Below are 114332 nucleotides of genomic sequence, written 5' to 3' on the forward strand. Positions count from 1 at the left end.
GGTCGGCGCCGGCAGCCCGCTCTGGCTGCTGCTCGCGGTCGGCGCGCTGCTCGGCGTCCCCCAGGGGCTGCGCCCCTGAAGGGGCGCGGGGAACTGCGCGACCAGCCCCCACACAGCCGCACCCGACCGACACGGCCCGCCCGCATCGCGGAACCGCCGCCTACGGTGACTCCCCGAGCAGCCGGACCAGTTCGATGCGCGACCGGATGCCCAACCGGGCGAAGACCCCCCGCAGATGGTGGTCGATCGTGCGCGGGCTGAGGTTGAGCCGGTCGCCGATCTCCCGGTTGGTGGCGCCGTCCGCCGCCATCCGGGCGACCGTCAGCTGCTGCGCGGTGAGGACGGCCGCCGGGTCGGCGCCGGAGTTCGGGGTGGACGGCGTTCCCAGGGCGCGCAGTTCCGCGCGGGCCTGGGCGGCGCAGTGCGGGGCGCCGAAGGACTCGAAGGCCTCCAGGGCGCTGTGCAGCCGGTCCCTGGCCTCGGCGCGCCGCCGCGTCCGGCGCAGCGCACCGGCGAACAGCAGCTCGGTGCGGGCGCGTTCGAAGTCACGGGTGCCGCGGGCGTGCAGGTCGAGCGCGGCGCGGTAGTGCACCTCCGCCTCGGCGCCGGGGGCGAGCAGGGCCCGGCAGCGGGCGCTGAGCGCGAGGTCGTCGGGGCTGCGGACGGCGGTGGCCCAGCGGTGGTAGTCGGCGTGGGCGGCACGGGCCACCCGGGTGTCGCCGGTGCGGACGGCGGCCTCGACGTAGTGCGGGGTGGCCAGGTGCCGGATCGCCCGGTGGCCGTGGCCGGGGCCGAAGCCCGCGAGGGCCCGCAGCCGGGCGGCCGCGGCGGGGAAGCGGCCATGGGTCAGGTCGAGGAAGGCGAGGGCCCACTGCGCGAGGGCGGCGGCCAGACCCAGCCCGTGCGCCACGGCGTACGACCGGACGGCCGCCGCGCGCTCCCGGCAGGCCTCCTCGTCGCCCGTGACCGCGGCGAACATGGCGAGGGCGGCCCGGAGATGGCAGGCGCCGTTGTCCTGCCCGGTGGCGTGGGCCAGGGCGAGGGCCTCCTGGGCGGCGGCCTCGGCGGACCGGGCGCGGCCGGTCCAGAAGTCGGCGTAGACGCGGAACTCCATGGCCTGCACGACCGTCCCCGCAGTGCCGCGGGCCCGGGCCGAGGCGGCGGCGCGGAGGGTGGCGGCGACGGCCCGGGTGGGGTCGCCGAGCAGCAGGGCGGCGATGCCGGAGTGGATCAGCGGGCCGGGGTCGCCGCCGGGCCCGCAGCCTCCCGCGGTGCCCTTCAGAAGGACCCGGGCCTCGTCGTAGCGGCCCGCGACGGCGGCGGCGAGTCCGGCGAGGATGCCGGAGGGTGCCAGTCCCAGCCAGTGGGCCACGGCCTGGGCCTCGCGGCAGCGTCCGAGGTCGCCGGTGTACACGGCGGCCTCGGTGGCGAGGGCGAGCAGTGCCGCGGCGTCGGCGGAACGTTCCTGCCGTACGGCGGCGGTGAGCAGGGCGTCGAAGGCCTCGGCGGCGTTGCCCGCTCTGAGGGCGAGGACGCCGCTCAGGGCGGGGTTGTCGGTGCGGGCGGCGAGCCGTCTCGCCCGGTCGGGTTCGCCACAGCGCCAGGCGTCGGCGGCGGCCGCGGCGAGCAGCCCGGCCTCCACGACCGGGTCCGGGCTGAGTTCGGCGGCGCGTTCGGCGAGGGCGCGGGCGAGCGCGGGTCTCCCCTCGGCGCGGGCCCGGTCGGCGGCCAGGCGCAGTTCCGCGGCGAGCCGGGCGCTGGGGCCGAGCGCGGCCGCGCCCCGGTGCCAGGAGCGGCGGGTCGTCTCCGCCTTGCCGCCCAGCACCCGGGCGAGCAGCTGGTGGGCCGCGCGCCGGTCGGCCGGTGAGGCGGTCTCGTAGGCGGCGATCCGGGTCCAGGCGTCCCGGAAGGACACCCCGCCGGCGCCGGCGTGCGCGACCCCGGCGGTCTCGGCGGCCTCCAGCGGGCGGGTGTCGACCCGGACGGCGGTGACCGCGCGCAGGAAGGCGTGCGTGGTGACCGGGTACTGGTCGGCGGCCGCGAGGAGCAGCAGCGACCGGGTGTCGTCGGGCAGGGCGCGGACCTCCCGGCGCAGGCTGGCCAGCAACCGTGGTGCCAGTTCGGCCGGTTCCACGGGCAGCGGGTCGGCGCCCGCCGCCTGACGTGCGGTGAGGCGCGGCACGAGTTCGGCCACGGCGCGCTGGTCCTCGTACACGACGCGCCGTACCCGGGCGCGTACGCCCTCGGGGAGCGCCGAAGCCGGGCCCGGACCCGCGTCGGTGGTCCCCGGTGGCGAAGTGCGGTTCAGAGGTGGGGGGTTCACCGGTATCACCACACGAATGACGTTACTGGCGAGTTAGTTGACTCGTAAAGACTGGCGACTTCGCCGATGCGGCGCGCGTAGACCCGTCCCGACACTCCTGACCAACCCCACCCGTTTCAGGAGGCATCATGCAACGCGCCAAGCGTCGCATCGCAACGGCTCTGTCGGCGATAGCCGGTTCGCTCCTTCTGTCACTCCCCCTGGCCGCGACTCCCGCGCAGGCGGCGAGCCACGACCCGATCGTGTTCGTGCACGGTCTGAGCGGCGACTCCAGCAGCTGGAACGACTGGATCGCCGACTTCGAGGCGGACGGCTACTCGTCCTCCGAGTTGTATGCGATCTCGTACGACTGGACGAAGTCGAACGTCACCACCGCCTCGACGCTGGCGACGTACATCCAGTCCGTCCTGTCCAGGACCGGCGCCTCGAAGGTCGACCTGGTGGTGCACTCCATGGGTGCGCTCAACAGCCGCTACTACCTGAAGAACCTCGGCGGGACCGCGTACGTGGACCACTTCGTGTCGGTCGCCGGGGTGAACCACGGGACGAGCGTCGCCTCGCTGTGCGGGTGGCTCTACACGTCCTGCAAGGAGATGCAGACCGGCAGCTCCTTCCTGACCGCCCTGAACTCCGGTGACGAGACGCCGGGCGGCGTCTCCTACGCGGCGTACTGGTCGGACTGCGACGCGGCCGTCGTCCCGAACTCCTCGGCGGAGCTGAGCGGGGCGACCAACGTGGACGTCGGGTGCATCTCGCACACCGACATGAACAACGACCACGGCGTGTACGAGCAGGTGCGGGCCTTCATCTCCTGAGCCGCCGCGGGCAGCGGGGGTGCGACGGGCTCCCTCGGGGGACAATCACCGTAGACCTGCTTCCTTCCGTCCGGGAGGCCGTCATGCGGCTGATGTCCGTCGGTGCCGGGACACCGGTGCGGGATCCCGTCCACCACCCGCTCTTCGCCCGTTTCTACGCCCGGTGCAGTGTGCGCGCCGAGACCCGCCTGGGGATGGCCGCGATCCGGGAGCGACTGCTGTCGGGGCTGTCCGGGCGGGTGATCGAGATCGGCGCGGGCAACGGGCTGAACTTCGCGAAGTATCCGGGTTCGGTCGCGGAGGTGGTCGCGATCGAACCGGAGCGCACCCTGCGGCTGCTGGCGGTGCGGGCCGCCGTGCGCGCCGAGGTGCCGGTGGACGTGGTGCCGGGTGCGGCGGAGGCGCTGCCGGTCAAGAGCGAGGCCTTTGACGCGGCGGTGCTGTCGCTGGTGCTGTGCAGCGTCCGGGACGTGCCGCGGGCGCTCGCGGAGGTACGGCGGGTGCTGCGGCCGGGCGGGGAGCTGCGGTTCTTCGAGCACGGGCGGGGCGGCGGCCCGGTGATGCGGTTCACCCAGCGGGCCCTGGACCGGACGGTGTGGCCGGTGCTGGCCGGCGGCTGCCGGCTGTCCCGCGATCCGGTCGGCGCCCTGCGCGCGGCCGGGTTCGAACTCGGGCCGTACCAGCGGCTGTCGGTGCCGGAGTCCGGGCCGCGGCTGCCGGCCTCGTACTGCGTGCTGGGGGTCGCCCGGCGCCCTCCGGAGCCCGGGGCGTGAGAACGGGGCGTGAGAACCGGTCAGCCGCTCACAGGCTCCAGCTGCGCAGCTCCTCGGCGATGTCGGCGACGCTCGCCCCGCCGGTCTTGACCAGCCGGGCCAGGTCGCGGACCTGCTCCGGCGAGGTGGCGATCTTCAGGCCGCTGGCGACCAGGTAGGCGTACGCGACCGAGGACGCGAACAGGGCGTTCGAGCGCTCCAGCGCCGGGACGTGGATGAGGAGTTGCAGCAGGGCCGCGGCGCGGGCGTGCGGGGTGTCGTAGACGGGGACGTCGAATATCTCGGCCTGGTGCCGGGCCACGGCCGCGATCAGCGCGCCCCAGTCGGTGACCTGCGGGTCACCGGGGGTCTTCTGCTCGGCGAGCATGAGGAGCCAGGCGAGGTCGATGGTCAGGTCGCTCAAGGGATCAGTGACGGCCTTCGGTCTTGTCAGAGGGGTCGGTGCCGTGCGTCTCGCCGAACTCCTCGGCGAAGACGGACTCGTACTGCTTCATGAAGTCGGCGGCGGCCTCGACGAAGGTCCGGCCCGCTTCACCCGTGTCCTGCATGACCAGTTCCTCTATGTAGCGGTTGACACTCATGCCGCGCGCGAGGGCGCGTTCGCGGGCCGCCCTGGCGGTGCCCTCGTCCACCCGCACGTTCAGCTGGGTCTTAGCCATACCTCGAAGCTAGCGCCGGAACGCTAGCAACGGCAAGCGCGCATCGGGACCGAAATGTGATGTCGCCTGTGCGGCGGGTCACACTACGCTCGCCCCGGGCCAAGAGGTCGCGACCGGGGGAGGCAGACGTGTCCACACCAGCTGCGAAGGCGCCGGCGGCCGACGGGATCGCGGCCCGCGCACGCGGACTGACCAAGGCGTACGGGGCGGGTGATACGGCCGTGCTCGCGCTGGACTCGGTGGACGTCGACATCGCGCGCGGCCGTTTCACCGCGGTGATGGGCCCGTCGGGCTCGGGCAAGTCCACCCTGATGCACTGCCTGGCGGGGCTGGACAGCGTGTCGGCCGGTCAGGTGTGGCTGGGCGGCACCGAGATAACGGGGCTGAAGGACCGCGAACTGACGCGGCTGCGCCGGGACCGGATCGGGTTCATGTTCCAGTCGTTCAACCTGATCCCGACGCTCGACGCGGCCGAGAACATCACGCTGCCCATGGACATCGCGGGCCGCAGGCCCGACCAGGAGTGGCTGGACCAGGTCATCGACACGCTCGGGCTGCGGGACCGGCTCAAACACCGGCCGGCCCAGCTCTCCGGCGGCCAGCAGCAGCGGGTGGCCTGTGCCCGGGCGCTGGCCTCCCGCCCGGAGCTGATCTTCGCCGACGAGCCCACGGGCAACCTGGACTCCCGGGCGGGCCTGGAGGTGCTGGGGTTCCTGCGGGAGGCGGTCGACCGGCTCGGGCAGACGGTGGTGATGGTCACCCACGACCCGAGCGCCGCCGCCCACTCCGACCTGGTGCTCTTCCTCGCGGACGGCCGTCTGGTCGACCGGATCGACAGTCCCACCGCGCAGGCCGTGCTGGAACGGATGCGGCTGTTCTCCCCGCGGCCCGAAAAGGAGTGAGCCGGTGCTCAAGGCAACCCTGCGCAGCTTCCTCGCCCACAAGGGGCGGCTGCTGCTGTCCGCGCTGGCCATCGTCCTGTCCGTGGCGTTCGTCGCGGGCAGCCTGATCTTCTCCGACACCGTCACGCGCACCTTCGACCGGCTGTTCGCCTCCACCTCCGCCGACGTGTCGGTGCGGCCGAAGGAGGACCTCAAGTCGTCGGTGCCGACGGGGGCCGTCGAGACCGTGCCCGCCGCGCTGGCGCACCGGGTGGCCGAGGTCGACGGGGTCGCCGCGGCGCACGCGGACGTGTCGGTGCAGAACATCGTGGTGGTCGACCGGCACAACAGGTCGGTCGGCCCCACGACCGGCGCCCCGACCATCGCCACCGACTGGTTCCTCACGCACCGCAGTCCCGTGCGACTCACCTCGGGACACGCCCCACGGGGCGCGGGGCAGGCCCTCCTCGACGCGGACACCGCCGACCGCAGGCACGTCCGCATCGGCGACACCCTGACCGTGCAGGCGCGGCCGGGCAGCTTCCGGGTCCAGATCGTCGGCATCGCCACCTTCACCACCACCAACCCCGGTGCCGCCCTCGTCTACCTGGACCCGGCGGTCGCGGCCAGGGAGCTGCTGGGCTCCCCCGAACGGGCCACCAGCATCTCGGTGGACGCGGCGAAGGGCGTGCCGGACGCCGTGCTCAAACAGCGGATCGGCGCGGCGATCGGCACCGGGACGTACGACCTGAAGACCGCCGACGAGCAGGCGAAGTCCTCGGCGGCGGACCTCGGCGGCTTCCTCGACGTCATCAAGTACGTGATGCTCGGGTTCGCCGGGATCGCGACCCTGGTCGGCGTGTTCCTGATCGTCAACACCTTCTCCATGCTGATCGCCCAGCGCACCCGGGAGCTGGGCCTGTTGCGCGCGCTGGGCGCGGACCGGCGGCAGGTACGCCGGTCGGTGCTCACCGAGGCCGCGCTGCTCGGGCTGGTCGGCTCGACGCTGGGGCTCGGTGCCGGGATCGGGCTGGCGTTCGGACTGATCGGGCTGATGACCGCGTTCGGCATGAACCTCAAGGCCACCGAGATGGTCATCGGCTGGGCCACACCGGTCGCCTCGTACGTCGTGGGCGTCGGGGTCACCTTCGTCGCCGCGTACCTGCCCGCCCGGCGCGCGGCCGCCGTGTCGCCGATGGCGGCGCTCGCGGACGCCGAGGTCGCCGGTGTGGGCAAGCCGTTGAAGGCGCGGGCGGTCGTGGGCTCGGTCGTCGGGGCGCTCGGGGCGGCCGCCCTCGCGGGCTGTGCGGCGGCCACCAGGACCGCCTCCGCCGCCTCGCTGCTCGGTCTGGGCGTCGTCCTCACCCTGATCGCGACGGTCATCGCCGGACCGCTGCTGGTCCGGCCCGTGATCCGGGTCCTCGGCGCGGCCTTCCCCGCGCTGTTCGGCACGGTGGGCCGGATGAGCCAGCGCAACGCCCTGCGCAACCCGCGCCGGACCGGCGCCACCGCCGCCGCGCTGATGGTGGGCCTCGCCCTGGTCGGCGGGATGTCGGTGGCCAGCGCCTCCATGTCCAGGTCGTTCGACCAGCAGATCGACAAGACGCTGGGCGCCGACTTCGTGATCCAGAACGGCAACTTCCTGCCGTTCACCAAGGAGATCACCGACAAGGTCCGCGGCACCGAGGGCGTGGGGCTCGTCGTGCGGCAGCGGTTCGCACCGGTGGCGGTCCGGCTGCCGGACGGCAAGCGGGTCACCACGACCGCCGCCGGGTACGACCCACAGGTAGACCGGGTCGCCCATGTCGTCTACCGGGGCGGCGACACCGCGGCGGCGCTGGCCGACGGCGGTCTCGGCATGGACGTCGGCTTCGCCGAGGACCACGGGGTCCGGCTGGGCAGTGAGCTCCCCGTCGAGTTCCCCGGCGGCAGGACCGCCGAGCTGCGGGTCGGCGCCCTCACCGACCAGGACGGCGGCAGCGGCTTCGGCACCCAGGGCGGGCTGTTCTTCGGCATCGCCACCGTGGAGAAGTACGTCCCGGACGGCCAGGACTCGTCGCTGTACGTGAACCGGACCGCCGGCACGAGCGCGGACCGGCTGCGCGCGAACCTGGAGCGGGCCCTCGCCCCGTTCCCGCAGGTGCAGGTCCGCGACCAGGCCGACTACAAGAAGCTGGTCCACGACCAGATCTCCGTGCTGCTCTACCTGGTGTACGCCCTGCTCGGCCTCGCGATCGTGATCGCGGTGCTCGGCGTGGTCAACACCCTCGCTCTCTCCGTGGTGGAACGCACCCGGGAGATCGGGCTGCTGCGCGCGATCGGGCTGGCCCGGCGGCAGTTGCGCCGGATGATCCGGCTGGAGTCGGTGGTGATCGCGGTGTTCGGCGCCGTGCTGGGGCTGGCGCTCGGGCTGGTGTGGGGCGTGTGCACGCAGCGGGTGCTGGCGCTGCAGGGCATGAAGGCACTGGCCGTCCCGTGGGGCACGATCGTCGCGGTCGTGATCGGCTCGGCGGTCGTGGGCATCGTGGCCGCGCTGCTGCCGGCGCTGCGCGCGTCCCGGATGAACGTGCTCGCCGCCATCGCGCACGACTGAGCCGCCCCGGCGGGTGCGTCCGCATCCTGGAATTGCCGGGCGCGCGAAGACCGCGGTGGTGGGATCGGCGCATGACCGACCTGCGCATACGGGCCGCCGCGCCCGACGACCTGGACGCCGTGCTCGCCTTCTGGAAGACGGCGGCCGAGGGCACCAGCATCAGCGACGACCGCGCCGGGGTGAACCGTCTGGTCGCCCGGGACCCGGGGGCACTGCTCCTCGCCGAACTCGACGGCGAACTGGTGGGGACGGTGATCGCGGGCTTCGACGGCTGGCGCTGCCACCTGTACCGGCTGGCGGTGCATCCGGGGCGGCGCCGCCGGGGTGTCGGCTCGGCGCTGCTGACGGCCGCCGAGGAACGCTTCGTACGGCTCGGCGGGCGGCGCGGGGACGCGATGGTGCTGGTGCGCAACGAGACCGCCCACCATGCCTGGCGCGCGGCTGGGTACGCGCCCGAGGAGAAGTGGCGTCGGTGGGTGAAGCCGCTCGCCGAGGCCACCGAGTGAAGCACTTTGCCGATCCTTTACTATTGAGGGGTCGTTCCGTTTCTCCATGAAAGGTGCGTGAGCGTCCGCCCATGGGCGAGCCTCCCAGTGCGCAGCGCCGGCAACACCGCGCGGTCCCGTCCGCCCTGTCCGATCCTGGGACGGAGGTGACCCGATGACCGAAGTGCTCCTGCTGCTGGTGGCGATCCTGCTGTCCCTCGCCTGCGGCGCCTTCGTCGCGGCCGAGTTCTCGCTGACCACGGTCGAGCGCGGCGAGCTGGAGCGGGCCGTGGAGCGGGGCGAACGCGGAGCCGCGGGCGCCCTCAAGGCCGTACGGAACCTGACGTTCCAGCTTTCCGGGGCGCAGCTCGGCATCACGGTCACCAATCTGGTGGTCGGCATGCTCGCCGAGCCCTCGATCGCCAAGCTGCTGGCCGGCCCCCTGGAGGCGATCGGCGTCCCGGCCTCGGCGGCCGGCTCGGTCGCACTGGTGATCGGCACGGCGCTGTCCACGGTGTTCCTGATGGTCGTCGGCGAGCTGGTGCCCAAGAACTGGGCGATCTCCTCGCCGCTGTCCGTCGCGAAGCGGGTGGGCAACGCCCAGCGCTGGTTCAGTGCGGCCTTCCGGCCCTTCATCACCCATCTGAACAACACCGCGAACCGGGTGGTCCGGCGCTTCGGCGTGGAGCCGGCCGAGGAACTGGCCTCCGCGCGCGGGCCCCAGGAGCTGGCGGCGCTGGCCCGGCACTCCGCCAAGCAGGGCGCGCTGGAGCCGGACACCGCCGAGCTGTTCGTGCGCACGCTGAACCTCGCCGACCTCACCGCCGAGAACGTGATGACCCCGCGCGTCCAGGTGGTCGCCCTGGAGGTCCGGGCGACCTGCGAGGACGTGGCGAACGCGACCCGCGCGACCGGCCTGTCCCGGTTCCCGGTCTACCGGGACACCCTGGACGCGGTCGTCGGCACCGCCCACATCAAGGACGTTTTGGCGCTGCCCGCCGAGGAGCGGGCCCGGGTCCGGGTCGACCAGGTGATGCGCGAACCCCTGCTGGTCCCCGAGTCCCTCACCGTCGACCGTCTCCTGGACCGCCTCGGCGGCCGGCGCACCATGGCCGTCGTCATCGACGAGTACGGCGGTACGGCCGGAGTGGCGACCCTGGAGGACATCGTCGAGGAGGTCGTCGGCGAGGTCCGCGACGAGCACGACCCGCACGAGACCCCCGACCTCGCCCCCGCGGGCGCCGACGACCAGGGCCGCGCCCTGTACGCGGCGGACGGCGCGGCCCGCATGGACCAGCTCACCCGCGTGGGCCTGAAGGCGCCCGAGGGGCCCTACGAGACGCTGGCCGGTCTCGTCGCGGCCCAGCTCGGCCGGATACCCGAGACCGGGGACAGTGTGGAGGTCGCCGGCTGGCGGCTGGACGTGGTGGACGCGGCGGGGCGACGGGCGTCCCGGGTGCTGCTGCACGCGCCGCTGGACGACGAGATGGAGCAGGGGGCCGGGCGATGACCGCCGTACAGCTGTTGATCGGTCTGGCGACCCTGGTGGTGAACGCCTTCTTCGTCGGCGCCGAGTTCGCGTTGATCTCCGTGCGCCGCTCCCAGATCGAGCCGTACGCCGAGGCGGGCGACCGGCGGGCGAAGAGCGTGCTGTGGGGTCTGGAGCATGTCTCCGCCCTCCTGGCCGCCGCCCAGCTCGGCATCACCCTGTGCACGCTGGTCCTGGGCGTGGTCGCGGAACCGGCGATCGCGCATCTGCTGGAGCCGGTGTTCCACGTCGTCGGCGTGCCCCCGGGCGCGGGCCACGTGGTGGCCTTCGTGATCGCGCTGGCCCTGGCGACCTACCTGCACATGCTGCTCGGCGAGATGGTGCCGAAGAACGTGGCACTGGCCGAGCCGGTGCGCAGCGCGCTGCTGCTCGGCCCGCCGCTGGTGACCCTGTCGCGGGCGCTGCGACCGGTGATCTTCACGATCAACGCGTTCGCCAACACCCTGCTGAAACTGCTCCGTGTGGAGACCAAGGACGAGGTGTCGGCGACCTTCACGGACGCCGAGCTCGCCGAGATCGTCAAGGACGCCAGCGAGGCGGGCCTGATCGACGACCGGGCGCAGGAGCGGCTGCACGACGCCCTGGAACTGGGCCGCCGACCCGTACGGGACGTGGTCGTACCGCTGGAACGCGTCGTGTACGCGCGCGTGGGCGTCACCCCGGTGGAGCTGGAGCGGCTGTCGGCCGAGTCGGGGTTCTCCCGCTTCCCCGTGGTCGACGAGGTGCGGCGGATCGTCGGCTATCTGCACGTCAAGGACGCACTGGACGCCCCGTCCCAGGACGTGGCGTTCCGGCTGCGGGACATGCGGCCCATCGCCCGGGTGCGCGAGAGCACCCCGCTGGACGACGTGCTCACCGCGATGCGCGGCAGCCGCACCCATCTGGCGGGCGTGCTCGGCGACGACGGGCGGATGGCGGGCCTGGTGACCATGGAGGACGTACTGCGGGAGCTGTTCGGCCAGCACGCGTGAGCCGGCGCCGGACCGACCGACCGACGGGTATGGGCCTGGGGATACCATTTCTGTCGCCATGCAGACGAACCCTGTGCCTCCCGCACACTCCAGCCTGGTCGCGGTCGGCGACTCCTTCACCGAGGGCATGTCGGACCTGCTGCCCGACGGCTCCTACCGGGGCTGGGCCGATGTGCTCGCCACCCGGATGGCCGCCAAGAACCCCGGCTTCCGCTACGCCAACCTCGCCGTGCGCGGCAAGCTCATCGCGCAGATCGTCGCGGAGCAGGTGGACGTGGCGGTCGCCATGCGGCCCGACGTGATCACCCTGGTCGGCGGCCTCAACGACACGCTCCGCCCCAAGTGCGACATGGGCCGGGTCCGGGATCTGCTCACCGAGGCGGTGGAGCGGCTGGCACCGGCCTGCGAACAGCTGGTGCTGATGCGCAGCCCGGGCCGCCAGGGCCCGGTCCTCGATCGGTTCCGGCCGCGCATGGAGGAGCTGTTCGCCTGCGTGGACGAACTGGCCGAGCGCCACGGCGCCCTCGTGGTCGACCTGTACGGCGCGCCCTCGCTGGCCGACCCCCGGCTGTGGGACGTGGACCGCCTGCACCTGACGGCCGAGGGGCACCGCAGGGTCGCCGAGGCGGTCTGGCAGACCCTCGGCTACGACCCCGAGGACACCGAATGGCGTACGCCGATACCGGCGTCCGCGCCGCCCGGCTGGGTCACGCGCCGGGTCGCGGACGTCCGCTTCACCCGGCAGCACCTGCTGCCGTGGATAGGCCGCAGGCTCTCCGGCCGCTCCTCCGGTGACGGCCGCGCGCCGAAGCGGCCGGAGCTGCTGCCGTTCGAGGCGTAGCGTCGGTCCTGTGCGCACACGGGTGATCAGTGTCAGGGGCCGGATCCACGAGTTCGGCCCCCGGCTCGAGGAAGCCCCCGCGGACGTCCTCCACGTCGGCCGCCGCTGGACCATGGGCGGCTGGGATCTGCCCGGCCACCCGCTCCGCAACCCCTTCGCCCACGACACCCCGAAGCGGAAGCGGGACGGCACCCGCGCCGAGGTGATGGCGATGTACCGGGCCCATCTGCTGGAGCGGCCCGAACTGCTGGAACTCGTGGCGGAACTGCGCGGGAGGACGCTGGCGTGCTGGTGCGCGCCGGAGCAGTGCCACGCGGACGTGCTGGCGGAACTCCCCGACCTGCCCCAGCCGTGACGTGGCTCTCGTAGCTTCGCACGACCGGGGCCGTGGCGCTGGCCTGCATGAATCGACCAGTAGAATCCGTACACGTGACCTCTGCCGCAGCCGCCAAGCCCCGCATCCCCAACGTCCTCGCCGGACGCTACGCCTCCGCCGAGCTCGCCACGCTCTGGTCGCCCGAGCAGAAGGTGAAGCTGGAGCGGCAGCTCTGGCTCGCCGTGCTGCGGGCCCAGAAGGACCTCGGCATCGAGGTGCCGGACGAGGCGATCGCCGACTACGAGCGAGTCCTCGACACCGTCGACCTGGCCTCGATCGCCGAGCGCGAGAAGGTCACCCGGCACGACGTGAAGGCGCGGATCGAGGAGTTCAACGACCTCGCCGGGCACGAGCACGTGCACAAGGGCATGACCTCCCGTGACCTCACCGAGAACGTCGAGCAGCTGCAGATCCGGCTCTCGCTGGAGCTGGTGCGCGACCGTACGGTGGCCGTCCTGGCGCGGCTGGGCAGGCTGGCCGGCGAGTACGCCGAACTGGTGATGGCCGGCCGCTCCCACAACGTCGCCGCGCAGGCCACCACCCTCGGCAAGCGCTTCGCGACCGCCGCCGACGAACTGCTCGTGGCGTACGGCCGGGTCGAGGAGCTGCTCGGCCGCTACCCGCTGCGCGGCATCAAGGGCCCGGTCGGCACCGCCCAGGACATGCTGGACCTGCTCGGCGGCGACGCGGCGAAGCTGGCGGAGCTGGAGGACCGGATCGCCCGGCACCTGGGCTTCTCGCAGGCGTTCACGTCCGTCGGCCAGGTCTACCCGCGCTCCCTCGACTACGAGGTCGTGACCGCGCTGGTGCAGCTGGCGGCGGCCCCCTCCTCGCTCGCGAAGACGATCCGCCTGATGGCCGGGCACGAGCTGGTCACCGAGGGCTTCAAGCCGGGCCAGGTCGGCTCCTCCGCGATGCCGCACAAGATGAACACGCGGTCCTGCGAGCGCGTCAACGGCCTGATGGTGATCCTGCGCGGCTACGCCTCGATGACCGGCGAGCTGGCGGGCGACCAGTGGAACGAGGGCGACGTGTCCTGCTCGGTGGTGCGCCGGGTCGCCCTGCCGGACGCCTTCTTCGCGCTCGACGGCCTCCTGGAGACCTTCCTGACGGTCCTCGACGAGTTCGGGGCGTTCCCCGCCGTCATCGCGCGCGAACTGGACCGCTACCTCCCGTTCCTCGCCACCACCAAGGTGCTGATGGGCGCGGTGCGGGCGGGGGTCGGCCGCGAGGTGGCCCACGAGGCGATCAAGGAGAACGCGGTCGCCACCGCGCTCGCGATGCGCGAGCAGGGCGCCGAGCGCAACGACCTGCTCGACAAGCTGGCCGCCGACGAGCGGCTGCCGCTCGACCGTGAGCGGCTGGCGGCCCTGATGGCGGACAAGCTGTCCTTCACCGGCGCGGCGGCCGCCCAGGTCGGTGTCGTCGTCGGCCGCGTCGAGGAGATCGTCAAGCAGCACCCGGAGGCCGCGGGTTACGCCCCCGGGGCGATCCTCTGACCGGCCGGTCCCCCCGCTTCACCGCGGCCGAGCTGGAGGCCGCCCGCGACCGGCTCGTCCCGGACGTGATCGCGGACGGTCTCCAGGTGCTGTTCTGCGGCATCAACCCGGGCCTGATGACGGCGGCCACCGGCCACCACTTCGCCCGTCCCGGCAACCGCTTCTGGCCGGTGCTGCACCGTTCGGGTTTCACCCCGCGGCTGCTGAAGCCCGCGGAACAGGGTGAGCTGCTGTCGTACGGGCTCGGCATCACGAACGTGGTGGCGCGGGCCACCGCGCGCGCCGACGAGCTGACGGCCGAGGAGTACGTCGCGGGCGGGCAACTGCTGACGGCGAAGGTGACCCGGACCCGCCCGCGCTGGCTGGCGGTGGTGGGCGTCACGGCCTACCGTGCGGCGTTCGCCGACCGCGGGGCCCGGGTGGGCCCGCAGGAGCGGACGATCGGGGACACGCGCGTGTGGGTGCTGCCGAACCCCAGCGGGCTGAACGCCCACTGGACGACGGCGACGATGGCGGAGGAGTTCGCGCGGCTGCGGGACGCGGCACAGGACTAGGGTCCCTCGGATGACAGGCACTCGATCAGGTAGTCGCCCGTGTCCTCGTCCAGGGTCACGCCGTGGGTCTCGCTGCGGAAGCCGGGGAAACGGTGGTCGAAGGACTCCAGGGCGGTGAGGTAGCGCAGCAGCGGACCGTCGGGGGCGCCGGTGGACTCGCCGGGCATCAGGACCGGGATGCCCGGCGGGGTGACCGTCACCATGGCGGCGGCCACCCGGTCCGCCGCCTGCGAGATCCGGACCCGCTCGGTACCGCCGCGCACCAGCCGCTCGTAACAGTGCCGCGGTGCCGCCACGGGCTGCGGAAGCCGCTGGAACGCCGTGTCCAGCAGCTCCACCAGCCGTACCGAGCGCAACTGCTCGTGCATCTCCTGGCACAGCCCGCGCAGGGTCAGGCCCGCGTACCGGCGGGAGTGCGCGGCGGCGACCTCGGGCAGGACGCGCTCCAGCGGGGCCTCGGCGTCGTAGAGGGCCTTGAAATCGGTCAGGGCGTCCAGCAGGGTGCCCCACTTGCCCTTGGTGATGCCCATGGAGAACAGGATCAGCGTGGTGTAGCTGTCGGTCTTCTCCACCACGATCTTCCGGGTCGCCAGATAGGCGGTGAGCACCCGCGCCGGGACGCCCTCCTCGGCCATCTGACCGGTGGCGTCGATCCCCGGGCAGGTCAGCGTGACCTTGACCGGGTCCAGCATGCAGTGCCCGTCGGTCAGCCCGGGGAAGCCGTGCCAGTCGGCGCCGGGTTCCAGCAGCCAGCAGGACTGGTCGGTGCGCAGCAACTCCAGGGGTGCCTGGTCGAACGGCAGCCGCTCGCCGGTCGCCGGGTCGGCGACCGTGTCCGGCTGCCACACCCCGAAGAACCACGGCGGCCGGTCCCCGGCGCTCTCGATCCGCCGCCCCAGGCGCACCATCTCCTGGCGGAAGCGGATCGCCTCGGTCACCGCCTCGTCGATGAGCCACTCGCCCTGCGGGCCGTCCATCATCGCCGTCGCCACGTCGAGCGAGGCGATCATCGGGTAGTTGGGCGAGGTGGTGCCGTGCATCATCAGCGCCTCGTTGAACCGGTCGTGCTCCACCGGCGCCCGGGGCGCCGACCGGACGTGCACCATGGCGCTCTGCGAGAGCGCCGCCAGCAGCTTGTGCGTGGACTGGGTGGCGAACACGGTGGGTCGGTCCGGGCCGGGGAAGGACTCCTCGTCCACCGACATGCCGTACCGGCCCGCATAGAGCGGGTGGAAGCGGGCGTACGCGAACCACGCCTCGTCGAAGTGCACCCGGGGCGTGCTGGCGGCGAACGCGCGGGCGGTGGGTACGGCGTCGTAACTGAGGCCGTCGTACGTGGAGTTGGTGAACACCGCGTACTGCGGGTGGGGGGACACCGCGCCCTCGGTGAGGGGGTGTGCGGCGATCCGGGCGGCCACCGCGTCCGCGGCGGTCTCGGCCGGGGGCAGCGGTCCCGCCAGGCCGTAGCCGTTGCGGGTGGGGACCAGGAAGACCGGCCGGGCGCCGGAGACGACCAGGCCGTGCAGGACGGACTTGTGGCAGTTGCGGTCGACCAGCGCGATCTCGTCGCGGGTGACGCTGAAGTGGCCGACCAGGCGGTTGCACGTGGAGTCGCCGTGCAGCACGAAGTAGGTGAGGTCGGAGCCGAACACCCGGGCCGCGTTGCGCTCCGCCTCGCCGATGGGGCCGGTGTGCTCGAACAGCGAGCCCAGTTCCTCGACCGAGATCGACAGGTCGCTGCGCAGCAGCCGCTCGCCGAAGTAGTCGTGGAAGGCGCGTCCCGCGGGCGACTTGAGGAAGGCGACGCCGCCGGAGTGGGCCGGGGTGTGCCAGGAGTACTCGTGGGCGTCGTCGAAGCGGCGCAACGCCCGGAAGAACGGCGGCAGTACGGACTCCCGGTAGGCGCGGGCGGCGGCGGTGACCCGGCCCGCGATGAAACCGGGGGTGTCCTCCAGTGGCCAGACGTAGCCCACGACCGACTCGGACACCCACAGCGGCAGGTCCCAGGCCTGGTCGTCGGCCATCACCAGGAAGACCGGCAGGTCCCGGTACCGACGGCCGATCCGGCGCAGTACGGCGCCGCCGCCCGGGGTCCCGTCGAGGGTGCTGCCCGGCCGGACGAGCGCGCCGCCCGGCGCCGCGAGCGCGGTGCCGGGTCCGTCACCGGCGACGCACGGCAGGTCCCAGGCCACCACCGCCCCCGCCAGACCGGCCTCGGTGCGCAGCACCGCGTCCGCGTCCTGGGCGTTGACCGCCCAGCGGACCTCGAAGCCGCCCGCCTCGATCGCGTCCCGGATCTTCCGTAACTGCTCGGCGGCGGCGCCCTCGCTCCGCGGATGCTCCGGCACCGCGACCAGGATCCGACTGTCGGCCATACGTCTCCCACCTTCCAGCGGCCCCCGCGACCGCCCCCACGCCCCAGTGTCCGGACGCCACCCCGAAGAACTCCCGCCCCGCCCCGCCAAACCACCCTCGCGACGGAATCCACCACCCGTCCATTGACTTCCGTCTTTCGCGGGCCGTTGGGGCGGGCACTCGCCCGCGTCGGTGGTGGGGAAGTACGATCCGGCCAACACGCGGAGCTAGCTGGGAGGACGGACGTTGGCGGGGCTGACCGGCGGTGATCCGTCTCTGTTGCGGAGGATCAATTCCGCGGTGGTGCTGCACGCGCTGCGGGCCACGGACTGCGCGACGCTCACCGAGATCACCCGGGTGACCGGGCTGTCCAGGCCGACGGTGGAGGGCGTTGTCGAGGGGCTGATCGAAGCCGGTCTGGTCGTGGAGAAGGCCGCCGACGAGGGCGCCGCACGACGGCAGGGGCGGCCCGCGAGGCGGTTCCGGTTCCGGGCCGAGGCAGGGCACCTGCTCGGCCTGGAGATCGGCCCGCACCGCGTCGCGGCGCTCCTCGCCGACCTGGACGGCCGGGTGCTGGGCGCCCAGGCCAAGGAGGTCGACGAGACGGCCGACGCGGACGAGCGCCTGGAGCGGCTGCGCACCGCGGTCGCCGAGTTGCTGCGCCGGGCCGGGGTGGCGCGCAGTTCGCTGCGCGCCGTCGGGGTCGGCACGCCGGGGATCGTCGAGGCGGACGGCAGGGTGCGGCTGGGCACCGCACTGCCGGAGTGGACGGGGCTGCGGCTCGGCGAGCGGCTCAGCCGGTCCTTCAAGTGCCCGGTCCTCGTGGAGAACGACGCCAACGCGGCGGCCGTGGCCGAGCACTGGAAGGGTGCCGCCACCGAGTCCGACGACGTGGTGATGGTGCTGGCCGGGCTCAGCCCGGGCGCCGGTTCGCTGATCGGCGGGCGGCTGCACCGCGGTTACGGCGGTGCGGCCGGCGAGATCGGCGCCCTGCATCTGCTGGGCCGGGAGGTGACCCCGGAGACGCTGCTGTCGACCACCGACGAACCGCTGCACCCCCTGGACGAGCAGGCGGTCGCCGAGGTGTTCGCGCTGGCCCGGAAGGGGGACGCGCGGGCGCGGGCCGCCGTCGACCGGTTCATACAGCGGCTGGTCCACGACGTGGCCGCACTGGTGCTGGCGCTCGACCCGGAGCTGGTGGTGATCGGCGGCTGGGCGGCGGGGCTCGACGGGGTCCTGGAGCCGCTGCGCCGCGAACTCGCCCGCTACTGCCTGCGCCCGCCCAGGGTGGCCCTCTCCGTCCTCGGCGAAGCGGCGGTCGCGACCGGCGCGCTGCGGCTCGCCCTGGACCACGTGGAGGAACAGCTCTTCGCCGTCGACGGCACGGTCACCGCCCGGCGGTGACCGGCAGGGGGACGGCGGGCGGGTGCCCTGGAACGCGTCGCGCCCCGGAAGGGTTCCGGGGCGCGACGGGTCGTTCTGGGAGCTGTCGCTAGGAGGCCTGGCGTTCCGGGCCGTGGTGGATCTCCACGCCGCCGGAGTCGCCGAAGGTGAGCCGGCAGGTGTCCGCGCGGTAGGTGGCGACGGACAGGGCGGCGGTGCGGCCGGCCGCGAGGAAGCGGGTCGTGACGACCAGGACCGGGGCGCCCGGCAGACGGTCGAGTTCCTTGGCGTCGTCCGCGCGGGCCGACCCGAGTTCCACGGCGCTGTCCCGGCCTTCCAGCTCCAGGCGCTGCAGCTCGCGCAGCACCGCACGCGCGCGTGCCGATCCGGCGGGCGCGTCGATCGCCGTCAGGTCCGGGACCGAGGACGCCGGGACGTAGAGCAGCTCGGCGGCGACAGGCTGCCCGTGGGAGACCCGGGAGCGCCGCACGACGTGCACGGGTTCGTCCGCGCCGCTGTCCAGGGCCGCGGCGACGGCGGCCGGCGGCGGCGCGAGGGTGCAGTCGACGGGCTGCCAGGCATCGTCGGGAGCGCCCGGCCAGGTGGGCTGGTCGGTGCCCACCGCCACGCCCACGCGCGGCGGCGCGACGGTCGTACCGACACCCCGGCGACGCTGGAGGCGGCCCTCCAGTTCGAGCTGTTCGAGGGCCTGGCGGAGGGTGGCACGGGCCACTCCGAAACGGGCGGCGAGGTCGCGCTCGTTGGGCAGGATCTCGCCGACCGAGAACTCCGAGTCGAGTGCCTCACTGAGCACGGTCTTGAGATGCCAGTACTTCGGTTCCGGCACCGTTTCCAGCTGCGTGGTCCCCACCCTGTCCTCCGCAATCGCCGTGGTCCGGCGGCGTTTTAGCGCCCTTGTTTATTAAAGGTTGTTGCACTTATCTGCGACCATAGGGCGGCGCACACCCTTGGTCAATACCAATCCTCGATCCCCGGCGACCGCACTGCGACGACGCCGCGGAGCGTTCACGAGGCGTTCGCGCGGGGTGGTTCTCGTGACATGGCGGCAAAGCTCCCGTCGTACTGCGGGAGCCGCGTGGCAGGGGGGTCAGCCGAGCGGGACCGACCGCAGTTTGTCGGGGTTGCGAATGATGTGGACGGCCCGGACCAGGCCGTCGGCGACGTCCAGCTGGACCACGCTGTTCAGCTCCCCCGCGGCCAGCAGAAGCACGGCCGGACCGCCGTTGACCTCGAGGAAGCGGTAGGACAGCTCCGCCTCCCGCTTGTGGACCACGGCGACGACGAACCGGCCCACCTTCGCGGGGCTGACGATGACGCGCAGCGCCGCCGTCGCCTTGCCGCCGCCGTCGCTCACCAGGCGGACGTCCGGCGCGAGCAGGGACATCAGCCCCTCCAGGTCGCCCTCGGCCGCCGCGGCGAGGAACCGTTCGGTCAGGTCCCGGCGCTGCGCCGGGTCGACCTCGTAGCGCGGCCGGCGTTCGTCGACGTGGCGCCGGGCGCGTCCGGCGAGCTGGCGCACCGCCGCCTCGCCCCGGTCGAGCATGGCGGCGATCTCGGCGTGCGGGTAGCCGAAGGCCTCGCGCAGGACGAACACGGCGCGTTCCAGGGGCGACAGGGATTCGAGGACGACGAGGACGGCGAGCGAGACGGAGTCGGTCAGCTCGGCACGTTCCGCGGTGTCGGGGGCGGTGCTGCCGAAGTCGGTGACGTACGGCTCGGGCAACCAGGGGCCGACGTAGATCTCGCCGCGCGCCCGGATCTGGCGGAGCCGGTCGATGGCGAGCCGGGTGGTGACGCGCACCAGGTAGCCGCGCGGTTCGCGGACCTCGCCGCGGTCGCCGCCGGACCAGCGCAGCCAGGCCTCCTGGACCACGTCCTCCGCGTCGGCCACCCGGCCGAGCATGCGGTAGGCGACTCCCATGAGCACGGGACGGTGTTCCTCGAAGACGTCGGTGAGGGTGTCGGCGGTCACGGCCCCCATACCATCCGACACGTCCCCGGCCTGTCCAGCCGTAATCGGACCGTCCGGCGGGCGCCGCGCCCAGAATGGTCCGCGGGGCACAGGGGCGTCGGCCACGGAGACGCGACACACCTCACCGGGGACTACCCGCCGGTAGCAATTGCTGACAAGCTGTCTACGGAGTCGACGAAGCCGCCAGCCCCGCCAGACGAGGAGCCTCCATGTCCGCCACCGTCTCCTTCAAGGTCGCGACCCCGCACGGTCAGCGGGACGTGACCGTCGCCTACACGCGCGTGGGCCGCGGTGAGCCCCTGGTCCTGATCCACGGGATAGGGCATCACCGGCAGGCCTGGGACCCGGTGGTGGACATCCTCGCGACCGAGCGGGACGTGATCGCCGTGGATCTGCCCGGCTTCGGCGCCTCCCCCGGCCTGCCCGACGGCCTCAGGTACGACCTCCCGACGACCAACGTGGTGCTGGGCGCCCTGTTCGAGGCGCTGGGGCTGGACCGGCCCCATGTGGCGGGCAACTCGCTCGGCGGGCTGCTGGCGCTGGAACTGGGCCGCGAGAAGCTCGTACGGTCCGTCACCGCGCTCTCCCCCGCCGGGTTCTGGTCGCAGGCCGAGCGGCGCTACGCCTTCGGGGTGCTCATCGCCATGCGGCGGATCGCGGAGCGCCTGCCGCTGCCGCTCGTCGAACGGCTGTCCCGGACGGCCGCCGGGCGGACGGCCCTGACGAGCACCATCTACGCCCGTCCGGCGCGCCGTTCGCCCGAGGCCGTGGTCGCCGAGACCCTCGCCCTCGCACGGGCCACCGGGTTCGCGGACACCCTGCGGGCGGGCTCCCTGGTCCAGTTCACCGACGACATCCCCGGCGTCCCGGTGACGGTGGGCTGGGGCACCCGGGACCTGCTGCTGGTGCGCCGCCAGGGCGTCCGCGCCAAGCAGATCATCCCCAAGGCCCGGCTGATCCGGCTGCCCGGCTGCGGCCACTGCCCGATGAACGACGACCCCGCGCTGGTCGCCCGGGTCATCCTGGACGGCAGCCGCTGACGAACGGGCCCCCGAAACAGCCCGCATCCCACCCGCATCCGGGCCCCGGCTGTGGCGGGCGGTTCCCGGTGGGTGCCGTCCGGGGCCCGGCCAGTGTTCACCCGCGGTTTCCGTGTGCGCTGCGGCGCACCAGTAGTTGTGGCGGTGCACATTGGCCGGATCCCGTCCTGGAGGCCCTTCCCATGTCCCTTCCGCTCCCCGGCCGTCGCAGCGTGCTGCGCGGCTCCCTCGCCGCGTCGGCGGCCCTGGCCCTGCCCACCGCGCTCGGTTCCGCGCCGGCGTTCGCCCTGTCCGGGCGGCCCCGCGCCGACTGGGGCGTGCAGGCGGGCGACGTGACGGCCGACTCCGGTCTGGTGTGGGTCCGTTCGGACCGGCCGGCCCGCATGATCGTGGAGACCTCCGCCACCGAGTCGTTCCGGGGCGCCCGCAGGTGGCACGGCCCGCTGCTGGGGGCGGGCAGCGACTTCACCGGCACCACCCGGCTGCACGGCCTGCCGTCCGGCGAGCAGATCCACTACCGCGTGCTGCTCGCCGACCCCGACGACCCGCGCCGCACCGGCCAGCCGGTCACCGGCACCTTCCGCACCGCGTCCACGCGCCGCCGCCAGGGCGTGCGGTTCGTGTGGTCCGGCGACCTGGCCGGGCAGGGCTGGGGCATCAACGAGTCCATCGGCGGCTACCGCATCTTCGACGCGATGGCGAAGCTGGACCCCGACTTCTTCCTGTGCAGCGGCGACAACATCTACGCCGACGGCGTGATCCCCTCGACGCAGGCGCTGCCCGACGGCAGCCTGTACCGCAACGTCACCAGTGAGGCGAAGTCGCACGTCGCGGTCACCCTGGACGACTTCCGCGGCAACTTCCGCTACAACCTGCTCGACCAGGCGCTGCGCAGGTTCAACGCCCAGGTCCCGAACATCATCCAGTGGGACGACCACGAGGTCCGCAACAACTGGTACCCGGGCGAGGTCATCGGCACCGGCACCCCCTACCCGGCCGGCACCAGGCTGAACGACATGGCGGCGCGCTCGCGGCGGGCGTTCTCCGAGTACTTCCCGATCTCCACGATCAGCGGGCGCCCCGACGGCCGGATCTACCGGGTCCACCACCACGGCCCGCTCCTCGACGTGTTCGTGCTGGACATGCGGACCTACCGCGACGCGAACTCGCCCGACGACCGGACGACCGACCCGCAGGGCATCCTCGGCGCCGAGCAGTTGGAGTGGCTGAAGCGGGAACTGTCCCGGTCGCGTGCGGTGTGGAAGGTCATCGCCGCCGACATGCCGCTCGGTCTGGTCGTGCCCGACCCGGTCGAGGGCAAGCCGAACTTCGAGGCCGTCGCCCAGGGCGACCCGGGCGCGCCGCTCGGCCGTGAGCTGCAGATCGCGGAGCTGCTGCGGTACGTCAAGCACCGGAGGATCACCGGCACGGTGTGGCTGACGGCCGACGTCCACCACACCTCGGCGCAGCACTACGACCCGTCGCGGGCCGCGTTCAAGGACTTCGCCCCGTTCTGGGAGTTCGTCTCGGGCCCGCTGAACGCCGGCGCCTTCCCAGCCAGCGCGCTGGACGGCACGTTCGGCCCCGACCGGGTGTTCGTCAAGGCGCCGACCACAGCGAACGTGTCCCCCGCCGAGGGTTACCAGTTCTTCGGCGAGGTCGACATCGACGGCGACTCCGGCGAGCTGACGGTGCGGCTGCGCGAGTACGACGGGACGGTGCTGTTCACCCGGACGCTGCAGCCGGGCCGGGTCGGCCAGTAACTCCCGTACGCTTTTCACAGGGCCGCGCTCCGGCGTCATCCCCCGGGGCGCGGCCCTGCCGCATGCTCGGCCGGGTGTTCCACCGCACCGTGAACTCGTCGCTGACAACCGGCATTTCTGCAGCTCAGGGCGATTGTCAGTGGGCGCCTCTACGGTTTTCCCATGACGCGATCTTCACAGGCCGTGGCCTATCGCCAACCCTCCGTGCTGCGCTCCGCGGCCGACGGACGCCGCCTCGGGCTCGAGACCTCCCGGGGCGCGACGCCCACCGGCGTGGCGGACCATCCGCGGTTCTTCACGGGTTTCCTGACCTCTCCTCAGGTGGCGGCCGCGGGGCTGCTCGCGGTGGCCGACGTGGCGGCGGCGCGGTACTACCAGCCGCAGCTGCGCGCCTCACTGGACCCGGTGGTCACGGGAAACGGCGACCGGCTGCGCTTCGAGTCCTTCTCGGGCTGCGGCGGGGTGTACGCCCGCCTGGACGTCCTCGGCCCCGGCCTGGACGGCGGCGAGGTGGGGCACGGCACGACGAACGTCGACGTCAACAACCCGCTGCGGGAGGCGCTTTCCCGGATCGGCACCGACGATCCGCTGCACCTCCGGGTCGGCCCGGAAGAGCTGGCGGTCACCACGCTGGACGGCCCGGTGGTGGAGAAGAAGGTGCCGCTCCCGGACCGCTGGCTGCGCGGCTTCGCGGAGGCACAGGTCATAGCGGCCGGGTTCGAGCTGCGGGCCGAGCTGCCGGCCGCGGAGGCGGTGCGGTTCCTGCGCTCGCTGTCCCGCGCCGGCACCGGACGCCGGGGCGCGGCCGGGCCCGGCTGGGTGGTGCCGGTGGGCCGAGGGCTGCGGCCGACGACCCGCCCGGTGCCCGGCGCGGTGTGTCTGCCGGGCCCGGAGCGGCTGGCCGCGCTCCAGCGCGTCCTGCGCCATGCGAAAGCGCTGCGGGTCTACGGCCCGCAGGGCGCCCTCGCCGCCGCCGGTACGGCCGCCGCCTGGGAGGTGGTCCTGCCGGGCATGCGGCTCACGCTGACCCTGTCGCCGGACGCCGCCCGCGGGTTCTCCGGCGAGGGCGGTGTGCTGGACGCGCTCGCCACCGACGAGGCCGGCGAGGACGCGGAGCTGATCGCGGTGCTGCTGGCCTGGGAGCCCCGGGTGGACGTCGCCGACCTGGCCGCGTCCTCGGGGCTCAGCGCGCAGCGGGTGCGCGCGGCGCTGGTCCGCCTCGGCACCTCGGGACGGGTCGGCTACGACACGGCGGAGGCCGCCTACTTCCACCGTGAACTGCCCTACGACGCCGGGCGGGTGGAGCGGCACAACCCCCGGCTGAGGTCGGCCCGGGCGCTGGTGGCCGCGGGCGCGGTGACCGTGGCCGGAGCCGTGGGCACGGTGACGGCCGAGGACGGTCATGTGCACCGGGTACGGGATGCGGCGGGGGTGCTGAGCTGCAGCTGCCTGTGGTGGGCGACGTACCGGGGCGGGCGGGGGCCGTGCAAGCACGCCCTGGCGGTACGGATGGTGCGCAGGGGCGCCGCGACGGCGGCGGACGGGACCGGCGGGACCGGGACGGGGCAGGGCGTCGCCGGACAGGGCGTGGCAGGGCAGGGCTTGGCGGGGATCGGCGGGGGTGCGCGATGAGTGCGGTGCTGGAAGCGGTACGGGCGGGGCGGACCGGCGAGACCGAGCTGCTGCTGAGGAAGCTCACGGGAGCCGAACGGCGGGCGCTGCTCCCCGAGTTGCAGAAGGTGCGCAAGGAGATCCGGGCCACCTCGTGGGAGGAGCGGGACGCGCGCGTGTACCCGGCGCTGCAGGTGGCCGGGGCGATGTGCCACTCGGGAGCCGCCGCGGCGGCGGCCTGGATCGCCGGGGCCGACATGCGCTGGCGGCGGGCGCCGGTGGAGACCCTGCTCAAGGCGCTGGCGGACCGGGACACCGGCTGGCAGGCGGACGTGGCCCGTCGCCTGGCCGCACGGCCGGTCTCGGCGGACGTCCCCTTCGAGCTGATGGCGGGGCTGGTGCGCCGCTCGGGGTGCGAGGTCCCGGTCACCGACGCCTACGTGGTCGGCTGGGTACGGCACGTGGGGCACACCTGGGGGCGCGTCCCCCTCGTCGACCGGCTGCGGGCCGAGCCCGACCTGCGGGTGCTGGTGCGCGGGCTGTTCGAGTTGTCCGATCTCGCGGAGGTGCGCTGGCTGTTCGGCGACGGCCCCGGGTCGTGGCAGAGCACGCTCGCCGAGCTCGCCCACGCGGGCACCCTGGACCGGGCGGCGCTCCTCGACGCCTGCGTCGCCCGGCTGCTGCGCGGTGGCGGCCCGACCGACCACCGGGTCTTCCTGCCGCTGCTGGTCCAGCTCGCCCCGACCCGGGACGAGGAGCGCGAACGGGTCGCCGACTGGACGGCCCTGGCCCGTGACGCCGCCTCACCGGTCGCCGGGCACGCCCAGAAGGTGCTCGCCGCGCTCGCCCTCGACGGCGATCTCACCCCGCGGCAGCTGGCCGAGGCCTCCGAAGGGCTGCTGTTCCGTGCCGAGAAGAAGCTGGTGCGGGCTCAGTTGGTGCTGCTCGGCAAGGTGCTCGCTCGTGACGCCTCCGCGGCCCCGCTGCTGCTGTCTGCCGTCGCCCAGGCCTTCGGGCACGAGGACACCCAGGTGCAGGAGCGGGCGCTGAAGCTGGTGGAGCGGCACGCCGGGCGGCTCGTCGACGATCTCGCGGCGCGGTCCGAGGTCGCCGACGCGGTGGGGCGGTTGAGTCCGGCCCTGCGCGTCCGGGCGGCCGGTGCGCTGGGCGTCGTGCCCGCGCCGGGACCCGAGGCGTACGAGGAGGTGCTGCCACCGGTTCCGGAGCCGCTGCGGCTCGCGCCGGCGCCGGAGTCGGCGGAGGAAGTCGCCGAGGAGGTGGGCGCGCTGCTGGCGGCCGGCGGAGACGTGGCGGCGTTCGAGCGGACGCTGGACGGTCTGGTCCGGCACGCCCACCGGGACCAGGACGCCTTGCGGGAGGCGCTCGAACCGACGGTGGCCGGCCGTTGGTGGCGGCAGCCCGAGGCGCATCGCCGGTGGGACGCCGACGAGTACTTCGGCCCCACCCGGCGCGGACTCCTCGACCCGGAGGACGGCCTGGAACTGCTCCTGGCCACCCTGTACGGAGTGGTGAGCACGGCCACCCTGCTCGCGGCCGTGCAGCGCGGCCCGGCCGATCACCAGTGCCCGCGCCACGGGTTCTCGCGCGTCCTCGACGTCCGGTTCCGCGAACTGGCCTACCGGATACGGACGGATCCGCAGCCGCTGCTGCTGGCCACCCCGACGTGGAGCACCGGGCTGCTGGAGCCGGACGAGCTCGTCGACCGGCTCGACACCTGTCGCCGCCTCGGCACGCGGGTGGGCGACGCCGACTTCGCGCAGGCGCTGCTGCGGGTGCGGCGCGAGGACCGTGCGGCGGCCCTGGCGGCCGCCGGGCGGGCGAGGGGACTCGGCACGCCGGAGGGTGAGCGCCTCGCGCGCCGGCTGTCCGCCGGGGGACCCGCCCTGCCCACCTGTGACCGCCGTGCGTCGGGTCCCCGGATCCTGGTCGAATCGGGTGAGGTCCTGGACCTCCAGCAGGACTTCCCGGAGGCGTTCCGGCGGCTGGGCCGGCCGGTCACCGTCTCCGAGCGGTTCCGGTACTGCTACCACGGGGGTCGGGAGGACCACGCGACCTGGCTGGCCACCCTGCCGGAACAACGCGAACTGGTGGCGGTACGGCTGATGCCCGACCTCGCCGAGGCCGCCGTGGACGACCAGCGGGGCATGGCCGCCGTGCTCCCGCTGCTCGCCGAGGCCGGCGGCACGGCCGGCGAGAGCACGCATCTGTGCGTGGCCTACGGCCTGGGCGCCCGGCACCCCGAGGACCGGCTGGCCGCGGTGGACGCGCTGCTGGTGCTCGCGGCACGCGGGCAGCTGGACGCGGAGCGGCTGGGTGCCGACCTCGGCCAGCTGGTCCGGCGCGGCGCGGTGAAGCCGCTGCGGCTGGCCGAGTCGGCGCGGACGGCGGCGGCCACCGGGGCGAACGCGACCATCTGGGAGATGCTCCGGCACGCCCTGCCCGTGCTGCTCGCCGACCTGGCGACCGCGGGGACCTCCGGCTCGGCGCGTGGGCTCGGGGAACTGCTCTCCATCGCCGCCGAGTGCGCCGAGCGGTCGGGGGCGCACGGCGACCTGCCCCATCTCTCCCGGGCGGCGGCACGGCGCGGCTCGTCCCGGCTGGCGGTGCAGGCCCGTCGGCTGCGGGACGCGCTGGCCGGGCCGATGGCAGCCTGAGGGGTAATAAAAATATCAACAAAAGGAACATAACCATGCTTTACCGATCGGTCACAGGGCGTTCGCGATCACGCAACACCTTTCCTTCACAGTGGCTGCATGAATCGAGACATGTCTGATGTGACACGCACGAGGAACGGACGCCCCGTGCACCACTGGCGACGGGACGTCGTCGAACTGGCCGCGCTGTTCACGGCGGTGGCGGTCGCGGACGGGGTGGCCAACCTGGTCGGGCACGGGCCGGACGGTCCGGTGCTGCTGGTCGTCTCGGCGCTGGTGCTGGCGGCGACCGCGGGCTTCCACGTCTGGTGGGCGAGGCGCCCAGGTCACGCACCGCCGGTGCCGGACACCGATACCGGCGCCCGGCCGACCGTCGACGCGACGGGACAGGCCGGGCCCGATGCGCAGGCCCCGGCGGCCGGGGGAACGCCCGCCACGCTGTGGCGGTTGCGCACGACGGTGCGGGACGAACCCGGTTCGCTGGCCGCGCTGTGCACCGCGCTCGCCGCGCACCGGGTGGACATCCTGAGCCTGCAGACGCATCCGCTGGCCGACGGCACCGTGGACGAGTTCCTGCTGCGGGGCCCCGGGGAGCTGACCGCGGCCGAGATCACCCGGGCACTCGCGCTGGCCGGGGGCACGGACACCTGGATCGAGCGGGCCGACACGCACGATCTGGTGGACGCCCCGACCCGGGTGCTGGGCCTGGCCACCCGCACGGCGTTGGACGCGGCGGAACTTCCGCTGGCCCTCCGGCAGTTGTTGGGACGGTGCACGATCCGCTCGCTCCCCGCCCATCCGGTGGGCGGGGCCCGGCGCCCCGAGGCGGTTCCCGTCGAGGGAGTGCTGGAGGACACCGTGATGCGGCTGCGTGCGCCGGAAGGCGGAGTGATCACCGTGGAGCGGCCGTATCTGCCCTTCACGCCCACCGAGTTCGCGCGGGCGAGGGCGCTGGTGGAGCTGGACGCCCGGCTCGGACCGCGTATCCCGCACGGCCAGGACGTGCTCACGCTGCCGGAGGGGGAAGCGATCACCGTGCGGCGTGCCGACACGGGTGACCTGGAGGCGGCCAAGGCGATGCACGAGCGTTGCTCGGCGCGGACCCTGGGACTGCGGTACCACGGCCCCGTAGGGGACGCGGACCGCTATCTGAACCACCTCCTGAGCCCCCGGTTCGGCCGGACGCTCGCGGTGGGGACCGCGTCGGGGCGCATCGTGGGACTCGGGCATCTGCTCTGGGACGGGGACGAGACGGAGGTGGCGCTGCTCGTCGAGGACGACTGGCAGCGGCGGGGCATCGGCGGGGAGTTGCTGAGCCGGTTGGTGGGGATGGCGGTCGAGGCGGGCTGCGAGAGCGTGTACGCGGTGACGCAGGCGTCCAACACCGGGATGGTGGCCGCGATGCGGGCACTGGGGCTGCCGCTCGACTACCAGATCGAGGAGGGGACGCTGGTCATCACCGCTCGGCTGGACGCCGTAGGGGTCGCGACGTGGCTCTCCGGTGCGGGTGAGCCGGGGAGGACCGAAGCGCCGTAGGGCCGGGGACCGCGGTGCCGCCCCCGGCCTCCGGTTGGGGGCGGCACCCCGGCGCCCCGGGCGGGGCGCTACCGCCGCCCCAGTGCCCGGTCCAGGTCGGACCACAGGTCGTCCACGTCCTCCAGGCCCACCGACAGGCGCAGCAGCCGGTCGCTCACGCCGGCCGCTCTGCGGTCACCCGCGGCCACGATGCGGTGGCTGATCGACGCCGGGTGCTGGATGAGGGTGTCCACGCTGCCCAGGCTGACGGCCGGGGTGATCAGCTCCACCCGGGAGACGACCTCGTGGGGGTCGCCGTGCACCTCGAAGGCGATCATCGCGCCGCCGAGCCGTGGGTAGTGGACACGGGCCACGCGGGGGTCGGCGGTGAGCCGGCGGGCGAGTTCGGCGGCGTTGGCGGAGGCGGCGCGGACCCGAACCGGGAGGGTGGACAGGCCGCGCAGCAGCAGATAGCCGGCCAGCGGGTGCAGCACGCCGCCGGTCGCGAACCGTGTCTTGCGCAGCTGCCCGGCGAACTCCTCGTCGCAGGCGACCACCCCGGCCAGCACGTCGCCGTGGCCGCCGAGGTACTTGGTCGCGCTGTGCAGCACCAGACGTGCGCCGAGTTCGGCGGGGCGCTGCAGGACGGGAGTGGCGAAGGTGTTGTCGGCGAGCAGCGGGACCGTGCCGCAGGCGTGGGCGACGGCGCGCAGGTCCAGTTCGGCCAGTGTCGGGTTGGCCGGGGACTCGACCAGCACCAGGCCGGTGTCGGGACGCAACGCGTCGGTGATGCCCGCCGGGTCGGTCCAGGTGACCTCGGTGCCGAGGAGACCGGCGGTGAGGAGGTGGTCGCTGCACCCGTACAGGGGCCGTACGGCGACGACATGGCGCAGGCCCGCGGAGGCGCGGGCGAGCAGGACCGCGGACAGGGCGGCCATGCCGCTGGCGAAGGCCACCGCGGACGCGGTGCCTTCGAGGCGGGCCAGGGCCGTCTCGAAGCGGGCGACCGTCGGATTGCCCAGGCGCCCGTATACCGGGGGCCCGGTGGGGTCCGCGCCGTCGGTGGCGAAGGCGTCGATGCGGGCGGCCTCGGCACGGCTGTCGTAGGACGGGTAGGTGGTGGACAGGTCGATCGGCGGGGCGTGCAGTCCCTGCCGGGCGAGATCGTCGCGGCCGGCGTGCACCGCCTCGGTGGCCAGGGCGCGCCGGGGGCGGGCCGCCGCCGCGGCCGCCGTTCCCGCCGTTCCCCTGCTTGCTGTGTCCGTACTTGCTGTGTCCATGGCCGAAGGGTGAACAGGGAGCGGGCCGGTCGCGTCGAACGCCGTGCTACGTTCGGCACATGGCCGATTCCGTCGTACTGGATCCGGTGGACCTGCATCTGCTGCGGCTGCTTCAGAACGACGCCCGGACCACCTACCGCGATCTCGCCGCCCAGGTGGGCGTGGCGCCGTCGACCTGCCTGGACCGGGTGGCGCGGCTGCGCCGCTCGGGGGTGATCCTCGGGCACCGGCTGGAACTCGATCCGGCCAAACTCGGGCGCGGCCTCGAAGCGCTGCTCTCGGTGCAGGTCAGGCCGCACCGGCGGGAGTTGGTGGGCCCGTTCGTGGAGCGGATCCGGGCGTTGCCGGAGTCGCGTACGGTGTTCCATCTGACCGGTCCCGACGACTACCTGGTCCAGGTGGCCGTGGCGGACATGACGGACCTGCAGCGCCTGGTCCTGGACGAGTTCACGTCCCGCCGGGAAGTGGCCCGGGTGGAGACCCGGCTGATCTTCCAGCGGTGGGACTGCGGACCGCTGCTCCCGCCTACGCCGTCAGCTCAATCCCAGTGACGCGCGGCGGCCGTCGTACCAGGATGGACCGCATGTCACAGACGAACAGCCCGCTGCCCCGTCAGGTCGCCGACACCTTCGTCGACGAACTCATCGCCCTCGATCCGATCACCGGTACGTTCCTCGGCGTGAAGGAGAGTTCGGGCCGGCTGCCCGACACCTCGCCGGCCGGTGACGAAGCGGTCGCACAGCTCCAGCGCGCCACGCTCGCCAAGCTCGACGAGGCCGAGCGGCAGCCCGGTGCGGACAGTGACATCGAGCGTCGCTGCGCCCGTCTGCTGCGTGAGCGGCTCACCGCCTCCCTCGCCGTCCACGAGGCCGACGAGAGCCTGCGTGCCGTCAGCAATCTGAGCTCGGTCGCGCACTCGGTGCGCGGCGTGTTCACCGTGACGCCCGTCGCCACCGAGGAGGACTGGGCTGCGGTCGCCGAGCGGCTGCGCGCGGTGCCGGCCGCGCTGGAGGGCTACCGGCAGTCCCTCGCACTGGGCCTGGAGCGCAAGCTCTACGCGGGCCCGCGGGCCACCGCCACCTTCGTCGGGCAGCTCGGCGAATGGGCCGACACGGGCGACGGCAGGGGCTGGTTCGAGCAGTTCGCGTCGGCCGGGCCCGAGGCGCTGCGCACCGAACTGGACGCGGCGGCCCGGTCCGCCACCGGGGCGGTCGTGGCGCTGCGCGACTGGATGCGGGACGTGTACGAGCCCGCGGTCGAGGGCGCACCGGACGTGGTGGGCCGCGAGCGGTACGCCCGCTGGGTCCGCTACTTCAACGGTACGGACCTCGATCTGGACGAGGCGTACGCGTACGGCTGGTCCGAGTACCACCGGCTGCTCGGCGAGATGCGGGCCGAGGCGGAGAAGATCCTGCCCGGCGCGGCCACGCCCTGGGAGGCGCTGGCGCACCTGGACGAGCACGGCACGCACATCGAGGGCGTCGACGAGGTCCGGGAGTGGCTGCAGTCCGTGATGGACGAGGCCATCGAGAAGCTGGACGGCACCCACTTCGACCTGGCCGAGCGGGTCCGGCGGGTGGAGTCCCGGATCGCGCCGCCCGGCAGTGCGGCCGCGCCGTACTACACGGCCCCGTCGGACGACTTCTCCCGCCCCGGGATCACCTGGCTGCCGACGATGGGCCAGACCCGGTTCCCCGTCTACGACCTGGTGTCGACCTGGTACCACGAGGGGGTGCCCGGCCACCACCTCCAGCTGGCGCAGTGGAAGCACATCGCCGAGAACCTCTCCCGTTACCAGGCCGGCGTCGGGATGGTCAGCGCCAACGCCGAGGGCTGGGCGCTGTACGCGGAGCGGCTGATGGACGAGCTGGGCTTCCTCAGCGACCCGGAGCGCCGGCTCGGCTACCTGGACGCGCAGATGATGCGCGCCGCGCGGGTCATCATCGACATCGGCATGCACCTGGAGCTGACGATCCCGGACGACTCCCCCTTCCATCCCGGGGAGCGGTGGACGCCCGACCTGGCGCAGGAGTTCTTCGCCGCGCACAGCAGCCGCCCCGCGGACTTCGTGGTGAGCGAGCTGACCCGCTATCTGTCGATGCCGGGCCAGGCCATCGGCTACAAGCTGGGCGAGCGGGCCTGGCTGCTGGGCCGGGAGAAGGCCCGGGAGCGGCAGGGCGACGCCTTCGACCTGAAGGCCTGGCACATGGCGGCCCTGTCCCAGGGTTCACTGGGCCTGGACGACCTGGTGGAGGAGCTGTCCCGGCTCTGACCGACCGGCGGCCCGGCCGGCGTACCGACCGGCGTACCGGCCGTGTCTGCCGTTCGGGGGTGTTCCGGTGGCGCCGGTCCGGTGGACCCGGCTTGCTGGTGCCGGGGGCCACCGGACACAGGAAGCGAGCCGCGCATGCAGACCTCCGAGCCCCGGCGGCAGCCGTTGGAGACCCCCCGGGCGGCGGGCGTGGCCGGGATCGTCTTCGCGCTGCTGCTCGCCGCCGCGATGGTGCTGATCCGGCTGGGGATCCCGCAGGGCGCCGACGCGGTCGTGGCCCAGCGGCCGGATGCGGCCCAGCGCAGCGCCGTGCACGCGGCGCTCCTGCTGGTGCCGTTCGCGGGCATCTGCTTCCTGTGGTTCGCCGGCGCGGTACGCGCCCATGTCGGTGAGGGCGAGGACCGGTTCCTGGCCACCGTCTTCCTCGGCAGCGGGCTGGTCTTCACGGCCACGATGTTCGGCGCCGCGGCAACGGCCACGGCGGTGTTCGACACCGCGCACCCGTTGGGCACCTCACCCTCCAGAGCGGTCTGGGACTTCGGCCAGCACATGGCGTACACGCTGATGACCGGGTACGCGATGCGGATGGCGGCCGTCTTCACCTGTTCCACCTCGGTGATCGGGCACCGCCTGGGCATCCTGCCCCGCTGGCTCACGGTGCTGGGCCTGCTGGCCACCGTGGCGCTGCTGTTCGTGTCGTCCGCCGTGCCGTGGGCCGAGCTGGTGTTCCCGGCCTGGTCGCTGCTGATCAGCGTGCACATCGTCGCGGAGAGCTTCCGCCGGGGCACGCGCTCCCGTGCCGGAGTGCGCTGAGTTCGCGCTGGTCCGACACTGGGACGACGGACCGGCGGTACGCACCGGACCTGGCCACCGAAGGGCGGAGCCATGATGCGCCTTGTCGTCGACCTCAACAGATGTCAGGGGTACGCGCAGTGCGCGTTCCTCGCGCCGGACGTCTTCGCCATGCACGGCGAGGAGTCGCTCGTCTACAACCCGCGCGCCGAGGAGGAGCAGCGGGAGCGACTGGCCCGCGCGGTCGCGGCCTGCCCGGTGCAGGCGATCACCGCCGACGGTCTGGACGGAGTCGCGGGAGGGGCCTCGGATGCCGCCCACTGACTACCTGGACTGGCTGCGGCGCGAGGGACGGATCGTGATCGTGGGTGCCTCGCTGGCCGGGCTGCGGGGTGCCGAGACGCTCCGCGCCGAGGGCTTCGCCGGCGAACTCACCATGATCGGCGACGAGCCGTACGAGCCCTACGACCGGCCGCCGCTGTCCAAGGGTGTGCTGCTCGGCAAGGCGGAGCCGCACCACACCCAGCTGCCGCACCGCCTGGAGATCGACGCCAAGTGGCGGCTGGGGGTCGCGGCGACCGGCCTCGACATGGAGGCCAGGCGGGTACGGCTGGCCGACGGCGACGAGGTGGAGTACGACCGGTTGCTGATCGCCACCGGGGTGCGGGCCCGGCCCTGGCCGAAGGAGGAGGAGGCCCGCCTGGACGGCGTCTTCACGCTGCGCACCCGGGACGACGCGGCCGCGCTGCTGCGGCGGCTGAAGGCCGGGCCGCGCCGGGTGTTCGTGATCGGCGCCGGATTCACCGGTTCGGAGATCGCCTCGGCCTGCCGGGAACAGGACATCCCCGTCACCGTGGCGGAACGCGCGGGCGCGCCGCTGGTGGGCGCGCTGGGCGGGGTGATCGGGGCGGTCGCGGCCGAGATGCACCGGGAGCACGGGGTGGACCTGCGGACCGGGGTCATGGTGACCGCGCTGGAGGGTGACCCGGCGGGCCGGGTGCGGGCCGTCCATCTGTCCGACGAGAGCATCGTCGAGGCGGACGTGGTGGTCGTGGGGCTCGGCGCGGTCCGCAACACCGACTGGCTGACCGGTTCCGGGCTGGGCGCGGGACCGCGGGGCATCGCCTGTGACGCGGGCTGCCGCGCCTTCGACTTCCGGGGCATCGTGACCGACGACGTCTTCGTCGCCGGCGATGTCGCCCGCTCCCCGCACGCGCTGTTCGGCTACCAGTTCCTGTCCCTGGAGCACTGGGGCAACGCGGTCGCGCAGGCCGAGACCGCCGCGCACAACATGGTCAGTTCGAGTGCGGAGCGCAGGCCGCATCTGTGGGTGCCGGCGTTCTGGTCGTCGCAGTTCGGGGTGAACATCAAGTCGGTCGGGGTGCCCCCGATGGGCGACCAGATCATGATCACGCAGGGTTCGCTGGCCGAACGCCGGTTCGTCGGGGTCTACGGTCACCAGGGCCGGACGATCGCCGCGGTGAGCTTCGACAACACGCGGTGGCTGGAGTTCTACCAGCGCCAGATCGAGCGGGGCGCGCCGTTCCCGGTGGAGTTCCCGACGGTTGACCGGCGTCCTGAGGGGCGGGTGCCGGTGGACGCCGACTTCCCGGACCCGGCGCTGCCGACGCACGCCCCGATGGTGACCCTCAGCGGTTACTCGCCGACCGACCAGCAGCTGGTCTTCCACCCCGCCCGCCACTGACCGCACGCCGGCCCCGACGTTCCAAGGACCTGTCATGACGCAGACCTCGATGTTGCGGCAGATCACCGACTTCGCCAACCGCGCCGATCCGTACCCGGTGTACGCGGAGTTGCGCAAGACGCCGGTGTGGCACGAGGAGGACGGCCCGTACCTCGTCAGCACCTACCACGACATCGAGGCGCTGCTGCACGATCCGCGGATCAGCTCCGACGCCGCCAACCTGGCCGCCCTCGGAGCGGACGAGCTGTCCGGTCCGGAGGCGACCGGGCTGCCGCCGAGTTTCATCCGGATGGACCCGCCGGAACACGACCGGCTGCGCAGGATCGCCAACAGCTCCTTCGGACCGCCGCACCGGCCACGCCGTATCGAGAACATGCGCGGACAGCTGGAGGAGATCATCACCGAGCTGATCGACGGCCTGGGCGACGCACGGGAGTTCGACCTCGTGGACCAGGTCGCCTACCCCTTCCCGGTGACCGCGATCTGCCGGCTGCTCGGCGTACCGCGGGAGGACGAACCCCGGTTCCGGGCCTGGGTCGACCCGATCGTGGCCGGTCTGGACCCGGACACCCGGACCGCCGCCGACTCGGAGAAGGCCGCGCAGGAGGCCCGGCTGCAGCTCGGCATGTACCTGAACGGCCTGGTGGAGCAGCGCGCCCGGGAACCGCGCGACGACATGCTGTCCGACCTGGTGCACAGCCGCGGTACGGACGGCGCCATGACGACCATGGAAGTCCTCAGTACGGCGGTGCTGCTGCTCATCGCGGGCCACGAGACGACCGTCAACCTCATCACCAACGGGATGCTCACCCTGCTGCGGCACCCGGAGGTCCTGGCCCGGCTGCGCGACGACCCCGGCCTGTCGGTGCGGATCGTGGAGGAACTGCTGCGCTACGAGCCGCCGGTGCAGCTCCTGCCCCAGCGCACCTGCATCACCGACATCGAGGTGCACGGGGTGGCCATTCCCAAGGGTTCGCGGATCTGGCTGGTCCTGGGCGCGGGCAACCGGGACCCGCACCGGTTCACGGACCCCGACTGCTTCGACCCGGACCGCCAGGACATCCAGCACCTAGGCTTCGGCAGCGGCGTCCACAGCTGCTTCGGTGCCCCGCTGGCCCGCATCGAGGCGCAGCTGGCGCTGTCCCAGCTGGCCCGGCGGCTCGACGGTCCCCGGCTGGTCGAGGACCCGCCGCCGTACCGTCGGAACGCGGTGCTGCGCGGTCCCCGGCATCTCGGCATCGCCGTGGACGGGGTGAGATGACGGCCGGTCAGTCCTCGACCCTGCGCAACTGCACGAGTCCCAGCCAGGTTTCCGGGCCGGGTCTGGTGTAGGCGGCGCGCACCGCGTAGGTGCCGGGCTCCAGCGGGACGCGCAGGTGCTCCCCGCCCTCGGCCTCGCCGCCCGGCCAGGCGGAGTCGAACAGGACGACGGGACCGGGGACCCGCCAGCGCAGTTCCTTCTCCCACACGGCGGTGTCGAGCGCGGCCGGGACCTGGGCCAGCAGTTCGTCCTCGGAGTCGGCGGCGGACCACCGTACGAAGGTGCCGTGGTCCGGCAGGAAGGACGTCGAGGCGGGCTCGTCGCCCAGGACCAGTGCGGCGCTGTCCCCGACCGGGAGCAGTCCGACGAAACCGTCGACCTCGCACGCACGGTCGTAGTCGGTGGCCAGGTCAGCGCTGTCCGCCCCGGCCCAGAAGGGCAGGACCGTCTCCGGGACCACCACGAGCGGACCCCCGCCCGACTCCACCCACTCCATCACGCCTGGATCCGCATAACGAGTCATGGGCCGAACCTACACGTACGGCGACCGCACAGGTTCGCCTTCGGGAATCAGCAACCGCAGTCGCCGTGTTGGGCGGGCGCGGTGAGCGGGTCCGGGGTCCGGCGTTCGCGCCCCTGCCAGGTCTCGAACTCGAAGCCCTCACGCACCCAGTACTCGAAGCCGCCGAGCATCTCCTTGACCCGGTAGCCGAGTTCGGCCAGGGCGAGGGCCGCACGGGTGGCGCCGTTGCAGCCGGGACCCCAGCAGTACGTCACCACGGGCACGTCCCGGTCGAGGAGCCGGGCGGCCTGCTCGGGGACGAGCGCGGTGGGCAGGTGGACGGCGCCCGGGACGTGGCCCTGGTCCCAGGCGGCGGTGGAGCGGGAGTCGAGGACGACGAAGCCCGGGTCGGCGGCGCCGGCGAGGGCGGCGGCCACGTCGGAGACGTCCGCGTGCCAGGTGAGGCTCGCGCGGAAGTGGGCGGCGGCCTCGGCGGGGGCGGCCGGGGCGACGCGCAGCACGGGATTGGGGGCGGTGACGAACGTCTCGGTCATGTCGGGCCTTTCCCTGCGACCGCCGGTGCGGCGGATCTCCATGACCGGAAATCTACGGCCGGTGACCGGCCCCCTGAAGGCGCGATCCCCGGCCCCGGCCTTGTCCGGCCGGGGATTCCCTGTTATCCATCCGCCATGACCGCGTTTTCCCCGGACGCCACCGACTGGCGCATCCTCGACGTCCTCCAGCGCGAGGGCCGGGCCAGCTTCGCCGAGCTGGGGCGTGCCGTCGCGATGTCCCCGAGCGCGGTGACCGAACGCGTGCGCCGCCTGGAGGAGGCGGGCGTGATCCGTGGCTACGCGGCGGTGGTGGACCCGGAACGCCTCGGCCTGCCGATCCTCGCCTTCGTCCGCCTCCGCTACCCCAACGGCCACTACAAGCCGTTCCACGACCTGGTCGCCGCCACCCCCGAGATCCTGGAGGCCCACCACGTCACGGGCGACGACTGCTTCGTCATCAAGGTCACCGCCCGCTCGATGCGCCACCTGGAGGAGATCTCCGGCAGGATCGGCACCCTGGGCTCGGTGACGACGAGCGTCGTCTACTCCTCGCCCCTGCCCCGCCGGGCGATCGGCACCTAGGGCCACCTAGGGCGCTAGACGCCCCGCTGCCGCAGCACGGAGCCCGATCTGTCCTTCACCACCTCCAGCTGCGCGTGGACGCGGCGGCGCAGGTCGGCGACGTGGCTGACGATGCCGACGCTGCGGTCGCGTTCGCGCAGCGAGTCGAGGACGTCGAGCACCTCGTCCAGGGTCTGGTCGTCGAGGCTGCCGAAGCCCTCGTCGATGAAGAGGGTGTCGAGTCGGACCCCGCCGGCCTCGTCGGTGACCACGTCCGCGAGGCCGAGGGCCAGGGCGAGGGAGGCGAAGAACGTCTCGCCGCCGGACAGCGTGGCGGTGTCGCGTTCGCGTCCGGTCCAGGCGTCGACGACGTGCAGTCCGAGGCCGCTGCGACCACGCCCGGTGCGGTCGTCGGAGTGGACCAGGGTGTAGCGGCCGGACGACATGCGCTGCAGGCGGACGGTGGCCGCGGCGGCGACCTGTTCCAGCCGGGCGGCCAGGACGTACGACTCCAGGCGCATCCGGCGTTCGTTGTCGGCCGAGGTGCCCGCGGTGAGGGCGGCGAGCCGGGCGACCCGGTCGTACTCCTCGCGCAGCGGGGCGAGCCGGCGCGCCTCGGCGGTGGCGCGGGCGGACAGCCGGTCGAGTTCGGTGCAGCAGTGGTCGGACCGGTCGCGTGCCGACGCGGCCTCACGCACCGACCGGTCGGCCGCGGCGGCGGTGCGTTCGGCCGCGTCGAGGTCGGCGGGCGGCTGCTGCGCGGCGGCCGCGGTGTCCGTCTCGGCCAGCACCGCACGGACCGCCGCCTCCTGCGACTGCCTCTCGTCCAGACGTCGTTGCAGCTCGCGGTGGGCGGTGTCGTCGAGGAGCGCGGCGGCCGCGGCCTGCGGCGTCTCGAAGCCGGCCCGGTAGGCGGCGTCCGCGAGCCGTGCGTCGGCGTCCTTCAGGTGCCGGGCGGTGTCCTCGGCGGCGCGCGCGGTGTCGGCGGCCTCGGTGAGCAGCGTCACCTGCCGCTCCAGCTGCGCGGTCCGCGCCGCCACGCTGTCCGCACTTCCCCGCGCCTTGGTCAAGTCCGCTTCGAGAACCGCGCATTCGGCATCGAGGCCGTCGCGCCGGGCGACCCGGGAGGCGGCCCGCACCTCGGCCTGCCGGCGGTCGGTCAGCCGGCGCTCGCGCTCCCGCTCGGCCAGCCGCAGCTCCTCCTGCGCCGGGTGCAGGTCGGAGGCGGCGCCCCGGGCCAGGAGGTACTCCTGCTCCAGCTCGTCCGCCTGGGCGGCCAGGCGGTCGGTGGGTGTGTCCCCGGCCGCGGCGGTGGCGGCGGCCAGTGCCTCGCGTGCGGTGGCGAGGCGGCGTTCGTCCTGGGCGTGCCGCGCCTCGGCGCGCTGGTGGTCGGCTTCCGCGCGCTCCTCGGCCTCCGCATCGACATGGCCCGCGAACTTCTGTGCGGGCGCGGGGTGTTCGGTGGACCCGCAGACGGCACAGGGTTCGCCCGCGGTGAGCCGGGCGGCGAGTTCGGCGGCGATGCCGGTCAGGCGCTGCTCCTTGAGCCGCAGCCAGTGCGCCTTCGCCTCCAGGGCCAGCGCGCCGGAGGCGAGGGCGGTGCGCTGGGCCTCGTCGGTGTCCCGGCCGAGTTCGTCCCGCAGCCGGGCCGCCGCCAGCCGCTGCTGCGCGGGTTCGCGCCGTACGGCGAGCTGCTCGGCCCGGGTCGCGGCCTCCTGGGCGGCGTCGATGCGGGACTGGAGCGCGGCGCGGGTGGCGTCCCAGTCGGCGAGCCAGCCGTCGGCCTCCCGCAGGACCTCCTCGTCCTCGCGTTCCTGCCGGTCGAGGCGGCCGCGCTCGTCGACGAGCTCGGCGAGCCGTCGCTCGGCCCGGCGCGCGGACTCCAGGCCGCCCAGCTCCTCGGCGGCCCGGCGGGCAGCGCCCGCGAGCCCTGCCGCACCGGCTCCGGCGAAGGTGTCCGGCAGCAACGCCCGTGCGCGTGCCTCGGCCGCGGCCGCGGCGCGGTGCCCGGCCTCGGCCGCCTCGCGCAGCTCCAGCGCCGGCGCCACGGCCTCCGCCTTCCGCGCCCGCTCCATCCGCGCCTGCGCCTCCCGGTGGGCCCCGGCCTCCTCCGCCAGCCGGGCCGCCCGCTGCCGCGCCTGCGCGAACCTGCCCTGCAAGCGGGCCAGCTCACGGGCGTCCGCCAGCGCGCGGTCGGCGGCGAACTGGGCGGACTCGGCCAGGTCCAGGCGGCAGTTCGCGAGGGCGCGGCGCTCCCGTGCGGTACTGCGGGCGACCGCTGCGGCGGTCAGGACGGCGTCGGCGAGGCCGGGGTCGCCCGGGGCCAGGTCGGGCAGCTCCATCGCGTCGCCGGCGGCCTGCTGCATCCGGTGCGCGTCGGCCAGCAGCGCGGCGTCACCGTCCCGTACCCGGGCCTCGGTGGACTTCCGCCGCTCGGCGAGGCGCTTCTCGACGTCGGCGAAGCGCTGGGTGTCGAAGAGCCGGCCGAGCAGCTGGCCGCGGGCCCCCGCGTCGGCGCGCAGGAAGCGGGCGAAGTCGCCCTGGGGCAACAGCACGACCTGGCAGAACTGCTCCCGGCTCATACCGAGCAGCTGGGTGATCTCCTCGCCGATCTCCTGGTGGGAGCGGCTGAGGTCCTTCCAGGCGGCGCCCTTCGCGTCGTACTCGCGCAGCCAGGTCTGGGCCTTGTCCAGCGTCGTGCCCGAGCCGCGCTTCTTGAGACGTTCCCAGGGCGGCTGCCGGGTGATCTCCAGGCGGCGTCCGGCGACGCTGAGTTCGAGGCGGACCTCGGTGCGGACGGCCGGGTCGGCGTGGTCGCTGCGCAGGGTGAGGCCCTGGCCGCTCTGACGGGCGCCGGGGACGGTGCCGTAGAGCGCGTAGCAGACGGCGTCCAGGACGGAGGTCTTGCCGGCGCCGGTCGGGCCGTGCAGGAGGAAGAGCCCGGCGGCGGAGAGCGCGTCGAAGTCGACGCTCTGGGTGTCGCCGAAGGGCCCGAAGGCGGTGAGATCGAGCCGGTGCAGCCTCACTGGACGCCCTCCCCGGGCCGTCCCGGGCCCGCCGTCACCGCACCGCGCGGGCGGCCGGCCCCGGCGGTGTGCGGGCAGGCGGACGGGGAGCCGTGGGTAGGGGCGGTCACCGGGGCACCTCCCGGGCCGCGGCGTCCGCCTGGACGGCGTCGAAGGCTTCGCCGAGTACGGCCCGTTCCCGTTCGTCCGGGCCCGCGCCGCGCACGTGGGCGACGAAGTCCTCGGCGATCTGCCGGTCGGTGCGGCCGGCGAGGCGGCGGGCGTAGGTCACGTCCGGGTCGTCCGGCGCGCGGTCGGGGGCGAAGACCAGGCTCAGGGTGCCCGGGAAGCGGTCGGTCAGCCGGGCCATGGGGTCGGCGGGGCGGACCGGGTCGGTGAGGGTGGCCTCGATCCAGGCGTCCTCGTGCCGGGTGAGGGCGGGGTCGGCCAGCAGGTCGTCCAGGGTGCCCCGGAGGCGGGCCAGCGGGCGCGGGACCGGGCAGTCCAGCCGCTCGGCGGTGACCGTGCCGTCACCGGCCAGGTCGACCAGCCACATGCTCTTGCGGTGGTCGGTCTCCGAGAAGGAGTACGCGAGCGGGGAGCCCGAGTACCGGACGCGCTCGGTGATGGTCTGGCAGCCGTGCAGATGCCCCAGCGCCACGTAGTCGACGCCGTCGAAGACACCGGCCGGGACGGCGGCCACCCCGCCGACGGTGATGTCCCGCTCGCTGTCGCTGACCTCGCCTCCGGTCACGAACGCGTGCGCGAGGACGACGGAGCGGGTACCGGGGGCACGGGCGGCGAGGTCGGCGCGGACCCGGTCCATGGCGGCGGCGAGCACCGCCTCGTGACCTGCCTTCTCGACCCCGAACTCGTCCTTCACGAGGGCGGGTTCCAGGTAGGGCAGCCCGTAGAAGGCGATGTCGCCGAAGGCGTCGGCGAGCACGACCGGGGTACCGCCGGCGGACGGTTCGGTCCGCAGGTGGATGCCCGCGCGGTCGATGAGACCGGCGCCGACGCCGAGGCGACGGGCCGAGTCGTGGTTGCCGGAGATCATCACCGTGGGCACGCCGAGGTCGGCGAGCCGGTGCAGCGCGTCGTCGAACAGCTCGACCGCGGCGAGCGGGGGGACCGCGCGGTCGTAGACGTCCCCCGACACGAGCACGGCGTCGACGGCCCGCTCGGTCACGGTCCGCACGAGGTGGCCGATGAACTCGGCCTGGGCGTCGAGCATGGCCACCCGGTGGAAGGAGCGGCCGAGGTGCCAGTCGGAAGTGTGCAGCAATCTCACGAAACCGCCCCGCCCCGCATGTCCCGCCCTTCCGCCCCTCACGACCGACGCCCGTCGGCAGGGGCCGACGGTCAGCGCCCACCACGCTAACCCCTGCGGACCCCTGCTCCACCACGGGACTCTGCACCTCGGCCGGTTACGGTACGAATTGCCGGGAATGAGCGGATCGGCAGGTGCTCGGTCGGTTCCTCAGCCGGTCAGTTCCCGTCCGGTGACCAGGTCCGGCTCGATGCGCACGAAGACCTCCTGCGGCATCGGCACCCACGAGCGCGGCCCCTCACGGACCAGCCGTTCGTGCTCGGCCGGGTCGTGCACCACGGTCGCGGCACCGGTGACGACCACACTCCAGCCGGACCGGCTGTCCGCGTCCACCTCGTCGGCCTCGAAGGCCACCACCGAGCCGTCGATGGCGTGCACCAGTTCCGAGGCCGCGGAGGTCCGCAGCAGCACGGCGCCGTCGCCGTCGAGGCCGAAGTTGACGGGCAGCACGGCGGGCAGCGCGTGCCGGGTGTGGACGATCCGGCCGACGGGCACCCCGGCGAGCAGGCGCAGGCACTCGCCACGGTCCAGTTCGCGGAATCCGTCATGGGAGTACATCGGCCGCCTCGTCTCTCGTCCTGCGGTACCACCGTCCTGGGACACCGGGTCCTGTCAGCCTCCGCCGCCGGTCAGGGGCGGGTCCAGGGGCCAAGGGTCCCGGCCGGGCCGGCGAAGGGCCCCAGCGGCCCGGACCCGGCGCCCGGCTACGGCGCCTGGCCAGGCGCCGTGTCCCGGGCGGCCCCACGTGCCCGCAGGCCTCGGCCGCCGCAGGCCCAGGGGGAGGTGTGCGCCCGCTGCGGGAGCGGGTGTGCCCGCCGCCTCACGGATCCAGCCTGCACCGGCCGGGAACCGGCCGCTTGGGCCGACCGGCCCCCGCCCATCGCCGGCCGGACCGGGTCCGGTCAGCCGGCCCAGCTCCAGTTGGCCACCTCGGGCAGGTCGGTGCCGTGGTCGCGGATCCAGGCCTCGTGGCGGGTGCGGGCGTCGGCCATCTGCTGGCGTACCGCGGCGGCGCGGACGGCGAGGCCGGGGACGCGGTCGACGACGTCCATGACGAGGCGGTAGCGGTCCAGGTCGTTGCGGACCACCATGTCGAACGGGGTGGTGGTGGTCCCGGACTCCTTGTATCCGCGTACGTGCAGGTTCCGGTGGCCGGTGCGGCGGTAGGCGAGGCGGTGGATCAGCCAGGGATAGCCGTGGTAGGCGAAGATCACCGGCTTGTCGGTGGTGAACAGGCCGTCGTACTCGAAGTCGGTCATCCCGTGCGGGTGTTCCTCGTGCGGCATGAGGCGGGCCATGTCGACGACGTTCACCACCCGTACCGCCAGCTCGGGCAGGTGGCGGCGGAGCAGCTGGGCGGCGGCGAGCACCTCCTGGGTCGGGACGTCGCCGGCGCACGCGAGCACGACGTCCGGTTCACGGGAGCCGTTCTCGGTGCCGGCCCAGTCCCAGATCCCGGCGCCGCGGGCGCAGTGGACGCGGGCCTGGTCCATCGACAGCCAGTCGAAGCAGGGCTGCTTGCCGGCCACGATCACGTTCACGTAGTCGCGGCTGCGCAGCACGTGGTCGGCGACGGACAGGAGGGTGTTGGCGTCCGGCGGGAGGTACACGCGGACGACTTCGGGGCTCTTGTTGAGGACGTGGTCGACGAAGCCCGGGTCCTGGTGGGAGAAGCCGTTGTGGTCCTGGCGCCACACGTGCGAGGTGAGCAGGTAGTTGAGGGAGGCGACGGGAGCCCGCCAGGGCAGCCGACGAGACGTCTTCAGCCACTTGATGTGCTGGTTGACCATGGAGTCGACGATGTGCACGAACGCCTCGTAGCAGGAGAACAGTCCGTGCCGGCCGGTCAGGAGGTAGCCCTCCAGCCAGCCCTGGCAGAGGTGTTCGGAGAGGATCTCCATCACCCGGCCGTGCGGTTCGAGGTGTTCGTCGACCGGGAGCCGCTCGGCCTGCCAGGCCTTGCCGCTCACGTCGAAGACGGCCTGGAGCCGGTTGGAGGCGGTCTCGTCCGGGCCGACCAGCCTGAAGTCCCGGCGCAGTCGTGTGTCCCTCATGATCCGCGCGAGGAAGTCGCCGAGCACCCGGGTGGGTTCGTGCAGGGTCGTGCCCGGCTTGTCGACGGGGACCGCGAACTCGTCGAGATCGGTGAGCGGCAGGTCCCGGACGAGCAGGCCGCCGTTGGCGTACGGCGAGGCGCCCAGCCGCCTCGCGCCGTCGGGGACGCAGGCCAGCACGTCGGCGACGGGCCGGCCGTCGGGACCGAACAGCTCCTCGGGCCGGTACGACCGCAGCCAGGCCTCCAGCTGCCGCAGGTGCTCGGGGTTCTCACGCACCGCGGCGAGCGGTACCTGGTGGGCCCGCCAGGTGCCCTCGACGGGCACGCCGTCCACCACGGCGGGGCCGGTCCAGCCCTTGGGCGTGCGCAGCACGATCACCGGCCAGTGCACGCGTTGCGTGCTGCCGCCCTCGCGTGCCGAGCGCTGCATGACGGCGATGCGGTCCAGGGCGTCGTCCAGCGCGGCGGCCATGGCCCGGTGGACCTCGTGCGGGTCGTCGCCGGTGACGTGGATCGGCTCGTGACCGTACCCCCTGAGCAGGGCGTCCAGCTCGGCCTCGGGCAGGCGGGAAAGGACGGTCGGGTTGGCGATCTTGTAGCCGTTGAGGTGCAGGATCGGCAGGACGGCGCCGTCGTGCACCGGGTCGAGGAACTTGTTGGAGTGCCAGGACGCGGCCAGCGGGCCGGTCTCCGCCTCGCCGTCGCCGATCACACAGGCCACCAGCAGGCCGGGGTGGTCCAGGGCGGCGCCGTAGGCGTGGGCCAGGGAGTAGCCGAGCTCACCGCCCTCGTGGATCGAGCCCGGCGTCTCCGGGGCCACGTGACTGGGCACGCCCCCGGGGAACGAGAACTGCCGGAACAGCCGCGCCATCCCCTCCCCGTCCCGCGGGACGTCGGGGTAGGTCTCGCTGTAGCTGCCCTCGAGCCACGAGTTGGCCAGCACGGACGGACCGCCGTGCCCCGGCCCCCACACGCACACCGCGTCCAGGCCGCGCGCCCGGACCACCCGGTTGAGGTGGGTGTACACGAGGTTCAGGCCGGGCGAGGTGCCCCAGTGGCCCAGCAGCCGCGGCTTGATGTGCTCGGGGCGCAGCGGCTCGGTGAGCAGCGCGTTCGCCATCAGGTAGATCTGTCCGGCGGCCAGGTAGTTGGCGGCACGCCAGTGGGCGTCGAGGGTGCGCAGCTCGTCGTCGGACAGTACGGTGGCGTCCTGGTGTTCGACCTTGGACATCGGATGGCTCCATCGGTAGATCATCGGGTGGCGGAGGCGGCATGGCCGGCAAGAAGGCGGCGGAGCTGCCGCGCAAGGTGTACGAGACGGAACTGCTGCGCTTGCAGACCGAATTGGTGAAACTGCAGGAGTGGGTACGGGCCACGGGTGCACGTCTTGTAGTGATCTTCGAGGGCCGGGACGCCGCGGGCAAAGGCGGCACGATCAAACGGGTGACCGAGCACCTCAACCCGCGCATCGCCCGGATCGCGGCGCTGCCGAAACCGACGGAGCGCGAGCGGACCCAGTGGTACTTCCAGCGGTACGTCGAGCAGCTGCCGGCCGCCGGGGAGATCGTGCTGTTCGACCGGTCCTGGTACAACCGGGCCGGGGTCGAGCGTGTGATGGGCTTCTGCACCAAGGAGGAGCACCAGCTCTTCCTGCGGCACTGCCCGATCTTCGAGCGGATGCTGGTGGAGTCGGGGATCCTGCTGCGCAAGTACTGGTTCTCGGTGAGCGACACCGAGCAGCAGGACAGGTTCCGCAAGCGGCTGGAGGACCCGCTGCGGCGCTGGAAGCTCTCGCCGATGGACCTGGAGTCGATCACCCACTGGGAGGCGTACTCCCGGGCCAAGGACGAGATGCTGGTGCACACCGACATCTCCGAGGCGCCCTGGTACGTCGTGGAGAGCGACGACAAGCGGGCGGCCCGCCTGAACATGATCGCCCACCTGCTCTCGACGGTGCCGTACCACGACGTGCCGCCGCCGGTGCTCGACCTGCCCGAGCGGCCCGCGCCGACCGGGTACCAGCGCCCGCCGCGCGACCTGCAGACCTACGTCCCCGACCACGCCGCGAGTCTGTAACCGGCTCCGGCGCGGGCAGCCGACGCCCCGTACGACCGCTGGGTTCATGTCCGCTGCTCCTCGGAGATCGGCCGGGCGGGCGACCGGCGTGCGGGACGGACGCCGGATCCCCCGGGACCGGGATCCAGCCTGGTGCGCCGAGGCGCCGGACGACAGGGCCCGGTGGTCCCGCACCCGTGCCGTTCGGCCCATGACGGCCTCAGGACACCGAAACGGTCCCCCTCCCGGCGCGGTGGAGCTCACCGGGGCAGGCCGTCGAACCGGTCCCTGCGGCGGGGCCGTTGGCGAGGTGCCGCGCGCCTGCCGGGCGGGCGGGCACCGTCCGGTGGATGCTGGGAGATCACACGGCGGAAGGCGGCGCATGGCCCGGGGCGGAGACGGACACGCGGGACGGCACCGGCTCGCGCCCGGTCTCGCCCTGCTGCTCGGCTACCGGCGTACCTGGCTGAAGGGCGACCTGCTGGCCGGCGCGACCGTCGCCGCGTACCTGGTGCCGCAGGTGATGGCGTACGGGGAGGTGGCCGGGCTGCAGCCGGTCGCGGGGCTGTGGGCGATCCTGCCCGCGCTGGCCCTGTACCCGGTGTTCGGCTCCTCCCGACTGCTGTCGGTGGGCCCGGAGTCGACGACCGCGCTGATGACGGCCACCGTGGTCGGCCCCCTCGCGGCCGGCGCCCCCGCCCGGTACGCCGTGCTGGCCGCGACCCTCGCCGCCACCGTCGGCCTGCTCTGCCTGGTCGCGCGGGCGCTACGCCTCGGTTTCCTCGCCGACCTGCTGTCCCGCCCGGTCCTCATCGGCTATCTGACCGGCGTGGCCCTGATCATGATGGTCGACCAGCTGACCAAGCTCACCGGGGTACCGACGACCGGCACCGCGTTCTTCCCCCAGCTGTGGTCCTTCCTCACCCGTCTGGGAGACGTGCACCCGCCCACCGTCGTCCTCGCGGCACTGGCCCTCACGGTGCTCCTGCTCATCGCCCGGTACGTGCCTGTCCTCCCCGGCCCGCTGCTGGTGGTGGCCCTGGCCACGGCGGCCGTCGCCGTGTTCGGCCTCGACGACCGCTACGGTGTCAAGGTGATCGGCACGGTCCCCTCCGGCCTGCCGGACCTCGCCCTGCCGGACCTCGGCGCGATCCCCCGCCTGGTCCTGCCCGCGCTGGGCGTCCTCCTGGTCGCCTACACGGACTTCATCCTCACCGCGCGCGCCTTCACCGGAGCCGCCCCGGCCGAGGAGCCCACCCTCGACGCGGACCAGGAGTTCCTGGCCCTGGGCGCGGCCAACCTCGGCGCGAGCGCCGTGCACGGCTTCCCGGTGAGCAGCAGCGCCAGCCGCACCGCCCTCGCGGCCTCGGCGGGTGCCCGCAGCCAGGCGTACTCCCTGGTCGCCGGGGCCCTCGTCCTCGCGGTCCTGCTGCTGCTCAGCCCGCTGCTGACCCGCACGCCGTCCGCGGTCCTCGGTGCCCTCGTGGTCTACGCGGCCCTGCGCATGATCGACCTGGCCGGCTTCCGCCGCCTGGCCGCCTTCCGCCGTCGCGAACTCCTGCTGGCCCTGGGCTGCCTGGCCGGGGTCCTCACCCTGGACATCCTGTACGGCGTGCTGGTCGCCGTCGGCCTGTCCGTCGCGGAGCTGCTCACCCGGGTGGCCCGTCCGCACGACGCGGTCGAGGGCCTGGTGCCCGGTCTGGCCGGCATGCACGACATCGACGACTACCCCGCCGCCCGTACGATCCCCGGGCTGCTCGTCTACCGCTACGACTCGCCCCTGTTCTTCGCCAACGCGGAGAACTTCCGGCGCCGGGCGCTGACCGCCGTCGACGAACAGGCCGACCCCGTCCGCTGGTTCGTCCTCAACACCGAGGCCAACGTGGAGGTCGACATCACCGCCCTCGACGCGGTCGACGAGCTCCGCCGCGAACTGGCCGCCCGGGACGTCGTGTTCGCCCTGGCCCGCGTCAAACAGGAACTCCTGGACGACCTCCGGGCCTACGGCCTGGCCGACGCGGTGGGCGCCGACCGGATCTTCCCGACGCTGCCGACGGCGGTGGCGGCGTACCACGAGTGGGCGGCCGCGCAGCACTGACCGGCCCCGGCGGCGGGCGCCGCGGAGGGTGCCCAAGGTCCCGGTCACGGGGACCGCTCGGCCCATGGCGGGGCCGCGGCCGGACCCGCACGCTGGCAGCAGCAGTCAGGAGTTCGCACGCGTTCCCAGGAGGCCCGCCATGAACGCCCCGCCGACCCTCAGCCTGCCGCGCGCCCTGCCCGCCGGTCAGCGGCAACGGCTGATGCACTTCGCCCGGGAGGTCTCCTTCGCCCAGGGGGCCAGGCTCTTCGAGGAGGGCGGCCACGCCGACCGGTTCTGGATCGTGCGGACCGGCCGGGTCGAACTGGACATGCGGGTGCCCGGTCGGCGGGCGGCCGTCATCGAGAGTCTGGGGCCGGGCGAACTGGTCGGATGGTCCTGGCTGTTCGCGCCCCATGTGTGGCACCTGGGGGCCGAGGCCACCACGCCGGTCCGGGCGTACGAGTTCGACGCCACGACGGTGCTCACCCTGTGCCAGGAGGACGCGGAGCTGGGCGCCGCCGTCAGCCAGTGGGTGGGGCAGGTGGTCGGCCACCGCCTGAGCGCGGCCCGTACCCGGCTCCTGAACCTGTACGCCCCGTACGGCGCGGGTACGAGCGTCTGACCCGGGAGGGCGAGGCGCCGGCTCACGTGTCCTGGGAGCGCACCACCACCACCGGGCAGTCGGCGTGCTGCGTCACCTGCATGCTGACGGAACCGAGCAGCGCCCGGGCGAACCCGCCCCGGCCACGGCTGCCGACGACCAGCACCTCGGCCCCCGCGGAGGCCCGCACCAGCACGTCGGCGGCGTTGCCGTGCACCAGACGGGTCGTGACGGACCGCGCTTCCTCGCCGAGGACCTCCGTCAGCTCCTGCCGCATCCGGTCCCGGGCCTCCTCCTGGTCCACGTCCATGTCCACCGCGGGCCCCGACCAGCCGTACAGCCCCGGGAGCTCCCACACGGACACCGCCTCCACGGTGCCGCCGACCAGGCCGGCGTACCGGACCGCCCAGCGCAGGGCTCCGTACGAGGACGACGACCCGTCGACACCGACCACGACTCTGGGCACGGCGACTTCCCTGTCCATCGGTCCCACCTCTCCCACGGCGCGGGCGCCGCCCAGCGGCCCCTTCACACCACGCTGCGCGATACCGCGCCGCGCCGCCAGAGATGCGCCTCCGGCAGGGTCAGCGGACGATGCGGTGGTGCCGGCCGCCGTGCCGCAGGCGGAGCCCGCCGTAGAGGAGGTCGACGGCCAGGACGACGGCGCCGATGACGAACAGGTAGAACAGTCCGTGGGCGGCGAACCCGACGATGCCCAGGACCAGGGCCACGAGTATCAGGAGCAGAAACAGGGTCATCGGCTCTCCTGCCGCTTGGGCCCGGTCAGCGCCGGGCGAGCCGGCGCTCACCGCCGGCGCCGGGGGTGTAGTCGAGGTCGTAGTGCGAGAAGACCGCGGGTTCCTGGACGGCCAGGAGCTCGCCGTCCGTGTCGATCGCAGGGGCCTTCTTGACCACACCCCTGTCGTAGGCCACCTTCAGGTAGCCCGGACCGACGGTCGCCTTCACAAGGGGGACGAACACCAGCCGACGGCGGGTCGGCAGCCCGACCGTGACGGTGGCGTAGAGGGGCAGGTCGGTCGCCGTGTCGACGTAGACCGCCTCCAGGACACCGATTTTGTGACCGCCCGGGTCGACCACGTCATGGCCGCGCCACTCGCGGATGTCGTCTGCTTCGAACATCGCCCACCTCCGGCTGTGCGGGTACCCCCTGAAGGCGGGGTTGACGCACGGCGCGGGGCGCCCGGGTCAGGGCACCACGCGGATGCCGACGATGCAGGTGTCGTCGTCGGTGTCGGACCTGCTGTGGGTCAGCAGGCGGTCCAGCCGCTGCTCCAGGGACCGGGGAACCGTGCGGGCGGCGGTGAGCAGCTGCGCCAGGGACTCCTCGACGGACCGGTCCCGGCGCTCGATCAGGCCGTCCGTGTACATCAGCAGGGTGTCGTCGACGGCGAGCTGCACCTCGTGCTCCTGGTAGGCGGCCTCGGGCACGGCGCCCAGCAGCAGGCCCTGGACGAGCGGCAGCGCTTCCGCCTCGGAGCCGCGTACCAGGACCGGCGGCAGATGGCCCGCGCGGGCCCAGCGCAGGGTGTGGTGGTCGGGGTCGTACAGACCGCACACGGCGGTGGCGGTGACGGAGCCGGTCATGTGGTGGGTCACCATGTTCAGCCAGGTCAGCAGCTGCCCCGGGCCCGCGCCGGTCACGGCGAGCCCGCGCAGCGCGTTGCGCAGGACGACCATGCTGGTGGCCGCCTCGATGCCGTGTCCCGCCACGTCGCCCACGCACAGCAGCACCAGCCCGGACGGCAGTACGACCGCGTCGTACCAGTCGCCGCCGACCAGGTTCTGGGTCTCCGCGGGCCGGTAGCGCACCGCCAGGTCCAGGCCGGGGACCGCCAGCGGGGCCTGCGCGGGCGGCATGATGGCGTGCTGGAGCTGGAGGGTGAGCCGGTTGCGTTCGCTGGCCTGCTGCTCGGTGTGGGCGAGCCGGTCGCGGGTGGCGGCGAGGGCGACCTCGGTCCAGTGGTGTGCGGAGATGTCCTGGTAGGCGCCGCGTACGCCGTACAGCTGGCCGCCGGAGTCGAGGACCGGTTCGGCCACCACCCGGATGTGGCGGGTGACCCCGTCGGGTCGCTGCAGACGGAACGCGGTGGACGCCGGCCGGTGGTGGTGCAGCAGGGTGCGCAGGAAACGGCCGATGGTGACGGCGTCGTCGGGGTGGGCGTGGGCGGCCAGGTCCTCCAGCGGCACGGGGGGTGCGGAGGCGGGCCGGCCGTAGAGGTCGTAGAGCTGGCCGTTCCAGGTGATCTCGCCGGTGAGGACGTTCTCCTCGAAGCCGCCGATGCGGCCCAGCCGCTGGGCGTGCTTGAGCAGGCTGGCCAGGCGGGCGGTCTCGTCCTCGATGCGCCAGATGAGCAGCACGCTGCCGCCGTGCCGGCTGATGTTGAAGTCGGCCACCGCGGCCAGCGGGACGTCGTCGACCAGGGCGGTGAGGCGCATGCGGCGGGCGCGGTAGGGCTCGCCGGTGGCGAAGACGCGCTCGATCCGGTCGAAGAGTTCGCTGTGGCCGGCGACCATCGGGTACGCCTCCAGGAGCAGGGCGTCGTTGATGACGCTCCGGGGCCGGCCGGCGGGGTCCAGGAAACGGCTGTTGACGTGGTGGATGCGGAAGTCGACGAGGTTCCCGTCGGCGTCCAGGTGCGGCACCAGGACCAGGGCCGGGTCGTGGAGTCCTTCGGCGAGGTCGATCAGCTCGGTGACGGCCGGCATCGCCCGCGCGACGGAGTCGCCGTCGAAGGTGCGGGGAGTGTAGGTCTCCAGGGTGTGCGCGCACAGCTCGGCCAGCGCCTCGACCTGCCGGACGATCGGCGGAGAGGGGGTGTCGAGGGGGGTGGGCCAGGCGATCTCCAGGACGCCGTGGATGCGGCCGCCGGTCCCGGCCGGTACGGCGACCCGGCCGCCCTCGGGATGGTGGTGCTGGCCGATGGAGGGCAGGCCGGTCTCGGCGAGGCTGTGGATCCAGTGGCCGCCGCGTTCGGCGAGGCCCCGGCGGGCCACGGTCGCGACGCCCGGGGGCACGTGCCGCCAGCGTCCCGCCTCGGCGGCGGAGAAGCCGGCGTTCCCGGCCAGGGTGAGCGAGCCGTCGGTGCCCAGGGCCCAGATCGCCACGGCCTCCGCGCCCAGCGGGACCAGCGCGTGTTCCAGCAGGGCGTCGGCCACGGCCTGGGTGTCGTCGGCGGCCAGCGCACCGCTCTCGGCGGCCCGCAGCCGTACGCTCGTTGAACCGGAGGTGTCGGTGCGGGCCGCGGTGACCGTGAGGAATTCGGCGGCGACCTCCGAGAACCGGTCCCGTGCGGCCTGGTTGATGACGTCGACCGCGAACTCCAGCGGGGTCACCCCCGCCTGCCCGGCGAGCTCGGCCAGCTGCCGGGCCGCCTGCGCCGGGCCGCAGCCCAGCCGTTCCACGAGAATGCCCTTGGCCATCTCGATCAGCGCACGCCCGTCGGCCTCGGCATGCGCGGCCCGCACCTCACGCCGCAACCGCTCGACGGTCGCCGCGAGCCGCCCGACGGGGGACCGCTCCCCCTCCCCGTCCTCCTCTCCGCCGGGCCCGTCGCCCTGCTGCACGACGGCGACGGACGCCGCACCGCCCACCGGAGTCCGGCCGTCCGCCGGGTCGGGGGTTTCCGTCGTGGCGTGGTCGCCGGCCGAGGCGCCGGAGGCAAGGGGTTCGGGGGGCTGACGGAGATCGCTCACGGTGTTCCTGTTCCTCCGCTGGACGTCACGCCGGCCGCGCTCGCTCACTGCGACAGCCAGCGTCGCACGCGGGCGATGAGGTCGCCCGTGTCGACGGGTTTGGTGACGTAGTCGTTGGCGCCGGACGCGAGGCTCTTCTCCTGGTCGCCCGGCATCGCCTTCGCGGTGACCGCGATGATGGGCAGCTCCGCGTACTGGGACATGGCCCGGATCTCCGCGGTCGCGGCGTACCCGTCCATCTCCGGCATCATCACGTCCATCAGGACCAGGCAGACGTCGGGGTGGGCGAGCAGCATCTCGATGCCCTTGCGGCCGTTGTCGGCGTGCAGGACCTGGAACCCGTGCAGTTCCAGCACCCCGCTGAGGGCGAAGAGGTTGCGCGCGTCGTCGTCGACCACCAGGACCGTCCGGCCGCGGAAGGCGTCGTCGACGACCTGCGCGGCCGGCCGGTGCGGCTCCTCCGTACGGACCAGGGACAGCACGTCCCCGGGCTGTTCGGCGGACAGGTGCAGGGTGATGCGCTCGCGCAGCTCGTCGAGGCTGGACAGGAAGTCCAGCGGCCGCCCCCCGGCGAGGGCCCGCAGCGCCTGCTCCTGCGCCAGCTCCATCCGGTGCCCCGTGTGCACCAGGACGGGCACGCTGGCCAGCGCGGAGTCGCCGCGCATGGCCTCCAGGAAGTCCGCGCCCTCCTTGCCGGGCATGCCCAGTTCCAGGACGACGCAGTGGCAGGGCTCGGCCGCCAGCGTGCTCGCCGCCTCCTGGGCACCGACGGCGGTGATGAGGTCGATCGCCCCGTGCGGGTCACCGGGTTCCTGGGCCAGGTCACTGACGGCCCGTTCGGCGACCAGGGTGAGCAGCCCGCGCGGGCGCTCCTCTATCACCAGCAGCCGCCGCCTGCGGTGCTGTCCGGCGGCCGGGACGGCCTCCGTCAGTTCGAGGGGCGCGTCGGCGTCCCCGGCGGTGACCTCGCCGACGGGGGCGTGCTGGTGCTCCCCCGGCCGGCCGCCGTTCTCCAGCAGTTCCTCGAAGTCCGCGCGGGCGACCGGCAAATACAGGGTGAAGGTGCTGCCCTGTCCGGGGGTGCTGTCGACCGTGACGGCGCCGCCGAGCAGATGGGCGATCTCCCGCGTGATGGACAGGCCCAGTCCGGTCCCCCCGTACTTGCGGCTGGTGGTCCCGTCGGCCTGCTGGAACGCGCCGAAGATGGTCTCCAGTTGCTGGTGCGGGATGCCGATACCGGTGTCGACGACCCGGAAGGCCACCACAGGACCGCCGCGCAGCACCTCCGGCGGCACCTCCCGGTCGGCGGCCGGTTCGATGAGCAGCTGGACGCCGCCCTCCTCGGTGAACTTGACGGCGTTCGACAGCAGGTTGCGCAGGATCTGCCGCAGCCGGGAGTCGTCGGTGAGCAGGTCGGCCGGAGTCCCCGCGGCGGTGGCCACCGTGAACTCCAGACTCTTCTGGGTGGTCATCGGCCGGAAGGTGGCCTCGACGTACTCCAGGAGCTGGCGCAGCGGCACCCGTTCGGGGGCGACGTCCATCTTGCCCGCCTCCACCTTGGACAGGTCGAGGATGTCGTTGATCAGCTGGAGCAGGTCGGAGCCCGCCGAGTGGATGATGCCCGCGTACTCGACCTGCTTCGGGGTGAGGTTGCGCGAGGGGTTCTGCGCCAGCAACTGGGCCAGGATCAGCAGGCTGTTGAGCGGGGTGCGCAGTTCGTGGCTCATGTTGGCCAGGAACTCCGACTTGTACTTGGAGGCCAGCGCCAGCTGCTGCGCCCGGGTCTCCAGTTCCTGCCTGGCCTGCTCGATCTGGAGGTTCTTCGCCTCGATGTCGCGGTTCTGCGAGGCCAGCAGGGAGGCCTTCTCCTCCAGTTCGGCGTTGGAGCGCTGGAGTTCGTCCTGCTGGACCTGCAACTCCTCCGACCTGGCCTGGAGTTCGGAGGTCAGCCGCTGGGACTCCTCCAGGAGCTCGTCGGTGCGGGCGTTGGCCACGATGGTGTTGAGGTTGACGCCGATGGTCGGCATCAACTGGGTCAGGAAGTCCTGGTGGATCTGGGTGAAGCCGGTCAGCGAGGCCAGTTCGATGACCCCGAGGACCTGCTCCTCGACCACGATGGGCAGCACCATCAGGGCCCTGGGCACCGCCTGTCCGAGACCGGAGGAGATGGTCACGTAGCCCTCGGGCAGGTCCTCCACGGTGATGGGCCGCCGGTTGCGCGCGACCTGTCCGACGAGGGAGCGTCCGACGGGGATGCGGGTGGGCCGGTCCGCGTCGTCCGGGTAGCCGTACGACCCCACCAGCCGCAGTTCGTGACCGCGCGGGGTGTCCTCCGCGAGGTAGAACGCGCCGTACTGGGCCGCCGCCAGGGGCGCCAGCTCGTCCATGATCAGCTCGGCCACGACCGGCAGGTCGCGGTGGCCCTGCATGAGGCCGGAGATGCGGGCGAGGTTGGTCTTGAGCCAGTCCTGTTCCTGGTTGGCCCGGGTGGTCTCGCGCAGCGACCCCACCATGGAGTTGATGTTGTCCTTGAGTTCGGCGACCTCGCCGGAGGCCTCCACCGTGATCGAGCGGGTCAGGTCGCCCTCGGCGACGGCGCTGGCGACCTCGGCGATCGCGCGGACCTGCCGGGTGAGGTTCCCGGCCAGTTCGTTGACGTTCTCCGTCAGCCGCTTCCAGGTGCCCTCGACGCCCTCCACCTCGGCCTGCCCGCCGAGCCGGCCCTCGCTGCCGACCTCGCGGGCGACGCGGGTGACCTCGGCGGCGAAGGACGACAGCTGGTCGACCATCGTGTTGATGGTGGTCTTCAGTTCGAGGATCTCGCCGCGGGCGTCGACGTCGATCTTCTTCGACAGGTCGCCGTTGGCCACGGCTGTCGTCACCAGGGCGATGTTGCGGACCTGCCCGGTGAGGTTGTTCGCCATGGAGTTGACGTTGTCCGTGAGGTCCTTCCAGGTGCCGGCCACGTTCGGCACGTGGGCCTGGCCGCCGAGGCGGCCTTCGGTGCCGACCTCGCGTGCGACGCGGGTGACCTCGTCGGCGAACGCGGACAGCGTGTCGACCATGGTGTTGATGACGTCCGCCAGGGCGGCGACCTCGCCCTTGGCCTCCACGGTGATCTTCTGCGAGAGGTCGCCGCGCGCCACGGCCGTGGCGACCTGGGCGATGGAGCGGACCTGCCCGGTCAGGTTGGACGCCATCACGTTGACGTTGTCCGTGAGGTCCTTCCAGGTCCCCGACACGCCCCGCACGATCGCCTGGCCGCCGAGGTTCCCCTCGGTGCCGACCTCGCGGGCGACGCGGGTGACCTCGTCGGCGAACGCGGACAGCTGGTCGACCATCGTGTTGATGGTGTCCTTGAGTTCCAGGATCTCGCCGCGGGCGTCCACGGTGATCTTCTGGGAGAGGTCGCCCTGGGCCACCGCGGTGGCGACCTGGGCGATGGAGCGGACCTGCCCGGTGAGGTTGCCGCCCATGAAGTTCACGGAGTCCGTCAGATCGCGCCAGGTGCCCTTGACGCCCTTGACGTCCGCCTGTCCGCCGAGGCGTCCTTCGGTGCCGACCTCGCGGGCGACCCGGGTGACCTCGTCGGCGAACGCGGACAGCTGGTCGACCATCGTGTTGATGGTGTTCTTCAGCTCCAGGATCTCGCCGCGGGCGTCCACGGTGATCTTCTGCGACAGGTCGCCCTGCGCCACCGCGGTCGTCACCTGAGCGATGTTGCGGACCTGGGAGGTGAGGTTTCCGGCCATGAAATTGACCGAATCGGTCAGGTCGCGCCAGACGCCGCCGACGCCGGGCACCTGCGCCTGGCCGCCGAGGCGTCCCTCGCTGCCGACCTCGCGGGCCACGCGGGTCACCTCGTCGGCGAACGCGGACAGCTGGTCGACCATCGTGTTGACGGTCTCCTTCAGCTGCAGGATCTCCCCGCGCGCGGGCACGTCGATCTTCTGTGACAGATCGCCCTTGGCCACCGCGGTCGCCACCTGGGCGATGTCACGGACCTGCGTGGTCAGGTTGCCCGCCATGGCGTTGACCGAGTCGGTGAGGTCGGCCCAGGTGCCGGAGACACCCGGCACCTCCGCCTGACCGCCCAGGGTGCCCTCGGTGCCCACCTCGCGGGCCACGCGGGTCACTTCCGACGTGAAGAGGGACAACTGGTCCACCATGCCGTTGAAGACCGTGGCGATGTCGCCGAGCAGCCCCGGTCCGTCGGCAGGCAGCCGGGTGCCGAAGTCCCCGTCGCGCACGGCCGTCAGCCCGGCCAGCAGTTGCCGTAGCTCCTGCTCACCCGGCCCCTGCACCTGGGCGCCCACCTTCGTGCCGCTCATGCACACCCTCGTTCCACTCCCCAGGAGTCCCCACCCCGAGGACTCGGAACCACACCAGGGCCGCAAGCCCCACCCACCAGCGGGAATTCCGTGTTCGACGGGTCCGGCAGATGGGAAATCGGTCGCAGATTAACGCACGGAACTGCCCGCGGCCAAAGCCCGCGAGCCCGCGAAAGCGGCCTTCCCGAACGGCCGAAAATCAGGGGTGGCGAGGGCGGCATGAGCGCGCCGGAGCGGGGTACTCGAATGGTTTTTGGGCTGGGGGCCGTCACGCGGCCATGGCGTCCTCGACGGTCGGGTGGCAGGTGACGAGGGCGTCGAGCCCCACCATCTGCACGATGCGCAGCGCAGGCCCCCGGGCCCCCGCGATGCGCAGCCACCCCTGAGCGGCCCGGGTCGTCTGATAGGCGGCGACCAGGGCGTTGATGCCGCTGGAGTCCATGAACGTGACCCCGCTCAGATCGACGACTATCCGCGCCGCGGCCGTGGGGTCGGCCGGCGGCGTGGCCCGGGACAGGGCGCCGGCGCTCTCGTAGTCGACCTCCCCGCGGAGGGTGAGAACGGTGATGCCGTCGGCGTCGGCACGGGTCACGGCCAGCCGTCCCCGGCTCTTTGCTTCCTCGTTGTCTGTCACCTGCGACCTGCGCATTCTCGGACCGGGCTGGGATTCTCCGTAGCCAACGCTGCCCCGGGAAGCGGAACGTGATGCACGGGACGGCGCTGTTTTCTTGCCGACCCGGGAGTAGTACAGGCCATCACCGGGTAAACGCGCGCCCATGAACGGGGTATTGCAGATCGTCGGCAGGGAGCCTGTCCCGCCCGAGGAGTGTTCCCGGATGCCGGAAGCCGCACCTGACGACGTCACCTTCGCACTGGACGGGGCGGACGGCTGTATCGCCGGCGCCCGCCACCGGACGTCGGAGTTCCTGACGCGGGCCCAGTCCGTGCACGGACTTCCGGTGACGGCCCGGACCATGGACCTGGCGCAACTGGTGGTCAGCGAGCTGGTCACCAACGCGCTCAAGTACGCGCCCGGGCCGGTGCTGCTGCGGCTGGGCATCGCCGGGGGCGCGGTGGAGATCGAGGTGTGGGACAGCGATCCGACGCTTCCGCTGGCCAGGGCGGCGGACGCCGGGCGGGTCGGCCAGCACGGTCTGGAGATCGTGCTGGCGGTGGTGCAGGGCTTCGAGGCGCACCGGGAGCCCGTGGGCAAACGGGTCACCGCCCGGCTCGCGCTCTTCGACGACGTGCTGCCGGGACTCGGCCCCTCCGGTGCCGGCGGGGACGGCTGACGGTCGTTCCACCGCGTCCGGGCCGCTCTTCCCCGCGCCACCGCGTCCGGGCCGCTCTTCCCCGCGCCGGGGACACCGGCCCGGACGAGGGGCATGAGCGGCGGAAGCCGGGGCACACGGGGCGCTGTACGACCCATGTGAAGCGTGATGACGCAGGAGGCTTGCGATGCTCATGGCCCACCCCGCCGTGCTGATGAACCTGGTCGAGCAGTACGAGACGCTGCGGGTCCTGAACGCGGACGACGGGTCCGAGGAGGTGCGCTCCCGGATGGCCGACGTCGCCTACACGCTCTGCGTGGCGACCGGCACCAAGGACATCGACGCCGCTCTCATCGCCGCCCGGCACCGGCTCCCCGGTGCCCGCACGGAGGACGACTCCCTGCTCTCGGCCTGACCGGAACGCCCCTCGCTCACTCCACGTCGGCGACGACCGAGCCGACGCGTTCGGCGAGGTGCGGTTCGCGGCGGACCAGGAGCGTGGCGTAGCCGACGGCGGCGAGCAGGGCGGCCAGGGCCACGTACGGGAACCAGCTGTACGGGGCCGGCTGCCCGGGCTTCGCCAGGTAGTAGAGGGGCACGAGGATGGCCAGGGTGCCGGCCGCGGGCAGGACGAGGTGCCGCAGGACGCGGAACTCCTGGGGGCGGTACCGGCGGTAGTACAGCGGCAGGGCGATGTTCGAGGCCAGGTAGACCAGCAGGATGAGGATGGCGCCCAGGCTGGAGGCCTCGGTGAAGAAGACCACGGGATTCATCGGACCGCCGCCCAGGACGTGGCCGAGGCCCCAGCCGCCGATGATCAGCAGCGCGGTGACGGTGAAGGTGATGATCGCGTTGTTCGGCGTACGGCGGGTCGGGTGGACGTAGCCGAAGAAGGACGGCAGCAGGCCCTCCCGGCCGGCGTTGAAGATCAGCCGGGCCTGGGAGTTGATGCCGGCGATCAGGACCCCGAGCGTGGAGGTGAGGCCGCCGACGTAGGCGAGGGCGGCCAGCACGCCGAGGGTGTCCTGGGCGACGTCGATGAAGGGGATGGGCGACGCGCCGAGCCGCCGCACGTCGTAGCCGAAGCCGGTGACGGTGGCGTAGGCGAACAGGATGTAGCTGACGGTCATGATGGCGACGGAGGAGAACACCGCGCGGCCGACGTTGCGGCGCGGGTTCTCGGTCTCCTCCGCGAGCGCCGCGGAGTTCTCCCAGCCGACGAAGAGGAACACCGCGATCGGGAAGCCCGCGGCCAGGCCCCTGAGGCCGTTGGTGATGTGGCCGGGCAGGAACGGGGCGGCGGACAGGGCACCGTGGTGTCCGGCGATCGCGGCGGCGGAGACGACGGCGAGGACGAGCATCTCCACCGCGAAGAAGTAGCCGGCCCACTTCGTGGAGACCACGACCCCGCGCAGCATCAGCAGCACGGCCGCCCCGGTCAGCAGCAGCGTCCAGATGATCCAGGGGAGGTCGAGGCCCGTGTAGTGGTGCAGGGTGATCTGCACGAAGCCACCGGAGATCGCGATGACGGACGCCATCGCGACGATGTAGCCGAGGCCCGCGAGCAGGGCGGTGGTCACGGCGCTGACCGGACCGAAGGTCCGGCCGACGAACGTGATGAAACTGCCTGCCGAGGGGTGGGCCCGGGAGAACTCGGCGAGGGTGTTGCCGAGCAGGGCCACGGCGACCCCGGCGGCGACGATGGTCAGCGGCGAGGCGACGCCCGCGGTCGTGGCCAGGAAGGCGAAGCCGAAGAAGAAGCTCATGGCCGGGCCCACGTTGGCCATGGTGGCGGCCGCGATGTCGGCCATGCCGAGGACGCCGCCGCGCAGTCGCTGCGGGGCGGGGCGGCCCGGTGGGCCCGAGGCCGGCGGGGACCCGGCGGCGGATGCGGGATCGGGCATGACGCCAGCTCCTTCGGGGACGGTCTTCGAGCGGTTGCGGGGGTGAGCGGGGGCGGCCGGGGTCAGGCGGCCCCGGAGCGTGGGCCGGCGTGGGGGTGCGCCTTGACCGCGGCCACCGCGAGGGCCATGTCGCCGCGGGCGAGCTCCTTCAGGAGGTCGGCGTGATGGCGGTTGCGTGCTCGTACCACCTCGGGTTCCGGCGCGGGCAGCAGGAGGCACTGCCGGCCGAGCAGGTCGGCGGCGAACTCACGGATCCCGGGGCCGCCGAGCGTCTGCGCCAGTTCGAGGTGGAAGCGGGCCTCCAGTTCGGGCAGCCGGTCCGGTGCGTCGGCGCGGTCCATCTCCTCGACGAGGGCGCGCAGCCCGTCCAGGCCGCCGTCCGGGATCTCCCCGGCGGCGTGGGAGACCAGGCCGCACTCCAGCAGCAGGTGGAAGGCGTCCAGTGCGGCCCCCTCCGCGGGATCGTGCAGGACGGCGGCGACGGAGTCCCACTCCCGGGCCACGAAGGTGCCGCCGGACCTGCCCCTGCGCCGGTCCAGGAGGCCGTCCTGGCACATGCCCTCCAGGGCGCGGCGCACGGTGATCTCACCTATGCCGAGCTCCTCGGCGAGGACTCCGGCGTCCGGCAGCCGGTCCCCCGGCGCCTCGGACTTGAGGCGCACCCGCAGGGCGATCCGGGAGCGGACCAGCTCCGCTCCGGGCCGTACGGGGCCCGGCCCGCTGTAGGGGCCGAACTTGCCCCCTGTATTCACCACGACGCCACCCTAACGGCGACCTTGCGGACGCAGCCCAACGCTGAAGCGAAAAATAGAGCAAGGTGAACATTTAAACAAGACTGTTTTTTTAGATCGTCGTGAACTAATTTTCGTGACCGCTCTGGTCCGCACTCCCCCATGGATGTCGAGATGACCACAACCCTCCCCGCAAGCCCGCCCACCGAGCCCGGTCTGAAGGCCGGGCTCAAGAACCGCCACCTGTCGATGATCGCCATCGGCGGGGTGATCGGCGCCGGCCTGTTCGTCGGCTCGGGGTCCGGCATCGCCGCCGCCGGCCCCGGCATCCTCATCTCGTACGCGCTGGTCGGCGTCCTCGTCGTGCTCGTGATGCGCATGCTGGGCGAGATGGCCGCCGCCAACCCCACCTCCGGCTCGTTCTCCGCCTACGCCGACCGGGCCCTCGGGCGCTGGGCCGGTTTCACCATCGGCTGGCTGTACTGGTTCTTCTGGGTCGTCGTGCTCGCCGTCGAGGCGACCGCCGGGGCGAAGATCCTCGCCGGGTGGATCCCGGCGGTCCCGCAGTGGGGCTGGGCGCTGATCGTGATGCTCGTGCTGACGGCCAGCAACCTCGCCTCGGTCAGCTCGTACGGCGAGTTCGAGTTCTGGTTCGCGGGCATCAAGGTCGTGGCCATCGCCGCGTTCATCGTCGTCGGCGGTCTGGCCCTGTTCGGGCTGCTGCCCGGCTCCGACCACCCGGCCTCGGGGTTCTCGAACCTGACCGCGCACGGCGGCTTCCTGCCGCACGGCCCCGGCGCGATCCTCACCGGTGTCCTGATGGTGGTCTTCTCGTTCATGGGCAGTGAGATCGTCACCCTCGCGGCCGGCGAGTCGGCCGACCCGCGCGGTGCGGTCGCCAAGGCCACCAACAGCGTCATCTGGCGTATCGCCGTCTTCTACCTCGGTTCGATCCTGATCGTGGTGTCGCTGCTGCGCTGGGACGACCCGGCGATCCTCAAGAACGGCTCGTACGTCGCCGCGCTCAGCTCGATCGGCATCCCGCACGCCGCGCAGATCATGAACGCGATCGTGCTGACCTCGGTGCTGTCCTGTCTGAACTCCGGTCTGTACACCGCCTCCCGGATGGCGTTCTCGCTCGGCGGCCGCAACGACGCCCCGGCGGCCTTCGCCCGCACCACCGACCGCGGGGTCCCGCGCAGCGCCATCCTGGCCTCGGTGGTCTTCGGCTTCGTCGCCGTCGCCTTCAACTACCTCTGGCCGGACACCGTCTTCCAGTTCCTGCTGAACTCCTCCGGCGCGATCGCCCTGTTCGTCTGGCTGGTCATCTGCTTCTCCCAGCTGCGCCTGCGGAAGATCATCCAGGCCGAGGAGCCGGAGAAGCTCGTCGTGCGGATGTGGCTCTACCCGTACCTGACGTGGGCCACCATCGCCCTGATCACCTTCGTGCTGGGCTACATGCTCACCGACACGAGCGCGGGCGGTGGCCGCGACCAGGTGGTCCTGTCCACCCTGGTGGCGGTGGGCGTCGTGGTCTTCGCCCTGGTCCGGCAGCGCGTCACCGCCCGGACACGGTGACCGGACGCCGTCAGGCGTCGCCGTAGGCCTCCCCGCCGAGCTCCAGGCTCGCCGTGCCCGCCGTGGCGTCGGCGAGCCAGCCGCGGAAGGCGTCCACGTCGGCGTCGGGGAGGCCGATCTCGATGGTCACCGCCTCGCCGTAGCGCACGTCGCGGACCTCGCGGCCGGTGGCCCGCAGGTCGTTCTGGACCTTGCCGGCGCGCTGGTGGTCGACGGTCACCGTGGCCAGCCGGAAGCGGCGGCGGGTGAGCGTGCCGAGTTCGTCGAGGGCCTCGCCGACCGCCCCGCCGTAGGCACGGATGAGGCCGCCCGCGCCGAGCTTGACGCCGCCGTAGTACCGGGTGACGACGGCGACGACGTAGCGCATCTCGCGGCGCAGCAGCATCTGGAGCATGGGGACCCCGGCGGTGCCGCCGGGTTCGCCGTCGTCGCTGGCCTTCTGGACGGAGGCGTCGGCGCCGATGACGTACGCCCAGCAGTTGTGGCTGGCGTCGGCGTGCTCCTTGCGGATCGCCGCGACGAAGTCCTGGGCCTCCCGCTCGTCGGCCGCCGGGGCGAGGGCGCACAGGAAACGGGAACGGTTGACCTCGGTCTCGTGCACGCCCGCGCGGGCGACTGTGCGGTACTGGTCCTGCATCCGCCCAGCCTATGCGGCCACGGGTCAGGCCTTTCTCCCCCGGGCCACCGTCACCTCCGTCAGCAGCGCGGCTCCCGGGCCCAGCTCCGTCCACTTCGTCCCGTGCCAGGCGAGGACCGCGATGGCCGACGTCGGGAACTTCGCGCGGACCTGGTCCAGGGTGTCGTCCAGGCCGCCCCCCGCCAGTTCCAGGACCAGTTCCTCGAGCCCCGGGTTGTGCCCGACCAGCAGCAGCGTCTCCACCTCGGGCGGCGCCTCGCGCACGACCTCCAGCAGCTCGGGCACGTCGGCCGCGTAGACCCGGCCGTCGTAGCGGACCGGCGGCGGTGTGCCCCACTGCCCGGCCGCCAGCTCCCAGGTCTGCCGGGTACGCACCGCGGTCGAGCAGATCGCGAGGTCGGGCAGGCAGTCGGACGCGGCGAGGGCCCGGCCGGCCGCGGGCGCGTCCCGGCGGCCGCGGGCCGCGAGCGGGCGCAGCTCGTCGGGGACGCCCTCGGGCCAGGACGACTTGGCGTGCCGCAGGACGACCAGGCGGCGCAGCGGGCCCGCGCCCGCCCGGGCGGTCACGCCGGCCTCCCGAGGTCGCGGGTGAGGTCGAGGGCGAGCAGCCGGTCGGCGTAGGCACAGGTCTCGAAGCGGGCGCCGTCCGGGATCTCGGCCTGGCTCTCCATCCAGCGCAGCACACCGAGGACGCCGGGTACGTCGAGGTCGTCCTCCCAGGCGTCCCGCAGCCGCCCCCGCACCTTCTCGGGCACCGGCCGGGAGGGGCTGCGCGCCCATCCGGCGACCGACTGCCGCAACCGTCCGAGCCGCCGTCCGGCCTCGTCGAGGGCGCCGGCGGCGAGGTGGACGGCCGTGCGGCGCGGGGCGTCGAGCAGGGCGAGCCGGAGCGCGGCGGGGTCGGCGAGCCCGTTCAGGGCGTCGGCGTCCGGTCCGTCGGCGGGGGCGACCGCCACGGTCACCCCGGTGCCGGGCACGGGCGCGTCCCGCGCCGTCACGTGGACGACCTGGGCCTCGCCGAGTCCGGAGGCGAGGTCGCGGCCGTCCTCGAAGGGGCGGATACCGAGGGCGGTGGCGGCGGCGTGCAGTTCCGCCTGGTGACGGTCGGCGGTGAGCAGCGGCAGGACCGGGGTGCCGCCGAGCTCCAGGGCGCGCAGCAGGAGGTCGGTGGTGAGCAGGACCCGCAGCCCGGTCAGGTCGCGCCCGCGGACATGGGCCTCGACCCGGGTCAGGGCACGTCGGGCGGGGGCGGCGGGGACGGTCTCACCGGTCTTGGCGTCGAGAATGCGCAGCACGGGCTGAGCGTAGGCGTGCGGAGGGCCGTACGCAGTCACCTTGCCACGATTCCGGTCACCGTGGCGGGACATACGGGACATGCGACGCCCACCGTGTCACTTGGACCGCCCCGCGCCGGGGAATCACGGTCGGCCGCAGGGGGTTGGCCACGGCAGACGGTCCCCGAGCAGAGGAGGCAGCCGGTGTACGGCGACGCAGAGACGGTCACCAGGATCCTGACCGGTACGGGTGACACCTGGGCGGTGGTCGGCCTGTCGTCCAACCGGGGGCGGGCGGCGTACGGGGTGGCGCAGGTGCTGCAGCGGTTCGGCAAGCGGATCGTGCCGGTCCACCCGAAGGCGGAGACGGTGCACGGCGAGCGGGGCTACGCGTCGCTCGCGGAGATCCCCTTCGGCGTCGACGTGGTGGACGTCTTCGTCAACAGCGAGCTGGCCGGTGCGGTGGCGGACGAGGCGGTGGCGAAGGGCGCGAAGGCGGTCTGGTTCCAGCTGGGAGTGGTGGACGAGGCCGCGTACGGGCGGGTGCGGGCCGCCGGGCTGGACATGGTCATGGACCGCTGCCCGGCCATCGAAATTCCGCGGCTGAGCGGGATTTGAGCTTGATCTGAGCTTTCTGTCTTACCCTCTTCTCACAATCCGCAGCTGAATACGGACATTCCGCGACCCTCGCTCACCTGCGCAAAAGCTTTGGCCAAGACAGACAAGATCGAGGGTCAAATCTTCGACAAGGCTCTTCTGTCGTTCCGGAACTCGCCCTTAAGTTGTGCCCTCTTGCTCGTTAAATCTGCGTTCAGAAACTGAGAGGCCACTTGACATGGTGAGTGTCGAGAAACCCGCGACGGAGGACACCCGGCCTTCGGGCGGGCTGAGGCGGGACGTCGGCCTGATCGGCCTGATGTGGGCCTCGGTGGGCTCGATCATCGGATCCGGCTGGCTCTACGGCGCACAGAAAGCCGTCGTGGAGGCAGGCCCCGCGGCGATCATCTCGTGGGTGATCGGCGCCATCGCGATCGTACTGCTGGCCCTGGTGCACGCCGAACTCGGCGGCATGTTCCCGGTGGCGGGCGGTACGGCCCGCTACCCGCACTACGCCTTCGGCGGGCTGGCCGGCATGTCCTTCGGCTGGTTCTCCTGGCTGCAGGCCGCGACCGTGGCCCCGATCGAGGTCGAAGCCATGATCGGTTACGCCGGCCACTGGAAGTGGGCACAGCACCTGCAGCACGCCAACGGGACCCTGACCCACACCGGTCTGCTGGTGGCGGTCGTGCTGATGGCCCTGTTCGTGGGAGTGAACTTCCTCGGCGTGCGGGTGCTCGCGCACACCAACAGCGCCGCAACCTGGTGGAAGATCGCCGTGCCGCTGGCCGCGATCTTCATCATCGCGGTCGGCAACTTCCACCCGTCCAACTTCCACTCCGAGGGCTTCGCTCCCTTCGGCGCCAAGGGTGTCCTCGCCGCGATCAGCACCAGCGGCATCATCTTCGCGCTGCTGGGCTTCGAGCAGGCCATCCAGCTGGCCGGGGAGAGCCGCAACCCGAAGAAGGACCTGCCGCGCGCCACGCTCGGCTCGGTCGCGATCGGCGCCGTCATCTACGTCCTGCTCCAGGTCGTGTTCATCGCCGCGCTGCCGCACGCCAGCTTCGCGCACGGCTGGGCCAACCTGGCCTACAAGGGCATCAGCGGCCCGTGGGCCGGACTCGCCAGCCTGGTGGGCCTCGGCTGGCTGGCGTGGGTCCTCTACCTCGACGCGATCATCTCCCCCGGCGGCACCGGCCTGATCTACACCACCGCCACCTCGCGCGTCTCCTACGGCCTGGCGAAGAACGGCTACGCGCCGAAGCTCTTCAGCAGGACCGACGCCCGGGGCGTGCCGTGGTTCGGTCTGATCATGTCCTTCGTGACCGGTGTGATCTGCTTCCTGCCGTTCCCGAGCTGGCAGCAGCTGGTCGGCTTCATCACCTCCGCGAGCGTGCTGATGTACGCCGGTGCGCCGCTGGCGTACGGCGTCTTCACCGACAAGCTGCCGCACCTGGAGCGTCCGTACCGGCTGCCCTTCGGAAAGGTGATCTCCCCGGTGTCGTTCGTGGTCGCCAACCTGATCATCTACTGGTCGGGCTGGGGCACCCTGTGGCGGCTCGGCATCGCGATCGTCCTCGGCTACCTGCTGCTCGGCGGCTACGCGCTCTACGCGGTCAACAAGAACCTGCCGGACGCGCCCAGGCTGGACTTCAAGGCCGCCCAGTGGCTGCCGGTCTACCTGGTCGGCATGGGTCTGATCTCCTGGCAGGGCAGTTTCGGCGGCCAGGGACACATCGCCCTGTGGTGGGACATCCTGGTGATCGCCGCCTTCTCGGTCGTCGTCTACTACTGGGCGAAGGCGACCGCCTCCACGACGGAGGACATCGAGCGCAGCATCGACGAGGTCGTGGTCACCGACGCCCCGGCGCACTGACCCGGCACACCCCTTGCGTCCCGTCGGCCACGGTGGCACTGCCGTGGCCGACGGGACCCCGTCATAATGCCGGGGTGAATCCCAACTCCCCGTCAGAGGAACACCGTACGGTCGTCGTCGTGGGCGCCGGACCCGCCGGGCTGACCGTCGGGAACATCCTGCGGGCCGCCGGCGTCGACTGCGTGGTCCTGGAGGCCGAGAGCAGGCAGTTCGTCGAGACCCGGCCGAGGGCCGGGGTCATCGAGGAGCAGGTGGTGCGCGGCCTGCGGGAGCACGGACTGGCCGACGCCCTGTCCGCCCGCGCGCAGGTCCACGACGTCTGCGAGTTCCGCTTCGCCGACGAGCGGTTCCGTTTCGACTACGCCGAGCTGACGGGTCACCACCACTACGTCTACCCGCAGCCGTTGCTCGTGACCGACCTGGTGCGGGAGTACGCCGACGTGCGCGGCGGGGACGTCAGGTTCGGGGTGCGGGACGTCCGGTTGCACGACCTGGAGACGGACCGCCCCGCCGTCTCGTACACCGACCCGGACACCGGGCGGCGGCACCTGCTGCGCTGCGAGTTCGTCGCCGGCTGCGACGGGGCGCGGGGGGTGACCCGGGACGCGATACCCGACGGACGGGTGCTGGTCTCGCGCCGGGACTACGGCGTCGGGTGGCTGGCGCTGCTCGCGGAGGCCCCGCCGTCCTCGGACTGCGTGCTGTTCGGCGTCCATCCGAACGGTTTCGCCGGTCACATGGCCCGCAGTCCCGAGATGACCCGCTACTACCTCCAGTGCCCACCGGGCGACGACCCGGAGAACTGGTCCCACGACCGGGTCTGGCACGAACTGCGCCAACGGCTCGGCGCGGCCGGGGCGCCGCCGCTCAGCGAGGGGCGGCTGCTGGAGAAGCGCGTGCTGGACATGCACGACTACGTGGTCGAACCCCTGGTCTTCGGGAGGCTCTTCCTGGCAGGCGACGCCGGGCACCTGACCGCGCCGATCGCGGCCAAGGGCCTGAACCTCGCCCTGCACGACGCCTTCCTGCTGGCCGACGCGCTCGTCGCGCACGTCGTGAAGGGCGACGACACCGGCCTGGACGGCTACTCCCACGCCTGCCTGCGCCGGGTCTGGGACTACCAGGAGTTCTCCGGGTTCCTGTCCGGCATCTACCACGGCACCGCCTCCGGCGATCCCTTCCTGGCCGGGACCACGCTGGCCCGGCTGCGCAGGCTGTTCACCTCCCGCACGGCGGCGACGTCCTTCGCGGAGCAGTACCTCGGTTCGGCCGCCGCCTACTGAGCCCCTTGCGGGCGGTCCTCGGCGGCGGTCTCGGTGAGCCGGTGGTCGGCCACCTTCAGCGCCTCGTCGACCAGCCGGCGCAGATGGCCGTGGCGCAGCGAGTACACCACCCGCCGTCCCTCCTTGCGCGTACCCACCAGACCGGCGAGCCGCAGTCGGGCCAGATGCTGGCTGACGGCGGGCCGGGCGGCGCCGCACACCTCGGTGAGCGTGGTGACGTCCGCCTCCCCCGCGGTCAGCGCGTGCAGCAGGGTGAGCCGGGTGCGGTCGCCGAGCAGGGCGAGGAGTTCGGCGGCGAGCGCGAACTGCTCCTCGCCGGGGCTGCGCGGATGCGCATGATGCGCAGGTGATAGGTGCGTGCGTGCGCTCATACGCACATAATGGCGCCGAGGGCACGGTCTGTCCACGCCCCGCCCACCGGAGAGGGGAGCCGCATGAGCGACCGGCACGAACACGAGCACGCGCACCCGCACGCATCCGCGGACGACCGGCACCGCCACGACCACACCGTCCCCGCGGCCGACCGGCACACGCACGACGACGCCCCTCCGCCGGCCGACCGGCACGGCGGTGATCGCCGGCGCCGACATGCCGGCCATGTCCATGATCACGCCGCCGCGGACACCCACACCCATGGCCTTGAGCCGGGGCATGGCCACTCGCACCCCTCCCCCCGTGGCCTGCGGCACCGTCTCGCGCACCTGCTCACCCCCCACTCCCACGAGACGGCCGACAAGCTCGACCCGGCACTGGAGTCCTCGGCGCGGGGCATGCGGGCGCTGTGGGTGTCGCTGGCCGTGCTCGGCGCGACGGCGCTCGTCCAGGCGGCCGTCGTGGTCGCCTCCGGCTCGGTCGCGCTGCTCGGAGACACCGTGCACAACGCGGCCGACGCGCTGACCGCCGTACCGCTGGGGATCGCCTTCGTGCTCGGGCGGCGCGCGGCGAACCGTCGTTTCACCTACGGCTACGGGCGGGCGGAGGATCTCGCGGGCCTCGCGATCGTGCTGACGATCACCGCGTCGGCCGCCTTCGCCGCCTGGACGGCGGCCGAACGGCTGCTGGATCCGCGCCCCGTGGCCCATCTGCCGGCCGTCGCGGTGGCCGCGCTGGTGGGATTCGCCGGGAACGAATGGGTGGCCCGGTACCGGATCCGGGTGGGCCGGGACATCGGCTCGGCCGCGCTGGTCGCCGACGGGCTGCACGCGCGTACCGACGGTTTCACCTCGCTGGCCGTGCTGCTGGGCGCCGCCGGTTCGGCGATGGGCTGGCAGCTCGCGGACCCGCTCGTCGGGTTGGCGATCACCGCCGCGATCGCGCTGGTGCTGCGGGACGCGGCGCGCGAGGTGTTCCGGCGGGTCATGGACGCCGTGGACCCGGTGCTGGTGGACCGGGCCGAGCGGGCGCTGCGCGGGGTGCCGGGGGTGCGTGGGGTGGGTGAGCTGCGGCTGCGGTGGATCGGGCACCGGCTGCGCGCCGAGGTCGCGGTGGTGGTCGACGGTGAGGCGACCGTACGGCAGGCGCACGCGATCGCCGTCGAGGCGGAGCATGCGCTGCTGCACGCCGTACCGAGGCTGACGGCGGCCCTGGTGCACGCGGATCCGGCTCCGGGTCCCGGCGAGGCGGACCCGCACCGGGCACTGGCGCACCACTCCGTGTCGCCCTAGGCCCGCTCCTGCCGGGCATGTCTCGGCAGGGGCGGCACGCACAGGCAGGCGAGGCCTGCGGCGGCCAGGTAGGCGAGTGCCCCCACCGCCATGCTGGTCCGCAGGCCGGTGCCGTAGTCGGCGGCCGTGGCGAGCAGGCTGCCGCCGAGCGCGACGCCGGTGGCGCTGCCGATCTGGCGGGTGGTGTTGAACAGGGCGGAGGCCGCGCCCGAATACCCCGCGGGCGCCGCGCCCATCACGGTGGCGGTCGTCCCGGTGAGGGCGAAGGAGGTACCGAACCCCGCGGCCATCATCGGGGCCACCAGCAGCGGATAGGCGGGGTCCGGTCCCGCCGCGGCCCAGCCGGCCAGCCCCAGGGCGGCGAGGAGCATGCCGGAGACCACCAGCGGACGATGGCCGGTGCGGCGTGCCAGCCGTCCGGACAGGACGGAGGCGAACATGGTCATCGCGACCGCCGGGAACAGCGCGAGCCCGGTGCCGAGGGCGCTGAAGCCGCGCTGGTGCTGGAACTCCAGGCTGGCGGTGAACACCATGCCGTAGAAGCCGAAGTTGAACAGCAGACCGATGACGGCGCCACCGCCCATCGCGCGGGAGCGCAGCAGGCTCGGCGGCAGGACGGGCGCGCGGGCCAGCCGCTCGCGCACCGCGAACCCCGCGGCGGCCAGCGCGGCCAGGGCCGCCATGGTGAGGACGGCGGGATCCGACCAGCCGCGCCGACCGACCTCGTTGAGGGCGGCGGTCAGCAGGGCCGCCGTGGCCACCACCGCGCACTGGGCAGGCCAGTCCAGGGGGCGGGCGGCGCGCCGGGGCGAGCGGGCCACATGGCGCAGCGTCAGCAGCAGGCAGGCCGCGCCGACCGGCAGGTTGACGAGGAAGACCCAGCGCCAGCCCAGCGTGGCGACGAGCAGGCCGCCCAGCAGCGGACCGGCGGCGGCCGCGACGCCCGCCATCGAACCCCACAGGCCGAAGGCCCGGGAGCGCGCGGCCGGCTCCGGGTAGGCCTGCTGGAGCAGGGCCAGCGAGCCGGGCACGATGAGCGCCGCACCCAGCCCCTCCACGAGTCGGGCCGCGACCAGGAGTGGGGCGCTCGCCGCGAGTGCGCAGGCAGCCGAGGACAGTGCGAAGACCGCGACGCCCGAGCAGAAGACCCGGCGGTTGCCCAGCCGGTCGCCCAGCGCGCCGCCGGTGAGCAGGAACCCGGCGAAGACGAGGGTGTACCCGTCGGTGATCCACTGGATGCCGGTGAGCGAGGCGGACAGTTGCCGGCCGATCACCGGCACGGCGACGTTGAGCGCCGTCACGTCCAGGATCACCATGAAGTACCCGGCGCACACCGCCAGCAACGGCACCCAGGCCCGCCGCCCCCGGGACGCCTCAGTCTCCGCGCACGCCACGGCTCCACTCCGTCCCGTCACCGAGCCAGCACACCGAAAGCCACCATAAGGGGCATACCGCATCAGGACGTGTGGGTGCGCCGCCGCGCGCGCCTCAGGTGCCGAGCCCTTCCAGGACGACCGCGCCGGGCAGGTGCGCGAACGCCTTGCCGGGGACCAGGAGTTTGCCGCGGCGGCGGCCGCTGCCGACCAGCACCCACGGGAGGTCGACGACCGCCGGATCCACCAACAGCGGCCAGGTCGCTGGGAGTCCGATCGGGGTGATGCCCCCGTACTCCATGCCGGTCTCCCCGGTCGCGGTGTCCGTCGACGCGAAGGACGCCTTGCGTGCGCCCAGTTGGCGGCGCACGACCCCGTTGACGTCGACCTTGGTGGTGGACAGGACCAGGCAGGCCGCCAACGTGGCCGCACCGCCGCGCTTGCCCGCCACGACCACGCAGTTGGCCGACCGCTCCAGCAGGTCCCGCCCGTAGTGCTCGACGAAGACGGCGGTGTCCGCCCACCGCGGGTCGGTCTCGACGTAGACGATCTGCTCCGCCGGAACGGCCCCGGACCAGTGGCGTACGGCGTCGGCGACCGGGGCGATCAGCTCGTCGAGGCAGTCGGGAGCGGGGGCGGCGGTGTCGAAGTCTCCGATGGGTGCGCGCATGCCGGCACGCTGACAGCCCGCCGCCGGCCGGCTCAGGGCACCGGCGGCACGGACACCGTCATGACCATCTCCACCGGGACGTCCCCGGTGTTGCCGTACACATGGGCCGCGTTCGCCTCGAAGGAGGCGCTCGCGCCCGTCGGCACCCGGTAGTCGACCCCGTCCACGGTGAGGGTCAGCTCCCCGGCGGTGACATGGACGATCTCCACGGTGCCGCTCGGGTGCGGTTCGGACAGGCTGCTCTCCCCCGGCATCAGGTACCAGTCCCACATCTCCAGCGGGCCGGGCGCCTCGGTGCCGGCGAGCAGGCGGTTGAAGCTGCCGGCCTCGGTGTGCCACAGCCGTACCGCCTTCTCCGGGGGGACGATCTGGACCTTCGGGCCCTGCTCGTAGTCGAGCAGGGTGGTGATGCTGACGCCGAGCGCGTCGCCGATCTTGACGACCGTGCCGATGCTCGGATTGGTGCGGGCCTGCTCGATCTGGATCAGCATGCCGCGGCTGACCCCGGCCCGGGCCGCGAGCACGTCCAGGGTGAACCCGCGCACGGCACGCCAGTGCTTGACGTTACGGGCCAGGGACTGGGTCAGCAGGTCGAGGTCCGACACGTTCCGTCCATCGTCGAGGGCATCGCGGCCCGCTGTTCTCGCGTGCGGGGTGCGGTCAGGCGTACTCCGCCGGGGTGTGCCTGACCGTCCACCGAACTGTACTGCGCGGCGGTGCCGTCTCCGGCATCAGATCCTGCGCCAGCGGGCGTTGCACCAAGAGAAGACGCCGAAGGCCGCCAGGCCGAGCGCGATCGCGGCGAGCAGCCAGGGACCGGCGGGCAGATCGCGGAACGTGCGCAGGGTGTCGTCCATGCCCTTGGCCTCGCCGGCCCGGTGCCTGACGGCCGCGACGACCGCGAACACCCCGGCGACCGCGAAGACGACCCCGCGTGCCGTGCCCCCGGCCACGCCGAAGACATCGGTGAACCGCCTGGCCCGCGCGGACATGGCGGCGGTCCGCAGCTTCTCCCGGAACTTCAGCCGGACGGCCCGCACGGCCATCCACAGCCCGGCGGCCACCACCCCGGCCCCGGCGACGCCCACGATCCACTGACCGCCCGGCCAGCCCAGCACCGTGGCGGTCACGTCGTGCGTCTGCCGGTCCGAGGACCCGCTGCCGCTGCCCCGGTCCCCGGCCGCGTACATCAGCACCGAGTAGCAGGCGAAGACGTAGAAGACGCACCGGCCTGCCGCGGCGGCGCGCTTGGACGGCTCGGTGCCCTTGGGTCCCGCTCCGCCGAACACCGCCTCCGACAGGCGCCACAGCGCCATGCCCGCGAGCGCCACTCCCAGGACCACCAGCAGCGCCGCCCCGAAGGGCCGGGCGGCCAGCTCCTCCAGAGCACCGCCGCGATCGGCCTGCTGCCCGCCGTGGCCGCCCTGTCCGAACGCGATCCGCAGGGCGATCACGCCCACCAGTACGTAGATCAGCCCGCGGGCGGCGAACCCTGCCCGTGCCGCCACGGCCAGCGCGTGACTGTGCGCCGCCCGGGCGGCCTGGCCGCGCCCCCGCAGTGTCCATGCCTGTGCATCCATACCTCGCCGGTGCCCCGGTCCCCCGGTCCGACACCTGACCCGGCGTCGGGAGCCCGGGGTCACGCGCCGGCCGCGACCGGGCTCAGCCCTCGGCCTCCAGTTCGGCGAGCCGCGCCACGTCCTCCTCGCCCAGCTCCGCCAGGGCCCTGAGCTGCTCCGGGGTCATGCCGGCGGGAATCGGCACCGGCGCCGGGGTGCGCAGCGGGGGCTGCCAGCCGGTTTCCGGGGTCCAGTGGCGTACGACCCTGGCCGGGGCACCCGCCACCACGGCGTGGTCGGGCACCGTGCCCCGGACCACCGCGCCGGCGGCCACCACCACGTTCCGGCCGACGCGCGCACCGGGCAGGATCACCGCGCCGGTGCCGATCCAGCAGCCCGGGCCGATCTCCACCGGCTCCATGCGCGGCCACTGCTTGCCGATGGGCTCGTGCGGGTCGTCGTAGGAGTGGTTGGTGGAGGTGACGTACACGTACGGGCCGAAGTAGCAGTCGCTGCCGATGGTGACCGTCGTGTCCGCGATGACGTGGCTGCCGCGGCCGAGGACCACGCCGTCGCCGATGCGCAGGATCGGGTCGGGGCCGAGGTCGAGGTCGGGCATCAGGCCCGCGGTGAGGGTGACCTGTTCGCCGACGATGCAGTGCGAGCCCAGGTGGATCCAGGGTTCGCCGAAGACGGTGCCGAGCGGGAAGGCGAGGCGGGTGGCTTCGCCGAGGGCACCGAAACGGAAGCGGCCGGGGCGGTCCGCGGTGACGGATCCCGTGCGCTGCACCCAGGCCCAGGCCGCGTGCACTGCGCGTTGGGCGAGGCGGCGGCGCCAGGACGAGAACGTGTTCTTGGGCTTCGGCACGGGGGTCACGGTACTCAGCGGGGCGCGCCGGCAAGAGGGCGGGCTGCTGTGATCTTCGCCCCAGGCGGTGGCGTAGGTTGCGCGGAGGACCGACGACGAGGGGAGACGGTGATGACGCACGAGGCGCTGATCGTGGGGATCGGCGGACGCGAGCCGGAGATCGAGGACGAGGTGTTCGTGGCGCCGACGGCCTCGGTGATCGGGGACGTGACGCTGAAGGCCGGGGCGAGCGTCTGGTACGGGGCGGTGATCCGCGGCGACGTCGAGAAGATCACCGTGGGGGCGCAGGCGAACGTGCAGGACAACGCCACGCTGCACGCGGATCCGGGGTTTCCGGTGCGCGTCGGGGAGCGGGTGTCCATCGGGCACAACGCGGTGGTGCACGGGGCGACCGTGGAGGACGACTGCCTGATCGGGATGGGGGCGACCGTGCTGAACGGGGCCGTGATCGGGGCGGGGTCGCTGGTGGCCGCGCAGGCGTTGGTGCCGCAGGGGATGGTGGTGCCGGCGGGGTCGTTGGTGGCGGGGGTGCCGGCGAAGGTGCGGCGGGCGTTGAGTGCGGAGGAGCGGGAGGGAGTGACCCTCAACGGGACCTTGTACGCGGAGTTGGGCAAGGCGCATCGCGGGGTGCATGAGTAGGACGCACGGCGGGTGCGGGTGCCTGGGGGCTGGTCGCGCAGTTCCTCCCCCAGCGCCCCTGGCGAGGCGCTTCAGTCGCCCGCGCTGACAGGTTCCGCTTCCTTCTCGGTGACCGGGACCTTCTTCGCCTTGCGCCGGACGATCAGCATCGACGCCACGCCCACCAGGACCGCCGCCGCCAGGCCGACGTACGAGAAGCGCTTCAGCCAGTCCTCGGCGACGATGCCGACGTAGTAGACGACCGCCGTCGTGCCGCCCGCCCAGCAGATGCCGCCCAGCAGGTTGGCGATCAGGAACTTCCAGTACGGCATGTGCAGGACGCCCGCCAGGGGGCCCGCGAAGATGCGCAGGAGGGCGATGAAGCGGCCGAAGAAGACCGCCCACATGCCCCACTTCTCGAAGGACCGCTCGGCGGTGGCGACGTGGCCCTCGCTGAAGTGCCGGGGGAACTTCCGGCCGAGCCAGGCGAGGAGGGGGCGGCCGCCCTTGCGGCCGATGGCGTAGCCGACGGAGTCGCCGATCACCGCGCCCGCGGTGGCGCACGCGCCGAGGACGACCGGGTTGATGTCGGAGTGCTGTGAGGACAGCAGTGCGGCGGAGACCAGGACGATCTCACCCGGCAGCGGGATGCCCAGGCTCTCCAGGCCGATCACGAGCGCCACCACGGCGTAGACGGCGACCGCCGGTACCGAGTCGAGCCATTCCTGGACGTGCACCGCCGGTTCCTCCCCTGTCGCGTGCGCCTTTCCCCGGGAAGGCTACCGGTTCGGCACGGCGGGGCGGCTTCCACGGCACCCGCCCGCCCTCCGTCCTTGGGTTTTCGGACATCCGGGTGTCATGCGGGACGGGAAGGCTCCCCCGCGGTACCACTCGCCCGTGGCTCCCCACCCCGGGCCCCCTGTGGAAGGACAACGTCCCCGTGTCCTCACTGTCGTCACTGCCCTCCGCACTGCCCGCGTCCGGCTCCGAAGCGCCTCCCGTACGCACCCGGCCCCTCCGTTCGGCGGCCGGCCGGCCACTCCGGCTCGTCCTGTGCCTGTCGCCCCTGCTCGTCGCCGTGATCTGGGGCGTGACCAACCGGTCGCTGCTGCACGAGGGGGTCGCCCGGCTCACCCACGCCGAACCGGGGTGGCTGCTGGCCGGGGGCGGCCTCACCTGCCTGACCTGGGTGGTGGCCGCCTGCATCCGGCAGGGCGCCGTGCCCGACCGGCTGCCGCCCGGGCTGCTGCTGGCCTCGCAGTTCGCCGCCGGGGCCGCCAACCACGCGCTGCCCGCCGGGCTCGGCGCGCACGCCGTGACCGTGCGCTTCCTGCGGACCCGGGGCGTCCCGCTGGAGCGGGCCACGGCCTCGATCGCGCTGTACTCGGTGGCGAAGTCCGGTGCCAAGACCGCGGTGCTGGTGGTGTTCCTGCTGTCGTCGTCGGCCTGGCGGCGGCTGGGCGAGCTGGTGCCCGACGGCACGGTGCTGGTCCCGGTCGTCGGCGTGGTGGCGCTGGCGGGCGTGGCGGCGGCCGTCGTACGACCGCTGCGGCGGCCGGTCACCGGGCTGGTGCGGTGTGCCCTGTCCGACGCCCGGGTGGTGCACGCCCGGCCGTCCCGGGCGCTGGCCCTGTGGGGCGGTGCGACCGTGCTGCCGCTGGTGCAGGCGGGTGTGCTGGCCTGCACCGGGGAGGCGCTCGGGCTGGGCCTGTCGTGGGGTGACGTGATCCTGGCGTACCTGGCGGCGGGCACCGCGGGCGGGGCGGTGCCGGTGCCCGGCGGGGTCGCGGTGGACGCGGCGCTGGTGTTCACGCTGGCCGCGTTCGGCGCACCGCTGGCGGTGGCCACCGCGACCGTGATCGGCTACCGGGTGCTGACCGACTGGCTGCCGCTGCTCCCGGGCGCCCTGGTGCTGTCGGCGATGATCCGCGCGAAGGTGCTCTGAGCCGCTCTCAGTCGCGGCGGGCGACGATGCGGTAGGCGTTGGAGACGCGGAGGCGGTGCGCCAGGGGCCGGACGGCGAAGCGGTCCAGGAGGGTGCCGGTGACCAGGGCGGGGATGCCGGCGATGAGCAGGGCGGCGCGCAGGGTCCTGCGCAGGGCGCCGGGCGCCGCCGGCAGCCAGGGGGCGTCCTCGGGCGGGGCGGTGTGGTCGAGGGCCAGCCAGACGGCGGCCAGCAGGTCGACGGGGTCGTGGGCCTCGGCGTGCTGTTCGGCGACGACGGTGAAGCCCAGGCCGGTGAGGCGTTCGCGGAGGTTGGCCACCGGGATGAAGTGCAGGTGCTGCGGCTGGAGCCAGGGCAGCCACCAGCGGCCGAGCAGCCGGGCGTAGCGGCTCTCGGGATCGGGGACCTCGATGAGGAGGTGGCCGCCGGGGCGTACGGTCTCGTGGGCGGCGCGCAGTTCGCGGTCGGGGTCGGTGCTGTGCTCCAGGTAGTGGAACATGCTGACGACGTCGTAGCGGCCGGCGAGGTCGGGGGCGAGGTCGGGGAAGGCGCCCCGGTAGGCGTGCTCCACGCGGCCCTCGCGGGCGGCGAGCTGGACGCCGTCGGTGAAGTCGAGGCCGTCGAAGGAAGTGCCGGGCAGCACCTCGCGGGCGGCCTCGCAGAAGTGGCCGTGCCCGGTGCCGACGTCGAGCCAGTTCTTGGGGGTCGGATCGTGCGGGACCATGGACTCGGCGCGGCCCCGGTACATCTTGGTGCGGCCGCCGAAGGTGCCGCTCATCCTCTGTTCGCCGAGGCCGTCGTAGAAGTCGCGGTAGTAGAACTCCAGGCCGGTCTCGTTGAGGCGGGGGTTCTGGAAGGTGTGCCGGCAGTCCTGGCACTGGTCGAGGACGAACCGGCCGGGTTTGTGCTGGAGCAGGTCGGTGGTGCGCAGGCGGGTGGTGAGCCGGCCGGACCGGCACCAGGGGCAGGTGGTGCGCCGGGGTTCGAAGAAGCGGTCGACGCCGTCGGCCAGGTCCTTCCGGTAGCCGGGGCGCAGCGCCTCGATCTCGCTCGGCTTGCTCATCGGGTCTCCTCAGCTGCGAGTGCTTCGAGGTGGGTTGCCGCGGCCGGCGCGCCGCCCGCCGCACGGAACGCGGTGCGGATCCGGGCCGCCGCCGTGCGGTGGGCGGGTTCGTGCAGGACGGTGTCGAGGGCCGCGCCCAGCTTCGGGGCGGTGACCCGGCCGAACCGCACCCGGATGCCCGCGCCCGCGTCGACGACCTGTCCGGCGATCACGGGCTGGTCGTCGCGGATGGGGGCGACGACCAGGGGGACGCCGTGCCACAGCGCCTCGCAGACCGTGTTGTGGCCGGCGTGGCAGATGACCGCGTCGACCCGCTCCAGGAGCGGGAGCTGGGGCAGGGCGGGCAGGATCAGGAGGTCCTTGTCGTCCGGCGCCGGGGGCAGGGTGCCGCCGGGGTCGGCGATCAGCCCCTGGACCCGGTCGGCGCGTTCGCGCAGGGCGCTGACGCACTCGGCGAGGAACCGTGCGCCGACGTCCGCGTTCGCGGTGCCGAGGGAGACGAGGACCCGGTCCCGGCTCGGGTCCAGCCACTCCCACGGGAAGCCCTCGGCCGCCGGCCGCGCGGAGACCGAGGGGCCGACGTGGCGGACCGCGGGCCGGTCGGTGGGGCCCGCGAGTTCGGGGGTGGTGAAGGCGAGGGTCAGGTGCGGCGAGAACCGGGGATCGGCGGTGGAGTCCGGGTCCCCGATGCGCTCCCGCAGTCCGGCGAGCCGGTCCCCGAGCCACGCGGCGACCTTGGGGACACCGTCGTAGGCACCGGTGAACTCGGCGGAGGTGGTGGCGGAGGTCGCCCAGGGCAGCCCGAGCCGCTCGGCCACCAGGGCGCCCGCGAAGGCCTGTTGGTCGGCGACCACGACGGTGGGGCGGAACGCGTCGGCGGCCGCCCGTACGCCGGGTGCCATCGCGTCCGCGAGCGGCACCAGGAACCACTCCCACAGGAATCTCAGCGCCTCCGCGCCCCGCAGGTCGGCCGGCCGCTCGCCCGCGGCGGTGCCCGCGCACGGGAACACGGTGGCGTCCGGTCCCGCCAGTTTCCGGACCAGGTCGGCGTCCGGGCAGACCCAGGCCACCCGGTGGCCTCGGGCGCCGAGTTCGGCCGCGACCCCGACGGCCGGGTTGATGTGCCCGACCAGCGGCGGTACGACGAACAGGAAGCCGCTCACCGGACCCCGGCCGCCCGCGTCCGGCTGACCGAGTGGATCAGCTCAAGGATGTGTCCGCCGACCGTGCCGGACGCCTCGACCAGCACGGAGTGCTCGTGCCCGGGCAGCACCACCGACCGGTAGTCCGCCAGCAGCGTCTGCTTCAACGGGACCACCTCGACCAGGTCGGAGTCCCCGCCGTACACCCCGAGCACCGGGCAGCGTACGGCGCGGATCTGGTCCTCCGTCAGGACGCGGCTGGCGGGGATGTCCCGGCCGAGGCTGGTCTCGCGGGCGAGCCGGGCCGCGCCCTTGGCCAGCCGGGCGGTGTTGTGGCTGCGGTGGGCGGTGATCCAGGCGATCGCGTCCGGCTCGTTGTGGGCGAGTTCGGTGACGACCCGGTGCAGGATGCCGCCGAGTTTCGCGGCCCACGCGGCGGTCGCCGGTTCGGATTCGATGAGGGTCAGGCTGGCCGCGCGCTCCGGGTGGCGGGCCGCCCAGCCGAAGGCGATGGTGCCGCCGTAGGAGTTGCCGACGAGGTGGACCGGGCCGGTGACCGACAGGCGGTCGAGCAGGGCCTCCAGGTCGTCGATGTTGTGGTCCAGGGTGTAGCCGCCGGCGGGCCGCTCGCTGCGGCCGTGACCGCGCAGGTCGTACATGACCACGTCCAGGCCGGAGGCGGCGAAGGCCGGGGCCACCGTGAAGTAGTAGCTGGCCAGGCTGTCGGTGAGCAGCCCGTGGACGAGGACCACGGTGGCGAGGGCCGTACGGCCCTCCGCGGGGCCCATGCGCTGTACGTGCAGCCGGACGTCTCCGGTGTCGACCATCGCCATGGCTCAGCCCGCCTCCGTGGCCTTCAGGCTCCACACCACGTACTCCACGAGCCGCCCCACGGTCAGCTCGATGATCTCGTCGAACTCCATCCCGGCCAGGAACTCGGCGAAGTTGACCCGCTTCCCGTAGCGCTCCTCCAGGAGACCGGCGAGGGTGACCAGGTCGATGGACTCCAGTTCCAGGTCGCGGTTGAAGGTGGTGCTCATGCCGATCTCGGCGTCGTCGTCGCCGTACTCCTCCAGGAGGGTGTGGAGCATCCGCGTCAGGTCGGCGAGGACGGTCTCCTCGTCGGCGCGGACTTCGGGCTCGGTGGGGTTCATCGCGGGTCCTCCTCGATGTCTGCGGCTGCCGGTCCGGTCGTCCAGGCCACGACGTAGGCGCGGTCCGGCAGTGCGGGGGGATTGCGGACCGGCGCGCAGCGCACCGGGTAGGCGCGTTCCAGCCGGCCCGAGACCAGCAGCCGGCTGCCGTCCGGGGCGGCCTCCAGCACGGTGAAGTCCCTCGGCCGGCCACCGAATCCGGTGCCCTCGGCCTTCGCGACGGCCTCCTTGGCGGCCCAGAAGCGGCTGAACCACAGGTCGGTGTCCGGGCCGAGGCCGTACAGCAGCCGCAGTTCGTCCGCGCCGAGGGCGGCCGCCACGGCGGCCGGCTCACGCCGGGTGACTTCTTCGATGTCGATGCCCGGGCCGGGGCCGGGCGTGTGCGGCCGTACGATCGCCACCGCCGCCTCCGCCCGGTGGGCGAGGGAGACGTCCAGCCCGGGCAGCGTCCGCCCGTGGGCACCGATCACGTAGGGCCGCCCCAAGTCGTCGTTCTCCACCCGGAGTTCGGCCGGGTAGACGGGTCCCTCGCCGTGCTGCCACAGCCACTGCCGTACCGCGTCCTTGGCGGCGATCCGGCCCAGCAGCCACTGCCTGCGGCCGCGCGGGGCGTGCTCGGCGTACCGCACACGCTCCACCCCCGCCAGCGAGTTGCGCATGATCAGCTCGCGGGAGGCCAGGTCCGGCCAGCGTTCGTGGACCAGCGCCCAGCCGCCGGGACGGCCCTCGGAGAGGGTGTTGCGCTCCGGGAAGCGCTCGACGGGGCGGGTCTCCGGGTCGTTGTCGAAGCGCCGGTCCTGCCAGCCGCCGATCCGCGCCCACACCCGTCCGCCGACGGTCAGCTCCACGTCCGCCTCCAGGACGGTGTCGGTGAGCGAGGTGACCCGCACCAGGCAGCCGACCTCGGTGCCGGGGGCGGGGTGCGGGCCGTGGAAGCGCATCTCCCGCATCTGCACCGGGAAGACGACGGTGCGCTCGGTGCGGGTGGACATGATCCAGTAGCCGAGGATCTGGCCCACGTTGTCGAGCAGGGCGCCCGGGGCGGCGGGGGTGGTGATCAGTCCGCGCACGTGCCGGTCACCGATCGCGGTGAGTTCCGAGACGCCCTGGTAGGCGGGGCCGTGGAACATCCAGCGCTCGGAGTAGAGCTGGGCGGCGGTGTGGTCGGGGGTGCGTTCGGGAGCCGGGGGGCGGGTGCGGGCGGCGGGGGGCGCCGGGTGGGCGGGGGCGACTTCCACGACCGCGCGGGCGGTGGGGCCGAAGGTGACCGAGACCCGGCCGGGGTCCTCGGGGGTGACGGTGACCGGGACGTCGACGGGGGGCGCGGCGGTGAGCCAGCGGTCGAAACGGGCTCCGTGCACGGCGACCGCCCGCAGGCCGGTGGCCGCCTCCGCCGCGTCCATCATGTGCCGCACGATCGTGGTCGCCGGGACGACCGGCCACCGGTCCTCCACCACGGGCCAGCCGGGACGCTGCGGGAAGAAGCAGTGGTCGAGGAGATGGGGCATCGCCTCGGGGGAGACCCGCAGGGTGGTGGTACGGGAGGGCGGGGTGGGCGGGGCGTGGCCTGCGGCGGGGGTGGGAGGGGGAGCGGGCGTGGGGTTGGGTGTGGGGGTGGCACGGGACACGGGGGCGGACGCGGGGTGGAGGCGGCCGTCGCCGGGTGCGGAGGGCGGTGTGTGGAGCGCCGTGAGTACGGCGACGGCCGAGTCGGCGGTGTCCCGCAGGAGCGCGCTGAGTTCGGCGGCGGCCGGGATCCGGGCGGCGAGGTCGTCCAGCGGGGACGAGCCCGCGGCCGGCGGGTGGGCGGCGCCCGATGCCGGCGCGTTCCCACCTGCCTGGGGTCGCGCGACCGCACCCGCCAGGGTCCGCGTGGCTCCGCCCGTCACGGTGCGTGCGCCCCCCTCGGGGCGCGTGGCCGTGCCCAGTTCGGTGCGCAGTGCGGCGAGGGTCGGGCCCTCCAGTGACACCAGGGCGCCGTCCAGGTCCAGGCGTACCGGGCGACGGCGGTGGACGGGCTTCGTCGCGGTGGGTGGTGCCGAGGTGGCCGCCGTGACCGACACGCCGGCCTCGTCGCGGGCCGCGGCCGCCACCGGTGCGCCCGCCGTCCACAACGCGGTCGCCACCCGGCGGAGCTGGGCCATCCCGGAGCGGTGCGGGGAGTTGGCGGCGACGGCGAGGTGGTCGCGGTCGCCGAGGACGTCACCGATCAGCGAGGCGAGTTGGCCTGGCCCGGTCTGGACGAACGCGCGGTGCCCGGCGGCGTACATGGCCTCGATCAGCTGCCGGAAGCGGACCGGCTCCAGCAGGTGCCGGACGAACAGCTCGCGCACCTCCGTCTCACCCCCCGGGAAGGGCGCCGCGACGGTGCCGGACCAGACCGGGACCGCCGGCCGGTGCAGCCGGAAGCGCTCGGCCGCCTCCTTGATCGGGCCCAGGTACGGCTCCAGCATCGGCGTGTGGAACCCGGAGCGGAACGGCAGCACCTGGCACAGCACACCGTCGGCCCGGCAGGCGCGGACGAAGTCCGCCACCGCCCGGTCCGGGCCGCACACCATGGACTGGCCCGGCGCGTTGTCGTGGGAGAGGACGATCCCGGCGTCCGCCCAGTCGTCGCGGAGGACGGCGACGACCCGTTCGGCGGGGGCGCCGACCGCGGCGAACGCGAGCCCCGGGACGGTGACCGCGTCGGGATCGAACGCGGCCATGAAGGCGTCCACCTGGGCTCCCGAGTACAGTCCCGCGACCACCATCGCCGTCCACTCCCCGACGCTGTGCCCGGCGACCGCGTCCGGGACCACGCCCATCCGGCGCAGCGCCGCGTCCAGGAGCCGCCCCACGCCGACGACACCGAACCCATGACGGCCCACGTCGCCGACCCGCATGTCCCCGGTGGCGGGTGCGGTGACGGTGGGGAGGCCGAAATGTGTGGCGATGTCGTCGACGCGGGGAGTGAACTCGCCTTCCAGGCCGGGGAAGACGAAGGCCAGCTTGCCGGTGCCGAGGAGCGGGGCGGACCGGAACCACACGTCGTTGCGGCCCTGCCAGTGGCGGCCCCTGCCGACCGCGCGACGGGCCAGGGCGAGCCGCTTGGCGGTGGGGTCCACGATGCCCAGGCGCACCGGTCCGGCCCCCGGGTGCGTCCGTTCAGGGGCGAGACCGGCGGCCAGGACGGCGGAGTCGTCCGCGTCGAGGGCGGCGGTGAGCCGCTCGGGGGTGTCGGCGGCGAGGAGGAGGATCCGCTCGGGCTCGGTGACCCGGGCGGCGGTGGCGCCCTCGCCGCGTGTTCCCCGCGGGGCGGCGGCCGGGGCAAAGTGTCTGCCCGGCGCCTCTTCGAGCACCACGTGCGCGTTGATCCCGCCGAACCCGAAGGCGTTCACCCCGGCCCGGCGCACCGGTTGGTCCGGGGCGGTCTCCCAGGGCAGGGCCCGGTCCAGGGTGCGGAACCGGGTGGCGGCGAGGGCCGGGTGCGGATCGTCGCAGTGCAGGGTGGGCAGCAGGGTCGCGTGGTGCAGCGCGAGGGCGGCCTTCACCAGTCCGGCCACTCCGGCGGCCGGCATGGTGTGGCCGATCATCGACTTCACGGAGCCGAGCACCGCGCGTTCCTCGGCGGGGCCGAACACCTCTGCGAGAGTGGTGAGTTCGGCGGAGTCGCCCGCGGGGGTCGCGGTGCCGTGCGCCTCCAGCAAGCCGACCGAGTGCGGTGCCGTGGGGTCGAGCCCGGCGGCCCGCCAGGCCTGCCGTACGGCGTGCGCCTGACCGCCGGGGTCGGGGTTGACGAGTCCGGCGGTACGGCCGTCGCTGGCCACGCCGGTGCCGCGGATCACGGCGTAGACACGGTCGCCGTCGCGTTCGGCGTCGGCGAGTCGCTTGAGTACGACGACCCCGGTGCCCTCGCCGATGAGGATGCCGTCGGCGTCCCGGTGGAAGGGGCGGATGCGCTCGCTCGGGGAGAGGGCGCGGAGCTGGGAGAAGACGCTCCACAGGGTGATGTCGTGGCAGTGGTGCACTCCCCCGGCCAGCATCATGTCGCAGCGCCCGGCGGTGAGTTCGGTGACCGCCTGGTCGACGGCGACCAACGAGGAGGCGCAGGCCGCGTCCACGGTGTAGGCGGGGCCGCGCAGGTCGAGGCGGTTGGCGATCCGGGAGGCGGCGAGGTTGGGCACCAGGCCGATCGCGGACTCGGGACTGGCGGGGCCGAGGCGCTCGGTGAACGCGTCCCGTACGCGGGCCAGTTGGTCCGGCGTGAGGCCGGGCACCAGCTCGCCCAGCGTGCGCACGAGCTGGCCGGCCGTGCGGACCCGCTGATCGAGCCGGACCAGGCCGGGGGTGAGATAGCCGCCCCGGCCCAGCACCACGCCGATCCGGTGCCGCTCGGGCAGCCGGTCCGCGCCGCCGGCGTCGGCGAGGGCGGCGGCCGCCACGTGCAGCGCGATCAGCTGGTCGGGTTCGGTGCCGGCGACGGAGTTCGGCATGATCCCGTGCCGGGTGACCTCCACCTCGGCCAGTCCGTCCACGAAGCCGCCGCGCCGGCAGTACACCTGGTCGGGGGCGGCGGGGCCGGTGGCCGAGCCGGGCCGGTAGTAGTCCGCGTCCCAGCGCCCCCGCGGCACCTCACCGATGGCGTCCACGCCGTCGCGCAGGTTCCGCCAGTACGCGTCGAGGTCCGCGGCACCGGGCAGCAACACCGCCATCCCGACGATCGCCACCGCCACCTGCCGCCCACCACCGACACCGCCCGGTGCCCGCTGCCTGCCGTCCACCTCGCCCGGCGCCCGTCCCCCGTCGCCCGCGTCGGCTGTGGTCCCGCTGTCGTCGGTCATCTCACCAGCCCGACGCGGTGTAGACGACGGCGCGGGTGGTCTCCGGGCCCCAGGCGAGCTCCCGCAGCAGTGCGCCCGTCCCCTCGTCGGGGTCGATCAGGCGTACCCCGCGCCGTGCGTACTCGCGCCCCAGTTCCGGGCTGACCATGCCGGTGTGGCCGCCGGTGGGGGCCCAGGGGCCCCAGTGCACGGTCAGGGCCCGGTTGCCGGTGCGCCGCGCCCAGTCGGCGCCGAGGCTCTCCAGCGTGTCGTTGGCGGCCGCGTAGTCGGCCTGGCCCCGGTTGCCGAGGACGGCGGAGACGCTGCCGAACAGCACCACGAAGGCAGGGCCGCCGGGGAGTTCCTCCAGCGCGGCGAGCAGGGTCGCGGCGCCGGCCGTCTTGGTGCCGTAGACCCGCTGGAAGGACTCGGGGGTCTTCTCGGCGATCAGCCGGTCCTCGATCACCCCGGCCGCGAAGACGACCCCGTCCAGGCGCCCGTGGTCGGCGTGGATCTCCTTGACCGCCTGGAGGGCGGCCTCCCGGTCGCGGAAGTCGACGGCGTGGTAGCGGGCCGCGCTGCCGAGCGCGGTGAGTTCGTCGAGGGTGGCGGTGATCTCCCGTTGCGCGAGGAGGAGTTCGGCCTCGCGGTTGACCTCGGCGGGTCTCAGGCCACCCCTGGCGGCGAGGGCCGCGCGCAGTGCGGCGGGAGTGCGGGCGGCGGCGGTGTCCGGGGCCTCGGGCCCGGTGGGCGCGGGGGTCCGGCCGAGCAGTTCGAGGCGGCAGCGGCAGGCGGCGGCGAGGGCGGCCGCGAACTTCGCGGTGATGCCCCGGGCCCCGCCGACCAGCAGCACCACGGAGTCCCGGTCCAGGCCCAGCGCACCGGCCTCGGCGGCCCCCTCCCCCGCCGGTCCGGCACCGGTGCTGCCGAGCGCGCCCAGCGGCGCCTCCACCGGTTCGAGGCCCTGCCGGCCGCCGGCCGTGCGCAGCACCACGGGCGCCGGGCCGGGGGCGAGCAGCTCGGTGAGCAGTGCGTCGGCGACGGCGGCCGGTTCCGCGTTCTCCAGGGTCACGACCCGGGCGACGGTGTCGGGGTACTCCCTGGCGACCGTACGGAACAGCCCGTGCAGGCCGGCCGAGCGCGCCGCGTCGGCGCCGTCGGCGGGCCGGGCGGCCAGCAGCCAGCGCGGGCCGCGGGCCAGGGCCGCCCGCAGGACCGGGAAGGCGTCCGGCAGCACCGGCGTGTCCCCGGTGCCGGGCAGCGCGCCCAGGTACAGCACGCCGTCCACGGCCCCGTCCGCCTCCCCGAGCAGGTGGTCCGGTGCGACGGTCACGGTCTCGGCACCGTGCGCGTGGAGCCGCTGCGCCAGCGGTGCGCCGTCCCCGAGGACGAAGAACCGCTTCCCGGACAGTACGGCGGCGGGGTCGGCCCCCGGTTCCGGCGGCGCGAGGGGCACGGGTCGCACCTCGTAGCGTTTGGGCGCCACTGCGGCGAAGGTCTCCTCGGGTGCCGGGGCCTGTTCGGCCGGCTCCTCGGACGCGTCGGTCCCGGCGGTCACCGTCCCGCCCGCCCCTTCGAGGCGCGCCGCGAGCCAGCCCGTCACCGCGGCCGCCGTACGTGCCTTGGCCAGTTCCTCCAGCTCGCTGTCGTCCAGCGTCCGGGTGCCGTCCGCGATCCCGAGCCGTTTCGCCAACTCGCCCGCGATCTCGGCACGTTTGATCGAGTCGATGCTGAGGTCCGCCTCCAGGTCGAGGTCCGGCTCGATCATGTCGAGGGGGTAGCCGGTGCGTTCGCTGATGATCTCCAGCACCACCCGCTCGACGTCGGCGGGCTCCTCGGGCGCGGCTGCGGGTACGGCCGCGGGCGCGACGACGGAGGGCGCCGCCGCCTGCGGTTCGGGCACGGCCGCCGCGGCGGCCGGCAGCAGGGCGGGCGCGGGGGCCGCGGGCACGTGGGCCGCCCCGAAGTAGGTGAGCAGCACATCGCGCTGCGCGGCGATCATCTCCCGGCTGGTGCGCAGGTATTCGGAGATCAGCGCGTCCCGGTCGACCGGGGCGCCGTGCGGCTGGTTCGTCGTCACAGTCGTCGTCTCCACGACTCGTCGGGCCGGTGCGAGGGCACCGGGCAGCAGGTCTCCGTCGGCGGTGCGCACCAGCTGGCCGTCGACCGTCCAGCCGGGCCGCCTCGGTGCCGGGGTGCGCAGTGCGTCCACGGCGTCGCGGCCGCGCAGCAGCCAGGCGGTACGGACCGGTACCCCGGCCACGGCCAGCCGGGCGAGTGCGTCGAGCCAGCCCTGCAGGCCGCTGTCGGGGCGGGGTTCGGGGGCCACCGCGGTGTGCGGCCGCTCGCCGAGGATCTGGCCGACCAGCCGGCTGAGGACCGCCCCCGGGCCCGCCTCGACGAAGACCCGGGCCCCGGCCTCGTACATCGCCTCGATCTCCGCCGCGAAGGCGACGGGTGAGCCGATCTGGGCGGCCAGTTCGGCGCGTACGGCGTCGGCGTGCCGCGGGTAGGGGGCCGCCGTGCGGTTGGACCACACCGGGAACTCGGGCGGTCGTACGGCCTTGTCGGCGAGGACGTGCGCGAACCGCTCCCCGGCCCCGGCCACGACCGGGCTGTGGAAGGCGCAGGCCACCGGAATCCGCTTCGCGCCGAACCCGGCGTCCCGCAGCAGCCGCACGGCTTCGGTCACGTCCGGCGTGGGCCCCGAGATGACCGTCTGCTGGGGGGAGTTGTGGTTGGCGAGCACGACCGAGGGCGGCGCCTTCGCGGTGCGCAGGGCGCGTGCGACGTCGTCCGCCCCGGCGGACACCGCGGCCATGGTGCCCGGTTCGTCGCCCGCGGCGGCCAGGATCGCCGCCGCGCGTTCGGCGCTGAGTTCCAGGAGCGTCTCGGGGGCGAGGGCGCCGGCCGCGCCGAGGGCGACGAGTTCGCCGTAGCTGTGTCCGGCCGCCATGTCGGGGCGCACCCCGGCCGCCGCCAGCAGGGCGTGGGCGGCGAGGCCGGTGATGCCGAGGGCGGGCTGGGCGGCCCGGGTGTCGGTCAGGGCGGCCCGGCGGCGCTCCCGGGCGTCGTCGTCGAACGCGGTGGGCGGGTAGAGGGCGTCGGCGTGGGCGCGGCCGAGGCGCAGGTAGTGCTGGAGCTCGGGGAACGCGATCAGCACGTCGGCGAGCATGCCGGGGCGCTGGCTGCCCTGGCCGGGGAAGAGGAACGCCACTTTCCCTTCGCCGTCCTGGGCCCCGTCGGCCAGGTGGATCCCGGCGCGCGGGTCGTGCTCCCCGGCGAGCACCCGGCGCAGTTGTCCGGCGAGCCCGCTCACGTCCCGCGCGACCACCGCGGCCCGCACCGGCTCGTGCGCGGCGTCCGCACGGCGGGCGGCGGCCAGCGCCAGGTCGCGCAAGCGCCAGGACCCGGACTCGGCGGCCCGCAGGATCTCCTCGACGCCCCGGTGCGCGGCCTTCTCGTCCCGGCCCCGGAACACGAACAGCTCGGCGGGCCAGGCCAGGAGCCCCCGCTCGGGCGGCACGGGGCTGTCGTAGGCGCCGACCACCACGTGGAAGTTGGTGCCGCCGAACCCGAACGCGCTGACCCCGGCGACCCGTTCGGCGGCGGGCGCGGCCCAGGGCCGGGCCTCGGTGTGGAAGGCGAACGGGCTGTCACCGTCCTGCCAGGCCGCGTTGGGCCGTTCCAGGTGCAGGGTGGGCGGTTTGACGCCGGTGTGCAGGGCGAGGGTGGTCTTGATCAGCCCGGCGAGGCCTGCCGCGCACTTGGTGTGCCCGATCTGGGACTTGACCGACCCCAGCGCACAGCTACCGCCGGCTGCTCCGGCCTCCGCGAACACCTCGCCGAGAATGGTCAGTTCGGTGCGGTCGCCGACGACCGTCCCGGTGCCGTGCGCCTCGACCAGGCCCACCCGCGCCGGGGAGATCCCGGCGTTGCGGTACGCGCGCAGCAGGGCGGCCCGCTGTCCCTCGGGACGCGGCGCGGTCAGCCCGAGGGAGCGGCCGTCGCTGGACGAGCCGAGCCCCTTGATCACACCGTAGATCCGGTCACCGTCGCGCTCGGCGTCGGCCAGCCGCTTCAGTACGACGCACGCCACGCCCTCACCGAGGGCGATGCCGTCGGCGGAGCCGTCGAAGGCGCGGGAGCGACCGGTCGGCGACAGGGCGTGCACGGAGGAGAAGAGCACGTAGTCGTTGATGCCGTTGTGCAGGTCGGCGCCCCCGCACAGCACCACGTCACTGGTGCCCGCGGTGAGTTCCTTGCAGGCCACGTCCACGGCGGCCAGCGAGGACGCGCAGGCCGCGTCGACGGTGTAGTTGGCGCCGCCGAGGTCGAGCCGGTTGGCGATCCGGCCGGAGATGACGTTGGCGAGCATGCCCGGGAAGGAGTCCTCGGTCAGCCGGGGGAGCTGGTCCGCGAGCCCGTCGGGCACCTTGCCGTAGTAGGAAGGCAGCACGGCGCGCAGGGTGCCCGCGTTGGACAGGTCGCTGCCCGCCTCGGCGCCGAAGACCACGGACGTGCGGGACCGGTCGAACACCCGGCCGCGCTCGCCGTATCCGGCGTCGTCGAGGGCGCGCCGGGCGGCCTCCAGGGACAGCAGCTGGACCGGCTCGATGTGGCCGAGGGAGGCGGGCGGGATGCCGTAGGACAGCGCGTCGAAGGGGATGGGCGGCAGGAAGCCGCCCCACTTCGACGTGGTGCTCCCCTCCGCGTGGTGGACGGCCGGGTCCCAGCGCTCGGGCGGCACCTCGGTGACCGCGTCGTGGCCGGCCACCACGTTCGCCCAGAACGTGGCGAGGTCGGGAGCCTGCGGGAACATGCAGGCCATGCCCACGATCGCGATGTCCAGCGGGGCGGGCGCGGGCGGTTCCGTGCGCTGCCGGGGCGCCGGCCGGCCCGTCAGGAGGCCGGCCGCCCCGTCGGTGACGGCGTGGTGCAGGGCGGCCACGGTGGTCGTCGCCGAGCGCAGGACGGCGACGTCCCCGGCCATGAACATGCCCTCGTTGAGCTGGCGTTGCTCGTCCACGGGTGTCAACTCGCCGTTGGCAGAGCGGTCGACGCCCTTGCTGGCGATGCGCAGCCGTCCGACGTTCAGGCGTTCCAGCTCCTCCCACAGCCGCCGGTCCGGGACTCCGCCGGCCCGTAGCTCGGCTTCGCGCCTGTGGTAGTCGAGGGTGAAGGGGCTGGGCACACAGCGGGTGGCGTGTCCGGGGGCGGTCTCCAGCAGGGCGGTCGAGGCGGCGGCCCTGACCTGGCGCTGGAAGAGGGGCTGGATCGCCCCCCGGTCCACCGCCTCCTCGGTGAGGAGGTAGGCGGTGCCCATGAGGAGGCCGACGGCCGCGCCCCGGGCGGTCAGCGGCGCGGCGAGCGCGGCGACCATCGCGGCGGAGCGTTCGTCGTGGATGCCGCCCGCGAAGAACACCTCCAGTCCTTCGGTGTCCGGGAAGTCCTCCAGCACGGCGAGCTGGGCCTCCCACAGCGGGAAGCTCGCGCGGGGCCCGACATGGCCGCCGCACTCCGAGCCCTCGAACACGAACTTGCGGGCCCCTGCTTCCAGGAACTGCCGCAGCAGCCCCGGTGCGGGCACGTGCAGGAAGGTGCTGATCCCGGCCCGTTCCAGCGCCTGCGCCTGGGCGGGCCGGCCTCCGGCGACGATCGCGTGGCTGGGGCGCAGTTCGCACACGGCTTCGAGCTGGGCGCTCCGCAGCTCCTCGGGGGCGAAACCGAGCACGCCGACGCCCCAGGGCCGCCCGTCCAGTACCGCCTTGGCCTCGGTCAGCAGCTCGCGGGTGCGGGCGCCGTCCGCGAGGGCCAGCGCCAGGAAGGGCAGGGCCCCGTCGTCGGCGACGGCCGCGGCGAAGGCGGCCCGGTCGCTGACCCGGGTCATCGGGCCCTGGGCGACGGGCAGCCGGGTGCCGAGGGCGCGGCTCATCGCGGAGGTCGTGGGCCGCAGCGCCGCCGCGGCTTCCTCGCCTCCCTCGCCGGTTTCCCGTATCGCCGCCCGCACCTCCCGCACGGTGCGCCCGGCGTCGCGCCATCGGTCGGCGAACCGGGCGGCGAGGAAGCCGTCCTGGCCCACCGGGAGGAGCTGGGTGCGCGGGTCCTCGGCGCCGAGCAGCGCGGCGACCGCGGCCGGGTCGTCGGCGGGCGGGCGCACGGTGTCCGGGCCGCGCCGGTGCAGGACCCGGTGCCCGGCCACGACCACCGTCTCGGAGCCGTCCAGGGAGCGCAGCGCGGCCGCTGTCGCCTCGGGCAGCCCGGACTCGGCGAGCAGGGCGAGTTGGCTGTCCAGGACGACCCCGGCCGCGCCGCCCGCCACGGCGGCCGCCGCCGTACGCGGCCCGATGCCACCGCAGGCCCACACCGGTACGTCCAACTCCGGTGTCGCGAGTAGCTGTTGCAGAAGGACGAAGGTGTTGAGCGCACCGACCCGGCCACCGCTCTCCGCCCCTCGGGCGATGAGCCCGTGCGCGCCGGCCGCGACCGCCGCGCGGGCCGCGGCCAGATCGGTGACCTCGGCGAGGACCCTGCTGTGCCGGGCGAGTCGCACGATGTCCCAGGGCGCGCGGTCCCAGGGCGCGTCGGCGGCCAGGACCACCGTGTCGGGGGCCAGGACCACCGTGTCGGGGGCCAGGACCACCGTGTCGGGGGCCGGGCCCACCGTGTCGGAGGCCGGGTGCAGGTCGTCCGGGCCGAGCGCACAGCCCGCCCCCACCCGCACGCCGTACGGCCCGGGTGCCGCGCGGCTCAGCCGGGCCAGCGCCTCCCGGGTTCTTCGGTCACCGCGGCCGAGGTCGAGGACACCGAGTCCGCCGGCGGCGCAGACCGCCGTGGCGAGCCTGGCGTCGGGTTCTCCGAAAGGGGTGATGCAGATGATCAGGTCGACGGCACGCACAGGGGACGTCATGATGCTCCGAATAATCGGGAGGACAGCACGGTGGGGAACTTGTGCGGCGGAGAGATCCGGGTGAGGCCACCGGAAACTAGCGAGTTCATTACTCGCGGGTCAATAACGGGGCAGGGCTATCAAGCGGGGTGGCATTGATTCGGCCAGCGGGGGGAATTCACCGCAAGAGCCGAAAATCCGAGCAATCCCCTGCCGACCAGGGGACGCGAGCCGCCCCGAGCCCTGGCGCCACACCGCCACAAGCCCGTCAAAGCACCCGGGCGATTCATCCCGCCCTCACCCCGGCGCAACGTGCGGTGCGATGGCGCCGAGCTCTGTAAATTCGGGGTGTCCGAGGCCCGCTGGCTCGATCGTGGCACACCGGAAACCCGAACCGGACGGTCCTGCACGAACCCTGCACCAAGCCTGACAAAAACCTGACTCCAACCGTATTGCTGCAATTGAAACGCACGGTCGGGAAAATTCTCGTAAACCCTTGAAGTAAACGGCCGGAGAGCTTCCGCTCGCCGACCGTTCTTCGACGCGGATTCAGCGGTGAGCGTGCGCGCCGCGACCCGCACGATCGCCGGCCGCACCGACGGGCAGGCCCCCCGCCCCGCGCACGACGTCCGCCACGGGCTTCGGCACGGGGCCGCTCACCGCACCGGCCGCCGCGGTGAGCGGCCCCGCGGACCCCGCGGCCCCCACGGACCCCACGGAACCCGCGGACCCCACGGAACCCGCGGGCGCCGCCTGCCCGACGGCGCCGACGGGCGCGGCCGGAACCACGGCGACGGGACGGCCGCGGGCCCCGGCCTCCGCGACCCGCGTGCGGTACGGCTCCTGTGGCGCACCGGGCACCTCCCCCGCCGGAGCCGGGGCCCCCGGGGACTCGGGGGACTCGCGGAAGTCGGGGGACTCGCCTCGCCGCCGCTGAGGGGGCGTCACCGTCGGGGCGGCCGCGCGCGGCACCGCCGCGTCGTCGCCCGCCGGTCCCAGGTCCCAGCGCTGCCCGACCGACCCGTCGCGGCGGACCACCACCACCCGGGTGGCGTCCGCGGCCAGCGCGAGGCCCTTGTCCCAGCGCAGCAGGAGCTCACCGCGCACCGTGAGGTCGTACGACACCTCCCCCGGGTGCACCAGGCAGCCGGAGACCGCCACCCTGCGGGTACCGGGATCGGCGGTGAGGCACAGGGTGGGGTCGAGCACGCTGCGCAGCATGCCGTCCTCCTGGTACGACCACTGCTGGGACCCGGCGTCCGAACAGGTGCCGAGGCGCGGTTCGGCGCCCGCCCGCACGAGGCCGCCGCGCACGTCGACACAGAGCCCGGCGCCGAGGCTGCGCAGTCGGCCGTGGGCGATCTCGGCGGGTGCGCCCACCGAGGCCGGCGACGGGGAGACCGTGGCGGGCGGGTGGGTGGTGGAGCCGGGCCGGGGGACGCCCACGACCGGGGCGCCCCAGGTGGGGGCGCCGGGGTGCGCGACGCCGTTCTCGTCCGACCAGCCCTTGGCCGCGAGCACGGTCGCGAGCAGCACGAGGGAGACCAGGCCGACGCCGACGCCGACGGCCAGCGCCTTGCGGCGGCCGCCCTCCGGCACCGTACGGTGCCGTCCGCCCGGCGCGGCCTGCCGCTCCGCCGGGGCGCCGGTCGGCCACGCCTCGACGGCCGTGCCCCGGCCGGGGCGGGTGTCGAGATAGCGGCGGGCTCCCCAGCCGAGCACGGTCTCGGCGAGCAGGAACTCCAGACCGCCGTCGAAGTGGCTCAGCTGTTCGGCGGCGTGCCGGCAGTACCGGCACTCGGTGAGATGCCGTTGCACATCGGGGAGCAGCGAGCCGCCCCGGCGCATGGGGACGTCGAGGAGGCGGTTGTAGAAACGGCATTCCCTCGAGGGCGCGAGTTCCCGGTGGGCACGCACCAGGCCGGTCCTGAATTGCTCGCGCGCCTGGTCGAGGGCGGCCGTCGCGGTGAGCACGTCGACACCCAGCAGACCAGCGGGTATGTTTATGGGTTCGGCTTCCACCTCGGTGTGCCACAAGAGGCATTGCGAGGCCGCGGGAAGCGCCCGGAAAGCCCGCTCGGCGAGTTGCCGCCTTTCCGGGGTTCCGGGCTTCGCGGCGCTGAGTCCGCGACCGCCGGTGGTTCTGCGCAGTTCCGGTACGACCACGGAAATGGCTTCGTCGGCGGCCCACGCCCGGACCGTCTCCCGTACGGCCACGAGCAGCTGCGGACGGAGGGCGCCACCGACCGCGCCGCCGGCCAGCCGGCCGAGGACCCCTTCGAAGGCCGCGCTGGCGACCAGTTGCGCGGCGGGGGTGGCGGAGGCGAGGCAGACGACGGCGTACTCGCAGGTGGCGCGCCAGTGCCTGGTCAGCAGCAGGGCGACGGCGTGGTGCCTGGCGGCCGGGTCCGCGGTGAGCTGGGCGACGAGATCGCGGTCGGACTCCCCCGGCGTCGAACCGGGGCGAGGCGGGTAAGGCGGGCGTGGGGGGTAGGGGGAGTGCACTGAACCATTTCCTTCCGACCCGCAGGACGGCATGCGAAATGGCGCCCTGGGGAATGCAGTGCCTGATTGGTGCGTACCTTGTGGAGCCCATAAGGACCGGCCTGACGGCCGTGCAGGCCTCTGGACCCTCCCGCGGGGAGGCTCACCTTCGCACACGCCGCTCACAGGAAACAAGAAGTCGGGATGACCGAAGTTCAAAGTCGCGGCAATTCAGATAAGTTACCGGCGGTATCCCCATCTTGATTGGATTCAGCGGTCTCACAGGTTCAACTTGTGTGTGTCACGGACCGGATGGGACACGAAATCTTCAACTCCGCGGCGTCCGCCGGTACGACGGACGGCGGTCGGCGTTCCACAGCCCTCTGACACGTTTCTCTCGGCTTGCTCTCATGCCGGTGCACCACGATGTGCCGCATGATCGCCCCCCACCCCTCCCCCGCCCCCGCGTCCCCCCGGCCGGTGCGCAAGGCCGTGGTCCCGGCCGCCGGGCTCGGCACCCGTTTCCTGCCCGCCACCAAGGCGACACCGAAGGAGATGCTGCCGGTCGTGGACAAGCCGGCCATCCAGTACGTCGTCGAGGAGGCCGCGAAGGCCGGGCTGGACGACATCCTCATGGTCACCGGACGGCACAAGCGGGCCATCGAGGACCACTTCGACAACGCCTTCGAACTGGAACAGGCGCTGGCCGCCAAGGGCGACACCGTCCGCCTGGACGCGGTACGCGACCCGGCCCGGCTCGCCGACATCCACCACATCCGCCAGGGCGACCCGCTCGGTCTCGGCCACGCGGTGCTGTGCGCCCGGCACCACGTGGGCGACCAGCCCTTCGCGGTACTCCTCGGCGACGACCTGATCGACGCCCGCGAGACCCTGCTGAGCCGGATGCTGGACGTCCGCGACCGCTTCCGGGGCAGTGTCGTGGCGCTGATGGAGGTCGACCCCTCGCAGGTGCACCTCTACGGCTGCGCCGCCGTCGAGGCCACCGACGAGGACGGGGTGGTGAGGGTGACCGGACTGGTGGAGAAGCCGTCCCTGGAGAACGCCCCGAGCCATTACGCGGTCATCGGCCGCTACGTCCTCGACCCGCAGGTCTTCGAGGTGCTGGAGCGGACCGCGCCCGGTCGGGGCGGTGAGATCCAGCTGACCGACGCACTCCAGGAGCTGGCGGTCGGCGGGACGGTGCACGGGGTGGTCTTCGACGGACTGCGCTACGACACCGGGGACAAGGGCGACTACCTGCGCACGGTGGTCCGTCTGGCCTGCGAACGCCCCGACCTGGGGCCGGAGTTCACGGCGTGGCTCAAGGAGTTCGTGGCGGGTCTGGCGGCGGAGGACGGGGCCGGGCGGGACGAGCGCCGCGCCGCCTGAGCGGCCCCGGGTGAAGGACGGGGTGCGGGCCCGGCGGCCCGCACCCCGTCCGGCGTTCCGACGCCGGGGTCAGCTGTTGGGGCGCAGGGTCCAGACGACCGTCATCTCACCGGTGACCGCGCCGTCCCCGCGCGTGATGGCGACGGCGACCGGGAACTCCGGCCGCCCGCCCGCGTCCAGTTCGGCGACGACGTCGGCGATCGGGCGGCCCAGGGTGGCGGTGGCCGTGACCGGGCCGAGGGCGACCTTCCGGTAGGCGATCTCGGCGCTGACCGCGAGCGGCACGGCCCGGGAGAGCTGGTCGCCGAAGGCGGCGAGGACGACCGCCCCGCTGGCGGACTCGGCGAGGGTGAACATCGCACCGGCGTGCGGGCCGCCGATGTGGTTGTGGAACTCACCCTGGTCCGGGAGCGACAGCACGGCCCGCTCCGGAGTCGTCTCCAGGTACTCCAGGTTGAGGGTCCGCACCATCGGGACCGTGGCGGCGAGCATCTCGCCGATCGACATCTGGTCTGTGCTCATACCGGCATGTTACTCACGGGTAGCTCACCCTGACCAGAGCCGGGGCGGTGCCGTGCGCCGGACGGCACTAGGGTTACCAGCCATGTGGCCAGAACAGCAGCCGCCAGGGGGCGAGCAGAACCCGCAGAGCAACCCGTACCAGCAACCGGGTTACCAGCAGCCGAATCCGTACCAGCAGCCCGGCTACCAGCAGTACCCGCAGCCAGGCGGGTACGGGCAGCAGCCGCAGTGGGGTCCGCCGGGGCCCGCCGGCGCACCGCGGGGACCGCAGGGCGGGGGCGGGGGCAACCGCACCAAGGTGGTCGCGATCGTCGCGGCCGCGGCCGTCGTGGTGGCGGCCGGGGTGACCGGTTTCCTGGTGCTCGGCGGCGCGAAGGACGACAAGGCGGACAGCGGCAAGAACCAGGGGACGAGCCAGTCGCCTTCGGGGACCGCGTCCGCCTCGGCCTCCGCCTCCGGCGACGACAACCCGCGCGGCGACGGCACCGGCGAGAAGCCGACGGTCGCGGGCTGGAAGACCGTCGTGAACCCCAAGTGGGGCACGGCCTTCGACGTGCCCGCCGACTGGGAGGTGCTGTCCTCCGGCACCTCCGTCGGCTTCGAGGACAAGGAGGGCAAGCCGATCATCACCATGTCGGCTCCCGCCCAGTACAAGTCGAAGTGGTGCACCAGCGACGACGACAAGGACGGCCGGACCGAGGACACCGCCCTGGCCGCGGTCGGCACCAAGGGCGAGAGCGGCGCGAAGACCCCGGGCGACGCGGCCGTCAGGGAGGTCCCCTGGTGGGTGTACGGCGGCTACACGTATCCGGACAAGAAGAGCATCGGCTACGACAAGAAGGCCACCGCCTACACCACCGCGTCGGGCCTCAAGGGCGCCTACGCCTGGGCCCGCTCGACCGGCACCCCGGCCAAGGGCAAGTGCGCGAGTGACGGCAAGGCGATCACGTTCGGGTTCGAGAACTCGGCCGGGGACCTGGTGTCCTGGGACTTCTACGGCGCCAAGGGCGTCAACGGCGAGGTCCCGACAGCGACGATCATGAAGATCCTCAGCACGGTCCGGCTGCACGGCACCCCGACCGGGGGCTGACCGGATCCAGGGGGCGACGACGGCCCATTGGTTTGGCAAGCCCGGTCCCGGCCGGGGATAGTCGGGCGGTGACCTCCACCTCCGACTCCCCCGGCGCCCCCGCCCGCCCGCGCGGACCCGTGTGGGCCGGCCGCAACTACAGCCTGCTGACCGCGGCGGCGATCGTGACGAGCCTGGGTGCCAACGGCTCGCTGATCGCCGCCGCCTTCGCGGTGCTGGACGCGGGCGGCGACGCCGGGGACGTCGGCCTGGTGGCCGCCGCCCGCACCCTCCCGCTGGTGCTGTTCCTGCTCGTCGGGGGCGCGGTGGCGGACCGTTTCCCGCGCCACCGGGTGATGGTCGCGGCCAACGCCCTGAACTTCCTCTCGCAGGGCGCATTCGCCGCCCTGGTCCTGGCGGGCGAGCCCCGGCTGTGGCAGATGATGCTGCTCACCGCGCTGGGCGGCACCGGCCAGGCGTTCTTCAGCCCGGCGGCGGAGGGGATGCTGCTGTCCTCGGTGAGCGGGGACCAGGCGGGCCGGGCGTTCGCCGTGTTCCGGATGGCGATGCAGGGGGCCGCCCTGGGCGGCGCGGCCCTCGGCGGCGCGCTGGTGGCGGCGGTGGGCCCCGGCTGGGTGCTGGCGGTGGACGCGGCGGCGTTCGCGGTCGCCGGGACGCTGCGTTCGTTCCTCGACGTCAGCCATGTCCCGCCGCGGGCACCGGGCGGCGGGATGCTGGCGGACCTGCGGGACGGGTGGCGTGAGTTCACGGGCCGCCCCTGGCTGTGGGGCATCGTCGTCCAGTTCTCGATCGCGAACGCGGTGCTCGGCGCCGCCGACGCGGTCTACGGCCCGCTGGTGGCCCGAGACAGCCTCGGCGGCCCGGGGCCCTGGGGTCTCGCCCTGGGCGCGTTCGGCGCGGGCACCGCGGCCGGCGCCCTCCTGATGACCCGCTGGAAGCCGCGCCGGCTGCTGTTCGTCGGCACCCTGTGCGTCTTCCCGCTGGCCCTGCCCTCCGCGGCCCTGGCGGTACCGGTGCCGGTGGGCGTCCTCTATGTGGTGATGTTCGCGGCCGGGACCACGGTGGAGGTCTTCGGCGTCTCCTGGATGACCGCGCTGCACCAGGAGATACCCGAGGAGAAGCTCTCCCGGGTCTCGGCGTACGACTGGTTCGGCTCGGTCTGCCTGCTGCCGCTGGCGACGGCGCTGGCGGGCCCCGCGGAGGAGGCCTTCGGCCTGGGCCCGGCGTTGTGGGGCTGTGCGATCGTGATCGTCGTCGTCACGGCCGCGGTGCTGCTCGTCCCGGACGTCCGCAACCTCACCCGCCGTACCGTCCCGGTCACCGCGCAGCCCACCACCGCCTCACCCGATGCCGAACGCTCCGCCGGGGGGCTCGGGTGAGGGCACCGCGTCCGCGTCCCCGACCGGCCGGGCGCCCCCCACGAACTCCTTGAGCGCGGGCCCGTGTTCGACCCTCGCCGGGAAGGCGTCGGCGGCCGTGCGACGGGCCAGCGCACCGGCGTCGATCGGCCGGTGGGAGGCGATGAGCACCGCGTTCCCGAACCGCCGGCCGCGCAGCACCCCCGGCTCGGCGATGACCGCCAGTTCCTCGAACACCGCGGCGAACGTGGCCAGTTGTGAGCGCAGGAAGGTGAAGGGGGCGGAGTCCGCGAGGTTCGCCAGGTACACCCCGTCGGCGCGCAGCACCCGCTCGGCCTCCCGCGCGTAGCCCAGCGAGGTCAGGTGCGCGGGGATCCGGGAGCCGCCGAAGACATCGCCGATGATCACGTCGGCCGAGTCCCCGGGCGCCCCTTCCAGCCAGCCCCGGGCGTCGGCGGCGTGCAGGGCGATCCCGGCGTCGTCCGCCAGCGGCAGGTGCTCGGTGACGAGGTCGAGCAGCCCCCGGTCGGCGTCCACGACGTCCTGCCGGGACCCGGCCCTGGTCGCCGCCACGTACCGGGGCAGGGTGAGCGCGCCACCGCCGAGGTGCAGCACGTCGAGAGCCGCCCCGGCCTCGGCCACGGCATCCAGCACGTACCCGAGCCGCCGCGCGTACTCGAACTCCAGATACGTCGGTTCGTCTAGGTCGACGTACGACTGCGGCGCCCCGTCCACGGTCAGCAACCAGGCCCGCTCCCGATCGACGTCGGGCATCAACTTGGCGGTGCCGTACTCGGTGACGCGCACGACGGGTATGGAATCGTTCACTTCTCCATTGTGCGATGCACGGGCCCGCCCGGGGGGTGCGGGGAACCGCGCGACCGGTCTCCACCGGCCCGCGGTCCCCCGCGTACCGCGACCGCCTACGAACTGAGGACGGCGGTCACCGTCCCGGCCCCCACGGTCCGGCCCCCCTCCCGGATCGCGAACCCCAGACCCGTCTCCAGCGGCACCTCCCGCCCCAGTTCCACGGTCAGCTCCACCGTGTCCCCGGGCCGGGCGACAGCCACCTCGCCGAGGTCGACGTCCCCGACCACGTCCGCCGTACGGATGTAGAACTGCGGCCGGTACCCCGTCGAGACCGGAGTCGTACGACCCCCTTCACGCCCCGACAGCACGTACACCCGCGCCGAGAACCGCCGCGCCGGCACCACGCTCCCCGGCGCCGCGACCACGTGCCCCCGCCGCACCGCGTCCCGCGGCACCCCGCGCAGCAGCAGCGCCACGTTGTCCCCGGCCTGCGCCTCGTCCATCGGCTTCCCGAAGGTCTCCAGACCCGTGACGACGGTCTCGACGTCCGCGCCGAGCACCTCGATCCGGTCCCCGACCCGTACGGTGCCCCGCTCGACGGCCCCGGTCACCACGGTCCCGCGTCCGGTGATGGTCAGCACGTTCTCCACCGGCAGCAGGAACGGCGCGTCCAGATACCGCTCCGGCATCGGCACATAGGTGTCCACCGCGTCGAGCAGCGCCTCGATCGAGGCCGTCCAACGCGGGTCCCCCTCCAGCGCCTTGAGCCCGGAGACGCGCACGACGGGCACCGAGTCACCGCCGTAGCCGTGCGCGCCGAGCAGTTCGCGGACCTCCAGCTCGACGAGTTCCATCAGTTCCTCGTCGGCCGAGTCCGCCTTGTTCAGCGCCACCACCACGTGGTCCACGCCCACCTGCCGGGCGAGCAGCACGTGTTCGGCGGTCTGCGGCATGATCCCGTCGAGCGCGGAGACGACGAGGACCGCCCCGTCCAGCTGCGCGGCTCCGGTGACCATGTTCTTGACATAGTCAGCATGGCCCGGCATGTCCACGTGGGCGTAGTGCCGGGTGTCCGTCTCGTACTCGACGTGCGCGATGTTGATGGTGATGCCGCGGGCGGCCTCCTCCGGGGCCCGGTCGATGCGGTCGAACGGCACGAAGGTGCCGGTACCGCGCTCGGCGAGGACCTTGGTGATGGCGGCGGTCAGGGTGGTCTTGCCGTGGTCGACATGGCCCATCGTGCCGATGTTGAGATGCGGTTTGGTGCGGACGTACGCCGTCTTGGGCATGGCTGTACCTCGAAGCCTCTTCGGTACGGAGAGACGTCTCGTCGGACGCGAGACGCGGGGACCCCGGAGAACTCGCCGACCCTCCCCCTGCGGGGTCCGCCGGACGTTCCGGGGAGGGTCAGCTTCGGGCGCCGTCGGCAGCGGCCGTGAGGTACAGGACGGCAGCCTTCGGCGCGTCCGCGACTGCGGACGCCGCGACGAGGAAGGCGTACCGGAACATGACGCAGATCATTGCCGATGCGTCGCCGCACGTCGAACGGTTTTCCGCGCCCCCGGTCCGCCCAACGGACGGCGGCCGTACGGCGATCTCACACGCGCGTCGGCTAGGGTCGCCTGATGCTCGATGCCAACCGCTCTGGCACCGCCACCGCCCCTCCCCGGGCCACCGCCACGGAGCTCGCCGTCGCCGTCGCCGTTCCTCCGCCGGGCTTCACGACCCGCTGCACGAGAGTGCTGTTCTCGCCATGGTCCCGGCTCTCCCTGCTGGTCGCCCTGCTCGCGGCGGGCGGGGCGTCGGTGCTGCTCTTCGAGCCGCAGAAACTCCTCACCCACGGCTGGCCGCCACAGGCCCGGGGCGGCACCGCCCTGGTGATCTTCATCGTGGCGTACGGCCTGGTCACCGTGGCGTTCGTGCCCCGGCCCTTCCTGAACCTCGCGGCCGGCGCGCTCTTCGGCTCGGCCCTGGGCATGGGCGCCGCCATGGCCGGCACGGTCCTCGGCGCGTGGATCTCCTTCGCGCTCGGCCGGATGCTCGGCCAGGACGCCCTGCGTCCGCTGCTGCGCGGTCGCCTGCTGAAGGCGGCGGACAACCAGTTCAGCAGACACGGCTTCCGTTCGATGCTGGCGGTGCGCCTGTTCCCCGGGGTCCCGTTCTGGGCCGCGAACTACGCCGCGGCCGTCTCCCGCATGCGGTACGCCCCGTTCCTGCTGGCAACGGCCCTCGGCTCGGTCCCGAACGTGGCCGCCTACGTGGTGGCGGGCGCCCGCGCCTCCACCCCGACGTCCCCGGTGTTCCTGATCTCGGTGGCGGCCATCGTCGTCCCGGCGCTGGCGGGCGGTGTGGTCGCCTGGCGGAAGCGCCACCACCTGCGCGGCACGCGGTAGGCGGACGGCTTCCGCCGTCCGCGCGAGGTCCGTACCGCTCACTGGGTCCCGTTGGCGGAGGTGCTTCCGGCCGGGGCGACGCCGATGTTGTTGAAAATCGGAATGTTGTTGTTGAAGATGATGACGGGGCCGCCCCCCTGACCGCTCCCACTGCCGCCATCCTGGCGCCCGCTGCCGCCGCAGTGGCCGGAGTGACCGGAGTCGCCGTAGCCGCCGTAGTGGCTGTGGCCGCCGGAGCGGCTGTAGCCGTAGTGACCGCCGCCGCCCGAGTGCGCCGGGGCGGCGAACGCGCTCGTCGGCAGCAGCACCCCGCCGGCGGCCAGGGCGGTCGTCGCGGTGAACATCGCCAGACGTCGGGTACGCGTGCGGGTCATGGGGATTCTCCTTCAACGGGAAATGAGCGAATGAGGGCTTGTGTTTCCATTGGGCCCGGACGGGCGGCCCAGGTCATGCTCCGGAAATTCCGGGCTTGACAGAGCGAGGTGCGGCCGAGAAGATGCCCCGCTCGGCCGCACGACGCCGCTCAGTTGTTGAAGACCGGCACGTTGGTGACCGCGCCCCCGCCGTTGCCGTTGTTGAAAACGGGGACATTGGTGACCGCGCCCCCGCCGTTGCCGTTGTTGAAGACCGGGACATTGGTGACCGCGCCCCCGCCGTTGCCGTTGTTGAAGACCGGGACATTGGTGACCGCGCCCCCGCCGTTCCCGTTGTTGAAGACCGGGACATTGGTGACCGCGCCCCCGCCCCCGCCTCCGTGGTGGTGATGGCTGGGGGCCATGGTCATGGCGCCGGTGTGCGCCGGGGCGGCGAACGCGCTGGTGGGGATCAGTGCCCCGCCCGCGGCCAGCGCGGTCGAAGCGGTCAGGACGGCGATACGGGTGAAACGCGACATGGGAGTGCTCCTTGAGTGAGGCGAGTGGGTGGCCGCCGTTTCCGTGCGACCTCATGCCTCCATTGGGGCATTACCGCCCCTCCCCGGTCACGTGACTCGAATTCGGGACTTGACACCCGGGCCTAACGCACCCCCTCCAGGATCATCGCGTTCGCCAGCCCGCCCGCCTCACACATCGTCTGCAGTCCGAAGCGAGCGCCGCGCTCCCGCATCGCGTGCACCAGCGTCGTGGTCAGCCGGGTCCCGCTCGCCCCCAGCGGATGCCCCAGGGCGATGGCCCCGCCGTGCACGTTCACCTTGGCCAGATCGGCACCGGTCTCCTGCCGCCAGGCGAGCACCACGCTGGAGAAGGCCTCGTTCACCTCGAAGAGGTCGATGTCCCCGAGCCCCAGCCCGGCCCTGCGCAGCACCTTCTCGGTCGCCGGGATCACGCCGGTCAGCATCAGCAGGGGGTCGGAGCCGGTCACGGCGAACGCGTGCAGCCGGGCCAGCGGCCGCAGCCCGAGCCGCTGCGCGGTCTCCCCCGCCATGACGAGCACGGCGGACGCCCCGTCGTTGATCGGACTCGCGTTGCCCGCCGTGACGTTCCACTCGATGGCCGGGAAGCGCTCGGCGAAGGCGGGGTCGTAGTAGGCGGGCTTGAGCCCGGCGAGGACCTCCGCGGTGGTGCCGGGCCGTACGGACTCGTCACGGCCCACCCCCGCCAGCGGCGCCACCTCGGCGTCGAACAGCCCGGCCTCCCACGCGGCCGCCGCCTTCGCGTGCGAGGAGACCGCGAACGCGTCCATCTCGGCGCGCCCGATGGACCACTTGGCGGCGATGAGCTCGGCGCTGATGCCCTGCGGGACCAGCCCCTCCGGGTAGCGCGCGGCGACCCCGGGCCCGAAGGGGTCCTTGCCGGGCGGCACGTTGGACCACATCGGCACCCGGCTCATCGACTCCACGCCGCAGGCCACCACGATGTCGTAGGCGCCGGACATGACACCCTGCGCGGCGAAGTGCACCGCCTGCTGGGAGGACCCGCACTGGCGGTCGACGGTGGTCGCGGGGACCGTCTCCGGGAAGCCCGCCGAGAGGACGGCGTACCGGGTGGTGTTCATGGCCTGCTCGCCGACCTGGTCGACGGTGCCGCCGATCACGTCGTCGATGAGGGCGGGGTCGACCCCCGAACGCTCGACCAGGGTGCGCAGGGTGTGGGCCAGGAGTTCCACAGGGTGGACGTGGGCCAGGGAGCCGTTCGGCTTGCCCTTGCCGACGGGTGTGCGTACGGCTTCGACGATGACTGCGTCACGCATCAGGGAACCTCGATTGCCAGGGCCGATTACCGGTGAGTAGGAGATCCGAACTCACCATAACGCTGAGAGTTGGAAAATCAAACCCTCCCGTGGAGTGCCTCTACACTGGCGTGCATGGCCACCCCCAAGGACCCCCGCCCGTGTTCGATCGCCGACACCCTGGCGCTCGTCGGCGAGAAGTACTCCCTGCTGGTCCTGCGCGAGGTGCTCCTGGGCAACGGCCGCTTCGACCAGCTGGTCCGCAACATCGGCGCCCCGCGCGACATCCTGGCCACCCGGCTGCGCCGCCTGGTCGACGCGGGGATCCTCACCAAGCGCGTCTACAGCGAGCGCCCGCAGCGCTTCGAGTACCGGGCCACACCTGCCGGCCTGGAACTGCACCCCGTCCTGATGACCCTGATGGCCTGGGGCGACCGCCACCTCCACCCGGAGGGCAACCGCCCCATGGTGATCGAGCACAGCTGCGGCAAGGACCTGACCCCGGTCGTCGTCTGCGCGGCCTGCGGCGACCCGGTACGCCACGAGAACCTGACGGCCCACCCGCAGGCCCCGGGGTGGACGGTGGCGGGACCCGCGGCGACCTGAGCCGTTCGCTAACGCACCTGCCGGTACACGTCGAGCCGGCCGCACATGCCGAACCGTCCCTGTTCGCAGGGCTGTTCCGCCTGCACGACGGCATCGGAGAGGTGGCCCGCGTCGCCCCGTGCGAGCCGGTCGAGCTGGTCCCCCGTGGCCGCGGCGGCGGCCTGCGCCCCGCGCCGCCAGCGCTCGCGCCACTCGGCGATCCGGGGCCGTACCAGTGCGGCGGCGGCCCGGTGGAAGGCGGCCAGCGGCTCCGGGCCGGCGGCCGCGCGCAGCGCCCGGTACCCCTCCAGGGCCAGGTCACGGCGGGCGCGGGCGATCCGCTCCCGCTCGGCCTCCGGCGCGTCGGCCGGGACGGTGGTCGCCGCCGCGTAGGTCGCCGGGTCGGTGAGGTACTCCGGCGGCAGCGTCAGCACCGCGTCCCCGGCCTCCGGGAGACCGCTGTTCTGCATCAGGACGGTGATGCGCAGGTCGTCCTCGTTGACGAGGCGGTGGATCGTGCCGGGCGTGAACCAGGCGACCGTGCCGGGCACGAGGGGCGTGACCTCGTACCCGGAGGTGGTGAGCGTCTGGACCGCGCCCCGTCCGCCGGTGACGACGTACGCCTCCGAACAGGCGAGGTGCAGATGGGGAGTTCCGCCGCGCAGCCCGTCGGCCGCGGGCCAGTCGTACACGCACAGCCGGGAGACCGCGACCCCGCCGGGCAGCCCGGTGAAGGTGGTCTCCCCGCCGCTCACCACGGATGCGCCTCCAGGTACTTGGCGATGTCCGAGCGCTCCCAGGCACCGTCGGCGACGACCACCCGGTAGCGGCGCGTCAGGGTGTCGCCGGGGGCCAGTTCGAGTTCGTCGTGGAAGGCCCAGGAAGGGGCGATGCCGGCGAACGGGTCGTTGCGCACGAACCAGTGCGCCGGATGGGCGCCGTCCGCACCCGAGTGGTCGTTCTCCGGGGCGTGTGCGAAGACGACGGTGGCATGGCCGTCGGTGCCGTCGTGCTCCCCGGACAGGGCGAGCCAGGAGGACTGGGAACCCATGAGCCCGGGGCCCTCGCCGTCCGGGCCGATGATCCGGCCGTCCCGGAAGGCCCGCGGGCCGCGCCAGAACAGGCCGGTGTAGCCCGCCTGTTCCCGCCCCGCGGTGGTCGGGCTGCCGAACAGCAGGGGCTCGTCGCGGCGGTTGGTGATCGCGCTGCTCCAGGTGAGCGCCCAGGAGCCGGAGTCGGCGTCGACGTCATGGACCTCGATCCGCCGCCGTTCCTGCGCCCACAGCGTCCCGTCGTGGGGATGCCAGGTCAGCCGCTCCGCGATGACGAGCCGGCCGCCGTCGGACGACAGCTCGTCGAAGCCGACGTGCCGCATCGAGCCGACCCGTTCCGGGAGGGCGAGGTAACCCTGCCCGTGGACGTAGGAGTTGCCGCCCCACAGGTTCGCGCCGGAAAGGTGCGAGGAGGTCAGGGAGAGGCCCTTGTGCCAGCGGTGGTCGTTGGGGCGGTAGTCGGTGACGACGTCCCCGGCGAGGGTGCGCAGCGGGTGCAGGTAGGGCCGCGGGGCCTCCCAGGCCGCCTCGGGCCGGTAGACGTACGCGAAGAGCTGCACCCCGGTCACCGGCTCGGTCACGGTGACCCGGTCACCATGCGTGTGCGTGATCCGCAGCTCGCCGCTCACGCGGACACCTCCTCGTGCTCGACCGGCGCCCAGCCCGGGGCGCCGCCGTGCAGGGCCGTGTAATAAGGATCTCCGGGACGGATCTCGCCCGCACGTACGGTCGTGTCGGTGAACGCCGACTTGTACAGCGCGGTGATCAGCTCCAGGCTGGTGCGTCCGTCGGCGCCGCTGCTGCGCGGCCGCCGTGCCGCGCGCATGCTCGCGACCAGCTCGCGCAGCTGGGCCAGGTGCGAGCTGGGCACGTCGGGGCCGAAGTCCTGCCAGGCCGCCGCCTCCTCGGCCCGGACGCCGGGGGCCGGGGTGATGCGCCAGTTCGCGTTGCTGTGGCCGTACAGGTGGGTCAGCTCGACGGTGGCGCGCTCGCAGTCGATCCGGATGCGGCTGGTCTCGTCGGGACTGAGCACGCTGTTCACCACGGTGGCCAGGGCGCCGTTCGCGAACCGCACCAGCGCGGTGGAGACGTCCTCGGTCTCCACGTCGTGCACCAGCCGCCCGGCCATCCCGCGCACCTCCTGCCAGGGCCCGAGCAGGTCGAGCAGCAGGTCCATCTGGTGGATGCCGTGACCCATCGCCGGGCCGCCGCCCTCGGTCGCCCAGCGGCCCCGCCAGGGCACCGCGTAGTAAGCGGTGTCCCGGTACCAGGTGGTCTGGCAGTGGGCGACCAGCGGGCGGCCCAGCGCCCCCTCGGCCAGCAGCCGGCGCACATGGGTGGAGCCGGAGCCGAACCGGTGCTGGAAGACGATCGAGGCGTACGGCCCCCCGTCGGCCCCCTCCTCCGCCTCCACCGCGTCGAAGTCGGCGAGGGACGGGACGGGCGGCTTCTCGCACCACACCCAGGCACCGGCCCGCAGCGCGGCGACGGTCTGGTCCCGGTGCAGGGTCGGCGGGGTGCCGATGGTGACCAGGTCGGGCCGCTGCTCGGCGAGCATCCGGTCCAGCTCCGTGTAGGCGTGCGGAATGCCCGCGTCGGCACACATCGCCTCGACGGCTCTGGCATCGATGTCGACGGCGGCGACGACCTCGGTCTCGCCCTCCGCCGCCAGCTGCGCGAGCGCGGGCAGGTGCGAACCGCGCCCGATGGCGCCGGCGCCGATGACGGCGGCCCGGATGCGCCGGCCGGCGAAGGGGGCTGGGGGGCGGGGCGAGCGGGGCATGGACGTGATCAGCACTCCTCGGGGCGTGTACCGACGACGGGCGCGAACCTCCGCCCGAGTGCGCCGCACACGCACCCCGATGTGCGGGAGCAAGCGCTTTCTCCTGGGGAAACGTAAGCGGCGGTGCCCTGACCGGTCAACACCCCCGCGTCGGCGTCGCCCCCCGCCCACCTCCCGGCCCCCTGTGTTCTTACTTTCTTACCGGCCCGCTACGCTGCCGTTGCACACGCATGATCACGCGCGCCCCGCGCGCCCGTCCGCCCCTTCCTCACCCCTGGGACGCCGTACCTTCATGTCTTGGTTTGAATCGCTGATCCTCGGACTCGTCCAGGGGCTGACCGAGTTCCTGCCCGTCTCCTCCAGCGCGCATCTGCGACTGACGGCGGCCTTCTCCGGCTGGGAGGACCCGGGTGCGGCCTTCACGGCGATCACCCAGATCGGCACGGAGGCCGCGGTGCTGATCTACTTCCGCAAGGACATCGGACGGATCGTCGCCGCCTGGTTCCGGTCGCTGTTCGACAAGGAGACGCGGCGTGACCACGACGCGCAGATGGGCTGGCTGGTGATCGTCGGCTCGATACCGATCGGGCTGCTGGGTGTGACGCTGAAGGACCAGATCGAGGGGCCGTTCCGCGACCTGCGGATCACGGCGACGATGCTGATCGTCGTGGGCGTCGTCATCGGCGTCGCCGACCGGCTCGCCGCCCGCGACGAGACCGGCGGCAGGCACCGGGCGCCGAAACAGCGCAAGACCCTGGAGGACCTCGGGGTCAAGGACGGCCTGATCTTCGGCCTCTGCCAGGCCTGTGCCCTGATCCCCGGCGTCTCCCGCTCCGGAGCCACCATCAGCGGCGGCCTGTTCATGGGCTACCGGCGGGAGGCGGCGGCCCGGTACTCCTTCCTGCTCGCCATCCCCGCGGTACTGGCCTCCGGCGTCTTCGAGGTGAAGGACTCGGTGGGCGGGGGCGAGGTGGCCTGGGGGCCGACCCTGTTCGCGACGGCGATCGCGTTCGCGTCCGGGTACGCGGTGATCGCGTGGTTCATGAAGTGGATCTCCAACAAGAGCTTCATGCCGTTCGTCTGGTACCGCATCGCCCTGGGCGTCGTCATCATCGCCCTGGTCTCGGCGGACGTCCTCAGCCCACACGCGGCGGAATCGGCGAGCTGAGACGGGGGCGGCCGCCGGGCAGGCGCGGCTCTCGTCAGGCGGCGGCCGGGGTGCCCTGGTGGTAGTACAGCCGCCAGCCCGTCGCGGTGAGCCGCCACACGGAGCTGCGCCAGACGCGCCGCCCCTGGTTGTCGCCGAAGTACCGCAGCAGCACGACGCCCGGGGCCAGGACCGTCCCCGACATGTCGGTGACCTCGACCGGCGAGCCGGGGGACACCGATCCGCCGCTGGTCACCGTCAGAATGGAGGTGGCGTCCCAGCGCCGGCCGGACGCCCCCACCTCGGTGAACTCCGGGTCGAGCAGCTCCAGGACGTGGGCCGGATCGGCCCGCACCGCCGGGTCGAGCAGTCGTAGCTCCCCGTCGATCGCCGCCCGCACCGCCCGCTCGTCCTCGTCCGTCATACCCGGAGCCTAGGGCGTGTTGCGCCGCCCGGGCCGAGCGGGTTTCCCGCCCCGTCAGCCCACCTTGAGCAGGAGTTCGGTGAGTTCGGCGGGCATGGTGATCATGCAGTCGTGGCCGGTGTGGAGTTCCCACACCGGCCGGCCCGCCGGGACCGGGCGGCGGACGATGCCCGGCGGTACGGCGCCGACGCAATGGACGTGGGTGCGGGGGACCCGGTGCCCGGCCGGGTTGTCCAGCCGCACCGGCTGCTGGAAGCAGCGCACCGGCATGTCGGACAGCATCGCACGCAGCCAGGCCAGGTCCGCCGCCTCGGTGACCCCGAACAGACCGTACGGCGGCGGCAGTTCGGGCAGCGGCGGGACGCGCCAGCCGCTGTCGGACGCCAGCGCGCGGTCGATCATGCCCCGGGTCGCCGGCTGGATGTCGGCAGCGGTCTCGCCGTGCTCCGGGACCATCGCGTCGAGATGGACGAGGTGACCGATCCGCTCCGGGATCCGGTCGACGACGGACGAGACGACCAGCCCCGCGTAACTGTGTCCCACCAGTACGACATCGGTGAGCCCCTCGTCCTCGATCAGCCCGACGACGTCGTCGACGTGGGTGTCCAGGCCGACGTGGGGACCCAGCAGCCCCGCCTTGTCCCCGAGGCCGGTCAGCGAGGGCGCGTACACCCGGTGTCCGGCCGCCGTCAGCAACGGCACCACCCGCTCCCAGCACTCCCCGCCGTGCCAGGCACCGTGCACCAGCAGATACGTCGCCATGTCGTCCTCCTCGGACCGTTCCCTCGGCTGTCACCCGGCACGCTTCCGGCACGGCGCCGGCCGAGGCAGAGCCCCGGCGATCCTGGGGGTGGCAGGACCAGGCACGGGCGGGGCGGCCCGCCTTACGGTGAGGGGATGACCGACGAACCGAACCTGCTGGGCGCGTATGTGCGGGCCCGGCGCGAGCTGGTCACGCCCGAGCAGGTCGGCATCCCCGTGCTCGGCGTGCGGCGGGTGCCCGGACTGCGCCGCGAGGAGGTCGCGATGCTGGCCGGCATCAGCGCCGACTACTACCTGCGCCTGGAGCAGGGCCGCGACCGCAATCCCTCCGCCCAGGTCCTGGAGTCCCTCGCCCGGGTGCTGCGGCTCGACGAGGAGGCCACGGCGTACCTGCTCGGTCTCGGTTCCGCGGCGCCCCGCCGGCGTCGGCGCCGGGCCCGGAAGGAGACCGTGCCGCCCGGCATCGTGCAGCTCGTCGCCGCCCTCCCGCTCCCCGCGTACGTGGAGGGCCGCCGGTTCGACGTGCTGGCCGTCAACGCCCTCGCGACCGCCCTGTCGCCCCGCCTCACGGTCGGCGCCAACCGGCTCCGGGACACCTTCCTCGACCCCGCCGAACAAGCCCTGCACCCGGACTGGGAGAACGCCGGGGCCGGCATGGTCGCCGGATTCCGCCGGTCCGTCGGCGCCGACGTCGACGACCTCGGCGTGATCGAACTCGTCGGCGAACTGTCCCTGGCCAGCCCGCGGTTCAGCCGGCTCTGGGCCCGCCACGACGTGGCCGGCTGCGAGGGCGCGGCCAAGCACCTCGACCACCCGCAGGTCGGGCGCCTCCGGCTGAACCGGGAACGGCTGGGTGTCGCGGGCGCGGCGGGCCAGACGCTCGTCGTCCACCATCCGGAACCGGGCAGCGACAGCGCGGAGAAACTCGCACTCCTCGCCGCCACCCTCCAGGCGACGTGACCCGCCGTCACGAACGCCGTCGACCCGGTGCGGGATCGGGGTCGCCACCGCGCTCGCGACGGCACGGCGACACGCCGAAGGCGCGTCTCCGTCCCGCGCACGGTGTGGCGGCTCATCTCGGCCAACCCTCGGCACCCGCCCGTTCCCTGCGGTCCGGTGCGGGCGTACCGGCTCCGGCGAGGGCAAAGTGCCGCCCCAGGGATCACGGCCGGTCCACGGTGCGCCCATCCGCCGGGCACATGCCGAGGCCCGGCCGCCGGTACGCCGTGCCGCCCGTGACCAACCCCATACGGTCCTCGTAGCCGTCCGGTAGCGCACGGTCAGGTCCTGCCCCTACGCTGTTGCTCATGTCCCCCGATTCCCGAACCCCTGGTTCCGTGCGGTCTGCTGCCGAGGTCAACGAGCACATCCGGGCGCTGTGGCTGCGTGCGCGTGGATCGTTGTCGGCGCAGGAGCGGTCGGAGTACGAGCTGCTGGTGGTCGAGTGGGCCGCGGCGATCCGCGGGCAGATCATCGAGGCGGCCTGAGGGCCGGCGCTCACCGCCCGCCGGCCACCCGCAGGACCGTGCCGGTCGTGTAGGAGGCCTCCGGCGACAGCAGCCAGGCGATGGCGGCGGCGATCTCCTCCGGCAGCCCCACCCGTCCCAACGGCACGCCGGCGCCGATCCGCCGGGCCCGGTCGGGGTCGCCCATCGCCGCGTGCATCTCGGTGTCGACGGCGCCGGGCGCGACGGCGTTGACCCGCACCCCGTCCGGGCCGAGTTCCTTGGCGAGGCCCACCGTCAGGGCGTCGACGGCCGCCTTCGTCGCCGCATAGTGGACGAACTCGCCGGGGCTGCCGAGGGTGGCGGCCCCGGAGGACACGTTCACGATCGCCCCACTGCCCCGCCGGGCCATCTCCCGGGCCGCCCGCCGCGCACACAGCAGCGTCCCCAGCAGGTTGACCTCGACGACCCTGCGCAGATCCGCGGTACCGGCATCCGCCAGCCGCCCCAACGGCCCCGTCACACCGGCGTTGTTGACCAGCCCGGTGACGGCCCCCAGCTCCCGCTCCGCGGTGTCGAACAGCCGCTCCACATCCGCCTCCACCGCCGTGTCCACCTGTACGACGGCGCAGCGCGCCCCGGCCTTCGCCACCCCCTCGGCGACCGTCGCGGCGGCGTCCGCGTCCCGTACGTAGCCGATCACGACATCGTGCCCGTCCGCCGCGAGCCGCAGACAGGTCGCGGCACCGATACCGCGGCTGCCACCGGTGACCACCGTGACGGGACGTGCCATACGAGCCTCCTCAGAACGATCAGGCAGCGATCCTACGACCCGCGGTCGTACCGGCACGAACGGCACGGAATATCGCTCCCGCCCCTTGGCTGGGTGCGGTCCGTGCCCAACACTGAGCCGATGACGCAGCGCGTGGAGCTCGCGACCGTGATGGACCGGCTGGCCGTGGACGAGGTGGTCACCGCGTACGCGGTCGCCGTCGACGACGGCGACTGGGCGGCGTACCTGGCCCTGTTCACCGCGGACGGGCGGGCCGACTACCGCTCCGCCGGAGGGATCGAGGGGGGCGCGGGACAGGTCGCCGGGTGGCTCTCGGAGAATTTGGCCCTCTTCTCGATGCGGCAGCATCTGATCGTCAACCGCCGGGTGCGCTTCGGGACCCTGGAGCACGACACCGGTGACACCGCCCAGGTCCAGGCCGACTACGTGAACCCGATGCGGTTCGCCGGTGGCGACGGTGGCGAAGGGGCGGCCACCGCCCCGGACTTCGTGTGCGGCGGCCGCTATTCCTTCGCGTTCCTGCGCACCGGCGAGGGCTGGCGGCTGCGGACGGTGGTCGTCGAGGAACGGTGGCGCGCCCTGCCCGGCCCGCGCCCGGCGGCCGTGCCCGGCTGAGCCCGCGTCCATGCCCCCTGTCGGAGCTCCCGGCCGGTCCCGCACACTGGAAGGACCCGCAGGCTGGAGGCGACGCATGAGGACCGTAGAACGCTGGCTCACCTCCCCGTGGCGGCGTTCCTGTGTCGGAGCGTTCGCGGGCGCGCTGCCCGTGCTGGCCTTTCCGGCACCGTCGTTGTGGTGGTTCGCCTATGTCGCGCTGGTCCCGTGGCTGCTGCTGGCCCGCTCGGCGCCGACCGGGCGGCGCGCGGCGTACGACGGCTGGTGCGGGGGCTTCGGGTTCATGGTGGCCGTGCACCACTGGCTGCTGCCGAGTCTGCACGTCTTCATCTTCCTGATCGCCGGGCTGCTGAGCGTGTTCTGGGCACCCTGGGGCTGGCTGACGCGCCGGCTGCTGGGTGGGGTGCCGTCGCCGGGGCGGGCGGCGGCAGCGGTGCTGGTGCTGCCGTCGGGCTGGCTGATGGTGGAGCTGGTGCGGTCCTGGCAGGGGCTGGGCGGGCCGTGGGGCATGCTCGGCGCGACCCAGTGGCAGGTGTCCCCGGCGCTGCGGCTGGCCTCCGTGGGCGGGGTGTGGCTGCTGAGCTTCCTGGTGGTGGCCGTGAACGTGGCCGTCGCCGTGCTCGTCTCGGTACGCGAGGCCCGGGTGCCGGCGGTCGCCTCGCTGGTGGCCACGGCCGCCGCGACGTCCGCCGCCTGGGTGTGGTCACCGCGCCCCGACGTCGACGGACACGTGCGGATCGCCGTCGTCCAGCCCGGCATCGTCGACGGCTCCGACAGTGGCGACCGGCGCTTCGACCGAGAGGAGCAGTTGACGCGGCAGCTGGCGGGGCAGCACCCCGACCTGATCGTGTGGGGCGAGAGCAGCGTCGGCTTCGACCTCGGCGACCGGCCCGACCTCGCGCGCCGGATCGCCGCCCTGTCCCGGCTGACCGGTGCCGACATCCTGGTCAACGTCGACGCCCGGCGCTCGGACCGGCCCGGCATCTACAAGAGTTCCCTCCTGGTGGGCGCCGACGGGCCGACCGGCGAGCGGTACGACAAGATGCGGCTGGTGCCTTTCGGGGAGTACATACCGGCCCGCTCGCTGCTCGGCTGGGCCACCTCGGTGGGCAAGGCGGCCGGTGAGGACCGGCGGCGCGGTACCGAGCAGGTGGTGATGAACGTCGGCCACGGGCTGCGCGTCGGCCCGATGGTCTGCTTCGAGACGGCGTTCCCCGACATGAGCCGGCATCTCGCGCAGGACGGCGCCGAGGTGCTGATAGGCCAGTCCTCGACCTCCTCGTTCCAGCAGAGCTGGGCCCCCGGGCAGCACGCCTCACTGGGCGCCCTGCGAGCCGCCGAGACCGGCCGGACGATGGTCCACGCCACGCTCACCGGGGTGTCCGCCGTGTACGGCCCGGACGGTGCGCGCCTGGGCCCGTGGCTGGGCACGGACGCGAGCGAGGCCCGGGTCTACCAGGTGCCGGTCGCGCACGGTGTCACCCCGTTCGTGCGGTTCGGCGACTGGGCGGTGGACGGTGCGCTGCTGGTGCTCGCCGGGTTCTGCCTGAGCGAGGGGGTGCGGGCGGTCAGGCTGCGCCGGGGTGCCGCCGAACCTCTCGTACCACCCGCTCGCACAGTTCGTGAGTCGCCAGTGCGTCCCGGGCGCTGAGCACCTTCCCGGCCCGGACGGCGTCGAGGAAGGCGAACACGGCCTGTTCGATGCCGCGCTGACGGGAGACCGGCACCCAGTCGCCGCGCCGCCGGACCGAGGGCTGCCCCTTGTGGTCGATCACCTCGGCGAGGTTGAGGACCTGGCGTTTGGTGTCCTGCCCGGAGACCTCGAGGATCTCCTCCGCCGAGCCGCTGAGCCGGTTCATCACG

At 73.4% G+C, this 114332-nt stretch carries 97 protein-coding genes (1 of these 97 running past the window's edge); 46 read left to right on the forward strand and 51 right to left on the reverse strand.

Annotated features, from left to right (window positions below; all coding sequences use genetic code 11):
• Positions 1–160 precede the first annotated feature (160 nt).
• A complete protein-coding gene (locus AB0G52_RS28870) occupies positions 161–2332 on the reverse strand; it encodes a helix-turn-helix transcriptional regulator (protein WP_361340314.1) in 2172 nt (723 codons plus the stop codon).
• 119 nt (positions 2333–2451) lie between these two features.
• Between AB0G52_RS28870 and AB0G52_RS28875 the strand changes: the two genes are divergently transcribed.
• Together AB0G52_RS28875 and AB0G52_RS28880 are read left to right on the forward strand one after the other, a co-directional pair.
• Positions 2452–3138, forward strand: a complete 687-nt coding sequence (locus AB0G52_RS28875; RefSeq protein WP_132887847.1) for a triacylglycerol lipase — start codon at positions 2452–2454, stop codon at positions 3136–3138.
• An 83-nt stretch (positions 3139–3221) separates the two neighbouring features.
• Complete coding sequence (locus AB0G52_RS28880) at positions 3222–3911, forward strand: class I SAM-dependent methyltransferase (protein WP_132887846.1); 690 nt, start codon at positions 3222–3224, stop codon at positions 3909–3911.
• A 28-nt stretch (positions 3912–3939) separates the two neighbouring features.
• Here AB0G52_RS28880 and AB0G52_RS28885 read toward each other — a convergent pair whose 3' ends face one another.
• The gene (locus tag AB0G52_RS28885; RefSeq protein ID WP_132887845.1) at positions 3940–4314 is read right to left on the reverse strand and encodes a fic family toxin-antitoxin system, toxin component; all 375 of its coding nucleotides are present in this window, start codon (positions 4312–4314) and stop codon (positions 3940–3942) included.
• Between the two features lie 4 nt (positions 4315–4318).
• The gene (locus AB0G52_RS28890; protein ID WP_132887844.1) at positions 4319–4570 is read right to left on the reverse strand and encodes a toxin-antitoxin system HicB family antitoxin; all 252 of its coding nucleotides are present in this window, start codon (positions 4568–4570) and stop codon (positions 4319–4321) included.
• Between the two features lie 128 nt (positions 4571–4698).
• On the opposite strand from AB0G52_RS28890, the gene AB0G52_RS28895 reads away from it, so the two are divergent.
• The 9 genes from AB0G52_RS28895 (at position 4699) to mug (ending at position 14319) form a co-directional block, all read left to right on the forward strand.
• A complete protein-coding gene (locus AB0G52_RS28895) occupies positions 4699–5472 on the forward strand; it encodes an ABC transporter ATP-binding protein (RefSeq protein WP_132887843.1) in 774 nt (257 codons plus the stop codon).
• Positions 5473–5476: 4 nt separating this feature from the next.
• Complete coding sequence (locus tag AB0G52_RS28900; protein WP_361340115.1) at positions 5477–8044, forward strand: ABC transporter permease; 2568 nt, start codon at positions 5477–5479, stop codon at positions 8042–8044.
• 32 nt (positions 8045–8076) lie between these two features.
• Entirely contained in the window at positions 8077–8550 is a 474-nt protein-coding gene (locus AB0G52_RS28905) for a GNAT family N-acetyltransferase (RefSeq protein WP_361340118.1), read from the forward strand.
• Positions 8551–8704: 154 nt separating this feature from the next.
• The gene (locus AB0G52_RS28910) at positions 8705–10039 is read left to right on the forward strand and encodes a hemolysin family protein (RefSeq protein WP_132887840.1); all 1335 of its coding nucleotides are present in this window, start codon (positions 8705–8707) and stop codon (positions 10037–10039) included.
• Positions 10036–11049 carry a hemolysin family protein gene (locus tag AB0G52_RS28915; RefSeq protein ID WP_132887839.1) on the forward strand — a complete coding sequence of 338 codons (1014 nt, stop codon included), beginning with the start codon at positions 10036–10038 and terminating at the stop codon, positions 11047–11049. Before AB0G52_RS28910 ends, AB0G52_RS28915 begins: the two co-directional genes overlap by 4 nt.
• A gap of 58 nt (positions 11050–11107) precedes the next feature.
• Complete coding sequence (locus AB0G52_RS28920; RefSeq protein ID WP_132887838.1) at positions 11108–11890, forward strand: SGNH/GDSL hydrolase family protein; 783 nt, start codon at positions 11108–11110, stop codon at positions 11888–11890.
• Between the two features lie 10 nt (positions 11891–11900).
• Positions 11901–12245, forward strand: coding sequence for a DUF4326 domain-containing protein (locus tag AB0G52_RS28925; protein WP_361340122.1), 345 nt, complete (start codon positions 11901–11903; stop codon positions 12243–12245).
• Positions 12246–12292: 47 nt separating this feature from the next.
• The gene (gene purB / locus AB0G52_RS28930; protein ID WP_361340125.1) at positions 12293–13765 is read left to right on the forward strand and encodes an adenylosuccinate lyase; all 1473 of its coding nucleotides are present in this window, start codon (positions 12293–12295) and stop codon (positions 13763–13765) included.
• A 65-nt stretch (positions 13766–13830) separates the two neighbouring features.
• The gene (gene mug / locus AB0G52_RS28935; protein WP_207921659.1) at positions 13831–14319 is read left to right on the forward strand and encodes a G/U mismatch-specific DNA glycosylase; all 489 of its coding nucleotides are present in this window, start codon (positions 13831–13833) and stop codon (positions 14317–14319) included.
• On the opposite strand, the gene AB0G52_RS28940 is transcribed toward mug, so the two are convergent.
• Positions 14316–16694 carry an Orn/Lys/Arg decarboxylase N-terminal domain-containing protein gene (locus AB0G52_RS28940; RefSeq protein ID WP_361340128.1) on the reverse strand — a complete coding sequence of 793 codons (2379 nt, stop codon included), beginning with the start codon at positions 16692–16694 and terminating at the stop codon, positions 14316–14318. The genes mug and AB0G52_RS28940 overlap by 4 nt on opposite strands.
• A 226-nt stretch (positions 16695–16920) precedes the next feature.
• Here AB0G52_RS28940 and AB0G52_RS28945 point away from each other — a divergent pair, with 226 nt between their 5' ends.
• Positions 16921–18078: an ROK family transcriptional regulator gene (locus AB0G52_RS28945; RefSeq protein ID WP_132887833.1), complete on the forward strand. Its 1158-nt coding sequence runs from the start codon at positions 16921–16923 to the stop codon at positions 18076–18078.
• 88 nt (positions 18079–18166) lie between these two features.
• Here AB0G52_RS28945 and AB0G52_RS28950 read toward each other — a convergent pair whose 3' ends face one another.
• Together AB0G52_RS28950 and AB0G52_RS28955 are read right to left on the reverse strand one after the other, a co-directional pair.
• A complete protein-coding gene (locus AB0G52_RS28950; protein WP_132887832.1) occupies positions 18167–18928 on the reverse strand; it encodes a GntR family transcriptional regulator in 762 nt (253 codons plus the stop codon).
• Positions 18929–19165: 237 nt separating this feature from the next.
• Entirely contained in the window at positions 19166–20050 is an 885-nt protein-coding gene (locus AB0G52_RS28955; protein ID WP_132887831.1) for an RNA polymerase sigma-70 factor, read from the reverse strand.
• Between the two features lie 209 nt (positions 20051–20259).
• Here AB0G52_RS28955 and AB0G52_RS28960 point away from each other — a divergent pair, with 209 nt between their 5' ends.
• The 5 genes from AB0G52_RS28960 to AB0G52_RS28980 all read left to right on the forward strand — a co-directional run bounded on the left by AB0G52_RS28960 (position 20260) and on the right by AB0G52_RS28980 (position 28675).
• Positions 20260–21090 (forward strand): alpha/beta hydrolase, encoded by an 831-nt coding sequence (locus AB0G52_RS28960; RefSeq protein WP_132887830.1) that lies wholly within the window; start codon positions 20260–20262, stop codon positions 21088–21090.
• A gap of 182 nt (positions 21091–21272) precedes the next feature.
• Complete coding sequence (locus AB0G52_RS28965) at positions 21273–22853, forward strand: alkaline phosphatase D family protein (protein ID WP_132887829.1); 1581 nt, start codon at positions 21273–21275, stop codon at positions 22851–22853.
• A gap of 162 nt (positions 22854–23015) precedes the next feature.
• On the forward strand, positions 23016–24485 hold the full coding sequence (locus tag AB0G52_RS28970) for an SWIM zinc finger family protein (RefSeq protein WP_132887828.1): 1470 nt from the start codon (positions 23016–23018) through the stop codon (positions 24483–24485).
• Positions 24482–27139, forward strand: a complete 2658-nt coding sequence (locus AB0G52_RS28975; RefSeq protein WP_132887827.1) for a DUF6493 family protein — start codon at positions 24482–24484, stop codon at positions 27137–27139. The genes AB0G52_RS28970 and AB0G52_RS28975 overlap by 4 nt, the downstream gene beginning before the upstream one ends.
• A 111-nt stretch (positions 27140–27250) precedes the next feature.
• Entirely contained in the window at positions 27251–28675 is a 1425-nt protein-coding gene (locus AB0G52_RS28980; protein WP_361340134.1) for a GNAT family N-acetyltransferase, read from the forward strand.
• A gap of 68 nt (positions 28676–28743) precedes the next feature.
• Here AB0G52_RS28980 and AB0G52_RS28985 read toward each other — a convergent pair whose 3' ends face one another.
• On the reverse strand, positions 28744–29934 hold the full coding sequence (locus tag AB0G52_RS28985) for a PLP-dependent transferase (RefSeq protein WP_361340137.1): 1191 nt from the start codon (positions 29932–29934) through the stop codon (positions 28744–28746).
• Between the two features lie 59 nt (positions 29935–29993).
• Between AB0G52_RS28985 and AB0G52_RS28990 the strand changes: the two genes are divergently transcribed.
• The 6 genes from AB0G52_RS28990 to AB0G52_RS29015 all read left to right on the forward strand — a co-directional run bounded on the left by AB0G52_RS28990 (position 29994) and on the right by AB0G52_RS29015 (position 35964).
• Entirely contained in the window at positions 29994–30485 is a 492-nt protein-coding gene (locus tag AB0G52_RS28990) for an Lrp/AsnC family transcriptional regulator (protein WP_132887826.1), read from the forward strand.
• Positions 30486–30517: 32 nt separating this feature from the next.
• The gene (locus AB0G52_RS28995) at positions 30518–32206 is read left to right on the forward strand and encodes a DUF885 domain-containing protein (RefSeq protein ID WP_132887825.1); all 1689 of its coding nucleotides are present in this window, start codon (positions 30518–30520) and stop codon (positions 32204–32206) included.
• Positions 32207–32341: 135 nt separating this feature from the next.
• Positions 32342–33019 (forward strand): hypothetical protein, encoded by a 678-nt coding sequence (locus tag AB0G52_RS29000; RefSeq protein WP_132887824.1) that lies wholly within the window; start codon positions 32342–32344, stop codon positions 33017–33019.
• A gap of 75 nt (positions 33020–33094) precedes the next feature.
• Positions 33095–33322 carry a ferredoxin gene (locus AB0G52_RS29005; protein WP_132888143.1) on the forward strand — a complete coding sequence of 76 codons (228 nt, stop codon included), beginning with the start codon at positions 33095–33097 and terminating at the stop codon, positions 33320–33322.
• Positions 33309–34703 (forward strand): FAD/NAD(P)-binding oxidoreductase, encoded by a 1395-nt coding sequence (locus AB0G52_RS29010; RefSeq protein ID WP_132887823.1) that lies wholly within the window; start codon positions 33309–33311, stop codon positions 34701–34703. Before AB0G52_RS29005 ends, AB0G52_RS29010 begins: the two co-directional genes overlap by 14 nt.
• A gap of 34 nt (positions 34704–34737) precedes the next feature.
• Positions 34738–35964: a cytochrome P450 gene (locus tag AB0G52_RS29015; protein ID WP_132887822.1), complete on the forward strand. Its 1227-nt coding sequence runs from the start codon at positions 34738–34740 to the stop codon at positions 35962–35964.
• Between the two features lie 7 nt (positions 35965–35971).
• On the opposite strand, the gene AB0G52_RS29020 is transcribed toward AB0G52_RS29015, so the two are convergent.
• Together AB0G52_RS29020 and AB0G52_RS29025 are read right to left on the reverse strand one after the other, a co-directional pair.
• Entirely contained in the window at positions 35972–36487 is a 516-nt protein-coding gene (locus tag AB0G52_RS29020; RefSeq protein WP_132887821.1) for an immunity 21 family protein, read from the reverse strand.
• 47 nt (positions 36488–36534) lie between these two features.
• Positions 36535–37020: a rhodanese-like domain-containing protein gene (locus AB0G52_RS29025; RefSeq protein ID WP_132887820.1), complete on the reverse strand. Its 486-nt coding sequence runs from the start codon at positions 37018–37020 to the stop codon at positions 36535–36537.
• A 135-nt stretch (positions 37021–37155) separates the two neighbouring features.
• Between AB0G52_RS29025 and AB0G52_RS29030 the strand changes: the two genes are divergently transcribed.
• Positions 37156–37602: an Lrp/AsnC family transcriptional regulator gene (locus tag AB0G52_RS29030; RefSeq protein ID WP_361340143.1), complete on the forward strand. Its 447-nt coding sequence runs from the start codon at positions 37156–37158 to the stop codon at positions 37600–37602.
• 14 nt (positions 37603–37616) lie between these two features.
• Here the strand turns inward: AB0G52_RS29030 and AB0G52_RS29035 are convergent, their stop codons facing one another.
• The 4 genes from AB0G52_RS29035 to AB0G52_RS29050 all read right to left on the reverse strand — a co-directional run bounded on the left by AB0G52_RS29035 (position 37617) and on the right by AB0G52_RS29050 (position 45203).
• Positions 37617–40607, reverse strand: coding sequence for an SMC family ATPase (locus tag AB0G52_RS29035; protein ID WP_361340145.1), 2991 nt, complete (start codon positions 40605–40607; stop codon positions 37617–37619).
• 106 nt (positions 40608–40713) lie between these two features.
• Entirely contained in the window at positions 40714–41877 is a 1164-nt protein-coding gene (locus tag AB0G52_RS29040) for an exonuclease SbcCD subunit D (RefSeq protein WP_132887817.1), read from the reverse strand.
• 189 nt (positions 41878–42066) lie between these two features.
• Positions 42067–42474 carry a pyridoxamine 5'-phosphate oxidase family protein gene (locus AB0G52_RS29045; protein ID WP_132887816.1) on the reverse strand — a complete coding sequence of 136 codons (408 nt, stop codon included), beginning with the start codon at positions 42472–42474 and terminating at the stop codon, positions 42067–42069.
• Between the two features lie 344 nt (positions 42475–42818).
• Positions 42819–45203, reverse strand: a complete 2385-nt coding sequence (locus AB0G52_RS29050) for a phosphoketolase family protein (RefSeq protein WP_132887815.1) — start codon at positions 45201–45203, stop codon at positions 42819–42821.
• Between the two features lie 41 nt (positions 45204–45244).
• On the opposite strand from AB0G52_RS29050, the gene ppk2 reads away from it, so the two are divergent.
• The 3 genes from ppk2 (at position 45245) to AB0G52_RS29065 (ending at position 48729) form a co-directional block, all read left to right on the forward strand.
• Positions 45245–46048, forward strand: a complete 804-nt coding sequence (ppk2, locus tag AB0G52_RS29055; protein ID WP_132887814.1) for a polyphosphate kinase 2 — start codon at positions 45245–45247, stop codon at positions 46046–46048.
• A gap of 361 nt (positions 46049–46409) precedes the next feature.
• Entirely contained in the window at positions 46410–48125 is a 1716-nt protein-coding gene (gene sulP, locus AB0G52_RS29060) for a sulfate permease (RefSeq protein ID WP_361340150.1), read from the forward strand.
• Positions 48126–48264: 139 nt separating this feature from the next.
• Positions 48265–48729: a cyclic nucleotide-binding domain-containing protein gene (locus AB0G52_RS29065; RefSeq protein WP_132887812.1), complete on the forward strand. Its 465-nt coding sequence runs from the start codon at positions 48265–48267 to the stop codon at positions 48727–48729.
• Positions 48730–48751: 22 nt separating this feature from the next.
• Here the strand turns inward: AB0G52_RS29065 and AB0G52_RS29070 are convergent, their stop codons facing one another.
• The 6 genes from AB0G52_RS29070 to AB0G52_RS29095 all read right to left on the reverse strand — a co-directional run bounded on the left by AB0G52_RS29070 (position 48752) and on the right by AB0G52_RS29095 (position 57387).
• Positions 48752–49192 carry a universal stress protein gene (locus tag AB0G52_RS29070; RefSeq protein ID WP_132887811.1) on the reverse strand — a complete coding sequence of 147 codons (441 nt, stop codon included), beginning with the start codon at positions 49190–49192 and terminating at the stop codon, positions 48752–48754.
• A 100-nt stretch (positions 49193–49292) separates the two neighbouring features.
• Entirely contained in the window at positions 49293–49466 is a 174-nt protein-coding gene (locus AB0G52_RS29075) for a hypothetical protein (RefSeq protein ID WP_165939287.1), read from the reverse strand.
• 25 nt (positions 49467–49491) lie between these two features.
• A complete protein-coding gene (locus AB0G52_RS29080; protein ID WP_361340155.1) occupies positions 49492–49848 on the reverse strand; it encodes a PRC-barrel domain-containing protein in 357 nt (118 codons plus the stop codon).
• A 66-nt stretch (positions 49849–49914) separates the two neighbouring features.
• Positions 49915–52293, reverse strand: coding sequence for a SpoIIE family protein phosphatase (locus tag AB0G52_RS29085; RefSeq protein WP_361340318.1), 2379 nt, complete (start codon positions 52291–52293; stop codon positions 49915–49917).
• 173 nt (positions 52294–52466) lie between these two features.
• Positions 52467–56753 (reverse strand): HAMP domain-containing protein, encoded by a 4287-nt coding sequence (locus tag AB0G52_RS29090; RefSeq protein ID WP_132887808.1) that lies wholly within the window; start codon positions 56751–56753, stop codon positions 52467–52469.
• Positions 56754–57021: 268 nt separating this feature from the next.
• Positions 57022–57387 carry an STAS domain-containing protein gene (locus AB0G52_RS29095; protein ID WP_361340158.1) on the reverse strand — a complete coding sequence of 122 codons (366 nt, stop codon included), beginning with the start codon at positions 57385–57387 and terminating at the stop codon, positions 57022–57024.
• A gap of 202 nt (positions 57388–57589) precedes the next feature.
• Between AB0G52_RS29095 and AB0G52_RS29100 the strand changes: the two genes are divergently transcribed.
• The gene (locus tag AB0G52_RS29100; protein WP_361340161.1) at positions 57590–58045 is read left to right on the forward strand and encodes an ATP-binding protein; all 456 of its coding nucleotides are present in this window, start codon (positions 57590–57592) and stop codon (positions 58043–58045) included.
• 166 nt (positions 58046–58211) lie between these two features.
• On the forward strand, positions 58212–58439 hold the full coding sequence (locus AB0G52_RS29105; RefSeq protein ID WP_132887805.1) for a DUF5133 domain-containing protein: 228 nt from the start codon (positions 58212–58214) through the stop codon (positions 58437–58439).
• Positions 58440–58455: 16 nt separating this feature from the next.
• Here AB0G52_RS29105 and AB0G52_RS29110 read toward each other — a convergent pair whose 3' ends face one another.
• Together AB0G52_RS29110 and AB0G52_RS29115 are read right to left on the reverse strand one after the other, a co-directional pair.
• Positions 58456–59928, reverse strand: a complete 1473-nt coding sequence (locus AB0G52_RS29110; RefSeq protein WP_132887804.1) for an APC family permease — start codon at positions 59926–59928, stop codon at positions 58456–58458.
• A 62-nt stretch (positions 59929–59990) separates the two neighbouring features.
• On the reverse strand, positions 59991–60683 hold the full coding sequence (locus AB0G52_RS29115; RefSeq protein WP_132887803.1) for an FCD domain-containing protein: 693 nt from the start codon (positions 60681–60683) through the stop codon (positions 59991–59993).
• Positions 60684–60833: 150 nt separating this feature from the next.
• Here AB0G52_RS29115 and AB0G52_RS29120 point away from each other — a divergent pair, with 150 nt between their 5' ends.
• Positions 60834–62237, forward strand: a complete 1404-nt coding sequence (locus AB0G52_RS29120; protein WP_132887802.1) for an amino acid permease — start codon at positions 60834–60836, stop codon at positions 62235–62237.
• 10 nt (positions 62238–62247) lie between these two features.
• On the opposite strand, the gene AB0G52_RS29125 is transcribed toward AB0G52_RS29120, so the two are convergent.
• Genes AB0G52_RS29125 through AB0G52_RS29135 form a run of 3 tightly spaced genes read right to left on the reverse strand, consistent with a single transcriptional unit; the run spans position 62248 to position 64169 of the window.
• Positions 62248–62874: a YigZ family protein gene (locus tag AB0G52_RS29125; RefSeq protein ID WP_132887801.1), complete on the reverse strand. Its 627-nt coding sequence runs from the start codon at positions 62872–62874 to the stop codon at positions 62248–62250.
• A 24-nt stretch (positions 62875–62898) separates the two neighbouring features.
• Positions 62899–63441, reverse strand: coding sequence for a histidine phosphatase family protein (locus tag AB0G52_RS29130; protein WP_132887800.1), 543 nt, complete (start codon positions 63439–63441; stop codon positions 62899–62901).
• The gene (locus AB0G52_RS29135; RefSeq protein WP_207921657.1) at positions 63438–64169 is read right to left on the reverse strand and encodes a hypothetical protein; all 732 of its coding nucleotides are present in this window, start codon (positions 64167–64169) and stop codon (positions 63438–63440) included. Before AB0G52_RS29135 ends, AB0G52_RS29130 begins: the two co-directional genes overlap by 4 nt.
• A 183-nt stretch (positions 64170–64352) precedes the next feature.
• On the opposite strand from AB0G52_RS29135, the gene AB0G52_RS29140 reads away from it, so the two are divergent.
• The 3 genes from AB0G52_RS29140 (at position 64353) to AB0G52_RS29150 (ending at position 67904) form a co-directional block, all read left to right on the forward strand.
• Positions 64353–64766, forward strand: a complete 414-nt coding sequence (locus AB0G52_RS29140; RefSeq protein WP_132887798.1) for a CoA-binding protein — start codon at positions 64353–64355, stop codon at positions 64764–64766.
• Between the two features lie 217 nt (positions 64767–64983).
• Positions 64984–66621, forward strand: coding sequence for an APC family permease (locus tag AB0G52_RS29145; protein WP_132887797.1), 1638 nt, complete (start codon positions 64984–64986; stop codon positions 66619–66621).
• A gap of 74 nt (positions 66622–66695) precedes the next feature.
• Positions 66696–67904: a 4-hydroxybenzoate 3-monooxygenase gene (locus tag AB0G52_RS29150; protein ID WP_361340169.1), complete on the forward strand. Its 1209-nt coding sequence runs from the start codon at positions 66696–66698 to the stop codon at positions 67902–67904.
• Here the strand turns inward: AB0G52_RS29150 and AB0G52_RS29155 are convergent.
• On the reverse strand, positions 67898–68275 hold the full coding sequence (locus AB0G52_RS29155) for a metalloregulator ArsR/SmtB family transcription factor (RefSeq protein WP_132887795.1): 378 nt from the start codon (positions 68273–68275) through the stop codon (positions 67898–67900). The genes AB0G52_RS29150 and AB0G52_RS29155 overlap by 7 nt on opposite strands.
• A 63-nt stretch (positions 68276–68338) precedes the next feature.
• On the opposite strand from AB0G52_RS29155, the gene AB0G52_RS29160 reads away from it, so the two are divergent.
• Entirely contained in the window at positions 68339–69568 is a 1230-nt protein-coding gene (locus AB0G52_RS29160; protein ID WP_361340172.1) for a cation diffusion facilitator family transporter, read from the forward strand.
• Here the strand turns inward: AB0G52_RS29160 and AB0G52_RS29165 are convergent.
• From AB0G52_RS29165 to AB0G52_RS29185, 5 genes are all read right to left on the reverse strand, one after another.
• Entirely contained in the window at positions 69565–70962 is a 1398-nt protein-coding gene (locus AB0G52_RS29165) for an MFS transporter (RefSeq protein WP_361340175.1), read from the reverse strand. The genes AB0G52_RS29160 and AB0G52_RS29165 overlap by 4 nt on opposite strands.
• Before the next feature lie 94 nt (positions 70963–71056).
• A complete protein-coding gene (locus tag AB0G52_RS29170) occupies positions 71057–71611 on the reverse strand; it encodes a YbaK/EbsC family protein (protein WP_361340178.1) in 555 nt (184 codons plus the stop codon).
• 32 nt (positions 71612–71643) lie between these two features.
• Positions 71644–72216, reverse strand: a complete 573-nt coding sequence (locus AB0G52_RS29175; RefSeq protein ID WP_132887791.1) for an XRE family transcriptional regulator — start codon at positions 72214–72216, stop codon at positions 71644–71646.
• Positions 72217–72342: 126 nt separating this feature from the next.
• On the reverse strand, positions 72343–73191 hold the full coding sequence (locus AB0G52_RS29180) for a DUF1206 domain-containing protein (RefSeq protein ID WP_207921656.1): 849 nt from the start codon (positions 73189–73191) through the stop codon (positions 72343–72345).
• 82 nt (positions 73192–73273) lie between these two features.
• Positions 73274–74038, reverse strand: a complete 765-nt coding sequence (locus AB0G52_RS29185) for an acyltransferase (RefSeq protein ID WP_132887790.1) — start codon at positions 74036–74038, stop codon at positions 73274–73276.
• A gap of 111 nt (positions 74039–74149) precedes the next feature.
• On the opposite strand from AB0G52_RS29185, the gene AB0G52_RS29190 reads away from it, so the two are divergent.
• Entirely contained in the window at positions 74150–74677 is a 528-nt protein-coding gene (locus AB0G52_RS29190) for a gamma carbonic anhydrase family protein (protein WP_361340183.1), read from the forward strand.
• Between the two features lie 71 nt (positions 74678–74748).
• On the opposite strand, the gene AB0G52_RS29195 is transcribed toward AB0G52_RS29190, so the two are convergent.
• Positions 74749–75393, reverse strand: coding sequence for a DedA family protein (locus tag AB0G52_RS29195; protein ID WP_361340186.1), 645 nt, complete (start codon positions 75391–75393; stop codon positions 74749–74751).
• Between the two features lie 203 nt (positions 75394–75596).
• Here AB0G52_RS29195 and AB0G52_RS29200 point away from each other — a divergent pair, with 203 nt between their 5' ends.
• Positions 75597–76601 carry a lysylphosphatidylglycerol synthase transmembrane domain-containing protein gene (locus AB0G52_RS29200; protein WP_361340189.1) on the forward strand — a complete coding sequence of 335 codons (1005 nt, stop codon included), beginning with the start codon at positions 75597–75599 and terminating at the stop codon, positions 76599–76601.
• Between the two features lie 7 nt (positions 76602–76608).
• Here the strand turns inward: AB0G52_RS29200 and AB0G52_RS29205 are convergent, their stop codons facing one another.
• From AB0G52_RS29205 to AB0G52_RS29235, 7 genes are all read right to left on the reverse strand, one after another.
• Complete coding sequence (locus tag AB0G52_RS29205) at positions 76609–77664, reverse strand: class I SAM-dependent methyltransferase (RefSeq protein WP_361340192.1); 1056 nt, start codon at positions 77662–77664, stop codon at positions 76609–76611.
• Positions 77661–78827 (reverse strand): glycosyltransferase, encoded by a 1167-nt coding sequence (locus tag AB0G52_RS29210; protein ID WP_132887786.1) that lies wholly within the window; start codon positions 78825–78827, stop codon positions 77661–77663. The genes AB0G52_RS29205 and AB0G52_RS29210 overlap by 4 nt, the downstream gene beginning before the upstream one ends.
• The gene (locus tag AB0G52_RS29215) at positions 78824–79639 is read right to left on the reverse strand and encodes an alpha/beta fold hydrolase (RefSeq protein WP_132887785.1); all 816 of its coding nucleotides are present in this window, start codon (positions 79637–79639) and stop codon (positions 78824–78826) included. The genes AB0G52_RS29210 and AB0G52_RS29215 overlap by 4 nt, the downstream gene beginning before the upstream one ends.
• Positions 79640–79642: 3 nt before the next feature.
• Positions 79643–79960 (reverse strand): acyl carrier protein, encoded by a 318-nt coding sequence (locus tag AB0G52_RS29220; protein WP_132887784.1) that lies wholly within the window; start codon positions 79958–79960, stop codon positions 79643–79645.
• Positions 79957–84783 (reverse strand): beta-ketoacyl synthase N-terminal-like domain-containing protein, encoded by a 4827-nt coding sequence (locus AB0G52_RS29225; RefSeq protein WP_361340197.1) that lies wholly within the window; start codon positions 84781–84783, stop codon positions 79957–79959. Before AB0G52_RS29225 ends, AB0G52_RS29220 begins: the two co-directional genes overlap by 4 nt.
• Position 84784: 1 nt before the next feature.
• Positions 84785–91672: an SDR family NAD(P)-dependent oxidoreductase gene (locus AB0G52_RS29230; protein WP_361340200.1), complete on the reverse strand. Its 6888-nt coding sequence runs from the start codon at positions 91670–91672 to the stop codon at positions 84785–84787.
• A 528-nt stretch (positions 91673–92200) separates the two neighbouring features.
• Positions 92201–94156 carry a ricin-type beta-trefoil lectin domain protein gene (locus AB0G52_RS29235; protein ID WP_361340203.1) on the reverse strand — a complete coding sequence of 652 codons (1956 nt, stop codon included), beginning with the start codon at positions 94154–94156 and terminating at the stop codon, positions 92201–92203.
• Between the two features lie 414 nt (positions 94157–94570).
• Here AB0G52_RS29235 and galU point away from each other — a divergent pair, with 414 nt between their 5' ends.
• Complete coding sequence (galU, locus tag AB0G52_RS29240) at positions 94571–95524, forward strand: UTP--glucose-1-phosphate uridylyltransferase GalU (RefSeq protein WP_361340206.1); 954 nt, start codon at positions 94571–94573, stop codon at positions 95522–95524.
• Between the two features lie 69 nt (positions 95525–95593).
• On the opposite strand, the gene AB0G52_RS29245 is transcribed toward galU, so the two are convergent.
• On the reverse strand, positions 95594–96031 hold the full coding sequence (locus AB0G52_RS29245) for a DUF4442 domain-containing protein (RefSeq protein ID WP_132888140.1): 438 nt from the start codon (positions 96029–96031) through the stop codon (positions 95594–95596).
• Between the two features lie 97 nt (positions 96032–96128).
• Between AB0G52_RS29245 and AB0G52_RS29250 the strand changes: the two genes are divergently transcribed.
• Positions 96129–97136, forward strand: coding sequence for a hypothetical protein (locus AB0G52_RS29250; RefSeq protein WP_361340209.1), 1008 nt, complete (start codon positions 96129–96131; stop codon positions 97134–97136).
• 68 nt (positions 97137–97204) lie between these two features.
• Positions 97205–98515, forward strand: coding sequence for an MFS transporter (locus AB0G52_RS29255; RefSeq protein ID WP_132887778.1), 1311 nt, complete (start codon positions 97205–97207; stop codon positions 98513–98515).
• Here AB0G52_RS29255 and AB0G52_RS29260 read toward each other — a convergent pair.
• Together AB0G52_RS29260 and tuf are read right to left on the reverse strand one after the other, a co-directional pair.
• Complete coding sequence (locus tag AB0G52_RS29260; protein ID WP_361340213.1) at positions 98477–99322, reverse strand: fused MFS/spermidine synthase; 846 nt, start codon at positions 99320–99322, stop codon at positions 98477–98479. The genes AB0G52_RS29255 and AB0G52_RS29260 overlap by 39 nt on opposite strands.
• Positions 99323–99417: 95 nt before the next feature.
• The gene (gene tuf, locus AB0G52_RS29265; protein WP_132887776.1) at positions 99418–100593 is read right to left on the reverse strand and encodes an elongation factor Tu; all 1176 of its coding nucleotides are present in this window, start codon (positions 100591–100593) and stop codon (positions 99418–99420) included.
• Positions 100594–100929: 336 nt separating this feature from the next.
• On the opposite strand from tuf, the gene AB0G52_RS29270 reads away from it, so the two are divergent.
• Positions 100930–101697: a TVP38/TMEM64 family protein gene (locus AB0G52_RS29270; protein ID WP_132887775.1), complete on the forward strand. Its 768-nt coding sequence runs from the start codon at positions 100930–100932 to the stop codon at positions 101695–101697.
• A 38-nt stretch (positions 101698–101735) separates the two neighbouring features.
• Here the strand turns inward: AB0G52_RS29270 and AB0G52_RS29275 are convergent, their stop codons facing one another.
• The 3 genes from AB0G52_RS29275 to AB0G52_RS29285 all read right to left on the reverse strand — a co-directional run bounded on the left by AB0G52_RS29275 (position 101736) and on the right by AB0G52_RS29285 (position 103884).
• Entirely contained in the window at positions 101736–102071 is a 336-nt protein-coding gene (locus AB0G52_RS29275; RefSeq protein ID WP_361340216.1) for a hypothetical protein, read from the reverse strand.
• A 149-nt stretch (positions 102072–102220) separates the two neighbouring features.
• Positions 102221–102589 (reverse strand): hypothetical protein, encoded by a 369-nt coding sequence (locus AB0G52_RS29280; RefSeq protein ID WP_361340219.1) that lies wholly within the window; start codon positions 102587–102589, stop codon positions 102221–102223.
• Positions 102590–102711: 122 nt separating this feature from the next.
• The gene (locus AB0G52_RS29285) at positions 102712–103884 is read right to left on the reverse strand and encodes a thiolase family protein (protein WP_361340222.1); all 1173 of its coding nucleotides are present in this window, start codon (positions 103882–103884) and stop codon (positions 102712–102714) included.
• 114 nt (positions 103885–103998) lie between these two features.
• Between AB0G52_RS29285 and AB0G52_RS29290 the strand changes: the two genes are divergently transcribed.
• Complete coding sequence (locus AB0G52_RS29290) at positions 103999–104469, forward strand: helix-turn-helix domain-containing protein (RefSeq protein ID WP_132887771.1); 471 nt, start codon at positions 103999–104001, stop codon at positions 104467–104469.
• 8 nt (positions 104470–104477) lie between these two features.
• Here the strand turns inward: AB0G52_RS29290 and AB0G52_RS29295 are convergent, their stop codons facing one another.
• The 3 genes from AB0G52_RS29295 to AB0G52_RS29305 are packed head-to-tail and all read right to left on the reverse strand — an operon-like array spanning position 104478 to position 107283.
• Positions 104478–105206, reverse strand: coding sequence for a cupin (locus AB0G52_RS29295; protein ID WP_132887770.1), 729 nt, complete (start codon positions 105204–105206; stop codon positions 104478–104480).
• A complete protein-coding gene (locus tag AB0G52_RS29300) occupies positions 105200–106129 on the reverse strand; it encodes a PmoA family protein (RefSeq protein WP_132887769.1) in 930 nt (309 codons plus the stop codon). Before AB0G52_RS29300 ends, AB0G52_RS29295 begins: the two co-directional genes overlap by 7 nt.
• Positions 106126–107283: a Gfo/Idh/MocA family oxidoreductase gene (locus AB0G52_RS29305; RefSeq protein ID WP_132887768.1), complete on the reverse strand. Its 1158-nt coding sequence runs from the start codon at positions 107281–107283 to the stop codon at positions 106126–106128. Before AB0G52_RS29305 ends, AB0G52_RS29300 begins: the two co-directional genes overlap by 4 nt.
• 292 nt (positions 107284–107575) lie before the next feature.
• On the opposite strand from AB0G52_RS29305, the gene AB0G52_RS29310 reads away from it, so the two are divergent.
• Positions 107576–108451, forward strand: a complete 876-nt coding sequence (locus AB0G52_RS29310) for an undecaprenyl-diphosphate phosphatase (RefSeq protein ID WP_132887767.1) — start codon at positions 107576–107578, stop codon at positions 108449–108451.
• Between the two features lie 34 nt (positions 108452–108485).
• On the opposite strand, the gene AB0G52_RS29315 is transcribed toward AB0G52_RS29310, so the two are convergent.
• Positions 108486–108854, reverse strand: coding sequence for a DUF4440 domain-containing protein (locus tag AB0G52_RS29315; protein ID WP_361340228.1), 369 nt, complete (start codon positions 108852–108854; stop codon positions 108486–108488).
• A 54-nt stretch (positions 108855–108908) separates the two neighbouring features.
• Positions 108909–109616 carry an alpha/beta fold hydrolase gene (locus AB0G52_RS29320; RefSeq protein WP_132887765.1) on the reverse strand — a complete coding sequence of 236 codons (708 nt, stop codon included), beginning with the start codon at positions 109614–109616 and terminating at the stop codon, positions 108909–108911.
• Positions 109617–109751: 135 nt separating this feature from the next.
• Between AB0G52_RS29320 and AB0G52_RS29325 the strand changes: the two genes are divergently transcribed.
• Complete coding sequence (locus AB0G52_RS29325) at positions 109752–110576, forward strand: helix-turn-helix transcriptional regulator (RefSeq protein WP_361340231.1); 825 nt, start codon at positions 109752–109754, stop codon at positions 110574–110576.
• Positions 110577–110923: 347 nt separating this feature from the next.
• A complete protein-coding gene (locus tag AB0G52_RS29330; RefSeq protein ID WP_132887763.1) occupies positions 110924–111103 on the forward strand; it encodes a hypothetical protein in 180 nt (59 codons plus the stop codon).
• A 10-nt stretch (positions 111104–111113) separates the two neighbouring features.
• On the opposite strand, the gene AB0G52_RS29335 is transcribed toward AB0G52_RS29330, so the two are convergent.
• Entirely contained in the window at positions 111114–111854 is a 741-nt protein-coding gene (locus tag AB0G52_RS29335; protein ID WP_132887762.1) for an SDR family oxidoreductase, read from the reverse strand.
• A gap of 120 nt (positions 111855–111974) precedes the next feature.
• Between AB0G52_RS29335 and AB0G52_RS29340 the strand changes: the two genes are divergently transcribed.
• Positions 111975–112469, forward strand: coding sequence for a nuclear transport factor 2 family protein (locus tag AB0G52_RS29340; protein WP_132887761.1), 495 nt, complete (start codon positions 111975–111977; stop codon positions 112467–112469).
• A 76-nt stretch (positions 112470–112545) separates the two neighbouring features.
• The gene (gene lnt / locus AB0G52_RS29345) at positions 112546–114120 is read left to right on the forward strand and encodes an apolipoprotein N-acyltransferase (protein ID WP_361340235.1); all 1575 of its coding nucleotides are present in this window, start codon (positions 112546–112548) and stop codon (positions 114118–114120) included.
• Here the strand turns inward: lnt and AB0G52_RS29350 are convergent.
• A protein-coding gene (locus AB0G52_RS29350) for a Gfo/Idh/MocA family oxidoreductase (RefSeq protein WP_361340238.1) crosses the window boundary here: on the reverse strand, positions 114038–114332 show its end. It continues 617 nt past the right edge of the window; the window shows 295 of its 912 coding nt (coding positions 618–912); its start codon lies beyond the right edge, outside the window — the gene reads right to left on this strand; the stop codon is at positions 114038–114040. The genes lnt and AB0G52_RS29350 overlap by 83 nt on opposite strands.

The organism is Streptomyces sp. NPDC021562 (genome assembly GCF_040640875.1).
Lineage (GTDB): Bacteria > Actinomycetota > Actinomycetes > Streptomycetales > Streptomycetaceae > Streptomyces.

Bases quoted from the DNA above. Each gene is read 5' to 3' on its own strand.
- AB0G52_RS28875 (WP_132887847.1), top strand. From the start codon at position 2,452: ATGCAACGCGCCAAGCGTCGCATCGCAACGGCTCTGTCGGCGATAGCC.
- AB0G52_RS28880 (WP_132887846.1), top strand. From the start codon at position 3,222: ATGCGGCTGATGTCCGTCGGTGCCGGGACACCGGTGCGGGATCCCGTC.
- AB0G52_RS28890 (WP_132887844.1), bottom strand. From the start codon at position 4,570: ATGGCTAAGACCCAGCTGAACGTGCGGGTGGACGAGGGCACCGCCAGG.
- AB0G52_RS28910 (WP_132887840.1), top strand. From the start codon at position 8,705: ATGACCGAAGTGCTCCTGCTGCTGGTGGCGATCCTGCTGTCCCTCGCC.
- AB0G52_RS28915 (WP_132887839.1), top strand. From the start codon at position 10,036: ATGACCGCCGTACAGCTGTTGATCGGTCTGGCGACCCTGGTGGTGAAC.
- AB0G52_RS28920 (WP_132887838.1), top strand. From the start codon at position 11,108: ATGCAGACGAACCCTGTGCCTCCCGCACACTCCAGCCTGGTCGCGGTC.
- purB (WP_361340125.1), top strand. From the start codon at position 12,293: ATGAATCGACCAGTAGAATCCGTACACGTGACCTCTGCCGCAGCCGCC.
- AB0G52_RS28940 (WP_361340128.1), bottom strand. From the start codon at position 16,694: ATGGCCGACAGTCGGATCCTGGTCGCGGTGCCGGAGCATCCGCGGAGC.
- AB0G52_RS28960 (WP_132887830.1), top strand. From the start codon at position 20,260: ATGTCCGCCACCGTCTCCTTCAAGGTCGCGACCCCGCACGGTCAGCGG.
- AB0G52_RS28965 (WP_132887829.1), top strand. From the start codon at position 21,273: ATGTCCCTTCCGCTCCCCGGCCGTCGCAGCGTGCTGCGCGGCTCCCTC.
- AB0G52_RS28970 (WP_132887828.1), top strand. From the start codon at position 23,016: ATGACGCGATCTTCACAGGCCGTGGCCTATCGCCAACCCTCCGTGCTG.
- AB0G52_RS28975 (WP_132887827.1), top strand. From the start codon at position 24,482: ATGAGTGCGGTGCTGGAAGCGGTACGGGCGGGGCGGACCGGCGAGACC.
- AB0G52_RS28980 (WP_361340134.1), top strand. From the start codon at position 27,251: ATGTCTGATGTGACACGCACGAGGAACGGACGCCCCGTGCACCACTGG.
- AB0G52_RS28985 (WP_361340137.1), bottom strand. From the start codon at position 29,934: ATGGACACAGCAAGTACGGACACAGCAAGCAGGGGAACGGCGGGAACG.
- AB0G52_RS28990 (WP_132887826.1), top strand. From the start codon at position 29,994: ATGGCCGATTCCGTCGTACTGGATCCGGTGGACCTGCATCTGCTGCGG.
- AB0G52_RS28995 (WP_132887825.1), top strand. From the start codon at position 30,518: ATGTCACAGACGAACAGCCCGCTGCCCCGTCAGGTCGCCGACACCTTC.
- AB0G52_RS29000 (WP_132887824.1), top strand. From the start codon at position 32,342: ATGCAGACCTCCGAGCCCCGGCGGCAGCCGTTGGAGACCCCCCGGGCG.
- AB0G52_RS29005 (WP_132888143.1), top strand. From the start codon at position 33,095: ATGCGCCTTGTCGTCGACCTCAACAGATGTCAGGGGTACGCGCAGTGC.
- AB0G52_RS29010 (WP_132887823.1), top strand. From the start codon at position 33,309: ATGCCGCCCACTGACTACCTGGACTGGCTGCGGCGCGAGGGACGGATC.
- AB0G52_RS29015 (WP_132887822.1), top strand. From the start codon at position 34,738: ATGACGCAGACCTCGATGTTGCGGCAGATCACCGACTTCGCCAACCGC.
- AB0G52_RS29020 (WP_132887821.1), bottom strand. From the start codon at position 36,487: ATGACTCGTTATGCGGATCCAGGCGTGATGGAGTGGGTGGAGTCGGGC.
- AB0G52_RS29025 (WP_132887820.1), bottom strand. From the start codon at position 37,020: ATGACCGAGACGTTCGTCACCGCCCCCAATCCCGTGCTGCGCGTCGCC.
- AB0G52_RS29030 (WP_361340143.1), top strand. From the start codon at position 37,156: ATGACCGCGTTTTCCCCGGACGCCACCGACTGGCGCATCCTCGACGTC.
- AB0G52_RS29045 (WP_132887816.1), bottom strand. From the start codon at position 42,474: ATGTACTCCCATGACGGATTCCGCGAACTGGACCGTGGCGAGTGCCTG.
- AB0G52_RS29050 (WP_132887815.1), bottom strand. From the start codon at position 45,203: ATGTCCAAGGTCGAACACCAGGACGCCACCGTACTGTCCGACGACGAG.
- ppk2 (WP_132887814.1), top strand. From the start codon at position 45,245: ATGGCCGGCAAGAAGGCGGCGGAGCTGCCGCGCAAGGTGTACGAGACG.
- sulP (WP_361340150.1), top strand. From the start codon at position 46,410: ATGGCCCGGGGCGGAGACGGACACGCGGGACGGCACCGGCTCGCGCCC.
- AB0G52_RS29065 (WP_132887812.1), top strand. From the start codon at position 48,265: ATGAACGCCCCGCCGACCCTCAGCCTGCCGCGCGCCCTGCCCGCCGGT.
- AB0G52_RS29070 (WP_132887811.1), bottom strand. From the start codon at position 49,192: ATGGACAGGGAAGTCGCCGTGCCCAGAGTCGTGGTCGGTGTCGACGGG.
- AB0G52_RS29075 (WP_165939287.1), bottom strand. From the start codon at position 49,466: ATGACCCTGTTTCTGCTCCTGATACTCGTGGCCCTGGTCCTGGGCATC.
- AB0G52_RS29080 (WP_361340155.1), bottom strand. From the start codon at position 49,848: ATGTTCGAAGCAGACGACATCCGCGAGTGGCGCGGCCATGACGTGGTC.
- AB0G52_RS29090 (WP_132887808.1), bottom strand. From the start codon at position 56,753: ATGAGCGGCACGAAGGTGGGCGCCCAGGTGCAGGGGCCGGGTGAGCAG.
- AB0G52_RS29100 (WP_361340161.1), top strand. From the start codon at position 57,590: ATGCCGGAAGCCGCACCTGACGACGTCACCTTCGCACTGGACGGGGCG.
- AB0G52_RS29105 (WP_132887805.1), top strand. From the start codon at position 58,212: ATGCTCATGGCCCACCCCGCCGTGCTGATGAACCTGGTCGAGCAGTAC.
- AB0G52_RS29110 (WP_132887804.1), bottom strand. From the start codon at position 59,928: ATGCCCGATCCCGCATCCGCCGCCGGGTCCCCGCCGGCCTCGGGCCCA.
- AB0G52_RS29120 (WP_132887802.1), top strand. From the start codon at position 60,834: ATGACCACAACCCTCCCCGCAAGCCCGCCCACCGAGCCCGGTCTGAAG.
- AB0G52_RS29125 (WP_132887801.1), bottom strand. From the start codon at position 62,874: ATGCAGGACCAGTACCGCACAGTCGCCCGCGCGGGCGTGCACGAGACC.
- AB0G52_RS29145 (WP_132887797.1), top strand. From the start codon at position 64,984: ATGGTGAGTGTCGAGAAACCCGCGACGGAGGACACCCGGCCTTCGGGC.
- AB0G52_RS29155 (WP_132887795.1), bottom strand. From the start codon at position 68,275: ATGAGCGCACGCACGCACCTATCACCTGCGCATCATGCGCATCCGCGC.
- AB0G52_RS29160 (WP_361340172.1), top strand. From the start codon at position 68,339: ATGAGCGACCGGCACGAACACGAGCACGCGCACCCGCACGCATCCGCG.
- AB0G52_RS29170 (WP_361340178.1), bottom strand. From the start codon at position 71,611: ATGCGCGCACCCATCGGAGACTTCGACACCGCCGCCCCCGCTCCCGAC.
- AB0G52_RS29180 (WP_207921656.1), bottom strand. From the start codon at position 73,191: ATGGATGCACAGGCATGGACACTGCGGGGGCGCGGCCAGGCCGCCCGG.
- AB0G52_RS29190 (WP_361340183.1), top strand. From the start codon at position 74,150: ATGACGCACGAGGCGCTGATCGTGGGGATCGGCGGACGCGAGCCGGAG.
- AB0G52_RS29205 (WP_361340192.1), bottom strand. From the start codon at position 77,664: ATGAGCAAGCCGAGCGAGATCGAGGCGCTGCGCCCCGGCTACCGGAAG.
- AB0G52_RS29215 (WP_132887785.1), bottom strand. From the start codon at position 79,639: ATGGCGATGGTCGACACCGGAGACGTCCGGCTGCACGTACAGCGCATG.
- AB0G52_RS29220 (WP_132887784.1), bottom strand. From the start codon at position 79,960: ATGAACCCCACCGAGCCCGAAGTCCGCGCCGACGAGGAGACCGTCCTC.
- AB0G52_RS29225 (WP_361340197.1), bottom strand. From the start codon at position 84,783: ATGACCGACGACAGCGGGACCACAGCCGACGCGGGCGACGGGGGACGG.
- AB0G52_RS29230 (WP_361340200.1), bottom strand. From the start codon at position 91,672: ATGACGTCCCCTGTGCGTGCCGTCGACCTGATCATCTGCATCACCCCT.
- galU (WP_361340206.1), top strand. From the start codon at position 94,571: ATGATCGCCCCCCACCCCTCCCCCGCCCCCGCGTCCCCCCGGCCGGTG.
- AB0G52_RS29245 (WP_132888140.1), bottom strand. From the start codon at position 96,031: ATGTCGATCGGCGAGATGCTCGCCGCCACGGTCCCGATGGTGCGGACC.
- AB0G52_RS29250 (WP_361340209.1), top strand. From the start codon at position 96,129: ATGTGGCCAGAACAGCAGCCGCCAGGGGGCGAGCAGAACCCGCAGAGC.
- tuf (WP_132887776.1), bottom strand. From the start codon at position 100,593: ATGCCCAAGACGGCGTACGTCCGCACCAAACCGCATCTCAACATCGGC.
- AB0G52_RS29270 (WP_132887775.1), top strand. From the start codon at position 100,930: ATGCTCGATGCCAACCGCTCTGGCACCGCCACCGCCCCTCCCCGGGCC.
- AB0G52_RS29275 (WP_361340216.1), bottom strand. From the start codon at position 102,071: ATGACCCGCACGCGTACCCGACGTCTGGCGATGTTCACCGCGACGACC.
- AB0G52_RS29280 (WP_361340219.1), bottom strand. From the start codon at position 102,589: ATGTCGCGTTTCACCCGTATCGCCGTCCTGACCGCTTCGACCGCGCTG.
- AB0G52_RS29285 (WP_361340222.1), bottom strand. From the start codon at position 103,884: ATGCGTGACGCAGTCATCGTCGAAGCCGTACGCACACCCGTCGGCAAG.
- AB0G52_RS29290 (WP_132887771.1), top strand. From the start codon at position 103,999: ATGGCCACCCCCAAGGACCCCCGCCCGTGTTCGATCGCCGACACCCTG.
- AB0G52_RS29305 (WP_132887768.1), bottom strand. From the start codon at position 107,283: ATGCCCCGCTCGCCCCGCCCCCCAGCCCCCTTCGCCGGCCGGCGCATC.
- AB0G52_RS29310 (WP_132887767.1), top strand. From the start codon at position 107,576: ATGTCTTGGTTTGAATCGCTGATCCTCGGACTCGTCCAGGGGCTGACC.
- AB0G52_RS29315 (WP_361340228.1), bottom strand. From the start codon at position 108,854: ATGACGGACGAGGACGAGCGGGCGGTGCGGGCGGCGATCGACGGGGAG.
- AB0G52_RS29320 (WP_132887765.1), bottom strand. From the start codon at position 109,616: ATGGCGACGTATCTGCTGGTGCACGGTGCCTGGCACGGCGGGGAGTGC.
- AB0G52_RS29325 (WP_361340231.1), top strand. From the start codon at position 109,752: ATGACCGACGAACCGAACCTGCTGGGCGCGTATGTGCGGGCCCGGCGC.
- AB0G52_RS29330 (WP_132887763.1), top strand. From the start codon at position 110,924: ATGTCCCCCGATTCCCGAACCCCTGGTTCCGTGCGGTCTGCTGCCGAG.
- AB0G52_RS29335 (WP_132887762.1), bottom strand. From the start codon at position 111,854: ATGGCACGTCCCGTCACGGTGGTCACCGGTGGCAGCCGCGGTATCGGT.
- AB0G52_RS29340 (WP_132887761.1), top strand. From the start codon at position 111,975: ATGACGCAGCGCGTGGAGCTCGCGACCGTGATGGACCGGCTGGCCGTG.
- lnt (WP_361340235.1), top strand. From the start codon at position 112,546: ATGAGGACCGTAGAACGCTGGCTCACCTCCCCGTGGCGGCGTTCCTGT.